General features: G+C 43.2%; 91 protein-coding genes, 1 other RNA gene and 4 pseudogenes. 41 read left to right on the top strand and 55 right to left on the bottom strand.

The genetic code is table 11. The features are described 5' to 3' along the window. The first annotated feature begins 415 nt into the window (after nucleotides 1–415). Both EYR97_RS01470 and EYR97_RS01465 read left to right on the top strand, forming a co-directional pair. Nucleotides 416–964 (top strand): YaeQ family protein, encoded by a 549-nt coding sequence (locus EYR97_RS01470; RefSeq protein WP_131092064.1) that lies wholly within the window; start codon nucleotides 416–418, stop codon nucleotides 962–964. Continuing rightward, nucleotides 964–1,273, top strand: a pseudogene (locus EYR97_RS01465) (hypothetical protein). The gene EYR97_RS01470 and the pseudogene EYR97_RS01465 overlap by 1 nt, the downstream one beginning before the upstream one ends. Nucleotides 1,274–1,299: 26 nt before the next feature. Here EYR97_RS01465 and EYR97_RS01460 read toward each other — a convergent pair. Then, nucleotides 1,300–1,755 (bottom strand): TIGR02281 family clan AA aspartic protease, encoded by a 456-nt coding sequence (locus EYR97_RS01460; protein WP_131092063.1) that lies wholly within the window; start codon nucleotides 1,753–1,755, stop codon nucleotides 1,300–1,302. Nucleotides 1,756–2,086: 331 nt separating this feature from the next. On the opposite strand from EYR97_RS01460, the gene EYR97_RS01455 reads away from it, so the two are divergent. After that, nucleotides 2,087–2,452 carry a hypothetical protein gene (locus EYR97_RS01455; protein ID WP_069945702.1) on the top strand — a complete coding sequence of 122 codons (366 nt, stop codon included), beginning with the start codon at nucleotides 2,087–2,089 and terminating at the stop codon, nucleotides 2,450–2,452. Nucleotides 2,453–2,526: 74 nt separating this feature from the next. Here the strand turns inward: EYR97_RS01455 and EYR97_RS01450 are convergent, their stop codons facing one another. Next, the gene (locus tag EYR97_RS01450; RefSeq protein ID WP_131092062.1) at nucleotides 2,527–3,648 is read right to left on the bottom strand and encodes a zinc-binding dehydrogenase; all 1,122 of its coding nucleotides are present in this window, start codon (nucleotides 3,646–3,648) and stop codon (nucleotides 2,527–2,529) included. Between the two features lie 226 nt (nucleotides 3,649–3,874). On the opposite strand from EYR97_RS01450, the gene EYR97_RS01445 reads away from it, so the two are divergent. From EYR97_RS01445 to EYR97_RS22105, 4 genes are all read left to right on the top strand, one after another. After that, nucleotides 3,875–4,663, top strand: a complete 789-nt coding sequence (locus tag EYR97_RS01445; protein ID WP_242634837.1) for an SAM-dependent methyltransferase — start codon at nucleotides 3,875–3,877, stop codon at nucleotides 4,661–4,663. Nucleotides 4,664–4,715: 52 nt separating this feature from the next. Continuing rightward, a complete protein-coding gene (locus EYR97_RS01440; RefSeq protein ID WP_131092061.1) occupies nucleotides 4,716–4,919 on the top strand; it encodes a hypothetical protein in 204 nt (67 codons plus the stop codon). A gap of 18 nt (nucleotides 4,920–4,937) precedes the next feature. Continuing rightward, nucleotides 4,938–7,826: a response regulator gene (locus EYR97_RS01435; RefSeq protein ID WP_404840942.1), complete on the top strand. Its 2,889-nt coding sequence runs from the start codon at nucleotides 4,938–4,940 to the stop codon at nucleotides 7,824–7,826. A gap of 106 nt (nucleotides 7,827–7,932) precedes the next feature. Next, complete coding sequence (locus EYR97_RS22105) at nucleotides 7,933–8,208, top strand: Hpt domain-containing protein (RefSeq protein WP_242634836.1); 276 nt, start codon at nucleotides 7,933–7,935, stop codon at nucleotides 8,206–8,208. Nucleotides 8,209–8,269: 61 nt separating this feature from the next. Here the strand turns inward: EYR97_RS22105 and EYR97_RS01430 are convergent, their stop codons facing one another. Together EYR97_RS01430 and EYR97_RS01425 are read right to left on the bottom strand one after the other, a co-directional pair. Continuing rightward, the gene (locus EYR97_RS01430) at nucleotides 8,270–9,157 is read right to left on the bottom strand and encodes an SDR family oxidoreductase (RefSeq protein ID WP_131092060.1); all 888 of its coding nucleotides are present in this window, start codon (nucleotides 9,155–9,157) and stop codon (nucleotides 8,270–8,272) included. A gap of 344 nt (nucleotides 9,158–9,501) precedes the next feature. After that, a complete protein-coding gene (locus EYR97_RS01425; RefSeq protein WP_165477956.1) occupies nucleotides 9,502–10,590 on the bottom strand; it encodes a serine hydrolase in 1,089 nt (362 codons plus the stop codon). Nucleotides 10,591–10,725: 135 nt separating this feature from the next. On the opposite strand from EYR97_RS01425, the gene EYR97_RS01420 reads away from it, so the two are divergent. Next, a complete protein-coding gene (locus EYR97_RS01420; RefSeq protein ID WP_181409119.1) occupies nucleotides 10,726–11,277 on the top strand; it encodes a winged helix-turn-helix domain-containing protein in 552 nt (183 codons plus the stop codon). A gap of 244 nt (nucleotides 11,278–11,521) precedes the next feature. Further along, nucleotides 11,522–12,262, top strand: a complete 741-nt coding sequence (locus EYR97_RS01415) for a hypothetical protein (RefSeq protein ID WP_131092057.1) — start codon at nucleotides 11,522–11,524, stop codon at nucleotides 12,260–12,262. 100 nt (nucleotides 12,263–12,362) lie between these two features. On the opposite strand, the gene katG is transcribed toward EYR97_RS01415, so the two are convergent. After that, entirely contained in the window at nucleotides 12,363–14,537 is a 2,175-nt protein-coding gene (gene katG / locus EYR97_RS01410; protein WP_131092056.1) for a catalase/peroxidase HPI, read from the bottom strand. Between the two features lie 257 nt (nucleotides 14,538–14,794). Between katG and EYR97_RS01405 the strand changes: the two genes are divergently transcribed. After that, nucleotides 14,795–16,819: a TonB-dependent receptor gene (locus tag EYR97_RS01405; protein WP_131092055.1), complete on the top strand. Its 2,025-nt coding sequence runs from the start codon at nucleotides 14,795–14,797 to the stop codon at nucleotides 16,817–16,819. 170 nt (nucleotides 16,820–16,989) lie between these two features. After that, nucleotides 16,990–17,841, top strand: a complete 852-nt coding sequence (locus EYR97_RS01400; RefSeq protein WP_131092054.1) for an alpha/beta fold hydrolase — start codon at nucleotides 16,990–16,992, stop codon at nucleotides 17,839–17,841. Between the two features lie 110 nt (nucleotides 17,842–17,951). Here EYR97_RS01400 and EYR97_RS01395 read toward each other — a convergent pair whose 3' ends face one another. Continuing rightward, complete coding sequence (locus tag EYR97_RS01395) at nucleotides 17,952–18,668, bottom strand: LipL32 family surface lipoprotein (RefSeq protein ID WP_131092053.1); 717 nt, start codon at nucleotides 18,666–18,668, stop codon at nucleotides 17,952–17,954. Between the two features lie 278 nt (nucleotides 18,669–18,946). Continuing rightward, nucleotides 18,947–19,396: a DUF3010 family protein gene (locus EYR97_RS01390; RefSeq protein ID WP_131092052.1), complete on the bottom strand. Its 450-nt coding sequence runs from the start codon at nucleotides 19,394–19,396 to the stop codon at nucleotides 18,947–18,949. Nucleotides 19,397–19,603: 207 nt separating this feature from the next. Between EYR97_RS01390 and EYR97_RS01385 the strand changes: the two genes are divergently transcribed. The 3 genes from EYR97_RS01385 to trpS all read left to right on the top strand — a co-directional run bounded on the left by EYR97_RS01385 (nucleotide 19,604) and on the right by trpS (nucleotide 22,806). Further along, nucleotides 19,604–20,224, top strand: coding sequence for a hypothetical protein (locus EYR97_RS01385; RefSeq protein ID WP_207308031.1), 621 nt, complete (start codon nucleotides 19,604–19,606; stop codon nucleotides 20,222–20,224). A gap of 46 nt (nucleotides 20,225–20,270) precedes the next feature. Then, nucleotides 20,271–21,524 carry a DEAD/DEAH box helicase gene (locus EYR97_RS01380; protein ID WP_131092050.1) on the top strand — a complete coding sequence of 418 codons (1,254 nt, stop codon included), beginning with the start codon at nucleotides 20,271–20,273 and terminating at the stop codon, nucleotides 21,522–21,524. Nucleotides 21,525–21,783: 259 nt separating this feature from the next. Further along, nucleotides 21,784–22,806, top strand: coding sequence for a tryptophan--tRNA ligase (trpS, locus tag EYR97_RS01375; protein WP_131092049.1), 1,023 nt, complete (start codon nucleotides 21,784–21,786; stop codon nucleotides 22,804–22,806). 72 nt (nucleotides 22,807–22,878) lie between these two features. Here the strand turns inward: trpS and EYR97_RS01370 are convergent, their stop codons facing one another. Further along, entirely contained in the window at nucleotides 22,879–23,922 is a 1,044-nt protein-coding gene (locus EYR97_RS01370) for an MBL fold metallo-hydrolase (protein ID WP_242634835.1), read from the bottom strand. A gap of 251 nt (nucleotides 23,923–24,173) precedes the next feature. On the opposite strand from EYR97_RS01370, the gene EYR97_RS01365 reads away from it, so the two are divergent. From EYR97_RS01365 to EYR97_RS01350, 4 genes are all read left to right on the top strand, one after another. Further along, a complete protein-coding gene (locus EYR97_RS01365) occupies nucleotides 24,174–24,731 on the top strand; it encodes a hypothetical protein (RefSeq protein WP_131092047.1) in 558 nt (185 codons plus the stop codon). A 201-nt stretch (nucleotides 24,732–24,932) separates the two neighbouring features. Continuing rightward, on the top strand, nucleotides 24,933–25,322 hold the full coding sequence (locus EYR97_RS01360) for a PadR family transcriptional regulator (protein ID WP_131092046.1): 390 nt from the start codon (nucleotides 24,933–24,935) through the stop codon (nucleotides 25,320–25,322). Then, nucleotides 25,315–26,190 carry a sensor domain-containing protein gene (locus tag EYR97_RS01355; protein ID WP_131092045.1) on the top strand — a complete coding sequence of 292 codons (876 nt, stop codon included), beginning with the start codon at nucleotides 25,315–25,317 and terminating at the stop codon, nucleotides 26,188–26,190. The genes EYR97_RS01360 and EYR97_RS01355 overlap by 8 nt, the downstream gene beginning before the upstream one ends. 123 nt (nucleotides 26,191–26,313) lie before the next feature. Then, nucleotides 26,314–27,012, top strand: coding sequence for a CPBP family intramembrane glutamic endopeptidase (locus tag EYR97_RS01350; protein ID WP_131092044.1), 699 nt, complete (start codon nucleotides 26,314–26,316; stop codon nucleotides 27,010–27,012). Nucleotides 27,013–27,153: 141 nt separating this feature from the next. Here the strand turns inward: EYR97_RS01350 and EYR97_RS01345 are convergent. From EYR97_RS01345 to EYR97_RS01325, 4 genes and pseudogenes are all read right to left on the bottom strand, one after another. After that, nucleotides 27,154–27,673, bottom strand: a pseudogene (locus EYR97_RS01345) (hypothetical protein). A gap of 375 nt (nucleotides 27,674–28,048) precedes the next feature. Next, entirely contained in the window at nucleotides 28,049–29,092 is a 1,044-nt protein-coding gene (locus EYR97_RS01335) for a glycosyltransferase family 9 protein (protein ID WP_131092043.1), read from the bottom strand. A 541-nt stretch (nucleotides 29,093–29,633) separates the two neighbouring features. After that, complete coding sequence (gene prfH, locus EYR97_RS01330; RefSeq protein WP_131092042.1) at nucleotides 29,634–30,263, bottom strand: peptide chain release factor H; 630 nt, start codon at nucleotides 30,261–30,263, stop codon at nucleotides 29,634–29,636. Further along, nucleotides 30,260–31,441, bottom strand: a complete 1,182-nt coding sequence (locus EYR97_RS01325) for an RNA ligase RtcB family protein (protein ID WP_131092041.1) — start codon at nucleotides 31,439–31,441, stop codon at nucleotides 30,260–30,262. The genes prfH and EYR97_RS01325 overlap by 4 nt, the downstream gene beginning before the upstream one ends. Nucleotides 31,442–31,853: 412 nt before the next feature. Here EYR97_RS01325 and EYR97_RS01320 point away from each other — a divergent pair, with 412 nt between their 5' ends. After that, on the top strand, nucleotides 31,854–33,074 hold the full coding sequence (locus tag EYR97_RS01320) for a serine hydrolase (protein WP_242634833.1): 1,221 nt from the start codon (nucleotides 31,854–31,856) through the stop codon (nucleotides 33,072–33,074). A gap of 483 nt (nucleotides 33,075–33,557) precedes the next feature. Here EYR97_RS01320 and EYR97_RS01315 read toward each other — a convergent pair whose 3' ends face one another. Then, nucleotides 33,558–34,265 (bottom strand): sulfotransferase domain-containing protein, encoded by a 708-nt coding sequence (locus EYR97_RS01315; protein WP_181409118.1) that lies wholly within the window; start codon nucleotides 34,263–34,265, stop codon nucleotides 33,558–33,560. A 939-nt stretch (nucleotides 34,266–35,204) separates the two neighbouring features. Between EYR97_RS01315 and EYR97_RS22100 the strand changes: the two are divergent. Then, nucleotides 35,205–35,399 (top strand): annotated as a pseudogene (locus EYR97_RS22100) (transposase); the annotation flags it as partial. Nucleotides 35,400–36,078: 679 nt separating this feature from the next. On the opposite strand, the gene EYR97_RS01300 reads toward EYR97_RS22100, so the two are convergent. The 4 genes from EYR97_RS01300 to EYR97_RS01285 all read right to left on the bottom strand — a co-directional run bounded on the left by EYR97_RS01300 (nucleotide 36,079) and on the right by EYR97_RS01285 (nucleotide 38,921). Beyond that, on the bottom strand, nucleotides 36,079–37,275 hold the full coding sequence (locus tag EYR97_RS01300; RefSeq protein ID WP_131092038.1) for an alpha/beta hydrolase-fold protein: 1,197 nt from the start codon (nucleotides 37,273–37,275) through the stop codon (nucleotides 36,079–36,081). Nucleotides 37,276–37,386: 111 nt separating this feature from the next. Then, nucleotides 37,387–38,064: a M56 family metallopeptidase gene (locus EYR97_RS01295; protein WP_131092037.1), complete on the bottom strand. Its 678-nt coding sequence runs from the start codon at nucleotides 38,062–38,064 to the stop codon at nucleotides 37,387–37,389. After that, entirely contained in the window at nucleotides 38,045–38,539 is a 495-nt protein-coding gene (locus EYR97_RS01290) for a M56 family metallopeptidase (protein WP_165477955.1), read from the bottom strand. The genes EYR97_RS01295 and EYR97_RS01290 overlap by 20 nt, the downstream gene beginning before the upstream one ends. Beyond that, a complete protein-coding gene (locus EYR97_RS01285) occupies nucleotides 38,532–38,921 on the bottom strand; it encodes a BlaI/MecI/CopY family transcriptional regulator (protein WP_131092035.1) in 390 nt (129 codons plus the stop codon). Before EYR97_RS01285 ends, EYR97_RS01290 begins: the two co-directional genes overlap by 8 nt. 277 nt (nucleotides 38,922–39,198) lie before the next feature. Here EYR97_RS01285 and EYR97_RS01280 point away from each other — a divergent pair, with 277 nt between their 5' ends. Further along, a complete protein-coding gene (locus tag EYR97_RS01280) occupies nucleotides 39,199–40,143 on the top strand; it encodes a DUF2971 domain-containing protein (protein ID WP_131092034.1) in 945 nt (314 codons plus the stop codon). A gap of 224 nt (nucleotides 40,144–40,367) precedes the next feature. Here EYR97_RS01280 and EYR97_RS22095 read toward each other — a convergent pair. The 4 genes and pseudogenes from EYR97_RS22095 to EYR97_RS01265 form a co-directional block, all read right to left on the bottom strand. Beyond that, nucleotides 40,368–41,053 (bottom strand): annotated as a pseudogene (locus tag EYR97_RS22095) (helix-turn-helix domain-containing protein); the annotation flags it as partial. A 273-nt stretch (nucleotides 41,054–41,326) separates the two neighbouring features. Continuing rightward, the gene (locus EYR97_RS01275) at nucleotides 41,327–42,631 is read right to left on the bottom strand and encodes a hypothetical protein (protein ID WP_131092033.1); all 1,305 of its coding nucleotides are present in this window, start codon (nucleotides 42,629–42,631) and stop codon (nucleotides 41,327–41,329) included. After that, the gene (locus tag EYR97_RS01270; protein WP_131092032.1) at nucleotides 42,628–44,622 is read right to left on the bottom strand and encodes a hypothetical protein; all 1,995 of its coding nucleotides are present in this window, start codon (nucleotides 44,620–44,622) and stop codon (nucleotides 42,628–42,630) included. Before EYR97_RS01270 ends, EYR97_RS01275 begins: the two co-directional genes overlap by 4 nt. A gap of 14 nt (nucleotides 44,623–44,636) precedes the next feature. Beyond that, the gene (locus EYR97_RS01265; protein ID WP_131092031.1) at nucleotides 44,637–45,566 is read right to left on the bottom strand and encodes a hypothetical protein; all 930 of its coding nucleotides are present in this window, start codon (nucleotides 45,564–45,566) and stop codon (nucleotides 44,637–44,639) included. A 168-nt stretch (nucleotides 45,567–45,734) separates the two neighbouring features. Here EYR97_RS01265 and EYR97_RS01260 point away from each other — a divergent pair, with 168 nt between their 5' ends. Together EYR97_RS01260 and EYR97_RS01255 are read left to right on the top strand one after the other, a co-directional pair. After that, nucleotides 45,735–46,280, top strand: a complete 546-nt coding sequence (locus EYR97_RS01260) for a hypothetical protein (RefSeq protein ID WP_131092030.1) — start codon at nucleotides 45,735–45,737, stop codon at nucleotides 46,278–46,280. 23 nt (nucleotides 46,281–46,303) lie between these two features. Beyond that, nucleotides 46,304–46,732, top strand: coding sequence for a hypothetical protein (locus EYR97_RS01255; RefSeq protein ID WP_131092029.1), 429 nt, complete (start codon nucleotides 46,304–46,306; stop codon nucleotides 46,730–46,732). 186 nt (nucleotides 46,733–46,918) lie between these two features. Here the strand turns inward: EYR97_RS01255 and gcvP are convergent, their stop codons facing one another. From gcvP to gcvT, 3 genes are all read right to left on the bottom strand, one after another. Then, on the bottom strand, nucleotides 46,919–49,816 hold the full coding sequence (gcvP, locus tag EYR97_RS01250) for an aminomethyl-transferring glycine dehydrogenase (RefSeq protein ID WP_131092028.1): 2,898 nt from the start codon (nucleotides 49,814–49,816) through the stop codon (nucleotides 46,919–46,921). A gap of 123 nt (nucleotides 49,817–49,939) precedes the next feature. Beyond that, nucleotides 49,940–50,329: a glycine cleavage system protein GcvH gene (gcvH, locus tag EYR97_RS01245; protein ID WP_131092027.1), complete on the bottom strand. Its 390-nt coding sequence runs from the start codon at nucleotides 50,327–50,329 to the stop codon at nucleotides 49,940–49,942. Nucleotides 50,330–50,355: 26 nt separating this feature from the next. Continuing rightward, nucleotides 50,356–51,435, bottom strand: a complete 1,080-nt coding sequence (gene gcvT, locus EYR97_RS01240) for a glycine cleavage system aminomethyltransferase GcvT (protein ID WP_131092026.1) — start codon at nucleotides 51,433–51,435, stop codon at nucleotides 50,356–50,358. A 361-nt stretch (nucleotides 51,436–51,796) separates the two neighbouring features. Here gcvT and EYR97_RS01235 point away from each other — a divergent pair, with 361 nt between their 5' ends. Beyond that, nucleotides 51,797–52,297 (top strand): hypothetical protein, encoded by a 501-nt coding sequence (locus tag EYR97_RS01235; RefSeq protein WP_131092025.1) that lies wholly within the window; start codon nucleotides 51,797–51,799, stop codon nucleotides 52,295–52,297. 34 nt (nucleotides 52,298–52,331) lie between these two features. Here the strand turns inward: EYR97_RS01235 and EYR97_RS01230 are convergent, their stop codons facing one another. Beyond that, nucleotides 52,332–53,186 carry a 5'-methylthioadenosine/S-adenosylhomocysteine nucleosidase gene (locus EYR97_RS01230; protein ID WP_242634832.1) on the bottom strand — a complete coding sequence of 285 codons (855 nt, stop codon included), beginning with the start codon at nucleotides 53,184–53,186 and terminating at the stop codon, nucleotides 52,332–52,334. Nucleotides 53,187–53,250: 64 nt separating this feature from the next. Continuing rightward, nucleotides 53,251–55,944, bottom strand: a complete 2,694-nt coding sequence (locus EYR97_RS01225) for a CHASE domain-containing protein (protein WP_131092024.1) — start codon at nucleotides 55,942–55,944, stop codon at nucleotides 53,251–53,253. Between the two features lie 167 nt (nucleotides 55,945–56,111). Between EYR97_RS01225 and EYR97_RS01220 the strand changes: the two genes are divergently transcribed. Then, a complete protein-coding gene (locus tag EYR97_RS01220; RefSeq protein ID WP_131092023.1) occupies nucleotides 56,112–57,254 on the top strand; it encodes a hypothetical protein in 1,143 nt (380 codons plus the stop codon). Nucleotides 57,255–57,393: 139 nt separating this feature from the next. Here the strand turns inward: EYR97_RS01220 and EYR97_RS01215 are convergent, their stop codons facing one another. From EYR97_RS01215 to EYR97_RS01190, 6 genes are all read right to left on the bottom strand, one after another. Continuing rightward, the gene (locus EYR97_RS01215) at nucleotides 57,394–58,746 is read right to left on the bottom strand and encodes a sugar MFS transporter (protein WP_131092022.1); all 1,353 of its coding nucleotides are present in this window, start codon (nucleotides 58,744–58,746) and stop codon (nucleotides 57,394–57,396) included. Between the two features lie 14 nt (nucleotides 58,747–58,760). Further along, a complete protein-coding gene (gene nagA, locus EYR97_RS01210) occupies nucleotides 58,761–59,915 on the bottom strand; it encodes an N-acetylglucosamine-6-phosphate deacetylase (RefSeq protein ID WP_131092021.1) in 1,155 nt (384 codons plus the stop codon). Continuing rightward, complete coding sequence (gene nagB-II / locus EYR97_RS01205; protein WP_131092020.1) at nucleotides 59,912–60,922, bottom strand: glucosamine-6-phosphate deaminase NagB-II; 1,011 nt, start codon at nucleotides 60,920–60,922, stop codon at nucleotides 59,912–59,914. Before nagB-II ends, nagA begins: the two co-directional genes overlap by 4 nt. Next, a complete protein-coding gene (locus EYR97_RS01200) occupies nucleotides 60,922–61,794 on the bottom strand; it encodes a BadF/BadG/BcrA/BcrD ATPase family protein (protein ID WP_242634862.1) in 873 nt (290 codons plus the stop codon). Before EYR97_RS01200 ends, nagB-II begins: the two co-directional genes overlap by 1 nt. Before the next feature lie 137 nt (nucleotides 61,795–61,931). Beyond that, nucleotides 61,932–64,559 carry a family 20 glycosylhydrolase gene (locus EYR97_RS01195; protein ID WP_242634831.1) on the bottom strand — a complete coding sequence of 876 codons (2,628 nt, stop codon included), beginning with the start codon at nucleotides 64,557–64,559 and terminating at the stop codon, nucleotides 61,932–61,934. A 159-nt stretch (nucleotides 64,560–64,718) separates the two neighbouring features. Beyond that, nucleotides 64,719–67,445 (bottom strand): TonB-dependent receptor, encoded by a 2,727-nt coding sequence (locus EYR97_RS01190; protein WP_131092019.1) that lies wholly within the window; start codon nucleotides 67,443–67,445, stop codon nucleotides 64,719–64,721. 219 nt (nucleotides 67,446–67,664) lie between these two features. Here EYR97_RS01190 and EYR97_RS01185 point away from each other — a divergent pair, with 219 nt between their 5' ends. The 3 genes from EYR97_RS01185 (at nucleotide 67,665) to add (ending at nucleotide 71,416) form a co-directional block, all read left to right on the top strand. After that, nucleotides 67,665–68,693, top strand: coding sequence for a LacI family DNA-binding transcriptional regulator (locus tag EYR97_RS01185; protein WP_131092018.1), 1,029 nt, complete (start codon nucleotides 67,665–67,667; stop codon nucleotides 68,691–68,693). Beyond that, nucleotides 68,690–70,171, top strand: a complete 1,482-nt coding sequence (locus EYR97_RS01180) for a tryptophan halogenase family protein (protein ID WP_131092017.1) — start codon at nucleotides 68,690–68,692, stop codon at nucleotides 70,169–70,171. Before EYR97_RS01185 ends, EYR97_RS01180 begins: the two co-directional genes overlap by 4 nt. A 249-nt stretch (nucleotides 70,172–70,420) precedes the next feature. Then, complete coding sequence (add, locus tag EYR97_RS01175; RefSeq protein ID WP_131092016.1) at nucleotides 70,421–71,416, top strand: adenosine deaminase; 996 nt, start codon at nucleotides 70,421–70,423, stop codon at nucleotides 71,414–71,416. A gap of 244 nt (nucleotides 71,417–71,660) precedes the next feature. On the opposite strand, the gene EYR97_RS01170 is transcribed toward add, so the two are convergent. Next, entirely contained in the window at nucleotides 71,661–72,572 is a 912-nt protein-coding gene (locus EYR97_RS01170) for an ABC transporter substrate-binding protein (protein ID WP_131092015.1), read from the bottom strand. 332 nt (nucleotides 72,573–72,904) lie between these two features. Further along, nucleotides 72,905–73,795: an SDR family oxidoreductase gene (locus EYR97_RS01165; RefSeq protein ID WP_131092014.1), complete on the bottom strand. Its 891-nt coding sequence runs from the start codon at nucleotides 73,793–73,795 to the stop codon at nucleotides 72,905–72,907. 124 nt (nucleotides 73,796–73,919) lie between these two features. Here EYR97_RS01165 and EYR97_RS01160 point away from each other — a divergent pair, with 124 nt between their 5' ends. Together EYR97_RS01160 and EYR97_RS01155 are read left to right on the top strand one after the other, a co-directional pair. Beyond that, nucleotides 73,920–74,819, top strand: a complete 900-nt coding sequence (locus tag EYR97_RS01160; protein WP_131092013.1) for a LysR family transcriptional regulator — start codon at nucleotides 73,920–73,922, stop codon at nucleotides 74,817–74,819. Nucleotides 74,820–75,027: 208 nt separating this feature from the next. Continuing rightward, nucleotides 75,028–75,876 carry a LysR family transcriptional regulator gene (locus tag EYR97_RS01155; RefSeq protein WP_131092012.1) on the top strand — a complete coding sequence of 283 codons (849 nt, stop codon included), beginning with the start codon at nucleotides 75,028–75,030 and terminating at the stop codon, nucleotides 75,874–75,876. Nucleotides 75,877–75,909: 33 nt separating this feature from the next. Here EYR97_RS01155 and EYR97_RS01150 read toward each other — a convergent pair whose 3' ends face one another. The 7 genes from EYR97_RS01150 to EYR97_RS01120 all read right to left on the bottom strand — a co-directional run bounded on the left by EYR97_RS01150 (nucleotide 75,910) and on the right by EYR97_RS01120 (nucleotide 84,650). Continuing rightward, nucleotides 75,910–77,211, bottom strand: a complete 1,302-nt coding sequence (locus EYR97_RS01150; protein WP_131092011.1) for a Xaa-Pro peptidase family protein — start codon at nucleotides 77,209–77,211, stop codon at nucleotides 75,910–75,912. A gap of 55 nt (nucleotides 77,212–77,266) precedes the next feature. Then, nucleotides 77,267–78,142 carry a DMT family transporter gene (locus EYR97_RS01145; RefSeq protein WP_131092010.1) on the bottom strand — a complete coding sequence of 292 codons (876 nt, stop codon included), beginning with the start codon at nucleotides 78,140–78,142 and terminating at the stop codon, nucleotides 77,267–77,269. Nucleotides 78,143–78,163: 21 nt separating this feature from the next. Next, a complete protein-coding gene (locus tag EYR97_RS01140) occupies nucleotides 78,164–79,888 on the bottom strand; it encodes a M28 family metallopeptidase (protein WP_131092009.1) in 1,725 nt (574 codons plus the stop codon). 124 nt (nucleotides 79,889–80,012) lie between these two features. Then, nucleotides 80,013–81,185, bottom strand: a complete 1,173-nt coding sequence (locus tag EYR97_RS01135) for an FAD-dependent monooxygenase (protein ID WP_131092008.1) — start codon at nucleotides 81,183–81,185, stop codon at nucleotides 80,013–80,015. 65 nt (nucleotides 81,186–81,250) lie between these two features. Then, entirely contained in the window at nucleotides 81,251–82,606 is a 1,356-nt protein-coding gene (locus tag EYR97_RS01130) for an FAD-dependent oxidoreductase (protein WP_131092007.1), read from the bottom strand. Between the two features lie 54 nt (nucleotides 82,607–82,660). Further along, entirely contained in the window at nucleotides 82,661–83,977 is a 1,317-nt protein-coding gene (pepP, locus tag EYR97_RS01125) for a Xaa-Pro aminopeptidase (RefSeq protein WP_131092006.1), read from the bottom strand. 106 nt (nucleotides 83,978–84,083) lie between these two features. Continuing rightward, on the bottom strand, nucleotides 84,084–84,650 hold the full coding sequence (locus tag EYR97_RS01120) for a UPF0149 family protein (RefSeq protein WP_131092005.1): 567 nt from the start codon (nucleotides 84,648–84,650) through the stop codon (nucleotides 84,084–84,086). A 636-nt stretch (nucleotides 84,651–85,286) separates the two neighbouring features. On the opposite strand from EYR97_RS01120, the gene ssrS reads away from it, so the two are divergent. The 8 genes from ssrS to serA all read left to right on the top strand — a co-directional run bounded on the left by ssrS (nucleotide 85,287) and on the right by serA (nucleotide 93,297). Continuing rightward, nucleotides 85,287–85,469: non-coding RNA, 6S RNA (gene ssrS, locus EYR97_RS01115), on the top strand. A gap of 21 nt (nucleotides 85,470–85,490) precedes the next feature. Further along, nucleotides 85,491–86,387 carry a ribokinase gene (locus EYR97_RS01110; protein ID WP_131092004.1) on the top strand — a complete coding sequence of 299 codons (897 nt, stop codon included), beginning with the start codon at nucleotides 85,491–85,493 and terminating at the stop codon, nucleotides 86,385–86,387. Nucleotides 86,388–86,410: 23 nt separating this feature from the next. Then, the gene (locus EYR97_RS01105) at nucleotides 86,411–87,352 is read left to right on the top strand and encodes a nucleoside hydrolase (RefSeq protein ID WP_131092003.1); all 942 of its coding nucleotides are present in this window, start codon (nucleotides 86,411–86,413) and stop codon (nucleotides 87,350–87,352) included. A 79-nt stretch (nucleotides 87,353–87,431) separates the two neighbouring features. Further along, on the top strand, nucleotides 87,432–89,048 hold the full coding sequence (locus tag EYR97_RS01100) for a GAF domain-containing hybrid sensor histidine kinase/response regulator (RefSeq protein WP_131092002.1): 1,617 nt from the start codon (nucleotides 87,432–87,434) through the stop codon (nucleotides 89,046–89,048). Nucleotides 89,049–89,131: 83 nt separating this feature from the next. Beyond that, on the top strand, nucleotides 89,132–89,701 hold the full coding sequence (locus EYR97_RS01095; protein WP_307722604.1) for a 5-formyltetrahydrofolate cyclo-ligase: 570 nt from the start codon (nucleotides 89,132–89,134) through the stop codon (nucleotides 89,699–89,701). Between the two features lie 201 nt (nucleotides 89,702–89,902). Further along, the gene (locus EYR97_RS01090) at nucleotides 89,903–90,901 is read left to right on the top strand and encodes a hypothetical protein (RefSeq protein ID WP_131092000.1); all 999 of its coding nucleotides are present in this window, start codon (nucleotides 89,903–89,905) and stop codon (nucleotides 90,899–90,901) included. Nucleotides 90,902–91,146: 245 nt separating this feature from the next. Further along, nucleotides 91,147–91,803: a ribose-5-phosphate isomerase RpiA gene (gene rpiA, locus EYR97_RS01085; RefSeq protein ID WP_131091999.1), complete on the top strand. Its 657-nt coding sequence runs from the start codon at nucleotides 91,147–91,149 to the stop codon at nucleotides 91,801–91,803. A gap of 264 nt (nucleotides 91,804–92,067) precedes the next feature. Continuing rightward, complete coding sequence (gene serA / locus EYR97_RS01080) at nucleotides 92,068–93,297, top strand: phosphoglycerate dehydrogenase (RefSeq protein WP_131091998.1); 1,230 nt, start codon at nucleotides 92,068–92,070, stop codon at nucleotides 93,295–93,297. A gap of 148 nt (nucleotides 93,298–93,445) precedes the next feature. Here the strand turns inward: serA and EYR97_RS01075 are convergent, their stop codons facing one another. The 7 genes from EYR97_RS01075 to EYR97_RS01045 all read right to left on the bottom strand — a co-directional run bounded on the left by EYR97_RS01075 (nucleotide 93,446) and on the right by EYR97_RS01045 (nucleotide 102,055). Continuing rightward, nucleotides 93,446–94,189 carry a YdiY family protein gene (locus tag EYR97_RS01075; protein ID WP_131091997.1) on the bottom strand — a complete coding sequence of 248 codons (744 nt, stop codon included), beginning with the start codon at nucleotides 94,187–94,189 and terminating at the stop codon, nucleotides 93,446–93,448. A 212-nt stretch (nucleotides 94,190–94,401) separates the two neighbouring features. Further along, a complete protein-coding gene (locus tag EYR97_RS01070) occupies nucleotides 94,402–95,205 on the bottom strand; it encodes a YdiY family protein (RefSeq protein ID WP_131091996.1) in 804 nt (267 codons plus the stop codon). A 162-nt stretch (nucleotides 95,206–95,367) separates the two neighbouring features. Next, nucleotides 95,368–96,192, bottom strand: coding sequence for an HDOD domain-containing protein (locus tag EYR97_RS01065; RefSeq protein WP_131091995.1), 825 nt, complete (start codon nucleotides 96,190–96,192; stop codon nucleotides 95,368–95,370). Between the two features lie 86 nt (nucleotides 96,193–96,278). Beyond that, a complete protein-coding gene (locus EYR97_RS01060) occupies nucleotides 96,279–96,560 on the bottom strand; it encodes a DUF1289 domain-containing protein (RefSeq protein WP_131091994.1) in 282 nt (93 codons plus the stop codon). A 195-nt stretch (nucleotides 96,561–96,755) separates the two neighbouring features. After that, nucleotides 96,756–97,466, bottom strand: coding sequence for an SIMPL domain-containing protein (locus tag EYR97_RS01055; RefSeq protein ID WP_131091993.1), 711 nt, complete (start codon nucleotides 97,464–97,466; stop codon nucleotides 96,756–96,758). A 195-nt stretch (nucleotides 97,467–97,661) separates the two neighbouring features. Beyond that, complete coding sequence (locus EYR97_RS01050) at nucleotides 97,662–100,784, bottom strand: efflux RND transporter permease subunit (protein ID WP_131091992.1); 3,123 nt, start codon at nucleotides 100,782–100,784, stop codon at nucleotides 97,662–97,664. Further along, nucleotides 100,784–102,055: an efflux RND transporter periplasmic adaptor subunit gene (locus EYR97_RS01045; protein ID WP_131091991.1), complete on the bottom strand. Its 1,272-nt coding sequence runs from the start codon at nucleotides 102,053–102,055 to the stop codon at nucleotides 100,784–100,786. The genes EYR97_RS01050 and EYR97_RS01045 overlap by 1 nt, the downstream gene beginning before the upstream one ends. 469 nt (nucleotides 102,056–102,524) lie before the next feature. Here EYR97_RS01045 and EYR97_RS01040 point away from each other — a divergent pair, with 469 nt between their 5' ends. Beyond that, complete coding sequence (locus EYR97_RS01040; RefSeq protein WP_131092323.1) at nucleotides 102,525–103,595, top strand: LysR family transcriptional regulator; 1,071 nt, start codon at nucleotides 102,525–102,527, stop codon at nucleotides 103,593–103,595. A gap of 33 nt (nucleotides 103,596–103,628) precedes the next feature. Here the strand turns inward: EYR97_RS01040 and EYR97_RS01035 are convergent, their stop codons facing one another. From EYR97_RS01035 to ampD, 7 genes are all read right to left on the bottom strand, one after another. Continuing rightward, entirely contained in the window at nucleotides 103,629–104,069 is a 441-nt protein-coding gene (locus EYR97_RS01035; RefSeq protein ID WP_131091990.1) for a hypothetical protein, read from the bottom strand. A 171-nt stretch (nucleotides 104,070–104,240) separates the two neighbouring features. Beyond that, on the bottom strand, nucleotides 104,241–105,662 hold the full coding sequence (lpdA, locus tag EYR97_RS01030; protein ID WP_131091989.1) for a dihydrolipoyl dehydrogenase: 1,422 nt from the start codon (nucleotides 105,660–105,662) through the stop codon (nucleotides 104,241–104,243). A gap of 132 nt (nucleotides 105,663–105,794) precedes the next feature. After that, a complete protein-coding gene (gene aceF / locus EYR97_RS01025) occupies nucleotides 105,795–107,801 on the bottom strand; it encodes a pyruvate dehydrogenase complex dihydrolipoyllysine-residue acetyltransferase (protein ID WP_131091988.1) in 2,007 nt (668 codons plus the stop codon). 20 nt (nucleotides 107,802–107,821) lie between these two features. Next, nucleotides 107,822–110,497, bottom strand: a complete 2,676-nt coding sequence (gene aceE, locus EYR97_RS01020) for a pyruvate dehydrogenase (acetyl-transferring), homodimeric type (protein WP_131091987.1) — start codon at nucleotides 110,495–110,497, stop codon at nucleotides 107,822–107,824. A 194-nt stretch (nucleotides 110,498–110,691) separates the two neighbouring features. Beyond that, entirely contained in the window at nucleotides 110,692–111,438 is a 747-nt protein-coding gene (locus EYR97_RS01015) for a GntR family transcriptional regulator (protein WP_131091986.1), read from the bottom strand. A 353-nt stretch (nucleotides 111,439–111,791) separates the two neighbouring features. Then, a complete protein-coding gene (gene ampE / locus EYR97_RS01010; RefSeq protein ID WP_131091985.1) occupies nucleotides 111,792–112,661 on the bottom strand; it encodes a beta-lactamase regulator AmpE in 870 nt (289 codons plus the stop codon). Nucleotides 112,662–112,664: 3 nt separating this feature from the next. Beyond that, on the bottom strand, nucleotides 112,665–113,234 hold the full coding sequence (ampD, locus tag EYR97_RS01005; RefSeq protein ID WP_131091984.1) for a 1,6-anhydro-N-acetylmuramyl-L-alanine amidase AmpD: 570 nt from the start codon (nucleotides 113,232–113,234) through the stop codon (nucleotides 112,665–112,667). A 206-nt stretch (nucleotides 113,235–113,440) separates the two neighbouring features. Here ampD and EYR97_RS01000 point away from each other — a divergent pair, with 206 nt between their 5' ends. After that, on the top strand, nucleotides 113,441–113,959 hold the full coding sequence (locus tag EYR97_RS01000; protein ID WP_131091983.1) for a TIGR02281 family clan AA aspartic protease: 519 nt from the start codon (nucleotides 113,441–113,443) through the stop codon (nucleotides 113,957–113,959). A gap of 18 nt (nucleotides 113,960–113,977) precedes the next feature. Next, a complete protein-coding gene (gene nadC / locus EYR97_RS00995) occupies nucleotides 113,978–114,832 on the top strand; it encodes a carboxylating nicotinate-nucleotide diphosphorylase (RefSeq protein WP_131091982.1) in 855 nt (284 codons plus the stop codon). The last annotated feature ends 511 nt before the right edge of the window (nucleotides 114,833–115,343 follow it).

Here is a 115,343-nt window from a genome sequence, read left to right as displayed (position 1 = left end):
GTCTGAGCGCATAACCTCCACCTCTGACGAATAAATATTCAAAGGGCTGTCAGCCCTTTCTTCAAGAGTAGGTTATGAGCATGAACATAAGGCAAATTCTGGGCTATCAAGAGCATGTTGACCTTTTCGGTACGTTTTTGCAGCAAAGGTCAACACGCTCTGTAATTTATGATATTAACCACTGGCACAATTACTCTCGCAATTGATGGAATGCAACACTACTTAGTACTGAGCTCAAACTGGGAAATGTTTGCTGCACCTTTTATCATTTTCGCCATTACGTACTTCTATATTTTGATGGGCTTAAAGTTTGGCATTCTAAAAAGGAAGTTGGAGTTTACCGCTAGCGAACAAATACTGGTAATATACGCCGCTAAATCGTCGAGCCGACTCGAGCATAATTCCCAGGAACTCCATGGCACTTAAAGCAACTATCTTTAAAGCAGACATATCCATTACAGATATGGACCGCAACTACTATAACGATCACAACTTAACCATTGCCCGTCACCCATCTGAAAACGATGAACGCATGATGTTGCGCATTGTTGCGTTTATTGTAAATGCCCATGAAAGATTGCAGTTTACCAAGGGCTTATCAGATGACGATGTACCTGACCTTTGGCAGAAGAGCTTTAGTGATGAGATAGAACTTTGGATTGAGTTAGGTCAACCTTCAGAGCAACGTATCAAAAAAGGCTGCAATCAAAGTCAGCAAATGATGATTTACTCATATGCTGACAACAGCTTTGATGCATGGTGGAAGAAAGAGCACAATAAGCTTCAGACACGACAAAACTTGTCGGTTTATACACTACCAGAGTCTATGGCGAGTTTACTCGCCAATGCCGTTCAGCGCTCTATGCAAATACAAGTTACTATTCAAGACGGCCAAATGTGGCTGACAATTGAAGGTGCAGATACTACCGAAAGTGTTGAAGTAACCATTGAGAAGCACCTGTAATGAAAAAACTCTCAGCAGTACAACTTAAGCAACAAGCATTAGTATTTAACGTGGCAGATACGCTTGAGGCGCAAGCTCGTAAAGAAATACCAGGTATGCTTCAGTGTTGGTTTGATGTGCAATACCATCAATTCCCAGGCTCGTTACTGCTTCGTTTTCAGTTTGAAAATAGCGCCTCGATGCAAGCGGCTGAACCTGAGATAAAAAAACTGGCAAAAGCGCTTGAGTGCAGCATTATTAAAAAAGGGAGTAGTACTTAAGGATATGCGCAGGCACTTAATCTTTACGCTTGATGGGCCTGAAGAGTAAGAAAATAGTTTAACTGTATTAGCTTATCAGCACCCGCCTAATATCACCGAATCTGAGGTAATGGTAAAAGGTGCTACGCGCAATAAGGCATTAATACCGAGAATATTGTTACCTTTGGGAAGCACAGCCACTTTTACGGGACCAACTTCACAACGGTCACCTATGCGGATAGAGCTTAACTGATACTGAGACACGGTAAGGATCTTACCGTTTGCCATTCTTGCGGCTGATGTTCTTACTTCTGGAAGTTTCTGATAACGTGTCAGTGCATCAAAAGTGGCTTGGTTCAACGTGAGTAAGCTCGACCCAGTATCTAACAAAAAAGAGGCTTTAAGCTTAGACTCAATGGTTGCTTCTAAGTACAAAGTACCACCCGCACTTTGTACCAAGGGTATATTATGCTCAATTGCTGAAGCTGGCATGGCTAGCATTAACAATGGCATTATCAACCCCAACGCCCACCTTATTGTAAAGGTTTTCATTTTCACTATGCCTCAGCATTTTACGGACACCACAACTGTCAGCAAAAAAAAGACCAAGGCATTAACCAATTGATTTTAATAGCCATTTTATAGCTATTGAATACCAATCACGCTTCACTTGCACCACTTTGGCGCACCCTCCCCCCTAGATCGCCCCTTTGCAGAGCAAAACAAATAAAAAAACATGCAAATCACGTGTTTTTGATACCCTTACACTAGTAACTCCACACAACTGATAACTTTTAACTATCACGAGTCGCCATTGTTTAGATAGTTTTCGTTCATACAATAGAGTAAGAGCACTGTTTTAATGCAAACAAGAGGACACAGCATGAAGTTACACAAAGTGATCGGGACATTTATTTTCGCCGCCGCACTTCCTTTTTCTGTACAAGCGGAATCCATTTCAAGTGGCGAAATGGTAGACGTACAAGTAGTCGATTATTCAGGTAAGCCCCCTTTCAAACGTCGTACGGTTTCTTTATCGGTGAATGACGTAGCTCAGTTAGAATCAGTTGGCGAAGAAGCCATTGACTACGTGAAAGTAACAGAAGTGATTAAGCACGGAAAACCGCCTTACCGCAGAGTAACAAAGATGATGCCGGTGTATGACGTAGCCCAATTTGAAGTACTAGAGGAAGAAGACAACAATACGCCTAAAAGTGGTACGCGCCCTCCGTTTAAACGCCACAATTAATAGTGTAGTTTCAAAGAGTAACGAATGGCGACTTACTTTTGCCTGAGAAAGTCGCCGGTCTTACTCGAACTCCTTTAACCTTTGTTAGGCACAATCAAGTACTTCTCACCTGTCTTCTTCGCATTGTACAAAGCGACATTTTCGGGTTGCAGCGCCTCTTCAAGAGTAAGCTCTTTCGTGTATGAAGACGCAAAGGTCGTGTTGATCTCGCTAGCCACTTTTTGATAAAGCGCGCCTACGCGTTGTTTATCTAGCTTCCCAAGGAAGCGCATTAATAACCAGCCGCCGATACCCCATGTCATACCATAAGCACGATTTAGAATAGTTGGTGAGAAATCTAGACCACCGTATATGTAAACCTGCTTGTTGCTGTCTGAACCATAAGTATTAAACCCTTTCGCATCTTTGCTGCCAGAGGCTTCCATCATAGTTAAAATGTCGCTTACCAACTCACCGCCACCTATGGCATCAAATGCTAATGTAGCGCCTGTTTGATCGATGGCCTGATATAATTCGGCTTTAAAATTCTCACTACTTGAGTCCAATACAATTTTGGCACCTATGTCTTTTAGAATATCCACCTGCTGCTGACTGCGCACAATGTTAACCAGTTCAACACCCTGCTCTAAGCAAATCTTATTTAGCATTTGGCCCAAGTTAGACGCTGCCGCTGTATGTACAAGTGCTTTATGACCTTCCATACGCATGGTTTCGACCATACCTAAAGCAGTTAGTGGGTTAACAAATGAAGAAGCTGCTTGCTGCGCTGTTGTTCCTTCCATATGTGGCAAACACGCTTGAAGCGGAACACATGCATATTGTGTGTAGGCCGCCCCCGTTAAAATTGAGACAGTTTTGCCCACTAGCGCTTGCGCTTCGGGACTGTCTCCAGCAGCAACAACAGTTCCTGCTCCTTCATTACCTATTGGTAGTGTTTGATCAAGGCGAGACTTAATACGCGCCAGCAGAGGTTTATATACTGGTGCAACAAGCGCATTTTTACTTTCATCAAAGGTCGCTTCATCAAGACTCGCAGGGCCGAACATTGGCCACATATCAGAAGGATTGATTGGAGACGCTTCCATTTTAACTACCACTTCATGTGGCTTTGGTGGTGGTACGTCAACTTCTTTAAGAGAAACCTCAAGTTCGCCTTCAGATGTAATACGGGTAAATAGTTGTTTGGATTTTTGCATTTTGGTTATACCGCCATGATGTTCAAGTTCAAACGAGAACTGTAAATTAACATGGCACCACTATCAGTAATATTTATCTTTCGAATAGATATAAGCAATGAGCACTTATAATTAAGAGGTGAAAAGTAGATCAAAACTTTCTACCCGCTCTCGTTTGCATAGCAAATAATCGAATTCTATTTTATAGTTAACGCGGAATTACACGTGGCAACTGGTAAAGGACATAATGGACACCGCCAAGAAGGGATCGTTAGTCATCGTAGGTACAGGGATAAGCGTAGCTGGTCAAATGACATTGGCTGCCAAAAGCTATATAGAAAATGCTGACATTGTTTTCATGGGGATCATGAACAAAGTTGGCGAACATGCTGTTCAATCATTAAACCCCCACTGCATCTCTTTAGATGACCTATACCAACAAGGTAAATCCCGCGCGCTAACCTATGCCCAAATGACCGACCGCATTGTACAAGCAGTAGTTGAAGGTAAAAGGGTTTGCGTCGCCTTCTACGGTCATCCAGGCGTTTTTGTGACACCGTCTCATGAAGCAATAATTCGTGTTCGGGAACTGGGGCTAGACGCTGTCATGTTACCGGGTATTTCGGCGGAAGACTGCCTTATTGCCGACCTAGGTATCGATCCCTCACGTTTCGGTTGTCAATCTTATGAAGCCACTCAATTTTTATTCAGGGACTACCGATTAGACCCTTACATGACGCAAATAATCTGGCAGATTGGCCTTGCTGGTGAAGCTACATTAAGTGTGCTCGACTCAACACATAGTCAACCTGGACTGGCCTTATTAGCAGAAATTTTGAGCGAACATTATCCCATCGATCATGAGCTCATCATTTACGAAGCGGCAACCTTACCTATTTGCGAGCCGAAAATTGAAAAAACTCAAGCTTGGCGAGCTACAACACGCAAAGCCGACACTAATTTCCACTTTAGTTGTGCCTTCATTAGGTATACCAAGATACCGCCAAGACCGTTTGGCAAAACTCGGGTTGACTGAACAGCAAGTCACTGAATTTAGAAATCCAACAACAAACTAGCAGGTAATTAAAATGGCAAAATCAATTGTAGATTTTTTGGTTGAATTAGATACCAACAGCAAACTCATGGAAGCGTATAAGAAAGACCCTGTTGCAACAGCTGCCGACTATGGTTTATCGGGTGAAGAATTGAAATTAATTGAAGACAAGAACTGGGAAGAAGTTTCCAAGCGTTTTGACGATATTAAAAAAGCACCACGTGTTATCAACTATTAATCAAGATAGTCAATAACTGTGAAGCGCTATATTTCAAAGATAGTCAGTGTCATTGTTTTTTCAATGGCATTGCCTGTGTTTGCATATCAGGCGCAATCAGAGGATCCACATATATCCTTAACATTGCTCGATGGACTGAAAGAGCGTATTCAGAAGAACGACCCGTCTATCGAAGCCACTTTCGACGAGCTAAATCACTATTTCACAGCAAATTCGAATACTTATAGTGAAGCTGATTTCACAAACCTAAAGTCATACCGTGACGTTTTAAAACAAGATTATATTGCCGCTTATGAGGCTTTACTAGAAGCGAGAGAGCTTGCAACGGAAAGCAATAACACCCTCGCTGTTGCAGAATCACACCGTTTAGAGGGGGTCATACTTGACCTGTATGGAGAGCACGCAAATGCGTTAGATGCTTTTAACCGCGCACTCACCATTTACAATGAACAAGATAGCGACAGTGTGCTCTTGGTATACAGCGCGATGGGTAATACCTACATGTCGTTAAAAGACTATGAACAACTCCTTTCTTTTGGGCACAAATACCTAGCAGCCGCCCGTCGTTTAGAAAGCCAAGAAAATGAAGGTATAGCTTATTTCTTACAAGGGCATGCACAAAACGCATTGGGCTTATATCAAGACGCCAAAGTGAGTTTTCTATTAGCGGAAGATTTACTCAAACAAACGCAATATCCTTTTATCGGCATAATTTATAGCAGTATGGCCGAGCTACATATCTCCCAAGGGAATTTGAATGAAGCACTCAAAAGGCTAAATCAAGCAGCGGAAGCAGACCGCAAAGTAGGCTTCCGCTATAACGAAGGGAGCTATTTACTGCAATTGGCCGAAATATATGAGCAACGAGGCGAAATTGACCTCGCTATTGCTGAGCTAGAAGGTGGATTACAAAGTGATGCCGTTAACAAAGACAAAATAGTGTTGCTTGAGCTTTTAAAGCACTTAATTTCACTGTCGGAGAAAGTAGAGAACTTTCGCGATGCCCTCGAATATTCAAAGCAATACAGAAAAGCCTACGAGCAAAGCTTTAATGAACAGCAATCTAAATTACTGGCGCTCAACCGAGTTCGTTTAGCGATGTCAGAGAAAGAAGAAACCATAAAGCTTCTACAAAAAGATAACCAACTCAAAGAGCAGCGAAATCTTATCCAACAAAAGCAAAACACCTATCAGTTGTACTTTATCGTTGGTGTTATTTTGTTTTTGGTCTTGGTCATTACTTTGTGGCTGCGAACACGTCAACAACGTAAGGCATTGAATACACTAACCCATGATTTACAAAGAGCAACAGAAGCGAAATCAGATTTTCTCGCCCGAATGAGTCACGAAATTCGCACACCGCTAAATGCAATTATTGGCCTGACCAAACTTTCACAACGGGCAGCAGAAAATCAGGAACAACAAACAAACCTTATTCAAATAGAAGGCGCTTCCAAGACACTACTAAGTGTTATTAACGACATTCTAGACTTCTCTAAAATAGAAGCAGGGAAGTTAGATATTGAAAAAATTCCTTTCAAGTTAGACGCGTTAGTCAACCAAACTATTCGTTTACATTTAGCTAGCGCCGAAGAAAAACATATAGAACTCATTCAGCATATCGCCAGAGATGTTCCTCTTAATTTAGTAGGCGACCCTTTACGCATTCAACAAATACTGAGTAACTTAGTAAGTAACGCACTCAAGTTTACAGAAGATGGGCTTATATCGGTAAGTATTCGATGTATACATGTAGGTGAAAACCTACAACTAGAGTTTGAAGTTAAAGATACAGGTATTGGGCTAAGCAACGAACAAAAAGCCAAGCTCTTTCAGCCTTTCAATCAGGGGGATGAGTCTATTTCTCGCCGGTTTGGCGGTACTGGATTAGGCTTAACAATTTGTCAGCAACTGTCCACACTCATGGGCGGCAATATTTGGGTAGAAAGCCAGCTAGGAAAAGGCGCTAGCTTTTATTTTACGGTTGCTGTCAAACAAGATCCTACACAAAAAGTGATCTCACCTTCTAAACAATTGTCGTCATTAAAGGTGCTAGTTGCTGATGATGTTAGCTTGTCCCGACATGCTATCTGCGAAGCGCTTTCAAGTGCCAACATCGCACCAGATATAGCTACTGGAGGGCAAGAAGCTATTGCTAAAATGCGATTAGCGACTGCCAACAATACGCCTTATGACGTGCTTATTCTGGATTGGAGAATGCCAGATATCGATGGTTTTGAAGTTGCCGCAATCATGAATCAGGAGTTTGCGAACAAAAAGCCTAAGGTAATTATGCTATCTGCTTTCGATTCGCCTCATATGCGTGAACAAGCAAAACAAATTGGTATACACACCTTTATTGAAAAGCCATTTAGCACCAGCGAATTGATAGATAAATTGCAAGAGCTTTGCTTAAATGTCACTACTAATACTGTAACGTTAGATAGTGTTCTTGTACCAAACTTAAAAGGGATGCGTATTCTTTTCGCTGAAGACAACGCGCTTAATCAAAAGGTCGCACTGGGCCTATTAAAAGATACCCATGCCGACATTCAGGTAGTCAACAATGGATTAGAAGCATACAAAACTTTGCGGGATGACAATAACTTTGATGCCGTATTGATGGATATTCAAATGCCTGTAATGGATGGCCTAACAGCCACCCGTGCTATTCGTACTGAACTGAAGTTAACGCTCCCCATTATTGCTATGACAGCACATGCCATGCAGCAAGATATTGATAAAAGCCTTGCAGCAGGTATGAATGCTCACATCAATAAACCAATTGATCCCAACCGACTATTTAGCACGTTGACAGAGGCATTCAAAGAGGTAAAAGAAAGCGATAAATCAAAAGAAAAGCAACAAGAAACACTGTCGCCCAAAAACACTGACCCCCCCCCTTGATTCAGACATTGCAGGTATTAAACCAGCATCACAAGCCCTTGATTATATTGATCAGGAGCGAGCCATAAATTCGCTACTTGGCGATAAGCAATTATACAAAGTACTCATGAGCGATTTTATTGCGCTTCAAAATGAACTAGATACATTACGAACAGCCATCGATGAGAGAGATTTTGCTTCGGTGTCTAGAATTGCGCATATTTACATTTCGGCACTTAGATACATTGGGGCTTACGAGTTAGCTACGCTGACTAACTCCATTGAACTAGCTATCCAACAAAATGAACAGTTGAACAGTGAAGGGTTTATAACCCAATTAGATTTGCTACATCACGAGCTTTCCAAAATGCATGGGAAGGTAGAGCTGCTTAACGCTAGCTAGCTTAGCTCCACTCACTGTCCTTACCGTACAAGCCTTCCCACACATACCTTCCCGCAAAGCTTTAGAAGGTAATAATATCTTCGTCAATCAAATGTCCAACCACAGGGCTTTCTTCAGCATCGACAAAAGCCTCTTCTATGGCTTTGAACCTTCCCATGGCAACTTTGCGATAATGTGGATGAGTAAAAATATAATGTTGTTTGGAAGACAGCGCTTCAATTACTCTTTTTGCTAACATTTCTGTCGGAATTCCAGACTCTACCGCCATGGCTGCCGCATTTGCTCCTGCTTTAAGTTTTTCTTTATCAATGCGTTTATCAGGTGCTATCGCATATTTTTCTTGGCGATTGCGATACGATTCGTGAATACGGGTTTTTACAAAAGCAGGGCAAAGCACCGACGTATGAATATGATGTGGCTCAAGTTCAGGGATCCAGCTTTCTGTCATCGATACCACCGCAGCTTTCGAGGCACAGTATGCTGTAGCATATGGCATTCCCATCATACCAGCCATAGATGCAACGTTAAGCACCCAACCACCCTCGCCATGAGATTTAATTACCGGTATACAGGCTTGAGCGCCGTATAGTACGCCTGTCACATTGACATCCATTACCCAACGCCAGGTTTCATGTTCAGCGTCTTCTATTTTTCCAGATGCGCCACCTACCCCAGCGTTATTCACTACCATGTGAACTTTGCCAAATTTATCCTGGGCATTGGCAACAACGTCCTCCCACTGTGAATAGTCAGTAACGTCCAAAGAGCAAGTGATTACGTTATATCCTTTCGCTTGCAAAGCCTCGCCTGAAGCAATTAACGCCGCTTTATCGATATCGGCCATGGCAATATTCATACCTTGCTCAGCAAGTGCTTCTGCAATCGCCAAACCTATACCACCAGCGGCACCTGAAATAATGGCCGTTTTTCCCATGAATTCATTAGACATTGCATCTTCCTATTAATTTTCAGCCGTTTTGCCAATGTCTCACTAATAGCTTTGAAAGCAAGTAATACACTGAGGGCTAACTACGATTAACTTTAGATTATGATGCGTAGCGTTTGGGAGATACTTTATTTTAAGAATTAACGAGTGTTCATGAAATTAATAAGGCAAACACATATAGAGCGTGTTGACTTCTGCGGTGCGTTTTTGCAGCAAAGTGTTTAGCATTTAGACAAGGAAGTGCGCACTTATGTAGCTATCTACATAAGTGTGCGCAGACGCAGGATAAAGGCTAAACACTTAGTGCCTGAGAGGTCAACACGCTTTAGTTAGCATATCTTGCTCAATTATTTTTGCTGATAGAGTGTTTGATATAACGCATTGGCAACACTCCAAGGCTCAACCTCACCGCGATTAGAGGCCACAAAAATCATTAACTTTTGCTCAGGTATACGCCAATATTCAGCTTTACCAAAAAAGCTCATGCCATTGTGCCAAACAAGAGTATCTCTATCTTTAAAAGGGACAATAGACCACCCATATCCATAGAAATATCCTTCTTCATATTCCTTCACATGTGGACTGAACATTAATTCCTGAGACACATAAGAAATAATCTTCCCCGTTGACAAAGCCACGTGCCACTTCACCATATCATCCGCTGTGGACAAAATACCTCCTGAGCCAACAAAGTTCCACGCTTCATCTTCTAAATCTTGGTTCAACTCAAGTTGACTTTTATAACCCTTATAAGGCTCGGTTATTTCTGCAACGCTATATTGTGACCAATCCGGACGTAAATAACCCGTAGAAAACATGCCAGCTGGTTTAAATAAATGCACGAACAAATAGTCTTCAAATCGCATTTTCGAGACTTTTTCCACAATGATGGCAAGTAAGTTGTAGCCAATATTTGAATAGTGATATTGCTCACCAACACCAAATGCAAGCTTTGAAGCCATTGCCTTATATTCGTAACTCACTCTCGAAGCAGCCTCTTCGTCTCGACCTGCGTCACGTTTAAAACCAGCACTGTGGGTTAATAGATGATGAATTGTAATATCGACTTTGTCTTCAGGTACATTTTCAATGTATTGCGACATAAGATCTGATGTATCCATAAGTCCATCTTCGACCAATCTCATTATTGCAGCTGCTGTAAACTGCTTTGAGACCGATGCTATATCGACAACAGTTGAAGTGGAAAAATTAGCCACGCCAGGAACGGCTTGACCATAAGATTGACTAAAAATAGTGCCAAATTCATTGGCAACAACAATACTCCCTGCAAAGCCATCATTAACGTATGGCTGAATCGCAGTTTTAATATGTGCCAATTGCGTGAAGTCGTTTTCCGGTAGCGATTTCGCTAAGGCTTGATAGCTGAGTGAAAAATGTAGTAGAACAAAAATTAAATAGCTGATTTTGGTTTGCATAGCGTTTGTTCCCATATGCTTAATAATAGAAATGATAAACCTAGCCTCGAGAAGCTAAAGAAACCTGAAGAAACAGATTGAGAAACATTGAGAATGATTAATCAGACCACTGATATAGCCTTTCAAGGCTTATTTATGCTGGAAGGACTAAAAATTGACACACGCAAGAATACGGTGAAAAGAGAAAATACATATATCAATATAGAACCACGTTTAATGCGTATCATTGTTCGACTAGCACAAGAACCCGGAGAGATAGTTAAACGGGAGGAGTTATTGAATCAAATATCCGAAAACGAATATGTAAGTGATGAGTCACTAACTCAAGCTATTTCAAAGATAAGGCAAATATTAAGAGACAGCCCTAGAAATCCAACATTTATTAAGACAATCCCCCGAAGAGGTTATGTTTTGTTGGCTCAACCACAAGTGATAGTAGATATTACTGACGAAGAAAAGCAGCTATCAACTTCCGATGTAGAACCCAATGAGAACCAAAACAGGCGACTAGCTAGTAAAGTTAAACACATGACGTTCATTGCCGTAATACTAGCTATTATTTTACTGCTTCTAATTGTGCTCTGGCCAAATGAGACAGTATTCATTGAAAAAGGTGATATTGAGTTTATTGAGAAAAGTGATAGTGAATCTATTGAGAAAAACGACAAATTTCTATCTGATGAGTAAAAGTTATTGTGTAGAACCCCATCGTTTCATATACCAAAGGGTGTACCGTTAATTAACGCTAAACACAAAGTGAGCAGCTACCATCCTCTACTGTTGGCTTGCTAAAGCTTATACCTTACTTCGCAAAAATTAAGCCTTCTATAAACGGAAAGATATGGAAGGCTTTTGCAAATGGCGTAGAAATTGCTCTCCTGTTATGTGACACGACCACAGAAAGCAAGGTTTTGCAGTAATAAGGGACACCATGCAGATATCAAATGACTCCACAGCTACGCTATTTAGCAATTCCGCTCGCAAAAACACCGAATCAAGAAACACTGGAAATAGCTTTGCTGACATCTTTAATTCGTTAAAGCAAACCCAAGGTTTAAAACACGGTTCCATAGACGCGGCGAAGCAGGTTGAAAAAAACGCATCTTCTGGAGTTATGATGCACACCAACCTTGGTCAAAAGGACATTGACTTAGACGAGTATTTTTCTAAAGAATCGCCTCAAGGTTCGATTAACTTGAAGGATATACCACTGCTCTTGCCAACCGAGCACAATGTTGAAACCTTATCTAAATACGCTGAGCAACAGTTTAAGCAACTACTGAGTGACTACAATATTCCTGAACCGCCAACAACAATGGAGTTTGATGATGAAGGAAATATGGTTTTACCACCTGACTACCCCTATGCCGATGCTTTAAAGCAAGCATTAAATCAACAGCCAGCCACAGAAGAAGCATTGCGCACAACAGCTGCTGTTGCCAGTCACTACGCAGGCATAATGGAAGGGCAAGCGTGGCGCGATGAAATGTCACTTGCAACAACTCAGGCCGAGCGAGACAGCATCACTGAAAAATACAGCTACTTATTTGACGACAACCGCCCTGCCACAAAAATTATATTCAAATTTTTGGAAGACGGTAGCATGCTTATCGGAGGCGACAACCCCACTTTAAATGACACGCTTAAAGGGGAATTTTGGAGTGGTCTATAGGAAATAATTGGCCGCCATTTAGATAAAAGGAGGTAATATTCCACCTCCTTCTATCACTTTTAGCAGCGATTGAAACCGCTACTTCATTTTGTATGACTCACTAAACACGTAAGTCAAAACGGTCGTTATTCATCACTTTTGTCCATGCGCTAACAAAGTCATTTACAAACTTTTCTTTGTTGTCATCTTGCGCGTAAACTTCCGCATATGAGCGCAATATTGAATTGGAACCAAAGACTAAATCGGCTCTAGTTGCTGTCCATTTTTGCTGACCCGACTGTCTGTCTACAATTGCATAAGTTTGCTCATCTAGCGGTTTCCATGTGTATTGCATGTCCGTTAGGTTAACGAAAAAGTCGTTGCTAAGAGTCCCCACATTGTCAGTTAGCACGCCGTGCTGTGTTTGGCCGTAATTTGTATCTAACATGCGCATACCGCCTACAAGCACTACCATTTCAGCTGCGGTAAGTCCGAGCAATTGAGCGCGATCTAAAAGCAGTTCTTCGGCTTTGACCACATAACTTTTCTTGCTCCAGTTTCTGAAACCATCAGCAACCGGCTCTAAAGGCGCAAATGAATCACCATCGGTCATGTCATCTGTTGCATCCCCGCGACCTGGCGAAAATGGCACAGTAACATCAACACCTGCGGCCTTAGCAGCCATTTCAATACCCACATTTCCCGCTAGAACAAGGGTATCAGCAATACTCGCACCCGCATCGTTAGCAATAGGCTCTAGCGTAGTGAGTACTTTAGATAAACGTTCAGGCTCATTACCAATCCAATCTTTCTGTGGTGCCAAACGGATACGTGCACCGTTAGCGCCACCGCGTAAATCAGAACCTCGGTACGTTCTTGCACTGTCCCACGCCGTCGCGACCATCTCGCCTATCGACAAACCACTATCGGCTATCTTCGCCTTTAATGCACCTACGTCATAGTCAGTTGCTCCCTCGGGAATAGGATCTTGCCAAATAAGCGTATCGCTTGGCACACTAGGGCCTAAATAGCGCACTTTGGGGCCAAGGTCGCGATGGGTTAATTTGAACCACGCGCGAGCAAAAACCTCAGAGAAATAAGCAGGGTCGTTATAGAAACGCTCTGAGATTTTGCGGTACGCTGGGTCTTTAATCATGGCCATATCAGCGTCTGTCATAATTGGGTTTAGGCGAACAGACGGGTCTTCCACATCGACCGGTTTATCTTCCTCTTTAATGTTGATAGGCTCCCATTGCCATGCGCCAGCTGGTGACTTTTTCAATTCCCAGTCATAGTTAAACAACAGGTAAAAATAACCATTGTCCCACTGCGTTGGGTTTGTAGTCCAAGCGCCTTCAATACCACTTGTTACTGTATCTCTGCCAATGCCACGTGTTGTGTGGTTGTTCCAACCTAGCCCTTGTTCAGTTACGTCTGCCGCTTCTGGGTCTGGTCCTAAATTGTCAGCATCGCCGTTGCCATGACACTTGCCCACCGTATGACCACCCGCGGTTAGCGCAACGGTCTCTTCGTCGTTCATCGCCATACGAGCGAAGGTTTCTCTTACTTGCTGTGCGGTTTTAAGTGGGTCAGGATTACCGTTCACGCCCTCAGGATTAACGTATATAAGCCCCATTTGCACCGCAGCTAGCGGGTTTTCCATAGACTCAGGTTTATCCACATCGCCGTATCGGCTGTCACTTGGTGCTAGCCATTCTTTCTCAGCCCCCCAATATGTGTCTTTTTCTGGGTGCCAAATGTCTTCTCGACCATAGGCAAAACCATACACTTTTAACCCCATACTTTCATAAGCAATGGTACCGGCTAAAACAATAAGGTCTGCCCAACTAATTTTGTTGCCATACTTTTTCTTAATTGGCCAAAGAAGACGTCTTGCTTTATCAAGGTTTACGTTGTCTGGCCATGAGTTGAGTGGCGCAAAACGCTGATTGCCTGTTGCGGCACCACCACGCCCATCAGCAATGCGATAAGAACCGGCCGCGTGCCATGCCATACGGATCATAAGACCTCCATAGTGCCCCCAATCGGCAGGCCACCATGACTGTGAATCTGTCATTAAGGCATGTAAGTCGCGCTTTAACCCTTCAAAATCTAGCGATTTAACTTCCTCGCGGTAGTTAAAATTGGGGTCCATTGGGTTGGTTTTTGTGTCATGCTGATGAAGAATGTCTAAATTTAACGCCTCAGGCCACCAGTCTCTGTTACTTTGCCCTGCCGATGTCATTGCGCCATGCATTACCGGGCATTTGCCACCACTCGAATTGCTTGTGCTCATTGCGTGCTTCCTTTAGGTGAAAGTTAAACAAACCGTAAAAAATGTGTGTTTCTAACCTTAGTCGACAAACATCAATTTGTATCTTTCATTCTTTAGATTGTGCAAAGAGAGTTAAGCGATTAGTAACTAGAGCATATGGCCTTATCCCTGCGCTTTATCGCGAATATTCTGGTAAATCTCGTACTGGCCATTTCATGTTATATTGTAACAACATACAATACGCGAAGTTTTTGCATTTCTATTAGTTGTATTTCCACATGAATAAGTTATCTGCCTGCTCTTTAATTATTTTTTCTACTAGTGCCTTCGGACACGGAATAAATATTGAAGAAATAGAAGTGGTAGGCCATAAGACACGGTTAATTGGAGAGGCTATTGCAGCTTCATCAGGCATTATTGGACAAAAGGAAATTTCTTTACGCCCCTTGCTGCGCACCGGAGAGGTATTAGAACTTGTTCCCGGAATGGTGGTTACTCAGCACAGTGGCTCTGGCAAAGCAAACCAGTACTTCTTACGAGGATTCAATTTAGACCACGGTACCGACTTCAGCACATCTGTAAACGGCATGCCTGTTAATATGCGGACCCATGGGCACGGACAAGGCTACAGTGATCTAAATTTCATTATTCCGGAACTCGTCCACTACATAGCGTACGATAAAGGGGCTTATAGCGCATTAAAAGGCGACTTTTCTACAGCAGGTTCTGCAGAGTTTTTTATGTCTGCTGCACTACCAAACGACATGATTAGCTTGGAGCTTGGCGAAAATAGTTTCTCAAGAGCAGTAGCAGCAAAGACATTGAAGAACCACTCTTCAACGCTGCTGATAGGCGGAGAACTTAATACCTATGATGGTCCGTGGACAGATATCGACGAGGATATCGAAAAGGTTAATGGACTAATAAACTACTCAACCAAGACTGACTCGGGCAACATTGCTATTACTGCGATGGCTTACGACAACTCGTGGAATGCAGCAGACCAGATCCCTCAGCGTGCAGTACAAAACCAATTAATTTCATCGTTAGGCTCACTTGATACAAGTGTAGGTGGCGAATCGAATAGATATAGTATTTCAACCAACATCACACACAACGATTGGTACTTTAACGCTTACATCATCAACAGCGACCTCAACTTATTTTCGAACTTCACTTATTTTCTTGAAGACCCAGTTAATGGCGATCAGTTTGAACAAGTAGATGATCGAAATATTTACGGTGGAGAAGCGGGCTACCATTTTGGCCAAATCGTAAATGGCATGGACTGGCTTCACCAAGTTGGAATGCAAATACGCATGGACGATATTAAAGACGTGGGTCTGCATCGAACCAAAGACAGAGTTCGACTTTCCACCGTCCGTCAAGACGAAGTTAAAGAACAATCTTTAGCAATTTATTACCAAAGCGAAATATTGCTAACCTCACGCGCAACGCTGCGCGTTGGGGCTAGATATGATTATCTAAATGTCGATGTTAATAGTGACCTTACGGCCAACTCTGGACAGAAAGACGATGGTATTCTTAGTCTGTCAACAGGCTTAAGCTACATATTTTCTACGCGCTGGGAAGGCTATTTTAACGCTGGACAGTCATTTCATTCCAATGATGCTAGAGGGGCAACCTTAAGCATAGATCCAGCGTCGGGTGAAACCGCTGAACCAGTTGATTTACTTGTTCGTGGAAACACCGCAGAAATGGGTCTTCGATACTTTTACGGTAAGGCCCTTAATGTTTCAGCTTCATTGTGGTGGTTAGAATTAGATTCAGAATTACTGTTTGTAGGTGACGCAGGAAACTCCGAAGCTAGCCGCGCCTCTGAACGCTATGGTGCGGAAGTCGCAGCATATTACTGGTTAAACGAAGCGCTAAGTGTCGATTTAGAAGCAGCCCTTACCCATTCACGATTTAAAGGGCATGAAGAAGGCGAAGGCAATAGAATTGACGGCGCTTTAGGTGAAGTACTCAGTGCAGGACTAACATGGCAAATAGCACCAAATGTAGATACTAGCATACGACTTCGTCATTTTGGCCCTAGAGTATTAGACAGTTACGGTGAAAACGAGTCGAGCAGCCTTACGGTAATAAACGCCCAAATTAATTGGCAACGTTCAAATTGGATGCTAACACTACAAGCTTTGAATGTATTTGATAGTAATGACCACGACATTGACTATTTGTACGAATCACAGTTGGCCAATGAATTGCAGCCCGTTGAGGATGTGCACTTTCACCCTATAGAGCCCAGAACATTTAGAGCAAAAGTACGGTATAACTTCTAAGTAAGCCCTCTATTCAGAATGTGTCGACTTTTTCGCTACGTTTTTTTGCTGCAAAATCGACACTTTCCTGTTTGATGTGGACTATCTGCAATTTAATCTGGATGTATAGACGCTTTTCTCTTCAGTATTTCTTATAGCCTATCTCACCCAATGACTTTTCGGAATTGTTGATGAATACGCTAACGGCTACTGCAATCCTGTCCTATTTCTGGTTTATTAGCCGCATTCTGCCTAACTACGCGGCAAAAAGAGCTCTAAAGCTCATGTTCACGGTAGATAAGACAAAAGCACAAAGTAAAAAAATACCGAAGGCAGATATTGTCACTCGGCTTCCAGATGGCTCACACCTCCATGTTTGGAAAGGGGAGTCCGATAAATCAGTCCTTTTGATTCATGGTTGGAATGGATCTTTCGACCACTTTCAAACCCTTTTTCCTTTGCTGCGTGATAGAAGTATAACTATCTATGGTGTCGCCCCCTTGGGGTACGGAAAATCTAACGAAATGATGTCCAATCCTAAGCTATTCATCAATGCAATTAAACATGCCTGTAAACTTATTCCAAGACCAGTCAATGCAGCTGTTGGCCACTCAATGGGAGCTGGTGCACTAGCAATTGCAGCTTCAGAAATTGAGCTTAACCCTCAAACCGATATGAAGGCAAAAGACATCATCGCAAATAAACTTGTGTTAATTTCGAGTCCAGCGTCCTTTTTGGAAGTAATAGAGCGCTTTGCAAATGCCTTAAGGCTAAGCACTAAGGCGACAACGCTTTTTACTAATAAAGTAGAAGAGCTCGTAGGTAAACATGAAGAAGTGGAAGTAGTAAACAAAGTAAAGTCATCAACTATACCCAGCCTTGTTATCCATGATAGATACGATAAGCAAATACCGTTTAAAGATGCGCAAAGGCTGGTTAGTACGTCAAAAATAGCCACGCTTTATCAAACAGAACAACTAGGCCATACGCGCATTCTATTTAATAGCACCGTATGCGATAAAATACTGATGGAAATTGAATAATACAAAATGCCCCACATTCCGCGGGGCATTTTTTAGTTTAAAATACCAACAAAATAATCTGTAAGAGTGTAACTTTTCCTACAACAGGTATCTTTCAATCAATAAAAGGTTTAGTTGTTAACCAATTTATCCAACTCTTCAAGTGACGTCGCTAACTTAACGCCAGGTACGTTACTACCAATGGTTGTTACGAAAGAGCCTTCAACTTCACCGCGTTTGTAAGTTGTTAAACTAATGCGATATAAGCCTCTGACCAATGCCTTAGTGGGTGAGCTCAGCTCGGTCTTAATTCGCACTAAAGAGTTGTATTTCGAGTGGCGCTTTTCTTCATAAGTGTCATCACCATCGTCATCTTCATCAAGCACTTGAATGGCTTTGCTGGCCTGCTTGATGTTTGACGCATCTACAACGTCCATACGCTCTACGCGTAACCACGTATCAAACCAGGTTTTATCATCTTTACTGAATTTTTTAGTAAAGTTGTCTTGAACAAAGTCACCTTTTTCTGGTGTAGCTAAATCGCCAACTGGTGAAATCATTCTTACACCAAGCTCATCAATTGCGCCTGGCACCCACATGTAAATAAAGTAGGCATTTTTATCGTTAATAACCGCATCTGGTTTGACGTCACTGTCTATATAACCAAAATATTCCACCGTATTAGCATAAGGTGCAGAAACTTTGGTAAATCCAACTTTTTTAGTTAATGAAGAGGTTAATGTAGGTAGGCCGTCACCGCCAACTAGCTTATTTAGACTAAACTGCGCTGAGGCTGAAACGCTTAATGTCAAACAACTAAGCGCAAGAAGAGTACGTTTTATTTTCATAACTAATTTCCTTTTAAGTAACTCCTGAGGGTGCGCATTGTCGACAAAACGTTCAAACAAAGCAAATACTTTTGACAGCAAATTGTGATTATTTGCGCGTACTCAGCCACCATACCGGGTTGTGTATGTGAAGAATTGAAGTGGAAAATACGCATTGATGAGCTTGAGTACTGCACAAGCACTTTCCGTGTTTGTAAATTGAATACTCTACAGTTCAAATACAGCCTGCCCAGAGTACAGGCTGTATTTGATGCCAAGCAATTGTTGTTTAGCCTTTGTTAATCAGCTGAGTCGTTAGAAGCATACTCATTTTTCATTAACCACGCATAAGCGGTAGTAAACGCTGTTTCTTGGAACTGTTTTAACCCTGTTTCTGCAAAAGGCACTGACATTGGGTTTCTACGCAACGACTCTTTAATGTCTGTCGGGCTATAAACAACAACGTTTAGCCCTTCAATTAATTCAATAGCCGCTTCCAGTTTAAAGCCAATCGCACTGCCCGCGAATTTACCTTTAGACTGACGCTGGCGAATGATCACTGCATCAATTTGATAGTCAGCAACCAGTTTAGCAAACGTACTTTGAAAGCTTTTTAACCCCTTTGCACTCGTATCCGCCAATGTTAAACGGCGAATGCGACAATCGGGGATATGAAACATACCGTCGACCAGTGACAACAGACACACATTAGCTTCATTACTTTTTAAATCTACACCACAAACTTTCATATGAATTCCTATCTATGTTCGTAGGACATTATAACGTGTTTATCTAGAAATTATGGAGTTAGCGAAGTATCAGAGAGAAATCAGCAATTAATCAGCGCAACTTCCAGCTTTTCCAGCTGAAATCTTTACCCTAGCTCTCACGATTGGAACAACAACATCAATGATGTAGAAACTCAGTAAGAGTAAGGTAAAAGTAAGATGGAAATAATGCACAAATTAAACACTATTATAACCGCATCTTTAATTACAGTGCTTTTTAACCATGGCGAGGGCCGAGCAGCAGAAGCAATCAGCGTAAACCACACTTCAGATACAGTCCTATTTGACGGAAAGTGCAACGACGCCGAATGGCAATTTGCTACAAAGTTAGCACTACCTGCAAACACAGCCCTTTACCTTATGCAAAATAAAGACGCGTTGTTTATTTGTGCAAAAGGGAAATTAGAAGATTACACCGTAATAGATTTGTACATAGAAGATCCGCAATCCGGAGAGCTGTATAATTTACATGCATCCGCACAGCTTTCTGAAAGTATTCTAAAAGCTGATAATTGGGCGCATCCTGTTCGCTGGAATAATAAAGATTGGGGCGGTTTTTGGGTGCCTTTCGCTGGCACTGAAGAAACAGAAGATGGCGAGCGTACAAAATTCTTAAAAGGCTCACACAGAGAAATTCAAATACTGCGCAGCAAATTCAAAGGTGATACGTGGAATATGATGATAAGCCTCAGCGCCATTTACCAAGATGGTAAATATGGCGCAAACTTCAGCTTTCCTGATAAAGCGGTAAATACGAATAGAGTGACTTGGGCGAAATTTACTTTTTAAATGCTACAATAGCGCCGTTTTCAATTTCTAAAAGCGGTGCGTTTTAATGCGTTTTTCAACCCTGGGTTTACAAGCGAATATAGTAGCTATTCTTGATTCGTTGGGCTATGACACCCCAACACCTATTCAGCAAGCGGCAATCCCACAGGTTCTGGCTGGGCATGATGTTATGGCTGGCGCGCAAACGGGTACAGGCAAAACAGCCGCCTTTGCGCTGCCGTTAATTCAGCGCTACCTCACAACAGAAACCAGCGACAAAGCTATTCGCGTTTTAGTGCTAACCCCAACTCGTGAACTTGCTCAGCAAGTACATCAAAGTTTCGTTCGATACAGCCAAGGGTTAAGCCTTAGCGCCGTAGTAGCTTATGGTGGTGCCAGTATTAACCCACAACTTGACGCTTTGAATAAAGGGTGTGATGTGCTGGTAGCCACACCAGGTCGCCTGCTTGAACTTGTTATAAAACAATACATTGACCTTAATAGCCTACAAACGCTAGTGCTAGATGAAGCAGACCGTATGCTAGATATGGGCTTTATTACAGACATAAACCGCATTATTAAACGCCTACCAGAAAGCCACCAAACGCTGTTTTTCTCAGCCACGTTTAACGATGAAGTATTCGCGTTAAGTAAAACAATGCTTAACCAGCCAAAGCTTATAGAAGTAGCCGAGCGCAATACAACGGCAACGCAAATTGAACAGCGCTTTTACGAAGTGGACAACCAACGCAAAGCAGCCTTAACTGCTTATTTAATTGGCGCGAATAACTGGCAACAGGTACTGATATTCACCCGTACCAAAGAAGCCGTTGATGCACTTGCCAAAGAGCTTAAGAAAGACGGGATAAGCACTGCCCCAGTGCATGGTGATAAATCACAGGGCGCTCGAGACCGCGGCCTTGAAGACTTCAAATCAGGGCAAGTGCGAGCGCTAGTTGCTACCGATGTCGCAGCCAGAGGCCTGGATATTGAACAGCTTAAATACGTGATCAATTATGAGCTTCCCTACAACGCCGAAGATTATATTCACCGTATTGGTCGAACTGGCCGTGCTGGCAATACCGGTTTAGCCGTTTCACTTGTGTCTCATAAAGAAAAGTACCTGCTTGAAGGCATCGAAAAGCTTACATCAGAACATTATCTGTTGCAGTGGCAAGAAGGGTTTGAGCCTAATCCAGAAATGCAAGAAGCTACCAATAGCGCTAAACGCAAACCATCTAAGAAGAATATGCGTGCAAAAGCGCTTGGTATGAAGGGTAACAACAAAGCCAGAACTGGCAGGCCTCGTCGTCGTTCTTGAAGTAAAAAGCACAAACTAAACACATAAGGGCACCATTGCGCTGTACATCAACATTAACATTAACATTGAGTTTCAATACGATTATGGTTACATTGGCTGCATGAAGTACATTTCGATGCCTACATCACATACATCATTTTTCTGGTGGCGCTCTAATTAGAGCGGCACGGAATTCTTACATTCTTAAGCTGCTGGAAGGTAGCTAAGACTGTAATTTCTTTATATCTCCAGTAGCGATCTTTTTTACTTGGAGATAATCATGAATACAAACCAACATACTGATAAAAAAGAAATTATCCTAACCGGTGATAGAGCCACAGGACCCTTGCATTTAGGGCACTATGTGGGCTCTTTGAAACAACGGGTAGCATTACAAAATTCCCATGAACAAACCATTCTTGTCGCAGATATGCAAGGCCTTACTGACAATGCGCATGATCCTAAGAAAGTTTCCTCCAACATTCTCAACGTAGTAGCTGACTATTTAGCGGTTGGTATCGACCCAACGAAAACAACAATATGCCTTCAGTCGCAGCTCCCTGCCCTTGCCGAATTAACAATGTATTACAGTAATCTCGTGAGTATTAGCCGGTTAGAGCGAAACCCAACAGTAAAAAGTGAAATTCAAAGTAAAGGGTTTGAGCGCTCGATTCCAGCGGGCTTTCTCACCTACCCTATATCCCAAGCTGCCGATATAACGGCATTCAATGCCTCATTAGTGCCAGTTGGTGATGATCAGTTGCCCATGCTTGAGCAAACTAATGAAATAGTAAGAAAAATTAATTCACTAGCAAGGCGTCATATTTTAAATGAGTGTAGGCCTTTGTTAAGTAAGGCATCTCGACTTCCAAGTACTGATGGGAAAAATAAGATGTCAAAATCGATGGGCAACGCCATCAACTTAGGGGCAACGGAAAAGGAAATTTCCGCCGCAGTGAAATCCATGTATACCGACCCCAATCACATTAGAGTTGAAGATGCCGGTAACGTTGAAGGTAATGTAGTTTTCACTTATTTAGATGCTTTCCACCCAGATGAGAGTTATATCAGTGAATTAAAAGACCATTATCAACGAGGTGGACTAGGTGATGGGACAACTAAAAAAATACTGGAAACGTGCTTGCAAGAGATGCTTAAACCAATACGAGAAAAAAGAAGTGAGCTATTAAATGATAAGGCACAACTGTTGGATATTCTGGCAAAAGGAAGCCAAATTTCCAGAGAAAAAACCGCACAAGTACTTTCTGATGTTAAAGATGTTTTTGGGTTAAACATTTTCTAAAGCTGTATTTCAACAGCGTGCTTCCAGCGGTTTAAAGGCTAAACTGCTGGAAGCGACATCTGTAGATAACCATTACTTTTGGTCAAGTGGGATGTTCATCAATTCTTTAGCACTATAAACCCGCCCCTTTGCTACCACGGCTATGGCTTCGGTTAATGCACTTAATCCTGCTTCGCTTCGTTTCATAATATGAGACAGTACTATTTGTTTCGCTTTTGATTGCTCAGCAATAGCAATTAGTTGTGAGGGAGTCATATGTAAGTGTTTGGCTACTCCACCTGCATTGTCATCAATAGCATTGTGCAGAACCAAAAGATCGGCGCCTTTGGCAAATTCAGACAGTGTTTTGCCTTTGTCACTGGTATCGCCAGAAAAAACAACTTCACACCCATTCGCTTTGACTTTCCACGCTAGAGCCGGAATTGGCCCATGATGTACTGAAAGCGCTTCAAGGCTGATATTATCACTAATGTCGGTGGCATAAGGAGATTTCAGCGAGGCTGATAGCTCAACCGACACAGGACGAAGAGTATATTTATCTCGCCCTTCTTGCAGAAAAGAAGATAAATAGCGAAAAGCCCCATCGCTCCCAAACAAAGCCTTTAAATAAGCGGATGTCGAAGGCATCACATCGTTGCCATCTGGCCCTAAGACCAATAAGTCACTGTCTCTTGAAGTAAAAAAACTGCCTTTGATAAAACTTGGTAGATCGGCAGCATGATCAGTATGCAAATGCGATAATGCAATGGCTTGAATATCGTTAAACGCAGCATCCGATGCGCCAAACTGCACGCTACTGCCACTGCCAGCATCAACCAATACTCGCGCTTTACCATTAACCCACACGAGGTAAGCACTTGATGTACGGCCATCATCTAGTTCAGGCCCACCAGAACCAAGTACCTGTACCGACACGTTGTGACATACTTGAGTACGATTTATTTCACTTGTTGGCGCTACATGGGGTTGATTATCGCTACTAAACGCTAACGGTGAAAAACTTAACACTGAACTGTACAATAACGTTGATAACCATACTGTTATTACGCCATTTTGCTGACGCAAGTGTACGTACTTTCGCAGGATATTCGAGAATTTCGATGGGTTGTTTTTCACGTTATTGTCCCTGTTCATTGGTTGGATTTGAGAGAGTTAAAAAGTGCAAAAGCATAGCCACTGTTCCACACTATCTTTCCTAATATGTTTTAAGACCGAAAGTTTCAGTGTTTCTATTCACGAGAATAAATCTTATTAGCTATTTGTTTAGTTCTCTTCAACACCGGAAAAAATATTTTCACTCTATTACAACTTTTTGCATGTATGGCTCGACTTAATAAATAACACAACCGAGCAAGTGAGTATTTAGTATGAAAAAGACGACTGTTTTATTAGCTATAGCGACATTAGGCATTGCATCTGTGGCTCCAGTATTTGGGCTTCAACAAGATAGAACAAGCACAAACGAATACAAAATCAAAGCATACAAAAACTGTACGCTTGTACTAGAACAACCCATGACATCCACGCAAATTGCCGCTTATGAAGCACTGCAACAAGAAGCTGAAAAAATGGATTTTATTGAAGTGGGCGTTGAGGGTATTGATGAACAACTTGAACTACTAAGCGAAGAAATCGAAGCTCTCACTAGCATGGCAGTGCAAGAAACAGATGATAGCCTTTTTATCGATAAACACATGATGGCAGAGCAACTCGCCGCAGTAGAACGACTCACCGATTTTGTGGCGCAGCATGAAGACAAGTTTGAAGCCATAAGTACACAAGGTGATACCATCAGCGCTCATGCAGACAAATTCACTCATGCAATAGAAGCAGGTTTGGAAAACATTGACTATGATGACTTACAGGTTATAACACCCCACAACAAAGGTTATCACCACTGCAACGATACAACGTCGTTAATGTAATTCAGTCGATTAACCTATAGCACTTCTTATTTACCTCTTTTTAAGGCCGCTTTGAAACTCAAAGCGGCCTTTTCTATTTTTCATTGCCTCACCCCAAATACTTAACTTTACATTTTGAAACATGATTTATTAATACAAACACTAGTATTAAATAAACACTAGTGTTAACTTCTTACTAGTGATAACTAATTACTAGTGAAAATGAGTAATAAAAATACCGATTTTAATGAAGCAGAAGTTATAGAGCAGCAGGCAAAGAAGTTTCAGAAAGAGCTAAATTCAGGAACGGTCGCCTTAATGCTTCTTTCGGTTATCTCACAATCAAAGTCACCTATGTATGGCTATGAAATTGCAAAGTCTTTACAACTGGGGAACGACCATAAGCAAGGCGCAATTTACCCTGTTTTGCGCAATCTCAACAGCAAGGGCTTACTTAATTGCGAGGTGCAACTGTCTGAAAGCGGACCACCGAGAAAATACTTCAGTATTTCACCTTTGGGCATAAAAGTACTTAAGCAATGGGAGTCGACATGGCGTGCGGCCCAAGCTCAAGTGAACAATATTTTAGGTTTGAGTGAACACAATGAATAAACCTTACGAAGACATTAAGCCGTATTTAAATGCGTTGAAAAACGCAATGCAGGGTCAACCAGCAGGGCTGATCCAAGATGCCCTTTACGACGTGGAAAACCATTTTTATGAAGCATTAGCTACTGATAAAAGTGCCACTATGGATGCACTGGTTGATGCATTTGGTACTCCCCAAGAGGTAGCGTCACAGTACATTCAATTAGAAGAAGATGCTAAGCGTTTTCTTAACGGTACTGCATCCAAAAAGCCAATGTTCAATGGTTTTTTTGAACCCTTATCGTGCTTTAGTGACTACAAAAAATTAATTTATTTTTTCATTTCTCTACCACTGAGCATTGTATATTTCGGGTGGTTAATGCTATTTGGCATTCCCGCCTTCGCATTGTCTATAGTTGTTGTTGGGCTACCTTTTCTTGCATTATTTTTAAAGACTCAGCCTTACATTGCCCTTATCGAAGGTCAGCTCATCAATACCTTTTTTGGCGTAAGAATGCCAAGGCGTGTTGGTCGGTTAGTGCCGTCGACCTCGACTAAACCTCTTTCATGGCAAGTCATCTGGGGTTCGTTGAAATCATCCCATGGCTGGAAAGTAGCCTTGTACAGTGCGCTACACCTGCCTTTAAGTGCAACGTATTTTGCTGCGGTATGGATTTTATTTATGGGTTCGCTGGCGCTAATACTTACGCCACTGGTTGACCCCATCATTCACGCATTTTCCCCACACCTTGCTATCGATATCGATTGGTATTGGTTACCTGTTACAACAATCATTGGAGCAATTGGCATGACCTTGTCGATGCACATAGCGCGATTACTTGTCACTCTCCACTCTAGCATCGCTAGCAGCTTACTGATCCAGCGCTTATAAGTCACTCCACGGGTTTATTGGCAAGCGCTTTCATAGAGACTAACCAGTAAGCCTGCGAGCTCTTGCAATTTAAGATGCTGATAAGCATCAGCTAACGTAACTTTACTTTATTGAGGTATTACTATGGCTTTTTCAAGTCGTACTTTTGTCATGCTCGAAATTCTGTTTTTCGTTATTTTTGCTTTGGGTACCAAAGCACTTGCATTGGAATGGACAGCCAAATACGCGGGGCCAATTACGCTTATTTTTACGTTAGTAGTACTGACGCTACATATGCGTAACCAAGGTAAATCATGGGCGCAGTATGGTCTTAAGCCGTTGAAAGGAATCAAACCCAAACTCATGGTAATTCCACAAGCGCTAATTGTTGCCATCAGTTTTGCACTTGCTGTTGGCTCGGTGCTTATTCTCACCAACGTCTTTGAAATTACTGCATTGGCACAAGTATCTGAAGGCGTTGAAGGGCGTTTTGGTGAAGTAAGAGGCAATTTACCGAAATTTCTAATGTGGTTAAGTATTGTTTGGATATCAGCGGCGTTTGGAGAAGAAATGTTTTTCCGAGGATATCTTGTTACTAGGCTTAAAGAAGCCTTACCTAGCTCACGCGTAGCAACAATCGTTGCTGTACTCATTCCAGCCGTGATATTTGGCTTCGGGCACTATCATTATCAGGGCATTCGAGGCTTTGTTATGACAGGCCTAATAGGTTTAGCATTTGGAACTTCGTACCTGTTACTTAAGAAAAATCTTTGGCCTGTTATCTTGGTTCATGGTGTGGTTGATTCATTAACCTTTACCGCGCTTTATCTAGATGCGAGCTAAAAGAAAATCAACGCTAAACTCCAAGAAATTCGGAAGGAAAAGTACTTTTCGTAGCGACTTAAGACCGAAACTGTTTTAGCGAGGAAACACAAAGAGGCCGCTTTAATTAGCGGCCTCTTTGGTTCTGATAACTCAGGCAGCTCAGCTACTGAACAACACCATCAGCACAGCAAAGACAAAACCAACACCTGCAATTTTTAGCCCATTCTTAAACGGTAATGCTCTTGGTATAAACATCAAAAACGCGGAAACCACGAAAAACAGCAGTGCAACACCAAACGCGATGTTCATGAAAAATAATGGGCTATTGGTAGTTGCCTTATGCAGCTTAACCATTTTATTCAATGGGAACGGGTAATCTTTATTGGTAACTCGGGCTTCGCCAGTTTGCTTGTTATATTCGCCTTGTGGAAAAACAATTTTACCGTCAGTTTCTTGCTCAACGCTAAAGCCGCGCATACGCAGTTGCTCACCTAGCCCCTGGCCATTTAAGCCTGCCTCCAACTGACGATGAGAGGTGTACTCAAACTTCAGAAAATCGGTAGTGCGAAAAATCAACAACACGCCACTAAGCGCATAAACGGCCATGATGCCGGCAAGAAAAAAACCCAATCCAACGGTGGTACTGTCTGAATGTATTGTGAAATTTGGGCGACGCCATGAGTTCCTCTTTAAAACTGATAATGCGGCAAAAACGCGACTGGGATTATTAACTTATTGCTATTCTGCCGAAAATTGCGCGTGGAATATAGCGAAATAGACATTCTATTCAAATAAGAATTTTTGACCGCTGTTTGGCTAACACGCAAGTCTGAACAAGCTACCTCATATTACCAATATATTTAAGAATACTCCCGAAAGCACGGCTTCCCGCATTCTGAACTTGCTTGTCAAAATACAGACTGCCTTCTTTGTATTCTGGAAACTGATTGACAAAGTAATGCCAGCATCGCTTTTAGGCTGCGCAGAGCCTACGTTGCAGAAAGTGTTAATTTATTAGCTGACTAAACGAAAATGCTAGCGATAGGTCGTACAGTTATTTTTGGGAATATAATGCATTAGCCTTATCGAAAACTTGATGACTGGTTAACCGAGTCATACAGTAATTATCGTGTCTTGCACACGTGAACTGCCAACAGTCACCACAAGGTAAATCGCCAGAGTGAAAACAATAAGTATGTTGACCGATAGGGGCAACCCAATCATGGCGAGTAGCTCCTAACATCATGACAGTATTCACACCTGATAGCCAAGCAAAATGGCCAAGGCCGGAATCTTCAGTCAACATTAATTTGGCGCTCAGAACTATCTGATAAGCTTCAAATATACTGGTTTCATTGACTAAGTTAATGACATGTTCTGGGTAACGGGCTTGTAATGCGTCCGCTTTTTGTTTGATTTTATCTACGCCCAGTATTACGAACTGACATTGGCTATGTTTTTTTAACCACAAGTTTATAAATTCAATGTACCTTTCTAATGGCCAGTGTCTATTTTCAAATGCTCCAGCGGGATTAATTATGACAACATCTGTATTCGAGTTTTTTCCAAACTGATCTAACAGTTTCATAAACTTTTGCTGTGAAGGAATAGTTTTGGCAAAACTAAAGTTAGGTTCTAAATACTCAAGCCCAAGTAAATTGATACTCTGTTGGTTGCGTACAAGTGCCGATTGTGGCGAAAAACGGTCGAACTCAGTCCAAGCCAAGGGATTCAGATATCGTCTTATCAATCGCGAATTTTCGTTTCTTTGAAGATCTATGACCACCTCAAATTGATGTTTCTTCAATTGTAGCGCTAGCTTAATTGAGGCATATATATTTATAAATCTTTGGAAACGCGACTTAATATTGATAGGGATACTGTGAACCTGATTAAACAAACTCATTTTCTCAGCAAACGGGGCGTAATCTGAACGAGTCAGCAAGTCAATTTTACTGTTTGGGTATTTTTGTTTTAAATCAGCTATCAACGGAAAAGTAAAAAACAGATCACCCAGTGCTTGAATTCTAATCACTAAGATCTTCTGAGGGCTACTATGACCACTCCACTGATTAAAGCTGATGCTCTCTTTTTTCAATAAGTTACACTCACAACGATATTATTACTCTAACTACGCAATAAATATTTTTTCTTAGTTTTAGCGCGTGCTGACCTTTTCGGTACATTTTTTGTTCATTCCAAGCGAGTTTCAGGCAGCAAATGTCAACACGCTTTAATGTTCAATAGCCATAAATAATATTCCCAAAATGATATAAAAGAAAAGTCGTATCAGCGGCACTTTTTACTCAGTGAGTTTGTTTAATTATTCACTTGCCACTTAATGCCAGTGAAAGAACTTTAAAGAAGCTTCTTTTACCAATATCTTTTTCTCCTATGTCGACGGTGAGTTGTTGCGGCACGACTTTAAAAGAACGAGAAACACGGTAGCTAGTAATTTTTACCTACATAGCCCGCATAAAAAAAATCCATATAAAAAAGGCGAACCAACCGGTGAAGTTGACCTTTCCATTTATAGTTCGCCTTCCAATCAAAATAAGCTCAAACAGCAACGCCCTAATGGAGAACAACAATTAAACTTGTGAATGGCTGCCCATGAACATCAAGTCTGAGCGAGTACGTTATCTATTCACAGGGGCAAACTTTTCTCCTTTAAAGGTCCTTACAGGGTTTCCCCTTTCGAGTTCCCAATGCTGTTGCCTACGCACTTTTTCTTGCAAACTCATTTGTGATTGTTTCTGCATTTCAAGCTTCTGAAACAACAACGCTTTCGCTAACTTTTTGTTTGCGTGTTGGCTGCGCTCACTTTCAACGCGCACCGAAATACCTGATTCAGTGTGGGTAGCCCGTATCGCCGAGTCGGTTGTATTTACGTGCTGACCACCTGCACCCGATGCACGACACGCCTGATAGGTTATGTGGTCGGTCATATCCATTTCGTTAACTTCAAACACCTGCCCACTGAAAAACCAGTTTTTACGTTTATGCTTTGGCCTAAAACGACTTTCACACACCCACAACATTGGCCCTTGCCACGTAAGGGCTAATTGTTTAGCAGTTTGCGTTTCCGCTGCATCTAATTTTAACAGTACCGACTTAAAACAACCTGATTCACTGGCGTCAACAGCTTCAATCACGCTACAGCCAACGCTATTTGCATTGCATTCTTTAGCAATTAGCTTTGTTGCTAAACCAATAGCTTTGCAGCACTCTATAGGGCCTTGACCTGAAGATAGTTGCAGCAAAATCATGATGCACAATCTCCATTGGTTTTAAAGGTCAAAACGGGGCGTAGCTTCGCAACTACCTCTATTAACCCTGCGTCAACCATATCGCTAATAACGGTTTCACATTTTTTGTAGGCTTGAGGCGCTTCGTCGTACAACAACTCTTTGTTGCCACAAATCACACGGCTCCCTAACGGCGTGCGGTACAAATCATCGCGTTTGTATTTGTGCCCAAGCCTGCCGTGACACTCACCACGTTTCCATTTTCGACCTGCACCATGGGCTAGCGAATACAGGCTAGTCGCCATGTTTGCGTTTGCACCCTCAAGTGGTTTTACAAGATAGCTGTAATCTCCGCGTGAGCCAGGAATTACCACGTAGCCTTGGTCGCTTGGTGTTGCCCCTTTTCGGTGTAAATAGCCTTGTATGCCATCAATTTCTTTGGGTGAGACAAGGTTATGATTTACATCTAGCGTGCATGTCCCTTTTGCTCGAATAGCGCCAAGAAAGCGCATTGCTATGAGCTCGCGATTCAACTCAGCCCAGCGCACAGCCTCATCGTGTTTGGCCATGTAATCGATAAAGTCATCGTTGCCATTACCCGTATCACTAGCATTTAAACCATTGTGATTGTGTGTAGTAACATGATTAACCAAAATCGACTGCCCTAACCCTCTAGAACCCGAATGCACCAAAAGCTGAAGGTGCGTTTTGTTAAGCCCTAACCCATCTACCGCGGCGTAGTCATACACTTCTTCAATTGCCTGAAACTCTGCAAAATGATTGCCACCACCAATAGTGCCAAGCGCATGATCATACGCGCTTGTAGCTATGCCTTTTTCAAGTTTTCTTACGTCAACCATGTTTGCCCAGCTTTCATCTAGAGGTAATTCAACGTGGCTAAATCGCTTAGCCATTTTATCTACATTAACCTTCGATACTTTCGCAGTTGTTTGCCAAAGCGACATACCGCAGCCAATATCGTTACCTACCAAAGCGGGGTAAATTTTGTTTGTCGTGAAAAATGCTGCACCAATGGGGTAGCCTCTTCCCGGATGCAAATCAGGCATACCAGCAACGCGCTGCATACCGACAAGTTCTGACGTTTTAATTAATTGTTGTATCGCTAGACCTTCGACCCACGTTTGTTCAGACGCAATAAGGCTAACGTTTTCAGTAATTTTTTGGACGGATTTGCCCATAGTACCAATTCCTTTCTCTTTATTTAGAAAATAAGGATTTATAACGAAGGATGAATTGGCAGGTCTTTTTAAACGGGTATGTGACCGGGGCGCAGCTTTACAAGAAAGCTAAATATAGTTGGATAGCTTCCTGCTACTTAACGGACAAGACCTGCAAAGGAAATGATGTAATTGTCATGATATTTACTCCTTTACAGTTAATTGATGATTAATTGAACGCGCGCATCATAATGAAACATTGAACACAACGCAATAAATGTTTTAAAAACTGCAAACTAAACGAGCTAAGCAATGTGATTACATGTATATGGTGCGCTGCAATTTTTGTCGCGTAGCAGATTGATTGACGCAGTAATGCCAGCAACGTACTCTGGGGCTACTGTAGAAAAAAACGCGTAACGGAATACCCATAATGAAATCACCCAAAACACTCACTGCCTTAACACTCTCTATTTGCCTAGCATCACTTTTAGGTTGTACAGAGCCTGAAACTGTATCAGCAACTTCCTCGCCTGCTGAAGAAACACATGAAGCTAACCTTTTAAAAACTGGGCTGGCAGAGCGAATTCGTATTGAAGGGCAAGCGGTTGATTTCCAGTCTTTAGAAGAGAAACAGGCGCATTACAATGTACCTGGGGTGTCTGTTGCCTTTATGAGAAATGGGCAACTAGCGTGGACCATGCAAAGCGGCGTTAAAGACGTAACCACCGAGTTGGCTGTTGATGAAAACACGGTATTCCAAGCAGGCAGTATTTCTAAACCCGCATTTGCAGCAGTATTGATGAAGTACCGCCAAGATAACCCTATTGATTTAGATACAGACGTAAATAACTTGCTTACCAGCTGGAAACTGCCTGAACACGAATGGACTGGGCAAGAAGCGGTGTCGTTACGCCGACTATTAAGCCACACGGCGGGCACCACAGTGCATGGCTTCCCTGGATACGCAGCCGGTGAGCCAGTGCCTACTTTACAACAAGTGTTAGAAGGTACCGCGCCAGCTAACACCAGCGCTGTGGTTGTCGATATTCAACCCGGTACGCAAATGCGTTATTCAGGTGGCGGCACTACGCTTGCTCAGCTTGCCTTGCAAGACGTAGCTAACGAACCCTTGCCAACCATGGCGCAACGGCTTTTGTTTGCACCTTTAGGTATGACGCGTTCTGGCTTTGAGCAACCCATAACAGCAAACCTGTCAAACAATATGGCTACCCCGTACGACGGTGACGGCGCGCCAATAGCGGGAGGCGCACATACTTACGCTACACTTGCAGCAGCTGGCATGTGGAGTACACCGTCTGACATGTTGAAATTGGCAAGCGGCGTACGTAGCGCATATTTGGGGCAGAAAACCGACTGGATATCGCAAGCAACCGCGCAGGAAATGTTATCCAACAACACACCAAGTATTCAGCCGCCTAATGTAGGAATTGGCTTTTTCATCAATATGGATGACAACGGTGCAATTCTGGGCTTTGGCCATGGTGGCGCAGATGCAGGGTTTATGTCGCAGCTGTACATTGAGCTAGATACGGGCAACGGCTACGCCATTATGACAAACGGTAACAATGGTAGGCAGTTGATAACTGAACTAGAAATACGCTTAAAAGAAGCATTGGGCGTAGGCTACTAGGAAGCTCAAATTAAAACGTTAGTGCCCATTAGCCAAGAAGCGCTAAGCCAATATATTGGAACCTATGTAGTAACCAAACCAGTTAACGTTGATGTGGTACTAGAAAAAACAGCGAATGGTCACCGTGATGATTAGTGATAAAGACATTTTCGTTAATTAAACAACCTAGGTGTGTATGGCCGGGGAAGTGATCGTTAAAGTGTCTTCTGACATGTAGAAGAATATATTTCGCGGTCATTAAATCACACTATGGCTCAAAATAATATTCCTACACCGTATGCTCGCCCTCAAAGCCCTAATTCAGCCAGTAGCAGCAGTTTTTACCATAAAATACCACCGGTATTCTGTTATAATACTAACCCTCTGGTATATGGTTGGTGACTTGATGCACCAATGAAAACAGACCAACGTCTTTTTCACAAATAATATGTAGTGATGAAGAGTTCTATTCTTTTTTGATTAATCAAATTATGTCATTAACTCCTAGTTTAACCAGGTAGACAAATCCCGGCCTATCACGTTTTCTAGTTCCTTTATAGCTGGCGTAAATATGGGGCGTAGGTATTCCTTTGCTTCCTCTGGACATTTTACTGTTTGTTTTTCACCCTCATGGATGCCAAATCTTCTACTCAAATACCAGGAAGACAGAAATGAAGGCATTGCTCTAATGATCTTATCCTTGACTGAAACAGGAATGCGCCTTAGTAATAGTTCCAATCTCGGATTGGTTTTCTGAGTGCTGGCATTATTATATTTTTTAGACACATCAATATTACATTCGACAGAAATACCTAAAAACTCAAACAGAATTTTTAAAAGCTGGTCTGTATCTTTCAAGTCTTCAAATAAAAAAAAGTGCATCTGATCCCTTTTAAAAAAATCCAAATATCGTTTGATATGAATATCGTAAAGCCGCGAACGAATCAGTTTGGGGAGATTTTGCAAGTTGCTGTCTGTATAATCTTCAACCTTCAACACATCCATAAAAGTCGTCCCCTTCACAAATTCACCATCACGCTCGTTCATCAAAAATTCAGAATAGGCTGCATCAAAGGGATTTCTTAAAATTACTACCAGTTTTGCGTTAGAGTCAAATTCAAAGATGGCCTTCGGCGCATCTGGATAAACTAGATAATCGGGAGAGGCCTCTCCAATAATCTTTTGTTTACTCGCATCCTTAAACAAATCCACGTATTCATTGAATGTCGGAAATACTCTTGGAACATTTTTAACACTATAACGAAATAGTGTGCTCATAAGTCCGTCAGGAAAAACCAGAGGGGGAGTACCATTGGGAAAGAGAAAAAATGAAGGCTCGTTTTTCCGAGCACATAAATATATCAGGGTGTTGCTTTAGGTAATGATAAAGCGATGTAGTGCCGGACTTACTGGCTCCAATCAGAAAAAAGTTGGGTTTGTTCATAAAACTTTAAGCTCATTTCTCTTATTTTCTATATCTGTTTTTAGATAATGTAAACCACCAGTTTGTCTTTCATGTCCATTTTAATCTGGTAAAGTGACCGAGGATAATTTCTAGGTTCACGACTGACCAATTGTAACATTATTCGATTTTATTCATTTTTCTGAAAATCAGAATAACTTACCGACAAAACTTTATCGGGCACGAGAAAATCTTAGCATTTTCAGCTTTACCCGTTTGAGATAGCGCTCCAACAAGATCAAGGTATTTTGAGGTGATTGAGATCCTGAACACAAATTAAATGAGTAAAAAATTTTTACGTATCAGAACAAGTAAAAATATATCCTAAACTTAATTACAGTACCACCTTAGTGCAGGTTCATTACTGATTCGAAGTGATTTGGCTAAAATATAGCTGCTTGCAGAGATTAAAATATCGACTTTTACCTGCCCAATAGACTAGAAAATTGAACGTAGACGCAGGTTTGCCCAAACCGCTCAAATCATGGGATTATCAGAGTTTCGTTAAATGCTGTTATATATTATGCCCCCAATCGAAGTCACATTGAATTACATGGGAGTCATCAGATACCTCCCTCGGCGGCACACGCAGAGGTGGTAACAATGATGGTAGTGGTAAGGTAATTGTCGATGCGATTTTGTCGAGGTGGTCGAGGATCCCCTTGATCGCGATGGGGTAGGTAATGCAGGCAATGACATTAAGGCAGCAGACCGTCGAGCATCCCTTCGGTACGATAAAGCAATGAGCAGGGACTCACCAATCGCTTACAAAGACACTAAAACACGTTAAAACAGAGGTGAGTCTGCAAGTCTTGGCTTACAACTTGATAAGAATGATGGATATCATGGGCGTTGGTGGACTTATATCCGCACTGACAACCTAAGAGTTGCGACAACACTCACTCAAAAGTTTTTATAGACCCAGAATTATGGTATCGAGCAATCACAATGGTATCGGTTAAAAATGAGTTTTCGCACAGCCTGAGCACATATCGAAATCATGAGCTGAGATCCTTCAATGTCCGTTGTTTGTCTTGAGTTCAATCGTGTAATATCAAGCGAAAAAATTGAACTATGGCTGACAGGAAATGTTAACTGCGGAAAAATAAATACTAGAATATGAATGCAATCCTCAAAAGAGTAAATTGATAAATTCCACTTTAAGCTTTTCTCAAGGTCGTGTTGACTAATTCACCTATGCTGTGTTTATTCTCGACAAACAACAAGACTGCAAATGCGGTGAACTGTTACGAAACCGAAGCCATGCGCAACACTGATTTAGAGCTAAGAGGAACTTGATGTTCAATATTGGCAAGCCCATAAATTTTTTTGAAAATAAACCGACGGTCTAGGATAATTCCCATTGAGTATCCGAGGCCGTCAGCGCTAATGCTTCTCTCCGCTATTCGATCCATTTCATTTTATAAAAGTGCTTATTTAGCTTCTTTAGCCGCACTGATGAATGACACAAATATCGCGATTCAGGCACTCAATTGAACACTTTTGCATATACTCATCTTCTACCTCCATTTAAGCTTGGCGAATTGAAGCTAAAAACTGTGACTACTTATTTTTTAAAGTAGATATTTTCTCTGACAACGTCTGACGCTCTTTGTCTTCTAGATCATCTCTACTTATCAAAACACGTAGGTGTTCAAGGGCCTTTTCTACTTTTCCTAGCTGAACGTAAGCATCAACAATTTTCTTTCGTGAACCATCAGAGAGAGGGTCGCGGCTGATGTTGTGATTAAAGTATTTAATTGCTTCTGATGGATTATTTAGGAAAGTAAGTTGAGCTACACCTTCATCATAGATTTGCCAACCTTTGGCTTCTATTTTATATCCATACTTAATTGAAAGTTGTTCGAAATGATCCATGACACTCTCATATCCAGCAATTGACGTTTTGTAAGGTATAGACCACTGCGGATATAAGCCTCGCAATGCTCCAATCGCACCATATATAGGCGTAGTTTGATGGGGTTCGTTGCTAAAGTATTCAAATTTAAAGCTTAAATTAGGCGCGTTTAAAGACGTTAATGCGCTTTCAATCATTTGAACACCTTTCAACATTTCTACGCCCTCAGGAGATTCTGACTCTGGGTTTCCCTCATTTCCCATATTCATATAGAGGAAGTTTTTATGATTGGGATTTTGCTCTACAAATTTAATCAGCTCCTTTACGGTCTTTCCATTCTCCCAAAAGAGAGACGGGCTATTTGCAAAATGAGCCTGAAATAAATTGGGCTTTTTATAGAAAGCATAAGTCGCGAAAAGTCCCCCGTAGGAATGCCCTGAAAGCACGCGAAAGTCTTCAGTTCTATAGTTTTCATTGATATAGGGAATCACTTCTTTTTCGATGAACTCCAGATACTTATCAGCTCCGCCACCATGAGTTTCATAATTAAGATCGATTGATGGAGTTAAGTCTCTATTTCTGTTAGAAGTGGAAACCCCTACGACTATCATTTGGGGAGCATTATTGTATCCAATGAGAGGCTCTAAAATGCCTGAAATTAGAGGTAATCCAACAGGAGCGTCTAACACATAAATAACTGGGTAGCGCTCCTTTTGCATAAACTGACTCTCGTACTTGAAAGGCAACTGAACATAAATATCCACGGTTTCTTTCAATACAGATGAAGATAGAGGAACTTTAGAATAAGGGCGATGCCTTTCAACTGCATTATCTGCAAAAGAGGCTGCTTCAGTAGTCAATGCGAAAATACATAATATAAATATGTATAAGTGTTTGGTCATTTGATTTCCTTTTCGTTATAGGGTTATTGGCCTTTTTATGACTGCATAAGCTTTCGTGACAACGTAATTAAATCTCGTACTAATAAGGCTTTGGAGGCAGAGTGCCATTATTTATGGTGTATCCCGCCTATATAACCTAAAGTCGAGCTGTACATATAAATCACGACGAACAGCACCTTTATTATTTTTAGACTCCCACTGCTTCAGAGCTTCAACAGCGCTAATATCAAAAACTCCTTGAGGAAAAGATTGAACAATCTCAATATTCTCTGTGCTGCCACTTTCAGCAAGGTCAAACTTAAGTGTTACATAGCCCTCTAACTGATTATCTATTGCGGATTGAGGATATTCAGGCTCCACTCGTTTAGTGAATTTGACCTCATTAATCTTGATGTTTTTAGCTGGTTCGCGCTGCAATTTCGCAAGCGCAGTGTTCACTGCCAGTGCTGCGGCAATTAATATAACTGTACCTGCTAAAATCTTGTTTGTTGATACTGGTTTCTTAAGCAAGTCCAGCCTTTTAAGTAGAGTTATTTTTTCACCCATAGTCGGGAACAGCGAAGGCTGCAAAGAATGGCTTTCTGAACAGCCTAAAAGCGCATTCGCGTACAAAACTTTTTGATGTTTAGACTTAGATTTCAGTACTTGGTGATCACATGCCAACTCCTGATTCACTCTAAAAGAACGAGTGGCAAACCATGCCAAGGGGTTGAACCAAAACAATGCTAATAAAAGAACTGCGATTGCATTCCACAAATGGTCACAATGTCTAATATGCGTTTTTTTCATGCTCAATAATTAGCTGCTGTTGTTGTTCAGAAAATAACTGATGAAAATTGGTTGGAAGTAAAACCTTAGGAGCTAGAAACCCAAATACAATTGGCGAGCTGATCAAGCGAGAATAGTAACAAACACTATTTCCGTTTCGCACCTCTTTGTTTATTGATAGATACAGCCGAATATACTGAATACTAACAAATGTTAGTATTAGGCATGCTCCACTAACCCATACTAGGAAAAACCAGTCGATATCATAGTGTTTACTCACGGGGTTAATGTTTACAACGTAACGACTGATTACCTCTGCGGGTAACGTGGCCCATTGCTGAGGAATACTATTGCCAACTAAGATTAAAGGCACCAGAAGCCATAGTGCATATGCTAATTTGGCACTGATCTTTTTTGTTAGAAAATGCTCAGAGGCTATCAAAAGGATGAGTGAAACAGAAAGTAAAAGTTGTTGATCAATTATCCATTCAATCACTATCCTGCTCCCACTTTTTAATTAGCTCTTTCAACTCCTTTATTTCGTCCTTAGAAAGCGAATTCTGGCTAGAAAAGCCCGCTAGTAAAGGAGTGATTTTTCCATCAAATAGGCGATTGATAAAACTTTTCGTTTCTTTTTGAGTGTATTCTTCCCGTGCTATGAGTGGAAAATAGCGATACTGGCGACCATCTTGCTCATAACTAACAATCTGTTTTTTCACCAATCTACTTAACAGTGTTTTAACCGTTTTATGATGCCAATCTTTCCGCTCACTTAAGCGTTCTACTAAATTACTGGATGTCGCAGGATAGTCATCCCAAAGCACATCGAGTACTTCAAATTCTGCGTTCGATATATCTGCTTTTATGTTAATAGTCATATCTACCAATTGGATTACACTCGTAGTCCAATTTAGGATTACACACGTAGTCAACATATGCAAGTGTCAGTTTCACCTTTTAACCACGGTAAAAGCTAGGCGTAAAAAGGGCGAGTAGTAAACTCGCCTTTCTCGTTATTCGTTAACCATCTTAATTAAAACGTTAACCCACTTAATTATTGGATCACAGCAGAAGATAATTTCACAGAATTATTAACAGTGAATTCTACAAAGTGTAGATTAACTGATTAAGATAACGTTAACGTAGTACATTGAAATGGAACAACCAGAAAAAGTTTACCGATATAGAAGTTTTAGCAACCTAACAATTGATAGCCTTTGTATGGATCAGTTGTATTTCGCTAACCCAAATTCATTTAATGATCCAATGGATTGCCAACCAACAATTCAGTCTGACTCAACCGATGAAGAGTTAAGCGCCATTTTAACAGAACTGGTTAAAAATAGAGTCGAAGTAGAAACACTAACTTCTTTGAATTCAGCAAAAATCAATAATGACGGAAATAAAAGCTACGCAACTAATTTAGGCGCTAAAACAGCACAAGATGAACTAACTAGAATTGCATATTATGCTACAAACCCTGATTACGACGAACAAGGGATGAGTAAGCAAGAAGCGCAAAACTGGCTGTTACGATGTGAAATACAAAGAGAACTGTTGAATAAATATCGTAAAGGAGTTTGTTGCTTCTCTTCGACTTACGACAACTCGCTGCTTTGGAGCCATTATGGTGATCAACACCAAGGACTCTGCATCGGGTACAATTTAGATCGAAATCCAAAGCCTACTCTTCGCAAAGTAATTTACAGCGATAATCGAATTCTGCATACCAGTCTAATCGCCAGAGCAATACTTGATAAAGATCCTAAAGCCCAAAATCAGCTAGACGAAAGTGTATTATTAAGAAAAGCAACACCTTGGGCATATGAAGATGAATGGAGGCTTTTTGATAAAATTGGATTAAATGACTCTCCACTTGCTATGACCGATATTACATTTGGCCTTAGATGCCCAAATTCGATTATCCATACTGTTGTAAATGCCTTGAGTGAAAGAGATGGTGGCATAAACTTTTATCAAATGAGACAAACGATTGGCAGTTATGAGCTTTGTAGAGAGCAGATCGATGGTGAAATATCAGCATATTTCCCAAGAGTGGCGCAATCAGGTATTGAGATTTTCGGACCAATAGACAGCTAACCCATAAAAGCAAAGCCCCGCGAGTGCGAGGCTTTGTATTCAAAAGGCTTAGATAATTCCAACCCTAGCAGTATTTTTGCTTTTGGGTGAACTTAGATTTATTCTCATCGTCAATTTTCCTATTTCAACTAATGGAAAATTCTACTTATGAACTGTTTCATTTTGTGGTGGTGTTACAGTATCGTGCCTGCATATAAATTAGTACGAACTATGATTCCAGTAACAACCTTGCCATTCAGGCAAGGAGAGCCAGGCTTGTTAGGACGGAATTTGATGGCATAATTCATCAGCTTTCGCTGAACTTTCTCTGCGAAAAATTCTGTACCACGGTCGGTTTATGCTCGCTGTATTGGAAATGGCATTTCCTCGACTACTTTATCGATAAAAATAAGGGTATTTGCTGCCGACCTCCGATTAAACGCATATAGTACGCGATATCTAGAGCAGTCATAAATAGCAGTAAATTGCTAAATTCCTGAAGCGATTTTGCATGTGTCCATGTGCACTCGGTCACCTGGAATAGATCTTTGGTAACGGATGAAGTCTTTTTCTTCCGTTGAAATACTATTGGTTTAACGTCATGTCTAGTCAGCACTTTATGAATGGAAGCAAGCGATAATTGAACACTGTGCTCGCGAAAGAGCTCATTTTGAATTCTACGTGCACCAAGCTTCCTTTCTTTTCTCAGGCTTAGAATCCATTCCTCTACCTGCGTTCATTTGAACGTTTGGTGAAGTATGAGGGGCTTAGAAACGTCCTGAAGACCATCTAGCCCATTTTCCTTATATCGATTTAACTATTTACGAAGGGTGGGCCTAGATATACCACATCTGCGGCAAACCAGACCCGCATTTTTAGTTTCTTCGTAAAGCTCAATCCACTTTAATCGCTGTCTAATTTCTTTATTCATAGAGCCGTATTATATTGAAATGATCTCTATGAATCACACATCGCAATGTAACTCAAAACTAACGGACAAATTGCAATTGCGGAGTAAACTACGCACGCCATCTATTTACACCGTTTTGTATGAGGTTACTCTGGACACTCATATAAACTTACTTTTAAAAATCATCACATAAGTATCTCTCGGCAACCCTCTGAGCAGTTTGCTCAGAAAGCTGAGTGGATTCCGATGCACTAGTTTTACGCACAGCACTGATTTCGATAAGCGTTGTAGGTACTAGCTCCAGCGTTTTGGATTTATCAGCAACATATATTCTTCCAGTGTCAACGGTGTTCCTTTGGGGAGCCCAAAGTTATCTCGCCAATTATCAAGAGCTACTCGAGTGGCCAAAGACATGGTACCAGTAACTTCTTCACTACCCAGCCCCAAAATCTCCTGCACTTCGGTTAACCTTGTTGCATCTAACAATTCCTCAAATGAAGCACTCGAAACACCTACACTTTGGGCACCCGCAACATTTGGCGTATTAATATTTATGCCCTCACTAGCGGAGCTCCCTGTACTGGTGTCATTGGGTCGAATTGATGAGCGCACTGAAATCATAAGACGAAGGAAATTCAACCAATAACTGGTACCCAAGGACACTGCCACGCCAGTAATAAGACAGCCCATTAGCCACAACAATGTGCTGTCTTTTTCATCGAAACCTTGAGGGGTATCAGTGTCTTTTTCAACATGCTGGGTGGATACTCTTTGCAGTAACTCGGCCAAATTGTTATTCAAGTCGCGCAAGGCCACGTTGCTACCAAAATTAGCCATATCATTATTGAATGCTCGGATACTTTCAGAGACATCCACTAAGTATTCTTTGGTAATGTCCGGCGCTTCACTTTTATGAGCAGAGACCTGATTTATGGCTTCCGTCACTAAAGCATTACGTAAAACTCCATCGCTTTCGAGGCGGCTGGCATATTCAATCGTGCTTATATCCATACTCACGGCCAAAACAGTGCCAATGATCAGCAAAGGCAACTGAGTACGGCGTTTGAAGGAACCAGACGCTCTTTCCATCCCATCGGCATACCAAGCAGCGATGTGCTGCCTGAATTCACCAATAGAATCACTTTTATCCAACAATACCGCTAACACCGATTTAATGGATTCTTGTTGAGGTAAGCGCCTTATCATCTCGGCATAGCCCACTATTGATGGTTGATGAGGGTACCTTTCACCTAAAACCGCAAGTAACGCGTCGGCAAAATCTTGCGGTTTCAAGTATGCCGGCCCCGAAGCTGCAATTTTTAGTCGAGCAGAGCTATCAATCCGAACTGATTTTTTGGCTATGATCGGGTGAGTAAATAACTCTCTTGTTAATTCCCCAACAATTACTCGCCCGTTACTTCGTTGGTCAATTAATTGAGCTACCGCTCTCTTCAGAAACCTGGCGCGCTCGCGTGTGACGCTATAAAGAGATTCCAACAAATAGCTAGCGATTACACTTAAACTAAAAAAGATAAACGCAAGTCCAATTATGACATCTAAGATACCAACACCAAAAGCTACTTGAGTATCCCCGCTCATCCTTCATCTCCTGGTGGCTCCAGTGCTAACAGAGTAGGAGTGATTTCAATCAGGTCATAGAGGTTACTTTTTGTTGTTAGTTTTCCTTTCAGAGCGGTATATGAGGTTTTATCGAGCGCTTGGGTATCTGCGTCTGTCCAAGGTGTACTCGCGTCAAATGCTGCCTCATTAAGCTTTCCTGCGAGATACTTTTTAAAAGTCTTGAAATACTGTCGCTTTAGCATCACACGAAAGTCTTGAGGCTTACTTACAGTAGTAACAGTCCCTTCAACTTCCCTGTTGAGAAAATCAACCTCAGCCTGCCCGAGTGGATCGCGGCTCACTTGATCGATTGGTTTGCTTTCTTTCATCATTCTGGCGTGAAGCAATAACAAACCAGACTCATTGAGAGCCCCCATTGGGATAAAAGGGAAAAGGGAGTTGATATTGTTTGAAAGCTCCTCAATCGTCGTTTCGTTACATCCTAACGTTGGCAGAGCGTCACTGGGTTTCAGCAATAATAGAAGTTTGCGAAGCCCATTTAGAGTATCTTCACCGCACTCCCCATCGAGGTTTTTAGCATCCGGATCATCAAACAATTTGAAACGTTGCAGCGACAACTGAACATTGCACACCGAATTTTCTTTGTTTTCAGGTTTCTCACAAAATTGTTTTTCATCATCAGGGGCGGGAGAATTGGGGCCTTGAGCCTGCTGAGGGGGTTCAATCACTTTAACCGTAACATACTGTTTTTGGTCCGTGTCATCCGATACGGAAATAGAATAATTACCTAATTTTAGCTCACTGCCCACCGCTTTAACTGTTACGCGAGCGCCGAAATGCTCAGATTGTTCCAAGGAAACCCCCGGAATAGTTTGGTCAGCTTTCGCAGAATATTTTTTGCTTCCACCACCGATGGTAAATGTCTCAACAAAATCTACCCCTTTGACAAACACAATCTCAGGCTTTGAGACACTGAGAGGCCTTACTACATCAACCCCACATCCCTTTAATTTTTCATCTGAATATGTATTGGTAACACTAGCGATCATTGATTCCAATTCAAAAGCGGCAATATCCAGTGCGGCCAACGCTACCTTTAAGCTAGTGAGTGTTGCTATAACATCATTTAAACTTGTTTGGCCTGGACCGCCGTCTAGGTCAAGTAGATCATTTGAGACTCCCCCAGCAACCGCATCAATCGAAGTAAACAAAGATTGCCCTGGAATTTCGATAAAACCGCCGGCTTGAACGACTAAGCCTTTAATCGTCTCACGCAAAGTAGCTATATCTCGCTGCCCTTCAGTGAGACCAGCTAGAACTTTATTATTAATATCATCTACGGTGACTTGCAGATTACTACCCGCTGATTGCACTTTTCTTTGTAAAATATCGCCGTTTTTATAGATATTTTGTGCAGCCGTTATCTGCCCCTTGGCATCTGCTAAGTTTTTCTCAATCACCAAATTTAGGGGTGAGTTGAGGTTACTTTGTTGCAATAGAATGGCCGTCGAGTAAAAAGCCTGTACTTTGCGAAGCTCTGCAAACAATGCTGCTTTTTTGTTCGAAACATCACTTATTTGAATTCCTTGTAATGGCACGACAGCTTCCACAGCACAGGTGAGTGCTCTTGCTCCCAGTGCATAAATTTTGGTTCGGTCACCATCAGAAAGCCATTGGGCTGCACTCAAACCTGTTGCGCCAGCGATAGTGCCTATGGTGAGTAAATCATCAGACCTATCGATAATGGTGTCAGCACCGATAGCTCCCGCCAAAATCATAGTCGCTATGCCCAGCTCACTTAAATCTTTATTCTCAGCTTGAATTTTTTTAATGTAATCCATTCTGACTGCTCGGGCATAACCCACTGCCTGCGGCAAAGTTATTGAATCAGCTGGTAAGGTCGAGTAGTCATCATAGTACTTGGTTAGCGGCTCGTAGGGATCCAGCATCGCGCAACTCCAAAGCGCCGAGCAGACTAAACAAATGATTACTTTTTGAAACGTTCTCATTCTTTTATTCCTTGTCATAATGATAATTTGTACGCTTTTTCTATGATTATATTGGGGTACGCATAATTGCCGTTTTCAAAAGCAACAATAGCCTTAACCATTGCAGTTTGAACGTCTATATCTTGAATATTAAGAATGTCTGACGTTTTAATTCTCAGCCGTCCAGCACAAAAATTTGCGTATCCATATGTATGATTGCCATCGGAGGCCGGAGCCCAACGAGAAATGTAATCAAATAGAGTTTTACAGCCTTTAGTTTGGTAGTTTCGCAATAAAATAAAAATTGCTCTTAGCCCCCATTCGGGTGCGATAAACACACAAAAACGACGCTCTTGTTTTTGAACTTCATTCATTTGGGCCACTGTTGCTAGACCTTTCCAACGGTCGCCGGTAACCACGATATTGCCGGGATTGTGGTTTCTGATACCTCTAAAACTTGGCTGTATTCGTTGATCATTGTCATAAAGAGACTCAGAGTCACAATGTTCGGTGTCTCCTCCGCGCCCCCAGTACCTCATGATGTTTTTGCCATATGCCTCAATTTCAAAACTCACACCGGCTTCTGGCCGCTTGTGCCACCCATCTTTGTGATCTCCCCAATGCACTATTTCATGCAAAATAGTAGACTCCACGAGAGTTTGAGCTTCAGGAAGGGCATGATCTGTTTCGAATCGCTGCGCTATTTCACGCTCTAAATATATATGGCTGGGCTTTGAAGGACTGAAACGCCCGTTAATTCCTACTCCTAGCGACTCAACAAGCAAAAGTGGGCTATCTAATTCCCAACCAACGGCTACTAGTGATTCTAGCGTTGAAAAATCACCAAATTTGCGGAATGCAGACCATTTTTTGTTATTACTTGAGAGACGACTGGGTAGGTGCTGTCGCACAAAAAACGCCAGCCTTGGGAAAGAAAAGATATCTTGAGTTAGCATCCTTGGCATAAACTCGCCCCGCAATAAACACTTTAAGTTACCAATCAATTAGAAAAATGCCATTGCTAACTACGAAGGGCTCGAGCATTAAGTTAATTCAAAGAAATTAGATTTGTCAAATTTTTAAAGTATTAACAGCCTTTCCTTAAAAATCGTGGTATAGGAAAAATTAACGCTATGTACTACTACCCACTGTGTCAGCTGTATTTATGGCTAGTTGCAAATGTGTCAAATGGATGGTTTTCAAAAGTCAGTGAAGTAGTTGTCGTTAAGCACTTGAACTGGTCTTTGGTACTGAAATACGCAATGAGAGGTGTTGACCTTTCCCCCCAAAATAACACCATGACATTGATGAGATTTCCAATAAACTGTAGACAATTAGATACGCTCGTATTTGAAAATATTCACTTTGCTTTTCAAAATATCGCTTCATTAAATGCATTAAATAATGATGTTGAGTTCAAACAGGACATTTGTAATTCAGCGATAATTTGCTGGCACGATTCAATTCTATTTTCTGCTAAAGCAATGATTGCATCGTTCTATGATGATGAAATTAGTGATACCCATAATGATTTAAAACTTTTAAGTGAAACATGGCAAGAAACCATCATAGATAATGAACTTATAATATCTACATTTAGTTTAAATGTACCTACTTTAGTAAAAAAGATGCAGAGACTCTTATTAAAAACTATCGTGGTTCTAATTCCTATACATTAGATCACCCAGTAAAGGACGCGACTATGGCACTTAGTGGCGTTTTATCTTATTTGAAAGGCACGCATGGGTATGAGTTATGGAAAAAAGAAACATCAATCAAAGAAATGGATGAGTTCAAATCTCTTGACGTAGATAACTTTAGAACAAAAAAAGCGCAACAGTTTCGAGATTCTATTTTATCTGAAAATTGTTTTAACTTTCTTGTACAAGCAGAGCGCTTCAGAGGAAAATCAAACTATCGAGATTCGCTATTTCTCACGTATGGAGAAAATAACTCTGAACTCTTAGATCAGTTTATAAGTGCTCTATTAAGTGTTTCAAAAGTTTTCTTAAAGTGTGCGGTATCATATTGCTCCAGAAGAGTTGAACCTGGCACATGGGACTTATTTTTAAGAGATATAGAAGAAAATACCTGTTTAAATGAAGATATTGAAGTTATTACCCCATTGTAATGCAAAAACAATGAAATTTAGCTATTTCTGAATCAAGCCACTAGGACCTATAACAAAAAAGCGAACCATTTCTGGTTCGCTTTTTCATATTTACCGACCTCAAGATTCAACTATCGGTTGCAAACTTTATTTGAGTTGCAAACTTAATTCCGATAGTTGCAATCTTTATTCGAGGTCGACACCACCCTATTCCTCAACATAGCTCTCAATGCTAGGGCAAGAACAGATCAAGTTACGGTCGCCATAAACATCATCAATACGGTTAACCGTTGGCCAGAACTTGTTTCTGTGAACTTCTGGAGCTGGGTACGCCGCTAACATGCGGTCGTAGCTGCGGTTCCAGTCGCTGTCACAGATGTCAGCCAATGTATGTGGTGCGTTGTGCAATGGGTTGTCAGTGGCATCCCACTCGCCGCTTTCCACTTTCGCAATTTCTTGACGAATGCTAACCATCGCGTTAATGAAACGGTCTAGTTCGTACTTCGCTTCCGACTCGGTTGGCTCTATCATAAGCGTACCCGCTACTGGGAAGCTCATAGTTGGCGCGTGGAAACCGTAGTCGTTAAGGCGCTTCGCAATATCAAGCTCAGTCACGCCACTTGCTTCTTTTAGTGGGCGAAGGTCAATAATACATTCGTGCGCTACGCGGCCATTGTTGCCTTTGTAAAGCACTGGGAAGTGCCCTTCTAGCTTCTTAGCCACATAGTTTGCATTTAGAATTGCCACTTCGGTTGCACGGCGAAGGCCTGCGCTGCCCATCATTTTGATGTACATGTAGCTAATTGGCAGGATAGACGCACTACCCCATGGCGCTGCCGATACTGCACCACAGTCTTTTCCTGCTGTTTCAATGTTCACTACTGAGTGGTTTGGCAAGAAAGGCGCAAGGTGCGACTTAACACCAATAGGTCCCATACCTGGGCCGCCGCCACCGTGTGGAATACAGAAGGTTTTGTGTAGGTTAAGGTGCGATACATCTGAACCAATGAAACCAGGTGAAGTAATGCCCACCTGCGCGTTCATGTTCGCGCCATCCATGTAAACCTGACCGCCGTGCTGGTGAACAATGTCACAAATTTCGCGTACAGTTTCTTCATATACACCGTGAGTAGACGGGTATGTGATCATGGCGCAAGATAGGTTCTCGCCCACTTCTTCCGCTTTCTTGCGAAGGTCGTTAAGGTCTACGTTACCGTTAGCATCACACGCCACTACTACCACTTTTAGGCTAACCATTTGCGCAGACGCAGGGTTAGTACCGTGGGCAGAACTTGGAATTAGGCACACGTTTCTGTGACCTTCGCCACGACTTTCGTGGTAACGCTGAATAGCCAATAGGCCTGCGTATTCACCTTGCGCACCAGAGTTAGGCTGCATTGAAAGTGCGTCGTAACCGGTTACGTTAATTAGCCACTCAGCAAGCTCGGCAATCATTTCTTGATAGCCTGTTGCTTGGTCTAGTGGTGCAAATGGGTGAAGCTGACCGAATTCAGCCCATGTTACTGGGATCATCTCAGCCGTTGCGTTTAGCTTCATGGTGCACGAACCCAATGAAATCATTGAGTGGTTAAGTGCCAAGTCTTTGTTTTCAAGGCTCTTGATATAACGCAGCATTTCAGTTTCAGAGTGATACTGGTTAAATACTTCGTGGGTAAGAATATCGCTGGTACGAACTAGCGCTTCAGGAATAGACTTCACGTCTTGTGTAGTCACTTCAGCGTCTAGGCCTTCTACAGTCAAGCCGTGACCTTCACCTAGGATAACGTCAAACAGCGCAACAATGTCTTCGCGTGTTGTGGTTTCATCTAGCGACACTCCTACTGCGCCTTCAAGGTCTGCACGCAGGTTCATGCCTTTTGCGTATGCTTTTGCTAGTACGTCTTCTTTGTTGTCTACCATTACAGTAAGCGTATCGAAGTACGTGCTGTGCTTAAGGGCTACGCCTTTCTGATTTAAACCAGTAGCAAGAATGTCAGCAAAGCGGTGAATGCGTTCAGCAATGGTTTTAAGGCCTTGTGGACCGTGGTAAACCGCGTAGAAGCTTGCCATGTTGGCAAGAAGTACCTGCGCAGTACAAATATTTGAGTTCGCTTTTTCACGACGAATATGCTGTTCACGCGTTTGTAGCGCCATACGCAGAGCTGGGCGACCACGAGTATCTTTACTTACACCAATGATACGGCCTGGTAGTGAACGCTTATAGCTATCGCGTGTTGCAAAGAATGCCGCGTGCGGGCCGCCATAACCCATAGGTACACCAAAGCGCTGTGCACTACCTAGGGCAACGTCTGCACCTAGCTCGCCTGGTGATTTAAGCATTACCAAGCTCATCAGGTCTGCCGCTACTGCCACAATACCTTTGTTTGCTTGTACCGCAGCAATAATGTCGCTGATATCTTTTACTTCACCAGTGGTGCTTGGGTATTGCAGTAGTGCACCAAATACATCGTGCTGCGCTGCATCTTCTGCTGCACCTACAATAATTTCAAAACCAAACATTTCCGCGCGAGTTTCTACTACGTCAATAGTTTGCGGGTGAACGTCATCGGCAATAAAGAACGCATTTGATTTTTTGTTTTTAGATACACGCTTGGCAAGGCCCATAGCTTCGGCTGCCGCAGTACCTTCATCAAGCAATGATGCTGATGCTAACTCAAGGCCTGTTAGGTCGATGGTCACTTGTTGGAAGTTAAGAATAGCTTCCAAACGGCCTTGTGCTATTTCTGGCTGGTAAGGCGTGTATGCGGTGTACCAACCTGGATTTTCTAGCACGTTGCGAAGAATAACGTTTGGTACGTGTGTGTCGTAATAACCCATACCAATGAAAGAACGGTTAATTTTGTTCTTTTGTGCAACGGCTTTTAATTCACTTAATGCTTCAACTTCTGTCGCACCTTCACCACATTTTAGTGGCTCTGGTAGCGCAATACCTGCCGGTACCGTTTGCTCAATTAAATCGTCTAATGAGCTTGCACCAATAGCAGACAGCATTTCTTCAATTTCGCCTTTACCCGGGCCAATGTGACGGCGGATAAATGTATCTTTTTGCTCTAATTGAGCCAATGTAGGAGAAGTATTCGACATAACGTTGTTAAGCACTCGTAATGTTTGCCGCAAGGGCGTCGTTAAATCTTGAATTTAAAAAGGGGCCGAATATTATTCATGCCCCTTTTTTAAATGTGTATCGAAAGAAAACCGTGTAACGAATTACTCTTCGTCAATGCTGTTTTCGTAGCCTTCCGCGTCAAGTAGACCTTCTACTTCTTCAACGTCGTCAGCTTTAATTTTGAATAACCAGCCGTCGCCATACGGGTCAGAGTTTACTAACTCTGGCGAGTCTTCTAGCGCTTCGTTTACTTCAACAATTTCACCTGAAATAGGCGCGTAAACGTCTGACGCTGCTTTTACCGACTCAGCAACACAAATATCGTCGCCAGTGCTTACTGCATCGCCTACATCTGGCAATTCAACAAAAACCATGTCGCCAAGTAAGCCTTGTGCGTGCTCAGAAATACCTACCGTGAAAACACCGTCACCTTCAGGGCGTACCCATTCGTGCGTAGCGGCATAGCGTAAATCAGTTGGGATGTTGCTCATAATCGTTCCTGTTATTCTCTGTTAACTTATAAAACACTTTTTCCATTGCGTACAAAGGAGGGCTTAACCACTTTTACTGTAACCCACTTTTTGCGCATTTCCACTTCAACTGTCTCACCAACATTACTTGGTACTCGTGCCATAGCTATTGAGTGGCCCAATGTTGGAGAGAATGTGCCAGAGGTAATTACACCTTCGCCGCTTTCGGTTTTCACTTTAAGACCATGACGTAGAACGCCTTTTTCAGTCATCACCAAGCCTACTAGCTTGTCGGTACCCGCTTCGCGTTGTGCTTCTAGTGCTTTACGCCCTACGAAATCGCGATCAGCAGGCTCCCATGTAATTGTCCAGCCCATGTTAGCGGCAAGTGGCGATACCGTTTCGTCCATATCTTGACCGTATAGGTTCATGCCCGCTTCTAAACGAAGCGTGTCACGAGCACCTAAACCACATGGTTTAACGCCAGCGTCTAATAGTGCTTGCCAGAAGCTGTGTGCTTGCTCAGATGGCACCATAATTTCGTAGCCTGCTTCACCGGTATAACCAGTTGTAGCAATGAACAAGTCTTCAGCTTGTACACCGAAGAAAGGCTTCATGCCGGCTACCGCTTCTTTTTGCGCTGCGCTGAAAAGTGTAGCCGCTTTTTCTTTTGCGTTAGGGCCTTGTACTGCAATCATGGCAAACTCAGGGCGTTCGGTAATCGTTACGTCGAAACCTTCCGCTTTGCTCATCAGCCAGTTCATGTCTTTTTCGCGTGTTGCCGAGTTAACCACTAGGCGATAGTTTGTTTCGTCAAAGTGATAAACAATCAGGTCGTCAACAACACCACCTTCTTCGTTAAGCATGCCGCTGTATAACGCTTTGCCTTTTTCCTTTAGTTTAGCTACGTCGTTAGCTAACAAGTACTGCAGGTAAGCTTTCGCTTGCGCGCCTTTAACATCAACAATGGTCATGTGAGATACATCAAACATACCTGCGTCTTGACGCACAGCGTGATGCTCTTCAATTTGTGAACCATAGTTAATTGGCATATCCCAGCCGAAGAAGTCGACCATTTTCGCACCTGCTTCTAGGTGCTTTGCGTGTAGGGCGGTGGTGTTAGACATTCCACATACTCTTTTTGAATTGAAAGGTAGAAAACGCCATTGAGTATAGTGAGCTAACCTTTATGCAACAAATTGGAAATATTTATCAATACATTTAAAAAGCAAATGTATTCGCACCCTAACATCAGAAAATCAAATATTCGTTATACAACTCACACTTAATACAAATTACATAGGTCCCGAAAGCTAATCCAAGTATTAATGCGTTTTCGGTTTTTCAAACAGGCACATAATTTGCGACATAATTTGCGAATAATAAAGTGCGAATAACTTGCGAAAGACTTTACGAGTCTAGCTAACTCATTAGCCGTTATTTCAGTCTTTACTTCTACAGGCACTCAGCACATTTTAGGGATTAATTATGATTGTAACTAAGTCAGACTACGACCGCTGGCAATCGCTGTACGGTGAAGGAAGCCGCACTACCTCAGCAGAGCAAGATACGAATACACAAGCCGCTGTTGACTATAAAGAGGGGCAGGAACTTGCCGCCGAAGCGACCAAAGAAGGCGTAAATGACTCCGCTGTTGCCGGTGGAGAGCGCCCTAAAACCTTTCTTGAAGAAGCATTTGAACGGGTTTTGTTAAACCGGTTAGGTGTGGATCAAGGAAAGATGGACGAATTGAAAGAAGAAATTGAAAAAACCGAAGACGCCATTGAAGCCCTTAGTGCTAAAAAACCGTTGAGCGAATCGCAAAAGAAAGAACTTATTGAACTGCAAGACAAGCTAGAAACGTTAAAAGAAGCCCTTCAAGAATTGCTGCGCCAAGCCAATGAACGGGCCAACGAAGAACAAGCACTAGGCCCGCAATCTAAGGAAAGATCAGCAGAGCTTTACAAATCGGTGTCATCGTTTTTGTAGTGTGGGTAAAGTTACAGGCAAGACTTACTCGTACTTACTTGAACTTACTTGTACTTACTTTTCCCACCTGCTGTTCAATAAACTGCAGCACTACGACTTTAACAAACTGTTGGCAACTTACCGACGTTGTGGGGTCGTAATGTCCGCCATTGGTAATATTGTTAGACAGTACCCGAATACCTAGAAACGGCACATCATAAGCCAACGCAATTTGCGCCGCGGCTGAGGTTTCCATTTCTTCCACGCTGGTTCCTAAATGCTGATGTAACCAAGCAATGCGATCTAACTCGTTGTTCCAAAAATTGCCGCTACCAATGGTACCTTCTACTACCTTCCCGCGTTCATATTTGCCTTTTACCGAATGTGCAATTGCGAGTAAGTCGGCATTGCCTGCGTAGTAGCGAATTTTTTCTGCATCTGCGGCACTGTCACCTTCCCCTGCACTACCCTCAGACGCCATAATATCCATAGGTAACCACTGCATGGGTTCAGAGCCTTGCCCTTTGGCTAAACGCGCAGTTTTGAAATTACTTGCATTAACAGCACGCTTGCCTAAAACAATATCGCCTACATTCAAACTTGGGTCGTGACCACCAGAAGTGCCTTGGTTAATTATGGCAATTGGACGATAGCGTTCAATACCAATGGCCGTCGCTGCCGCGGTATTTTCAAGCCCTTTACCTGTTTTCGCCACCACTACGGGGTACTGATTAAGCGTACCGATGTAAAATGTCGCGTTGCCCGACTGTTCAATACGCACATCCTTGAGCAAGCTAGCAAAGTATTCTGCTTCAATGGGCATGGGCCCTTGGATCATAATGGGTGATTTTGGCGCATCGGCAGAAGTGACTAATACCGACTTGAATTGGCTTTGTTGCCCAACACACACAACTTACCAGCAGACTTATAGCAACAACGATATATCGCAACAGAACGCTCCCTTTACTAAACGATTATGAATTTAAATGCTCACCAATTGCACTGTAAAGCATGTCTATATCTACGGGTTTAGCGAGGTAATTGTCAAACCCCACCGACTCATACAGGCTAATATCTGTTGCCATCGCATTGGCGGTTACAGCAATAATAGGAATTTGCGGATGCGATGACTTAATTATTTTACATGCTTCTATGCCATCCATTTCTGGCATCTGAATATCCATCAGAATTAAATCGGGGTTTACTTCACTAACTAATTCCACTGCGCGCTTTCCGTTTTCAGCGAAATACAAAGTAAGGCCATCTTTATCTAGCATTACCTCTATTACAGTTCGGTTAATCTCGTTATCTTCAGCCACAAGAATTGTCCCTTTAAGCGTACTTGGCTGCTCTTCGCTTTCACTAGCCGACGCATCCAGAGGCTCTTCAATACTGGGAACTAACGGAATTGACACGATAAATTTGGTGCCCTGCCCAGGCGTGCTAACTACTTTAATGTCACCGTTCATCAGTTTGACCAATGAATCAGTAATTGCCATACCTAAGCCCGTGCCACCATACTTTCGTGTTGTAGACGTATCAGCTTGCTCGAAACGTTTAAACAAGCTATCTAATGCGGCTTGTGACATACCAATACCGGTATCGGTAATAAAAAACTTCAGGGTATTGTCTGTAGCTTGCTTAACTTGAATGCTCACCTTGCCATGGTCAGTAAACTTAATGGCATTCGAGCCAATATTAAGCATTATTTGATTTATTCTTACTGCATCACCAGTCCACACATCGTGCGTGGTTTGATTTGTAAAGCTCAGTTCAATGGGCTTTTTCCCGCGCATTATATTTAAATCAGCTTCTAGTAAATCTAACAGCGCACTTAGCTGAAAAGGACGCTCTTCAATAACCAGCTTTCCAGCTTCAATTTTTGAGAAGTCGAGTATGTCATTGATGATGGTGGTAAGGGCTCGGCACGAGTGAATGGCGGTATTGATAAGGCCTTTTTCTTTGCTATCGACTACGGCTTCTTTAAGTACTTGTAAGGCGCCGTAAACGCCGTTCATTGGCGTGCGAATTTCATGGCTCATGTTGGCGAGAAAACGAGATTTTGCTTCGTTCGCTCTCTCGGCTTGCTCTTTCGCTAATCGTAATTCGTGCTCTCGTGCCAACTGTTCAGAGAGATCATACGCTATCCCCAAAAAACCAAACAGCTGGCCACTTTCATCTTGAAGTGCTGTCACACTCAGCTTTATTGGTACTTGGCTGCCATCCTTGCGCACATAGGTCCAACGTTTTGTATCGGTATTGCCTTGTCGCGCTTTGAAAACAAACACTTCAAAGCCAGGCGCAATAGTGTCGCCAATTTCATTCGACAGTAGCTGTGCTCGCTCCACCACTTCTTCTTCTAGATGAAAAGTTGCTGGCGTATGTTTATGAAGCATCTCTTCGGCAGAATACCCAAGTAACTTTTCTGCCGCTGGGTTAAACACCGTGATTATACCCTCTTCATCTGTTGCAATAAGTGCATAACCAGCCCCTTTAAGTATACTTTTTTGCAATACAGTAGACTTCACCATTGCTTGCGTGCGCGCTTCTACTTCTCTTTCAAGTCGCTCATTGTGAGTTTTTAGCGCCTCTTGGTTTGCCAATATCAGTTTGCGCTTAAACTCCTTCTCTTCATTCTGCCGGTTAATAATTAACTGCACGCTAAAGGCAATAAGCATGAGAATAATTACAACCACCATCGCATTGGTGAAGGCTTGGTTTTGCTTGGGAAGTGGTAAATTAGCAACAAACCCTTCATCCGCAGTTAGCGTTAACTGCCATTCCCGACCAAATAACGGCAGCGTTTGACTAGCCGAATAGCCTGTTAATACAGACTCTGACGTTGAAACAAAAAACGGGGTATCGGAGCTGTGTTTAATATCGGTAATTGTTAACTGCACGTCACCTCTCAAACTGCTTAATGACGACAGCACTTCTTCAATTAAAAGAGGAGCATATGTCCAGCCCACTGTTGCATCCAAACGCTGTTGCTCATCTTGTGGAGGGCTAACACTTTTGAAAACGGGCTGTAATATTAAAAAACCTTGATAAGCTTTGTTGTCAGCTTGAACCAATGTAATAGGCGCAGTGAGCTGCACCGAATTTGTTTGCGAGGCAATATCAGCGGATGTACGCCGCATGGTTTCAGAACCAATGTCGAGTCCAATTGCCTGAAGGTTCACCTCTTCAGGCATGATGTATTGAATGATGTATGCGCTATTGCTATGTGGCCTAAGTGTTTTTACCGAAAACACGTTATCTGGCCTATCACTCGCAGCCTGCGGAACAAAGGATGTGATATCAGAATGCGCTACTCGTTTGATAAAACCTAGCCCCCTAGCACCAGGGTATTTAGTACGATAATCCTGACTCTCTGCATAATTATACATAAAGGCATAGTTCAGATTGTCAGTACCAAAGGCAGATATAGCCGCTTTTAAACTTGAAATACCGCGAGAGTAGAATGTAACGCGCTCAGCCACACCTTCACTTACTCGTTCAAGACGTTCTTCCACGGCCTTTTGTACCTGAATCTGCCGCTCTACCTGAAATTCTTTATCAAGCTGAAGGGCATACAAATAGCCAATCACAAAAATAACAAAAGGAAGCCCAAGCGCCTTTAGGATACTGCTTAGTAAAGATGACTTCTTAATCCTTTCTGCCGACATAGTTAAATTGTACTTCCTTTAGTGGGCGTCCAAATAATAATAGCACGCAACACGCCGTAGACTAATGGCATTATTTTCACAAACTCATAAAGTTTCTTAGGTGCTAGCCGATAACAACGCTAAGCACAGTTGTACCTTGAATTTATTCACAAACAGGGCCCAACACAATGAAAATTGCACAAAGTCAGGTAGAATTTGGTTACCGGCATCACTACAGTGAAACGGTTTCAATAAAAGAATCACTGATTACGCGACCTGTTACCTCTTCTAATAACGCAAATAATTTCATTGAAGAAAACAGCACAAGAAATGAAACACTGCGTAATGATGTCGACCTGTCTGAGCGAGGGCAATTACTAGCATCGGAATATTCCGCTCAAAATAGCACTAGTAGCGACGCTGCTTCTATCTCTCTCGACGACCAAACAAATAACAACGACGACGAAGGGCTTGATGCCAAAACCGCACAGCTAAAGATGTTGGTAGAGCAACTGGCTGGCCACGAAATTACACTATCAAAAACATCTCACTATGTTAGCCCGCAAAGTGGCGCGGGGAAAAGTGGCACTGGCAGCAATTCCGATAGTTCAAACAATGCGCAAGCTCAACAAACACAACCCCTACAAATAACCAAGGCAGACCTAATATATCAATATCAGGAAAGCTATTTAGAACAAGAAGCTGGACAATTTAGCGCACAAGGGCAGTTTATCACCGACACCGGCGAAACAATTACTATTGCAATGTCGCATTATTCAGAGCGTCAGTTTTACATTGAAAATCGTGTCGAGATGAAGGTAGGCGAAGTAGAGGTCACTGACCCACTGGTTCTTAATTTAGACAATCAAAACCACTTTGGACTTAACCTTACTCAAGACAAAGTGGCCTTTGACATTGATAGTGATGGCAAGACCGACAACATTCACTTCGCCACAGGCACATCGGGCTTTTTGGCTATAGATACAAATAAGAATGGTAAAATTGATGATGGCAGCGAATTGTTTGGAGCACTGACCGGTGATGGATTTAGCGAGCTTGCCAAATTTGATAAAGACGGCAACCAATTCATAGATGAAGGAGATGATGTCTTTTCCAAGCTTAAATTTTACCAAAAAGACGCGCAGGGCAATGACGTCATTATTCCAATAAGCGAGCTGGGTGTAGGTGCGCTTTACCTTGGAAATACAGCAACGCCATTTGATGTAAAAGATAGGGATAACCAACTTCAAGCATCTGTGCGCGCCAGCAGCTTTTTTCTTTTTGAAGATGGGCGTAGCGGCACGTTACAGCAAATTGATTTAGCGGTCTAACTCTAGACTAGGCCTAGACTAAACCAAGGCCAATCCAAGGCCAAGCCAACACTCAATCAAGTCGCCTTTTTGCCAGTGGCAACCTATTAGCATGCTAGTGGCACTCTCATTCGAGGCCACCAGCAATACCTGTATTAGCCTACCAACTTTGCTTCTTGCATCCCCACAGTGCGTAATATGCAATGAAGCAGTAACAAGGCAGCATAATGATATACGCAGTTTGCCCACCTAAAGCCTCACTTACGCCACCGTATACCATAGGCAATATTGCGCCACCCGCAATCCCCATGATCAGAAGAGCAGAACCCTGTGCAGTATACTTGCCCAAATTATTCAATGCCAGCGGCCAAATTGCAGGCCACACCAATGCGTTAGCCAAACCAAGTAATGCAATACAGGCAACCGAATTAGGTAGCAAAGGCACACCTAGCCAGCCCCATAACACTTGTGAAATACCCATGTCAGCATTCGAACTTAACAATACGCAAGTCGTTAGTATCAAGCCTAATACCGCAGAACTTAACAATGCGGTTTGCTGTGAAATAAAGCGCGGAATACACAACAAACCAATGGCATAGCCAATAACCATTGCCACCATAGTGAACGACGTAAGCGTAGTGGCATTTTCAACGCCAATAGATGAACCGTAAAGACCAATGGTATCACCGGCAATAACCTCCACACCCACATAGAAAAACAAGCTAACTGCGCCTAACACTAAATGTGGAAATTGCAGAATTTTCTTATCTTGTGTTGTATCACCGCTCGAAGCAGCCTCGTTTGATGAAGCCTCGTTTGATGAAGTGTCATTAATGCTTGGCAACGACAAACGCATAAACACCAATGCCAATAAACCAAGGGCGATGGCCATACCCACATACGGCTGAATGAGTGATACCGACATATTATTAATAAGCGCAGTACGCGTATCCATTGGCATAGCATTAAGCGATTCTTGATTCACATCAGGCAACCCACTTAATACCAAACTGGTAAATACAATTGGCGCAAGTACACCGGCGGCTTTGTTCAAAAGCCCCATAAACGCAATACGCGCGGCTGCACTTTCTTCATTACCAAGGCGCACAATAAATGGGTTAGATGCCGTTTGCAGAATAGTTAAACCACTGCCAACCACAAACTGCGCTAATAGAAAGATAGGGAACATGGCGCTTAGCGCTGCAGGAACAAATAACAAACACCCAAAAGCGATGATGCCTAACCCTAAACTCATGCCTTTTTGATAGCCTGTTTTTTCAAGAATTTTGGCCATGGGTAGTGCCATCACCACGTACGCAATGTAAAAGCAAAACGCAATTAGCAACGCCTGTATTTCTGATAGTTCACACACCATTTGCAAAAAAGGAATCAACGCCCCATTAAGCCAAGTGATAAAACCAAAAATGAAAAACAACAACCCAATACTTAAAATGGGAATATAACGGGCTACGCCCGCTGCGTGGGGTACATCTGAGTGAGCTTGCGTTGTCATGTCAAAAATCTCTCTTAGTTATTATTATTTATTTTGCTACCGCGTTGCCAAACTTCTGCCAACGCTTTGTTATCATCAAGCACAAGGAAATTGGCATACTTCCCAACGGCAATCTCACCTACTTTATTGTGTATATGGGTAAACATTGCAGGTGTGGTGCTGGCCATCACACTGGCGTGACGCAGGGGAATACTTATATCGTTTACGCTATTGGTAACGGCACCGTGCATATCTAAGCAGCTACCTGCTAACGTGCCATCAGGCGTAGTCAACTTGTTGCCTTCACGGGTAATATGCGTATCAAAAAATGCCACTGTGGGTTCACTGGCTCCCACGTGCGCCATGGCATCGGTAACCAACATCAATTCATTTGGCCCTTTGGTTTTATAGGCCAACGCAACACTTTTTGGGTGAACATGTTGATGATCGACAATAAGTCCGCAAATGCTGTCGTGAAGTAACGCCGCCCCAACCATACCCGGCTCCCGCGATGTCAACGGCGACATGGCATTGTACAAATGGGTAAACCCGGTCGCGCCAGCTTCAATAGCTTGCTCAACAATATCGTAAGGCGCATTAGAATGGCCAAGCGCAACTACAACACCACTTTCAACTAGCTCGCGAATAATGTCGCATGGCACATTTTCAGGCGCCACTGTTACCAGAACTTGGCCAATGTCTTTACGGGTGTAAGTAGCTAATTCGCGATCTGACAACGCGCGAATATATTTAGGAAGGTGCACACCTTTCTTTTCTACCGACAAATGCGGACCTTCAAAGTGCACACCCAAAATAGACGGGTGGTCGTCGGCAATCGCCTCTGCCACGGCATCAGCGGCTTGCTCTATGGTGTCAATGTCGTCAGTAATTAACGTAGGAAACAGTGTGGTAGAGCCGAACTGTAAGTGAGCATTTGCCATCACTTTAATACTCTCGTAGCTAGTGGCGTGGTTAAACATAACCCCACCTCCGCCGTTAACCTGAGTATCCACATAACCCGGTATTACCGTGCCATCAATGCGCGGTAAATCCATCACTGCTTTCCCCGCACTTTGCATTGAAGAAAGCGGGGTGATATCTGTGATGATACCTTTTTCAATAGTGAGTACTTGGTCTTGCTGCCAAGTACCCTTTACTAACACATTACTGAATACGGTCTGCTTTATCATTGGGTTTTCGTTACCTTGTTAAGCCCTGGTGGTGTGTCGGGGTTTAGGCCGAACTCGCGAGCGATTTGTTCTATATCTAAATAGAAACGCTGCATCAATAAAAGTGCAGATAAACGAGGATGTACGTTGTCCATGGCTATGCCTAAGTCGATACACTCTGCGCCGCGCGCTTTTACATTTTGTACCATGTCATCGTGAAATGATGCACTCTCATCATGCACATTAAGCGCAATCAACTTCACTTTTTTGTCTGGTTTATTTTCCACAAGTGTTACCGGGCCGTGAATAAATTCAGCACTGCTAAAAGCCTCTGCGTGAATGCCTAACACTTCTTTTAATTTAAGTGCCACTTCCCGCCCTACTGCATAGCCAAACCCTCGACCTAACACCACAGTGTTACGCATATTTTCTAGGTAAGCTTTACTTAATTGCATGGGTGACGCAATAACCTTATCCAACTGAGCAGGTAACTGCTTTAATCCTTCATGTAATTCAGCATTACCACTCCACGTTGCACATACGTGAAGTAGTGCTGATAATGTAGCCATAAAGCTCTTGGTAGCGGCTACTGCTTTTTCTTCACCGGCTGACAACGGAATAACCGCATCGGCAAGCTCCGCTAGGGGTGACGTTTCATCGTTTACAAAAGCCACAGTAAATGCGCCGCCTTGTTTGGCAGAGCGCGCTTGATTCAAAATATCTGGGCTTCGACCAGATTGAGATATAACAAACGCTACAGCGCCTTTAAGTTGTAACTGCGAACCAAAAATACCGGCAATAGACAGCGCCGCACTGCATACGGGAATACCCATTTGCGTTTCAAAAAGGTACTTACCAAACACCCCTGCATGGTCGGAAGAGCCACGCCCAATAATGTAAATCAAATGAGGGTTAATTTGCTTTAGTGACGCCACTAATTGCGAAACAGCTTCTTGGTTTTTGTCCAATTGCTTGGCAATCACAGAAGGGGTTTCTCGGGTTTCACTGGCCATTATTGATAAATTCATTACTCACCTTTTTGTTGAGAATAAGCAGCTTTTGCATAGTAAATGGCACCTTGTTGTGGCGATGCCTTACATGCGGTTAAGCGCGCTTTAACAGGATCTGAAAAAAACGTTGAATACACATTACTTAGCCCACCAATAAGCGCCAGCTTATGGGAATGACCGTCTAACAGTTTTAGCGCCATTAATTCGATATATCGCGCACCTTCTTCAAACAAGGTCTGCACGGTGGGCTGGTTGGTATATAGCAGTGGCAACATTTGTTCTACCAATGCTGCGTAGTGATGGGTATTAAATTCTGCGCATTTACCCACGATGTCATCGGTATTGGTCGACTGAAAAGCTGCACATATTTTGTCTGCCAATTCGTCTTGTGGCTTCAAACCATCTAAGCACAATAAGGTGTGTTGCAGCGCCTTAAGACCAAGCCATGCACCACTAGCAATATCACCGATAGGAAAGCCGTGACCACCAACATCACAAAAGGTATTGTCGCGCCACAAGGTACCAGACGACCCTGTACCAATAATAACTGCCGCACCCGGGTTACCATTGTGTGCGCCGATACAAGCAGCGTGTAAATCGCTTAGCACATGTAATGATAAGAAAGGGTGAGCCCACTGCTCAAAATGCACCTTAGCAGATGCGATGTTGGCTCCCGCTACACCCGTGCCTACTACGCACTGCGTTAATGCTATTGGCGAACCATAGGTTGCCGTTGCACTGCCAATTGCTTTGTCGATAGCATCTAATATGGATACTTTGGCCAGTTCGCTGTCTCGCATGATATTGGACGGGCCGCTGATCCCTTCACCAAGAAGGGTGCCGTCGGGGCTTTCTAACCTAGCGCGACACTTGGTTCCCCCACCATCAATACCAATAAAAATAAATCAGAACTCATTCAAACATCTCATTTTAAGTGAATGCACCAGGCGCATTACTTTCTTTTTAGAAATTGCGACGTTGCTTAAAACATGACAACGCTGTCATTTTTAACCATGAAAACAAGCACTTATAACTGTGCTTGTCGACTTACTTGTTGTGTACCTGCAATACGAGCACGCACGTTAACCACCCCATTTATTGCTACAGGTTGTGTATATTCAATCCACTGCTGATCAGCACTTAAATACTCCATTACAAGGCCTGCTTGAGGCTTTATTAACAACTTGCCGTCTTTAACTATCGCAGCAGGTTGAGGCACGCGCACATTCACACCCTGTTTAACCAACACAGGTGCGTGCTGTGAAAGCAATGCGCTGTTGAAACCTTGCCAATCATTATTTCGTACTGCTTTTAATTGGTTTTCACTAGACAATGTCGACGCATCTTTTTGCCAGTCAGCGTAGTGCCATGCACGTTCAGCTAGTGCAAGTAAGCGAGGAAAAACCATGTATTCAACAGCATCTTGGTTTATTGTTACTTCCGACCATAGCTGCCCCTGAATACCTACCACCGAAGACGCATCTACCGTGTCGTTACTGGTATAACTATTACCCATGCGGTCTGTCCATTCTCTGCTGTGTAGCGCTAAATGTGCAGGCATCAAGGAAAAGACTTTTTCAGTGCTGGTTGCCCTTGAGCCCCAGTAATAGCCTGGCTCATAAGGGTTGCTGCTGTAGGGAAAATCAAAATAGAGCACGTCGGGAAATGACAGCACCACTGGAATATTGGCTTTGGCAAAGTGCGATACGGTGTTTTCTCCACCTGCCGCTAATAGGTGCCACACATTGGTGTAAGCATGCTCATTGTCTAGTGTGTTGGCGGCTTTCTCCATACCATCACTCCAGCCACCAATATTGAGATTGTGCTTAATCGCTATACGCTGCACTCGTGCAACAAAGTCAGGCAGAATATTGTCAACATTCACACCTTTAGCATGACACACAGGTGAGTTTATCCACGCACCCGCGGTTTCATCAGCGCCAACATGGAATTGGCGTAACGGCACACCCGCTTGTTGGTGCAGTTGTTTAACCGAGGTCATAACCGTGTCGATAAACGTATATGTGCTGTCTAGGCAAGGGTTAATCGTGTTGTCGCCATAGAACTGCACACTTTCATACTGCGTAGTATCTTGTTTATCCACTAATAAATATTGCTGTGCTTCTAGCGGCTTGCCTTCTTGCATTAAGCGTTGGTAGCGCGCATTCATAGACACTATTGCGGCACGTGCATGCCCAGGCATATCCAGCGACGGAATAACTTCAATACCACGTTCATGCGCCATTTTCACAATATCAATGTAATCTTGTTTGCTTAAAAAGCCATTGCCTGTTGCAGTTTTAAATGGCCCGCTGCCAAGTTGTGGAAGCAAACACGTACTTTCCGAGAGATCATGACAACGGTATGCACCAATGTCTGTGAGCTCTGGCAGTGTATCTATCTGTAAACGCCACCCTTCGTCATCACTTAAATGAAGGTGCAATTTATTCAGTTTATAGGTGAACATTTGGCGAATGACCGACTCAATGGTCGCTTTACCCGGGAAATGACGCGCAATGTCTAGGTGCATTCCACGAAAATCAAAGCGCGGTGCATCATGAATAGAGGTAACAGGTAAGGTGTTATTTTCACTATCAAAAAGCTGCGCTAATGTAAGCAATGCATAGTTTGCTGCTATTACATCTTTGGCTTTAATACTGACTTTGTCTTTGGTTACCTCAAGTGCATATTCGCCTTGCGTAAAGTCATTGGCATTAAGGGAAACACTTACTGGCATGCCCGTATCTTGCACTTGTAAGCCAAAGTACATCATTTGGCTAATGGCAGGCTCAAGTTGCTTTTTCAGTTCCTCTAATTGCGCCAGTTCTTTATTTGCGCTTTGTTCTTTATCGAACTCAAAATCAACGGTTATACCCTTTACAACAACGCGCTCATTGCTGTCGCTTCGCGCACTAACCTGAGGAATAACGCGCTGAGGATTAACGCGCTGTAACGCTTTGTCGGTAGCTGGCGTAAAAGGCTTGTCATTGTTAAAAAAGTAGGCGCTATCCATTAGCGGCATATTATCGCTAGGCACGCGTTTATACTGGCTAGCATCAGCCCATGCAGTGGTGTGCTTATTCACCAACAAGCCGCTACCGGCTTCTTGAACGCGGGTAGTCGACGCCACTATAACGGGGTCTAACTCAGCATAAGTTAAATAGTAATTTGGCATAACGTCAGAGCGCGAAGCATGCCAAAAAGGGGCTGATAACGTAACGGACAGTGCGTCACCAGCGTCAGATTCTTTAAGTGTCAAGTCTTTGTTAAATGTCAGGCGGTGCAAGTCACCGTTAATATGTTCAAGACTAATAGCGTCACTGTTTTTGGCAAGCGCCTGTCCAGAAACATGCTCCTGTCCAGAAAAATCTCCAGCAACATCAAACCCTCTTACTGGCGCTATATGACTGAAATACAGTGAAGTAGAAGCTGGAATAGTGATTGATGAGCCGCTTAGCGTTATTTTTGCAGAAAAACAGTCACCTGTTGGAATGTGAGTACGGCACTGAGTGTCATCAAGATTGCTCAACAATGCATACTTAACTTGTAGGCTCTGGCCTAGCGTATCAAGCTGAGACTGGTCAACCGCACTCACTTTTGATACAGCGGATGAACATGACATCAATAAAAACGATAATCCCAGAATACTTCTCACGTAGAACGTCCTTCACTTGTTTTGTAACTCAACGATACAGTTATATTAATTAACTGCACGATACCACTTACGTGTTGGGAAAGTGAGGGTAGAGCTTATGCCCTACCCTCATGCACATTAAAAATAGCGAACACACAAACTATTTTTAAACGTAGGCAATTAGAACTTCATGCTCGCGCCAACGAAGATACGACGACCATTGGCACTTTGCGTACCGCCTAGGCGCTTACCATCGCTGCTGCGAACGTAGTAGTTTTCCCAAATTTCATCAGTTAAGTTAAGTGCTTCAGCTTTCAACGTAATGTTTTCTGTTACGTTCCAGCTAATTTGCGCATCTAACTGAGACTGCTCATCACGGTACTGGTCGCCAATTTCAGCTTGTGCAATGAAGTACTCTGAACGGTAGTTGTAGTTCAAGCGCGCGCTGTACACATCAGTCTCATAGAACACACCAATGTTGAACGAGTCTTTTGACGTATTCGGGAAGCTCACTGAACGAGAAGCTAGCGTTGCACCAACAATGTTGCCGTCGGCATCAGTCACCGCAACCGCTTCATCCACTTGCGCATCTGCCACATCGGTATAGGTGTAGTTTGCATAACCGCCGAAACCATTGTCGAACACGTGTTGAATTTGCATTTCGATACCATCAATAGTGGTTGAGCCGCCATTTTCAGGTGTTCTTAGCTGGTTAATTTGCTGACCATCAATTTCACGAGATACGGTTTTGGTAAAGATAAAGTCGTTGATATCTTTCTTAAATACCGTAATTGCTGCAACCGATGAGTCGCTGAAGTACCACTCTGCACCCACTTCAAACTGGTTTGCAGTGAGTGGGTTGAGTTGTGGGTTACCCGCTGAACCTGAGCTTGTCTCTGGTGTTAAGTTAACCGCAGGTGCCAACTGGAATGGCGCTGGACGAGTAAGTACACGCGCTGCAGCCATACGCAATAGTACGTCTTGGGTTAAATCGTAAGACAAGTTGATGCTTGGTAGCCACTCGTTGTAGCCGCCGTCAAAGGCCACTGCTTCACCAGTTGTAAGATCATAGCCGTTTGATGTTGAATCAGTTTCAACGTAACGCATACCTACGTTACCTCTGAAGCCTTCACCGCTGAATTTAGCCATGGCATATAAAGCAGTGATGTCTTCTTCAATTTCAAATGATGATTCATCTAAGAATTGGTCAGTACGACGACACAAAGTAGACGCGTCACCTGTACACTCAGCAACGTTGTACAACGCTGAATACATAGCATCTTTGTCTGGGAAGAAGTAGCTAGCTCCTACACCGTTAGTGTTAGAGTGAGACACATTTACCATGTCACCTGTCCAGAACGCCGATGCTGGGCCTAGGCTACCTGCACCAATTGGATCTAGGTTAGCTAGGTCAGTTCTGTAACGCGATTGCGAGAAGCTTCTGTCGCGGCGTTTAATACCGGTTTTAATCTCTGTTACCGCACCCCAGTCAACGGTGTGCTCGTAATCGAATTGAATGTAGTTTTCTTTATCTTCTGTTGCATTTAACTGATCGAAAATGCCGCCTAACCACATTTCATCACCAGGATTAGCTAACCAAGGGCTTGCTGTAGTGAAGTCGATATAAGGGTTGTCACCACCTGGGTTATAGAAATCAATAGCAGCACGTGGGTCGTTCGCACCTGCCCAGAATTCAGTAAAGAAGTCACGGTTTTCACCTTCACCTGTGGTTGTACCCAGTTGGAAGTGTAGTTTGCCGTCACCCATTAAGTAATGACCTTCAACGTCCACAATTTCAGTCGACATTTCAGAGCCATCGCGGAAAATGTTGTCGTACGCCATGAAACGTGCCCAACCAGGACGGTTGTCCACACCCATCATGCTTAATGATTCAACCACGTTGTCTGCGCTTACAGTACCTGGGCTAGTGTCTGTGCCTGTGTACGCAATACCGCGAAATGGAATACCAATTAAGTTAGAGTTTACGTTGTCGGCTTTAAGGGTTGATGACAAGTAATGAACTGACATATCGAAGTCATCATTAGGCGCCCATTGTGCAGTAACATCAAAACCTACACGTTCACGGTCTTGTTTGAACAATGCAGAACCCATACCCCATGGAATAGCACCTTTTTGAGAAGCACCAACTGGCGGCTCGATAAGTGGGTCGATACGCGCAATGCTCGGGCCAAACCAACCAAAGTCTTCGTTGGTTTCACGCTCAACTGTTCTTTCTTGATATGAGCCAGAGAACAAGATACCGAAAGTTTCGTCATCATTTTTCCAGCTGTATAAGCCTGACAGCGTTGGGTCTAGTGCATCAGCAATATCACCGTACTGACCTTCAATTGAAATTTGGCCAGAGTTTGCATCAAGGTCAAACGGCTTACGAGTTTTAAGAATAACCGTACCACCTAATGCACCTTCGTCGATATCAGCTTGAGAAGACTTATACACTTCAAGACCAGCAATCATTTCAGATGCCAAAATCTCAAAGTTAAAGTTACGCGTTGCATCTGACAGAACAAACCACTGCCCCGTACCTACTGCTTGACCATTAACAAGGGTTAAGTTTTGGTCTGGTTGAACACCACGAATGGTAACGCCTTGGCCTTCACCAAAGTCACGGTCGATAGTAATACCCGGAACTCGTGCTAGGGTTTCTGCTACGTTTTTGTCTGGGAATTTACCAATGTCTTCTGCGGTAATTGCATCAACAATCGCATTTGAGAAACGCTTGGCGTTAATGTTGGCCTTTTGGCTTCCACGGATCCCTGTTACTTCAATGACTTCTGTTTCACCTGCTTCTTGCGCAACGGCTACAGGTACAGAAATGCTCGCGAGTGTGCCCATTGCGATGGCGAGGCGAACACTTTTTGTTAGTTTACTTTGTTGGTTTTTGTACATTGTATTAACCTTCTCTCAGCCAAAATGACAACGCTGTCATTTGTAATAATAATAAAATGACAGGCGTTGTTATAAGGTACAGTTTTTAGATGACAACGCTGTCATTAAATGTTAACTTACATGACAGATTGTGAAGCTGCAAATAGTTTTTTTAACAAAAAGATAATAATACTGTCTTAATTGTTGAAATTTAAACCAATTTTAAGAGTGAGAAAAAGTTTGGCTGCTACCATCAAAAGTGTTGCCGAAATGGCAGGCGTCTCAATAAAAACCGTATCGCGTGTAATTAATAAAGAAGGGACAGTAAAGCCCGACACCTTAAAGCGTGTTGAAGAAGCCATTACTGCACTTAAATACACACCGAACAAGGCCGCTCGAGACCTTGCCAGCAAAGGCGCATCGGTTTTAGGGTATGTTTATGACAACCCGAATGCCTACTACATTATCGATATGCAAAAGGGCATATTAGATGTGTGCAGAAAAAATAACTTTGAGCTTCTCATTCACCCTTGTGATGCCAGTTCGAAAGACATCGCGAAAGAACTGGTAGACATGGTAGACACCGCCAAATTGGCTGGGCTAATTTTATCTCCGCCTCTATCTGAAATGCCGGATGTGCTCGGAGAACTTGACGATAACAACATAAACTACGTTCGTATTTTATCCGGTGATGGTGCTTTTGACTCTTCCCTGCCCTATGTTCTAGTAAACGACTTTAAAGCGGCATTTGATATAACTCAGCATTTGATCAAGCAAGGCCATACCCACATTGCGTTTATTGCCGGTGATGAAATACACAAATCTACCATCGAGCGTTTTAATGGTTACAAAGCGGCACTCAAGGATGCCAATATTGCTTTTGATGAATCGTTAGTGATTAAAGGCACCTACTCGTTTGAAACGGGGGTAAAAAGTGCCGAGACTATATTGGCTATGCCGTCCCACCCTTCAGCAGTTTTTGCATGTAACGATGAAATTGCAGCGGGAACCCTATTTGGGGCACGCATGAAAGGTGTAGATGTACCTAATGATTTAGCCATTGCAGGGTTCGAGAATAGCCCCTTTTCTCGTCAAACCTTTCCACCACTTACCACGGCATCTCAGCCTACTAATGAAATTGCTCAACATGCTGCTGCGTCACTTATTCAATTTCTGCGTGCAAAAAAAGCCAAGCTTCCCCATGAGAACCTAGTTCACACTTTTGTACCAGAACTTGTGGTACGCGCTTCTACAGAGAAAGCATCATGAAGGCGCTTCCAGCAAATATTGTTATTGTTGGGGGTGGCACGGCTGGCTGGATGAGCGCGTGTTATTTAGCAAGAGCGGTTGAATTGGCGCGTCAGCAACATCCAAGCAAACAGCAGCCCGTTAACATTACCCTATTGGAGTCGGCTGACATAAGCACCGTAGGCGTAGGCGAAGGCTCGACCCCTTATTTACGCCACTTTTTCGATTATTTGGGCGTTGATGAAAATACGTGGATGCAAACGTGCAGTGCCACCTACAAAATGGGCATTAGCTTTGAAAATTGGAATAACGCCGACGTTGACAACAGCTACTTCCACCCTTTCTTTTCAGCACTTGATATTCCCACTGCTGATCAGTACTTCGACGCGGTAAATCAAAGAAGACGTGGTATAAATACCGATGTTAATCCATCGCACTATTTTACCGCTGCGCAAATGGTTGAAGATGGCATTTTGCCTAATACACTTTCGACGGCTACACATATCGACTACGCCTATCATTTTGACGCAGGCCAACTGGGCGACTTTTTAAAGCAGTACGCTAAAGCAAAAGGCGTGAAGCATCACATAGGCACCATTGCTTCAGTACACGCCGACGCACAAACCATTCACGCTGTGCAATTGGAAGATGGCCAACAATTACAGGCCGAACTCTTCGTCGATTGCTCAGGCTTTCGCGGGCTACTGGGCAAGCAAGCCCAAAAACGCGTATTCAAGAGTTACAGCGATACTTTGTTCAACGATGCTGCTGTTGCCATAGCAAGCCCAGTTTTACCATCGCCAGAAGCCAAATTGCAAACCCGCTCAATAGGCCTTGAACACGGTTGGCAGTGGGAAATTCCACTAACAAGTCGCACTGGTAATGGCTATGTATACAGCACACAATTTTGTTCAAGTAGTGATGCTGAAGCAGAACTTAGGCAAGTACTTGGCGAACAAGTAAATGACAGTGAAGCCAGACACCTTCGCATGCAAGTAGGCAGGTTAGAAGAGCACTGGCAGGGTAATTGTGTTTGTATTGGGCTTTCACAAGGGTTTATCGAGCCCTTAGAAGCCACTGCCCTTATGCTCGTGCAATATGCCCTTCATCATTTCGTTGATTGTTGGCAGGCAGACCACCCTCACAAATATCAGCAATACAATGTAGAAATGAACCGTATGTTTGACGGAATTCGTGATTATATCGCCGCCCACTACTACCTTAATACACGCACTGATACCGCCTATTGGCAGGCCTGTAGACACGATATAAAAGTCCCCGACACCCTCGCCTATTTACTGAAAGAATGGGACAGTGGTGCCAATTTCGAAACAGCACTTAACCAAGTTGATAGCAAGCTGGTGTATTTACGTCCGTCGTGGTACTGCATATTCGCTGGCATGCAGCGCTTTTCAAGTCCATTATCATCAATGGCCAGCCCAAATGAAAAAGCACTTTATGCAATGAAGGCTTCGCTTAGTGGTGCGTTGAGTAAGTAGTGTTGGAGTTTAAAAAAGGGGCGCTCCTGTGTAATGCTTGAATATCCATTTACTCTCCCATTGCGTTAAAGGTTGAATATGTTCAACTTGCCTTTAATTCAGGAAAAACTGCACCCTTTTGAATCATCGTAACGCGCAGCAATGATATTAAAGTTCTAATTTACAGATACTTAACCCAAATCAGCAAAGGGAATAATATTTGCAGTACTTACCCGATTGGTACCCATCTAACAAGAATACGGAGTGTGTATGCAAGCATTTATTGAAGGTATGCCTAAAGCCGAGTTACATGTACATATTGAGGGCACGCTTGAGCCTGAATTAAGTTTTGCGCTGGCAAAGAAGAATAATATAGAGTTACCTTTTGAAACCCCAGAAGCGTTAATTGCTGCTTACGATTTTCACGATTTACCCTCTTTTCTCAAAATTTACTATGCTGGTATGAGTGTGCTTATCGACGAAGCTGACTTTTATCAACTAACCTGGGATTATTTAGCTAAAGCAGCCTCGCAAAATGTGATCTACACCGAAATCTTTTTCGATCCTCAAGGCCACACGTCTCGCGGCGTCGCATTCGATACGGTTATTACCGGCATCCGCAAAGCTCAAACCGATGCAGAGAAAAAACTGGGGATAAAAAGTCAGTTGATTATGTGTTTTTTACGCGATATGTCAGCAGAATCAGCCATGGAACATCTTGAAATGGCTAAGCCATATCTTGGCTGGTTGGTTGGCGTTGGGCTCGATTCTGATGAATATAATAATCCACCAGTGAAATTTCGCGACGTCTTTAAACTTGCCAAGGACTGGGGATTGAAACTCACTATGCATTGTGACGTGAATCAAGAAAATACGCTTGAGCACATTCGACAAGTCATCGAGATTATCGGTGTCGACAGAATTGATCATGGGGTGAACTCACTGGAGTCTGAACAACTGTGTGAATTAATAAAAAGCCATAAGCTTGGTTTGACGGTTTGTCCGGTTTCCAATCAATTTGTCGTGCAATCACTCACCTCTAACGAAATTCGTCAGATGTTGCAAAAAGGAATGCTAGCAACGATAAATTCAGATGATCCGGCTTATTTCAGAGCGTACATGAATGAAAATTTAATTGCGCTACAGGAAGAAGGGGATTTTTCCCGCGAAGAACTTAAAACACTCATGGCTAATGCCTTCAACGTGACCTGGCTGCCTGAATCTGACAAACAGGCTTATCTAGATCAGTTGGAAGCTTATCAATAGCACCAAACCATACAAAAACCTAGGCCATTTTATTAGTGACAGAAGACACTGGCGTCTATTAATTAATGGTTTAGGGTACTGCTCAGCTATTTTAGCTTTTTTAGGTGGTTTCAATGCGCGTTTTGACAAAACCACAAGAGTAGTTTTAAGGATATTTTTGAACGTCCGCAATTGCCCAAAGCAGAAATCTGAAAATATGAAATCTATGGTAGGCTTTTTCGTTACTACACCTTTTAGAATATCTCTACAAGCAAGCCTGCTTGCTACGCTCAATTAAAAGTTCAAACGCATTGTGTTGTTCAAAGTGGCTAATTTCTTGGTTGATGTCACTTAGCGTGGTTTGCCAATTTGCTTTGCGTTTGGACACCGCAAAATATAAGGGGTTATATTGAATTTCGGGCTTCACCTCTTCTAGGTTTCTGATCATTCTGTGTTTTTGCATCAATGGAATGTCTGGTGCTAGCATTATCACTGACTCTATCACCATAGGGTCACCAATTATAAAATTTACTCGTTTAGCAAATAGCAGCCTAACTTGCTGAAGATCATCGACTGCCTCGACAATATTGAACTTTCCAGAGTCCATCATGGCATCGAACTCTTTCGTGTTTTGGTAGCCCCTCACTACTCCCACATCTTTTCCGAGCATATATGCCAAATCACCCTCGAAATTATCAGGCGTTCCTTTTAGCTTCATAAAACTAATATTACCGCCAGGAAAAGCTTGAGACAGTTCAAGTAAATCACGACGCTTGGTATTGGTAAAATTATCTGAAGGTGCTCGCGCTTCTATGAAATATTCTGGAAAAAGTACATCATATTCACCTTGTTCTACTTTACGCACTGCTCGCGCCCAAGGTAAAAACTCTATTTTTACGCCGTATCCTGCGGCGTGGAACAATGACACCGCCAGTTGAAATACCCAACCACCATCACATAACTGCTCGCTGATATAAGGTGGCCAATCGAGGGTAGCTAGTGTAATTTGTTTTTCTGCGGCGGAATTGAAATGATAAATACCTTCGGACTTAAGGCCTACCACGTTCACGTCTTCGTTGTGCTTTTTATAAGTAACAACAACGCTTTGTCCAAGTTTTGCATGGGCTTGCCCCAGCAATATCCCTGTTATACATAACAGTAGGATCAATTTAGACATCAATTAAGCTCAGTTTCGTTACTTCGTTTGTTTTAGTATAGAAGCAATTTCTAATATAAAAAGGAAGCCAATAGAAATGGCGGCACTTAAAGTACTTTGTATAACCCTAGCTGCGTTACATGAATTAATTTGCAAGTAGAGTAAAGCTTAGAACCTCTTATTAAAGGTGTTCAACAAGTTAAAATGTGCCCATCGCCCTCAAAACCACTTTATCTTCTATAGCAGTTCTCCCAAGTTTGCCAGTAATAACATTTTTACGCCTCCGCACTGTTAAGTGCAGAGCGAAGGCGCAGGAAACTCACGTTTCTGTGTGTTCTGATAGACAACCCACCTCAACTTTCTTGTTGAAGTGATGCTTGCTGCTCACACTCAGGCACTAATTGCTGTAGACCCAACGCTGCCATAGTTTGTTGCTGAATGGGAAAGACAGCTTGGTTGACCTGATCTGCACCAAAACCAGCGCCTACCAGTGTTCTGGCTGGACGCTGCCCTTTTGGCGCATTGACCAGTTCGACAATCGCGCTGGCGACATCGTGCAGATCAGGAGCATCATCTGACTCAAACATAGCCATAAAGCTGGCAAACATTGACGAAGGGATCTCGCCCACCGCACCATAACCCGTGACTCTTGCGAAATCTTCAGGTTGGACTGCACTGGCATACATTTGTGTAGGATAGGCACTAGGTTGCACTAATGCCACGTCAACACCCAAAGAAGACAGTTCGTAGCGAAGACTGTCGGTCATGGCTTCAAGTGCAAATTTTGTTGCACCGTATAAGCCAAAAAATGGAAAGGTCACCCGCCCTAAGATTGAGCCAACATTGATTATCAATCCATCACCTCTGACACGCATTATGGGGAGCGCAGCTCGAGACACACGATGTACCCCTACCACATTAACATCAAACAGTTGCTGCACCTGTGTATCGGTAAAAGCCTCAGACACACCCGCATAGGCAACGCCAGCGTTATTTATCAGTACATCAATACGGCCAGCCTGTTGTAAAACACTATCAATAGCGCGGTTGACAGAAGCACTGCAAGTAACATCTAGCTCAACAACCTGAACACCTCTATCGCGAAAACGGTCTGCATGGCGTTTGTTTTTGCCTTCAATATCTCGCATCGAAGCAAAGACAGTGCACCCTGCATCTGCCAATGTATTTGCGGTATCCCAGCCAAAACCCGATGATGAGCCAGTAATTAATACGGTTTTAGACATATGTTTATCCTCTATTTATTGAAAAATACAAACGCATGACGTTGGCATTGCGTTTAGTTACGTGCATTATTAATTGTGCAGTTAATGAGAAAAACAGAGTTTCTTTCATAGGATTTGTGAAAATATGTCAAAAATAAATGAATTTGCGGCCATGCAGGTGTTTACTCAGGTTGTAAAAGCAGGCAGCTTTTCGGGAGCAGCACGAGATCTGGGAAGCACGCCTTCAGGTGTCAGTCGACAAATATCTCAATTGGAAGATGAGTTAGGAAGTTTATTGTTTCAACGCACCACGCGGTCTCAGCGACTAACAGAAGCTGGCCAATTGTATTTTCGCCACGCGGAAAAAATGCTGACGGAAATGGCGGTTACCAAATATATGCTGAACCAACTGTCCAGCCGCCCTTCCGGCGATATTAGAATGTCTGTGGAAGCCGACTTTGCCGCAGTCTGTCTAGCACCATTATTACCGGCATTCTTAGCATTGTATCCGGACATTCGATTACAAATTCACATGAGTAGTGACAGGGTAAATTTGGTGGAAGAAGAAATGGATCTGGCGATTCGCCTGGGCCATCTTGAAGACTCAAGCTTAAAAGCCCGAAAACTTGGTGAAAGTCACTCTGTTATGTGCGCCAGTCCTCAATACTTGGCTGAACATGGCTCTATTGAGCACCCGAGTGAACTTGAGCAGCATAACTGCTTGTCGTTCAGGGTCCGTCCGGGCAAGCGCGTCTGGTTATTTCAAAGCGGTGAGCAAGAAATAAGTGTAAAGGTTGAAGGTAACTTACAAGTGAACAGCGTTTCGATGTTGCAAAAGCTTGCCGTGCAATCTGTCGGTGTGATTTTGGTACCTGAGTGGGCCGTGCGTGAAGCCTTGGAACAACGAAAACTTGTTATTGTACTGGACAAATACCCTGTCATTCCGCAAGGCCTGCCAATACATGCGGTGTTTACTGAAAACCGGCAGATGCCAGCTAAGGTTCGTGTGCTGGTAGATTACCTAGTCAGTAAAATGTCCGCGTGAGAACACATTGCACAAACCATCGCTGTCATCACTGAAATTAACAATAGGTCAAGCACATTCAATCGCATATCTGTAAAAGAAATATCGAGATCCTGCCAGCGACAGAAATTGGTGGCACTTAATATATTTTATGTAAACCTGCTGCTTTTCATTAATTCATTTACAAATATAATGGAAGCAGACGAAAACATTAAAAAGACTAATCAGCATGCCCCAACTTTCTCTTGATAATTTACGCACGTTTGTTTGTGTTATTGAACTGGGCGGGTACGCAAAAGCGGGAGACTTTTTGGGCCGCTCTCAGCCGGCCATCAGTTTGCAGATAAAGAAACTAGAAACTCAGCTAGATAGAAAGCTGTTCAGCAAAGTTGGGCAGCGCCACGTACCTAGTGCCGATGGCAATTGGCTTTACCCAAAAGCCAAAGAACTGCTAGAACTCAATGACAATATTTTTCGAAGCCTCACCCCCGCGCCTTTAAGCGGTCGCTTGCGATTAGGTATACCAAATGAATTTGCCTCTACTCTTTTACCTGGGCTTATTGGTGAGTTCTCAAAGCGCTATCCGGATGTGTCACTTGAAGTTACATCAGCATTGAGTCGAGACTTGTTACACCCGAGTCAGCGCGATCATTTCGACCTTATTTTAGCGCTAGTTAACCCCAATGAAGAAACCGAGGGCGAAGTGGTCCTAGAAGATGATGTGGTCTGGGTAGGCGACAATGCTCACCCCTTGGTGGGCAATTCCATTGCATTGGTTTTAGCCCCCGATGGCTGTATGTACCGAAGCCGTGTTATTGAGCAATTAAAACAACAAACCTTTGCTTGGAAAATCACCTACACCAATGCAGATTTAGGTGGTCTTGTGGCAGCTATTCAGCAAGGACTGGGGGTTACCGCATTGGCAAAGTCCAGTTTACCCGCCAACCTAACGCCGCTGAATCACCCACACTTGCCCAAATTGGGCAAAGTAAACATATGCCTGTTCAATCAAGACACCCAACACCCTATTATCAGTAAAACCTTAGCTGAGTTTTTTAAGGTTAGGCTAACGCAATAAAATAGCGTTAACCGTGCTTAAACATTGTGCCATCTAAACGATAAGTTTTTGCAAACGACCTAAAGGCTCCGCTAGGCTTTTTGGCGGCTCGGTGAAATAGACGGGGCCGTTATCGGTCATGTATAGACAGTCCTCTAAACGCACACCGAACTCTCCGGGAATATACAACCCGGGCTCATTAGAAAAACACATGCCTTTGTTCAGCAATGTACTTTCACCACGCACAAAGTTCACACTCTCGTGCCCTTCCATACCGATACCGTGCCCCGTTCTATGACTTAAGCCCGGTAATGCATAGTCTTTGTCATACCCTTTACTTGCATAGTAAGTGCGTACGGCATCATCTACCTTACCCGCGGGTTTACCCAATTGAGCTGCTGCATACGCCACGTTTTGCCCTTCGCGCACAGTATTCCACACATCTTCAATTTTGCTCGATGGTTTACCAAAAACCAATGTGCGGCTGATATCGCTTTGGTAGCCATGCACGCTACAACCGCTATCAAGTAATACCACAGAGCCATTGCGAATGACCTGCTTGGCATTAGTCCCGTGAGGATATGCGCTGGCGTCATTAAACAAGGCCAAACACCATGCACTGCTGCCACCTAATTGGTGTTGCGCCGCGTTCATTAACCCCTTAACGTCCTGCTGCGACATACCTTCTTGTAATCGGCTAAACACGTGTTCGTAGGCGCGAAGGGTAACTTCATTGGCCTTGTGCATTAGTGTTAATTCAGCCGCACTTTTATACATTCTGCAACCAAGGGTAATGGGCTCTGCTGGTACAACAGTCATGTTGGGAAGCGCTTTTGAAACCCCATTTACAACAAAGTAGCGCACTGTGTTTTCAAACCCAATATTGCCACTTTTTATCCCGCGAGACTTAAGAATGTCGGCAACCACATCAAACGGGCTTTCGTGCTCTTGCCATACGCGAACATCATCACCCAATTTTAACGATTCCAGCACACTGGGCTTTTCAAAAAACGGCGTTACTACGGCGATATCACCTTGTCGCGGAATAACTACCGCAGTTAGCCGTTCACTACGCCACCACTGAATACCGGAAAAATAATCCATTGCAGCACCAGGCTCTAATAAAATGGCGGCGATGTTGTGGGTTTTCATCAGTGCTTGAGCTTTAGCTATTCGCTCGCGGCGCTCTTGAACACTAATAACATCTACGTTTCCTGTGATGTCACGCAAGGTGGTTTCATCGGTACTGGTTTTTACGGCTACATTTGATGTGCCAGCCATTGATGCAAGTGGCGACGCAATTGGTGAAAGCGCCAAACCAACGCCGGCCAATTTAAGAAAATGTCGTTTATTCATTATTATTCCTGTCTGATTCATTATTTTTTATTTTTGCTATTTATTATTTCTGCTTTTATGCCCACATAACCATGACAGCCGCAGCACCAATAAGCAGTAACCCCGTAATCTCTCGTCGACCAACCGCATTTTTAAGCCAATAGTGAGACAACAATAGCGTTAGAATAACCTCAAGCTGGCCAAGTGTTTTAACCAAGGCCACATGTTGAAGTGCCATGGCAGTAAACCAGCAGATAGAGCCTAAACAACTTATCAGGCTGATGGTCATTACCTGTGTTTTAGCGTTCAAAAGTTGTTTAACAACAAAGGGGCTTTTAACGCTAATGTAAACACATAAGCTAATTGCTTGAATACAGAGAACCCACAACAACACCCAACCAGCAGCATGTTCAAGTGGAATAGATAGAATATGGCTTGCTTCACGTGCTAACAGCGAGGTCATGGCAAAACACGTACCGCACGCTAAGCCAATTAAAATGGTTTTCGGGCTAACCGCTTTGATGTGCATACCACTACTAAGTAAGACAACGGCCACGCCCCCTACTAATATGCCAGCCCACCCTAGTAATGATAGGTGGCTGCCGAAAAACATGGCCCCTACAATACCAGCTACCAATGCTTCGCTTTTCGCAAGACCAGCACCAACGGCAAAATTTCTTTGTTTAAATAGTGCAATCATTAAGTAAGTGGCAGCAATTTGAAGCAAGGCCGCACACAACACAATGATGATAAACGACAACGTAAAACTGGGAATGGACTGGGGTTTAATGTGGTAAAGCGCAAATAAATAGGCAATCGCAATAGGTGGCGCAAAAAGAAAGCGCGAAAGCGTAACGCCTGCGGTGTCTACTTGGCTACTTAGCTGACTTTGAAGGGCATTGCGCGCGGTTTGGAAAATTACCGCGCACACTGTCAATACAACCCAGTTCATAACACTAACTGGCCAGCGTTATTACTTCGCTGCCTTAGATAATTTAGCATCGCTACGGTCGTTTTCTCGCTTAGTTTTGAAGTCTGACTCACGCTTCCAAAATGGCCACATATTGCCGCTTGCGTAGTAGTCCATCATGTTGCCAATTAAGACTAAATCTTGCGCTACGCCACCTAGCGTCCAACTTGGTAAATAATCATCAGCTGCCTTGTGATAGCGATTGGCAATAAAGCTGGGGTCGGTATCACCTAAGCTCATAAATAACATAGACGGCACACCTTGCTTAGCAAGGGCAAAATGATCAGAGCGAAAGTAAAGGCCATTTTGTGGGCGAGGGTCTAGCTTCACTGTTCGACCCTGCAACGCTGCCGCATTGACCAAGTCATCTTCTATCGATGAATAACCATCACCATATTGAAGCACATAATCGACGCCATCATTCACGTTCATGCCATCAATATTGAGAAACGCTACCATATTAGCAGTAGGAATAGGCGCGTTATTAGCGAAATAGTCTGCTCCCAACAAGCCCGTTTCTTCGGCCGTAAATGCACTGAACATGAGAGTTCTTGGCATAGCGTTTTGCTTTTGCTGCTTCACAAAATGATTAGCCAGTGTCAGTACCCCAGCCACACCCGATGCGTTATCTACCGCACCGTTATATATGGTAGTAGTGCCATTCTTTTCTACCTTACCCAAATGGTCCCAATGAGCGTGTAACATCACCCATTCTTCAGGTCGACTGCTACCTTCTAAAATAGCGGCCACATTTTGTGATTCAGCATGAGTGATATGGTTATTGAAACTCAACGTGGTTTTAATATTTAAGGGAATAGCTTTGAAACCCGGTTTGGCGGCTTTTGCCTTAAGTGAGGCGTAGTCATGCCCTGTACTTTCGAATAACGCACGCGCCGCATTTAAATGTAGCCACCCCATCACGCCTACTTGCGAGGCGTTATTTTCGCTATCAACCAACGTAAATTTAGTATTGGAATTGGAGTTTTCCACTACACCCCAGCCATAGCCTGCAGGCATGGTTTCATGCACAATAAATACGGCTTCAGCACCCTGTCGTGCTGCTTCTTCATACTTGTATGTCCAACGACCGTAGTAGGTCATGGCATTACCTTGAAACAGGTTGGGATCTTTTGAAGCAAACCCAGGATCATTAACCAGCATGACCACCGTTTTGCCTTTTACGTCAACGCCCGCATAATCGTTCCAGCTATATTCAGGAGCATTGATGCCATAACCTACAAAAATAACATCGCTATTATTTAAGGCATATTCATCAACGATGCGCTGTGTTCTAGCAGTAAACTCACTACCTGCAGCAAAAGTGTGCTCACCTATTTTAAGGGCTGTCATATCAACAGGGGTAATCTTGGCAAGAGGTACCGCTTGTGTGTAGCTATCACCAAAAGCTGGCTTTAAACCAAGCGCTTTGAAACTATCAACTAAGTACGCCACCGTCTTAGTTTCCCCTTCAGACAACGGTCCTCGCCCTTCGAACTCATCGCTAGCCAGTATTTTGGCGTGAGTGCGATATAAGTCCAAATCAACCGAGCTTACCGCTTTAACCGGCTGTGTTTTCAAATGGTTAGTTTGCTTTTCAACAGCCTGTGCAGACACAGAAGTTAACACGCTGGCAAGAGCGATGAGTGCAGACGAGATAAGGCATGAAGAATGAAATGGATTACGCAACGACGCCAAAGAGGGGCGTCTTAATTGAATATATTGGAGCATTGGTTGCCGTTTATAACAATTAAAAAAGGATACCTAAGGGTATCCCTATGTTTATGCTATCACAATGCTTAATCGTTCAATGTGCTGCTGAACCCGTTAAAGACTTACTGTACCCGTTAAAGGCTTAAAGCCCCATGGCATGACTGACAAATGCATTTTTAATTGCGCCCAATTTATCAGTAGTAGACAAGCCAATACCGCGAACCAGCTTTTTAATTGGATCATCACCATCAAATAAGAATTTAAAACCATCCATAGCCGCTATCATTTTCATGGCTTCTGTTTTACGGCTTCGTTCGTAACTGCGCAAATTCTTAAGTAACCCAATGTCTTTGCCTGCAAGCACAAGTTCTTGCAGTAAGGCGGCCAATGCCAGTGCATCTTGCATTCCCAAGTTAGCACCTTGGCCAGCAAGTGGGTGTATGGTGTGCGCGGCATCACCTACAAGTACAACTCCTTCCTTCGCCCACTGTCTGGCATAACGCATCGTCAGTGGAAACGCTGCACGTTCTGTTTCCAGCGTTATGGGGCCTAATACACTATTACAGGCTGCAGTAAGGGCATGACAAAAAGCGTCATCGTCTAACGTCATCAGTTCTGTCGCTTTTTGCGTGTGCTGAGACCACACAATTGAACACACATCACCCGATGCCATGGGCAACAAAGCGAGCGGGCCGGTGGGTGTAAATGCTTGTCGGGCCACACCATTATGAGGCTCACGGGTTTTAATATTGGCCACAATAGCAGTGTGTTCATAATCTTTAAACGTAATGGGAAGCCCAGATTCCCTCCTAACCAAGGAATTCGCACCGTCTGCGCCAACCAATAGACGACAACTTAACGCATCGCCATTATCCAACATCAGCATAGTTTGAAGCGGGCCCGCGAGTATACGTTCTATACCAGCGGTAATTTGCAATACGTTATTTTGCTGGGATGTGGCTTGTGCCAGTGCATTTACCAAGGCTTGATTTTCGACAATAACGCCCAGGGCGTCACTGCCTATGTCGTCACAGGAAAAGTTAATATCGCCAAAGCTGTCTTTATCCCATACGTGCATCGACGTATAGGGACTAGCACGGTCAGCTTGCACACCAGACCAAACATCAAACGCTTCAAGTGCACGAATATTTCCGTGATTAATTGCACTCACACGGGCAGTTGGCTTGGGCGCTAACGCTTGAAAAGATGGGTTCTTGTCAATTACAGCAACCGTTACGTCAACCGCTTTTAATGCAGCCGCCAAAGTTAAACCTACAATTGAGCCACCTACAATGGCAATATCAACATGTTGCATTTTCTGCTCTTATATAAATACGTAATCTGCACAACCGTAATAGTGCTTACACTTATTTGTGTAAATCAGCTAGGTATCACGGCACCATTGCCGTAGCCTGTTGTTTGCTTAACAAAAGCGGATTTAGCCGATGGCAGTAACCCCAACAGCAGTAATGAAATATTTCGCCCCATCACCGTAGGTGCAAAGCTATTTGAAAAGGTACGTACCAGTGTATCAGTAAGTAACATGGTGTTGTTCCTATCGGTAGTGCGGCACTTTGCATAGCGATGGATAATATCAAATGTGCCTGCATCGAAGTCAACGTCACCGTCAACAATAGCCTGTTGTTGATTCTCGCTTTGCAACTCATCAACCTTTACTTGGTTTATGCGCCACTGCTGCTTTGCTTCTTTTAAAGTTTCAACAAGGGTATGGATGTCTCTTAAGCCCAAGTTAAACCCCTGCCCCGCTATAGGATGTAGCGCTTGCGCTGCATTACCTACAACCAGCGTTCTATGCGCAGTCACATCGTCGGCAAACGTTAACGCAAGTGGGTAGGTTTCTTTGTTACTCACTCGCAATATTTTGCCTTGGCGATAGCCAAACTCTGATTGTAACTTACCTAAAAATGCACCATCGCTAAGCTCAAGTATTTGTTCTGCCTCATGTGAATTAACCGTCCACACGACAGAAAAACCGTTTCCTGAAGCGTTTACGCCACAAATATTGCTATCGAAAGGAAGAAACGCCAAAGGGCCTGTAGGCGTAAATCGCTCATACGCTTTGTTATTGTGGGGCAATTGGGTATGTACGTTAAATACGATGGCCGTTTGTTGATAGTCTTTAATGGTTTTGGTAATGCCAACTTGTTCTGCTAACCCTGAACGCCCACCATCGGCCAAAATGAGTAGTTTGGCTTTTAGCTCACGGTTATTACTAAGCACAACTGTGGTATGTGCTTTGTGCTGAATCAATGAGGTGACTTTAACAGGCGCGATATGTTCATAAGAAGTGCTGACGCTCATGGCCAATTGAGTTAGCGCGCGAAGTGAAACCACCTTGCCAAAGGCGTCGATACGATAATCATCACAGTCTAAGTCAACTAACCCCAAATGCCCTTGATCACTTACTTCAATATGCTTGATTTCAGGTGGGCGTTCGCCACCTTGTAGTTCGGATAGTGCATTGACGTCTATGCCTAAGTTTGCCAATTCATGCACTGTGCGTCTTGCAAGGGCTATCACTCGTGTATCTGACAATACTGGTTTGTCTTCGCACTTTGACGTTTCGGTATGCGTCGCCGTGAAGGTAACCTCTGCTTTTTGAGGCTGCGCGGCGTCAACAAGGGCAACGTTAAGCCCCACGTTTTCAGACAAACCTTTTGCTAACACAGCACCAACAATGCCGCCGCCCACTATTACTACATCTACCGCTGTCACTTAGGTTCTCTCACTGTCCTTTGTTTTATTTTTTAGTACTGTAAATCACTAGTGCTATCTAGAACTCGCCATAAGTGCTTCTATTTCTTCAATTTCTTTAGGAACATCAGCGGTAAGTATTTCTATGCCAGTTGCGGTTATAACAACATCGTCTTCAATTCTCACACCAATGCCTTTGTATTGCTCGGGCACATCACTGTCTTCACTGATATAAATACCGGGCTCAACGGTAATAACCATAGATGGTTTAAGACGTCTGTCTTCCCCTTCTATCTTGTAATTACCCACATCGTGAACGTCTAACCCCAAATAATGCCCTAACCCATGCATGTAGTAATCACGCCAAGTTTCTTGTTCAAGGTTTTCCGCCAGACTGCCTTGCAAAATACCAAGGTTAACCAAGCCTTCCGTAATAACTTCCGCGCTGTGCAGCATGGCCTCTGACAACGTTACACCCGGCCCAAGCATGGCTAACACACTTTGTTGCGCTTTTAGTACGACAGAATAAATATCCCGCTGCGGCTGACTAAACTTACCATTTGCGGGAAACGTTCTTGTGATGTCTGCAGCATACCCTTGATATTCTGCACCGGCATCGATCAAGATCAAATCACCGTCCTTTATTTCCGCAGCATTTTGGGTGTAATGCAAAATACAGGCATTTTCACCACTGCCAACAATGGTGCTATAGGCCGGAGAACGCGCTCCAGCCATAGCAAATTCGTGGTGAATTTCAGCTTCAAGTTGATATTCGAAGCAACCTGGTGAGGCATATTGCATAGCACGCTTGTGAGCGCGGGAAGATATTTCGCCTGCCGCTTTCATAACAGCCACTTCACAAGCCGACTTAAATAACCGCATCTCATGTAAAATAGGCCTGAAGTCATGAACAGAAACCGGCGCTAATGACTCTTTTGGCGCGTCTTGTAAGGTCGACATTGCTTCTTTGAAAAGCGCATCGTTGTCGCGGTTTTGCCCAAGCGCAAAGTACACACTTTGATGACCTTGAAGTGACTCAAGTAGCGCGTCTTCAAGCTCTTGTAATTCAAATGCCTCGTCTAGACTAAAGCGAGACAAAGCCGCCTCTGCCCCAAGGCGCTTTCCGCTCCAGATTTCTGCGCTTTTATCTTTCGCCGCTACCACCATAGCTCTGTAGCGCTCGCCATAACGCGGGTGGTTAGACAATATAAGCCATGCGCTTGGCTCTTCAAAACCGGTTAAATACCAAAAGTTGCTGTCTTGACGAAACAGGTAATCGGTATCCCGACTACGCGTGACAACGCTTGCCGCAGGAATAATACAAACACTGTTGGGTTCGCATTGGGCGAGTAATCTGTCTTGGCGTGCAATAAACTCTAGTGCACTGATCATAAGCGAAAACCTTCATACAACCAGAAATGAGACCAACGCAAAATACAGATTTTGAAAATTGAGCAGGCCATGTGGCTAATTAACCCTAAGCAGATACGAACATCTGTTAATGAACTGAAGGCGTATCTTGCTGATCATCAAGCAACGACTGCCCAAGTTCACTGAAACACAAAATTGCAGACACTTTAACGTATTCTATGACTTCAAATAGCGCTTTCTCTGATTCTTCATCCGCTTCCATGGGCTCTTCCATTCGCGCGATATCTGCAAAGTCTTCTAGCGCTTCTTTTACGTCTTCAGAACATTGCATTAAATCTTGCTGATGCAAACCAAAACCCAACATAAACCCCTGAACCCAATTAATGAGCGCAGTGCCTCTATCGTTTATTGGCGCGTGATCTTCCGGCAGTAATAACTGCAAGGCGAATTCTGGCTCAAGAAGTTGCTGACAGGTTTGGTTAAATAAACTATTAAGTGTGAAGGTAGCTTGATCGTTAAATGTATCTCCTTGATTAATAGTTTCACTTAACGCTTCCAGCCACTTCTGATCGGTGAGTGACATACCACCACAAAGCATACCGCACAAAATGCCGTGCACTTCTGCACCATCTACAATAATGCCATGCTGAGATAGCTTGTTGCTTACACTGTCGTAATCGAGCTGTTTATCCACAAAAAATTCTCTGTTGAAATATAAATGAGTTTAAAGGCGCTGGTTGCATGACTAAGCAGCACTATTAATGTCGCTACTAGTTTGCACCATGAAATAAGAAACACCTTTGTACACGTTGTGTCTAATACTAGCAAAATTCATTAGGTAACGCCTACTTTAGCAATATTTGGTTATTGGAAGTGAAAGGTTTTAATACGCTCCCTTTCTTCTTTGATTCAAAAGTAATCGGGTTGCTTACTCGCTGAACAAACAAATGAAAGAATCTACTTTTTGCGCCTCATTCACTGGCAACCTCCCTACATTTCATCTAGACTTTCGCCCACTGGATAAGGATTTCCATTCGCAACCGTCAGGTTAAGAAAGTACGATATTCACCGAGCAAACTTTGCTGTTTTCGTGAATATTGAGCTTATTGAAGATGCGTGTATAATTGCTGACCAACTGGTCAAGAATACTTTCAATTCTTTTAGCAGTAATACGAGCCTGAATAACGTTTAACATTAAACTGCGTACAGCAAAAATCGAATAAATTTCGACAGGCTCATTAACACTACGCAAAATTGTTTCTCGGCGTTTAGTACGACCCTCTTCAATGGGCCGCGCGTTTGATATACCCTGTTGCGTTTAATATAACAATGTTTCCTGGGATGTTTGCTAGTTCATTCATGTCCCTGGCCGATGCTTTAAACCTAGGAAGTTGAAACGATGACTATTGTGCAAGCTCGACGCGTATCGAGAAGCCTACGGTTGTTGTGATGCTTCCGCCCTGAACTTTTCGGTTCACGGGCGAAACATGGACAGCGGCATTCTGGGAAGCGCCCTCTTTCGACGGAAGAAGAAATGGCAATAATAAATTTTGGATCGATCAATATTGACCACGTTTATCAGGTAGAGCACTTTGTGCAACCTGGAGAAACACTGGCATCAACCCACTATCAAACATTGTTAGGTGGCAAGGGTGCAAACCAATCTATTGCTCTCGCTCAAGCGGGCGCTGATGTGCGTCACGTGGGCAGCGTTCACGAGAACGACGCTGCGTTTAAACAAGCGCTAATCAAAAAAGGCGTAGATTGTCGCGGTGTAAAATGCTCTGAAACCCCTTCAGGTCACGCTATAATTCAAGTTACTCCAAGTGGCGAAAACGCCATTGTGCTGTTTGGCGGTGCTAACCAAACCATTACCGCAAAAACCGTTATGCATGCGTTAAACGACACAAGACCGTCTGATTGGGTTCTTACGCAAAACGAAACCAGCAGTATTGAAGAAATACTTCGTCAAGCCAAAGAAAAACAGCTTAAAGTGGCATTCAACCCTGCCCCTATGAGCGAGTCGGTTAAACGCCTACCTCTTGAATGTGTGGACTTGCTGATAGTCAACGAGACTGAAGCTGCCGCCATCACAGAACAAGAATCACTAGAAGATATTGTGGCTGTGTTCAAAGAACAGTGGTCGCACTGCGAAGTAATCATTACATTGGGTAAAGCTGGTGTAATGATGCTGCGTAAAAACGATGTTATTGAAGTAAAAGCATTCTCTGTTGACGCTGTAGATACCACTGCTGCAGGCGATACCTTTATCGGGTATTTTCTTTCGGCATACAGCAACCACACTGATGCTAAACAAGCATTGAGACGTGGCTGTGCAGCTTCAGCTATTGCGGTTACCCGCGAAGGCGCAGCACAGAGTATTCCAACGCAAAAAGAAGTGGATCGTTTTCTAGCGAAACACGCGAAGTAGCAAACTGCATTAGAGAATAATTTATGGCACATAAAATCATTTTAGATACAGATCCGGGTATTGATGATGCAATGGCGATTTTCTTCGCTTTTCAATCTCCTGACATTGAAGTACTCGGCTTAACAACAGTATACGGTAATGTTCCGGTTACTATGGCTGCGCAAAACGCATTAACTCTGTGCGAAATTGCTGGCAAAGACATTCCTGTTACTAAGGGTGTAGGTATGCCTTGGGTTGGACCTGAGTCTACCTATGCACACTTTGTTCACGGTGAGCACGGTTTTGGTCACATGAAACCAGAAGCACCAAAAACACAATTAGACCCGCGCAGCTCTGCGCAGTTTATTGTAGACATGGCACGTAAATACCCGGGCGAAATTACCCTTGTTGCTATTGGCCCATTGGGTAACCTAGCATTAGCACTTCGCCTAGAGCCAGAATTACCTAAGCTTGTAAAAGGCGTGAGCATTATGGGTGGTGCTGCATTTGTACCTGGTAATGTTACACCTGTCGCCGAAGCCAATATTTGGAATGACGCGCACGCTGCTGAAATTGTTTTTGCTGCCGACTGGGAGCTAACAATGTTTGGTCTTGACGTAACGAACTACGTGCCATTTGCACCAACGTTTGTAGATGTACTTGCTGAGAAAAATCCAAAATTGGGCAGCTTTGTACAAGAAAGTGCACAGTTCTACATGGACTTTTATTCTCAGAATCGTGAAGAGCGCGTATGTTTCTTCCACGATGCCTTCCCAATTGCGCACCTTATAAAGCCTGAATTATTTGAGCTTACTGAAGGTCATGTGCGCGTAGGCACAGGTACACTGGACAGAGGACAAACTGTTGTAGCGCCTAAAGGTACAACGCCCAGCCCACTGTGGAACGAAGCCAACACCATTAAAGTAGCCACTAAGGTAAACCACGGTGAATTAGAGCAATTATTCATCGATACCTACGCACTATAATTGCCTTGTGATAATCTTAAGGGGAATGTGGTAACACATTCCCCTTTTTTATTGTCTAAAAGGTTGAGATAAAAAGGTCATGAAGTCTGCGCCAATACCAAGAAACGAGAAAGAACGGGTACAGGAACTCCTAAGTTATGACGTGCTCGACACAGATGAAGAACAATTGTTCAATGAATTGACCTTACTTGCTTCACAAATATGCGATACGCCCATCGCTTTAATCAGCTTAGTAGATCCCAACCGTCAATGGTTTAAGTCTCGTATTGGACTAGATGCCTGTGAAACTTCCCGTGAAATCGCATTCTGTTCTCACGCTATTTTGCAAGAGGATGTATTTGAGGTACAAAACGCACTGGAAGATAACCGCTTTCATGACAATCCCTTGGTAGCAGGGCCTCCTGACATCCGCTTTTATGCTGGCGCCCCACTCATAACACCTTCAGGATACGCCATAGGAACTCTGTGTACGATAGATACTAAACCTAAAGCGTTAAGCGATGCGCAAAAGGCATCGCTAAAAACACTTAGCAAGTCCGTAATTGCACATTTAGAGCTAAAAAGAAAAAACAAAGAGCTGGAACGAACAAACCAGTTCAAATCAGATTTTCTTTCCTATGTTAGCCACGAAATCAGAACGCCACTCAATGCGATTAATACGTTTAGTCATTTACTCGAAGCCGAAGCAAAACAGCTTTCACTACCCGATAACTTTGTTACGCCTTTATCTCATGTAACCAAAAGCGGTGAACGCTTGCTTGAGATAGTTAACTCAGTGCTGGATATCAATCAAATTGAAGCGGGTAAGATGCATGTTTTGCCAAGAGCGGTAAACACAGAAGATTTTTTTGCTCACCTTTTTTCACTCGCAAGTATTCGTGCACAAGACAGTAATATTCAATTTTCGTCAAGCATTGACGCATCTGTTCCCGACTCGCTGTTTTTTGACGATACCAAATTTAGCCAAATTGCCCTCAATTTGTTACTAAATGCCATTAAATTTACGCCATCCGGTAAAGCTGTTCGTACTAATGTTAAATACAAAAATGGCAACCTTGTATTTACTGTGGTCGATGAAGGTATAGGTATAAGCGAGGAAGATCAGAAACGCTTGTTTGCTCCATTTGAACGCATGGAGAATGCCCAACAAATTAAGGGGACAGGGCTGGGTCTGAACATTTCAAAACGTCTGACTGAACTTATGAAAGGCCATATTAAGGTAAGTAGTAAGCTAAACGAAGGCACCCGAATTAGTTTGACCTTACCGGTCAGTGAATTAAGTGCGAATCAATATATCGATGAACAGCCCATAGACTTAGTTGCACAAGTATTTGAAAACAAGAATGCCAATGTATTGGTGGTAGAAGATCACTATATTAACCAAGCGGTGATCAAAGCACTCTGTGACAAACTGTCTGTACCTGTCACCATTGTATGTACCGGTGAAGAAGGCATTGAGTATGTTAACACTCATGCTGTTGATTTAGTTCTAATGGATATCAATCTACCCGGTATTCAAGGCGATGAAGCAACGGTAAAAATCAAATCTACCTTTCCATCGCTACCTGTTATCGCGCTAACCGCAGATGTCATTATTGAAACTGATACTCTTCGAGAAAAGGGGTTTGACGCTGTGCTAACAAAGCCTATTGACAGTACACAACTGGTCAATACACTAAATCACCACCTTAAATGACTTTACTTTTTGTATAAACCACCGTGACCTTAAATTCTCATTTATCAAATGAAAAAGCATCCACTTCATCTCAACGTGCGCACTTGCGAAAAGCCTTACGTGTAGCCCGAAAAGCGCTTTCCGTTAACGAGCAAGAATATGCAGCACAAGCGATAGCAGAACAACTATCCTCATTTATCGCGCTCGCTCGTCCTATGAATGTTGCGGCTTATCTCTCAAATGATGGTGAAGTAAACCTCATGCCTTATATTGAACATCACTGGCAATGCTCTGAACATATACAGTTTTCACTGCCTGTTTTACACCCTGTGTGCCAAGGCCACCTGCTGTTTCTTGAATATGCGTCGCAAACGCATATGGTAAAAAACAAATACGGTATAGAAGAGCCCGTATTAGCTTGCCAACAAGTTGTCCCCACCCAACAGCTCGATATTATTCTTATGCCGCTTGTAGGGTTTGATAAATTAGGAAACCGCCTTGGTATGGGTGGCGGCTATTATGACAGAACCTTGGCATTTACGCGCAAGGTTGAACAAAAGCCCATGCTTATCGGTATTGCGCATGATGTGCAAGAAGTTGACGCATTACCAATTGCGCCGTGGGACATTCCCCTTGATGCTATCGTTACTCCAACACAAACTTTAGTGCTTTAATTCAAGCTAATGCCCAACACTGTCTTACCGTCTGCGTAAAGTGGCGAAGTTGACTAGTTATTCGTCATTTCTGTTAGTCTGAATTGGTGAATTGCGTACTTTAATTAAAGATACAACACTAACACCTTGTTTTATATGCTTTTTTATTATTGGCTTTCATATTGCTTTAGTCCTTTTGGTAACAAGAATAAGGACAACAATATGTATACTGATGAAGATTTAACGCTTGCCGTTCAGCACCACGTACTCAAACAATCCGATGTAAAACAATTTCAGCAGTTTATTGAGAAAAGCCGAAACAGCCATTCGGTAGATGAAGAGAACTTTCGATTAATTAACGGTTTTAATGATATTTTTGTCGTTATTTCCAGTGCATTGCTTCTAGCTTCATTGGCTTGGTTAGGCTATGCAGTTACTCCACCACTTGGTGGGATTGCAGTAGCCGCCGGCTCTTGGGTATTAGCCGAATACTTTGTATATAAACGCCGCATGGCATTACCTGCCATTGCCTTACTCCTTTCTTTTCTTTTGGGGCTTTTTGCTACCCCCATTTTGTTTCGACCCGAAGTAAAAGAAATTGCCTTTATTGGCTCGGGATTACTTACTACCTTTGGTGCTATTGCCCACTGGATACGCTTTCGCGTACCTATCACCGTTGCCGCAGGTGCCGCCACGCTTACCGCTGGTATTGTAGCAACAGTGCTTTATCTATTCCCTGCAACCTTGTTATTCATTAATCACATTGTATTAGGATTTGGGTTGTTGCTATTCGGCCTAGCTATGTATTGGGACAGCAAAGATACAGCAAGACAAACCCGTGCATCAGACGTGGCATTCTGGTTACACCTTATTTCAGCACCTATGATTGTGCACCCTATATTTCAAAGCTTAGGCGTACTTGAAGGCAGTGGCGACATGTTCATTTCGCTAGTTGTTTTAGCTTTGTACGTGTTACTGGCACTTATCTCTATCGCCGTTGACCGTCGTGCAATCATGGTGTCAGCATTAACCTATGTGGTGTATACCTTCTCAGCATTAATGGAAGACTTCGGCATGGTAACCTCAAGTTTTGCCGTAACTGGACTATGTATTGGTACATCTTTGCTATTACTTTCCGCTTATTGGCACAACTGTCGCCGCTGGGTTCTAAAACTTGTTCCCCATCAAATGCAATTAAGGCTTCCTGAAGCAAAAGCCTAAAAAGGTCTAAGACAAACACGTAGCATTGATAACGCAGCAAGCCTTTTACTTGCTGCGTTTTTTCTTAAAGTGTTTTTACTTACCGTGTTTTTACTTACCGTATCTTAACTGGCTTTACTTTTTTTAATGTCGTGCCAGCTCATCTTTGATTTGCATCTTGAATATAACAAAATTGATATTGCTTTGAGGTGGGTTCAATTGGCGATATCGGTTACACTTCACGCAATAATTTCTGGAGAGTAACCATGGATCAAAACGCAAAGAAACAAGCTGTAGCAAAGGCCGCTATCGACTACGTAGAGCAAGACAGTATTGTCGGTGTAGGCACAGGTTCAACTGTTAACTTCTTCATTGAAGAGCTAGGCAAAATAAAGCACAAAATTGAAGGTGCGGTTTCAAGCTCTGAAGCGTCCACTGAACGCCTAAAAGCATTGGGTATTGAAGTATTTGAACTAAACGATGTGAGCGACTTATCAGTTTACATTGATGGCGCCGACGAAGTCACCGAACACAAGCATATGATTAAAGGTGGCGGAGCAGCCCTAACCCGTGAAAAAATTGTCGCAGGTGTTGCAAAAACATTTGTGTGTATTGTGGATGAAAGCAAGCGCGTTCCTGTTCTAGGCGAATTCCCACTGCCAGTAGAAGTCATTCCTATGGCACGTTCTTTTGTAGCAAGAGAATTGGTTAAGCTTGGTGGCGATCCAGAATATCGACAAGGTGTGGTTACCGATAATGGCAATGTTATTATCGATGTTCACAATTTAGAAATATTGAACCCACGTGAACTTGAGCAGAAAATCAACAACATACCAGGCGTTGTAACCAATGGCATTTTTGCCCTGCGCGGTGCAGACATTGTCCTTTCTGCTACCGACAACGGCGTAGAAACGTATAAATAAGAAACATCGACTAAATACTACTTTCAACTTTTGGTGTTTTCTGATAATTTCCGTTTAGACGTCTAGATGTCTTAACGAAATTCATTGATGATGCGGCGAGAATACAGTAAATGTCAGCAAATAAGAGCAGCTAACTAACCAAGCAAGTAGTTATATTGATAGTTTTATAGGTACTTGTAATTAGTGACCATGTAGTGAGAACAAGGCGATGGTAATAAGGTATTTTAATACCATCCAAATACATCAGCGAGAGATAGCGAGTCCATGAGCAAAGTTTCATTAGAGAAAGACAAGATCCGAATTTTGTTACTAGAAGGTGTTCACCACAGTGCATTGGAAACACTTAAAAGCAACGGTTACAGCAACATTGAGTTTCTTAAGACATCGCTTCCAGAAGACGAGTTAATAGAAAAGATTAAAGATGCACACTTTGTCGGTATTCGCTCTCGTACTCAAATTACCGAAAATGTCGTTGAAGCAGCGCAAAAGTTGGTTGCGATTGGCTGTTTCTGTATTGGAACAAACCAGGTTGATCTGGAAGCAACGCAGCGTCGCGGCATTCCTGTTTTCAATGCCCCTTTTTCGAATACTCGCTCGGTGGCTGAATTAGTATTAGGGCAAATTATTCTACTACTTCGCCAAGTGCCTAGTAAAAACGCCAAAGCACACCGTGGTGAATGGGAAAAAACCGCAGTCGGCTCCTATGAGGCACGCGGCAAAACACTGGGTATTATTGGTTACGGCCACATCGGTACACAGCTTAGTATTCTTGCTGAGCACCTTGGTATGCGTGTTCAATTCTTCGATATTGAAGATAAACTCGTGCTGGGTAACTCTGCACAGGTTAAATCGCTAGAGAAATTGTTAAGTACCTCTGATGTTGTCTCACTTCATGTTCCTGAAACGCCGCAAACGCAAAACATGATTGGCGCCGAGCAGCTTTCTCAAATGAAAAAAGGCAGCATTTTAATCAATGCGTCTCGCGGAACTGTTGTGGATATCGATGCGTTAGCAAATGCGTTGGAAACGGGTCACCTAAATGGAGCTGCCATTGACGTATTCCCTGTGGAGCCAAAGTCGAACACAGAAGAGTTCCAATCGCCGCTTCGCAAATTCGACAATGTTATCCTGACACCACACGTAGGTGGTAGCACGCAGGAAGCACAAGAAAATATCGGTATTGAAGTAGCAGGTAAATTAGCGAAGTACAGTGACAATGGCTCTACATTGTCTGCCGTTAACTTCCCTGAGGTATCCTTGCCAGAGCACACTGGCCGTTCGCGCTTATTGCATGTGCACAAAAACCAGCCAGGTATTCTTACACAAATTAACCAAGCCTTTGCAGAAAAAGGCATCAACATTGAAGCACAGTACCTGCAAACCAATGCTGAAATTGGTTACGTGGTAGTGGATGTCAAAGAAGATCGCGGTTATGAAGCGCTGGCCGAATTACAGCAAATTGAAGGTACAATCAAAACCCGTATTCTTCATTAATATCACTAAGCCTGTAGAGCGCATATAGATTACATCTTGATGCGCGCTACACACCATATATAAAAAAACGCTGCCTAGTTAATATTGCCTAGTGCAGCGTTTTTTATTTTTATCATGGGTTTGACAAGTATGTTGAAATAAACTGTGTTTAGAAGAAATTGTAAACCAAGCTAACTGCTGTTTCAGTGTCTAGCTTCTCAACATTGTTCGCAACGTTACTGTTGTGGTCAAGTTTGAACGACAAACGCATTGAAAGGTTACCGCTAATGGTGGCGGTTAATGCTGACTCAGCTCTTGATTTGGTATTGTCAGAACCGATTTCAGTACTTACTGTTTGTGTAAACTTGGCAGTATCCGAAATCTTCCACGAATATGCAGACGATGCACGAACAATCACACTATCGAAGCTTTCACCGTCTTGGGTTTCAATAAATGAATAACCCGGACCAATTGAGTACTCTAAAGTATGCTTTTTGCTTTTTAATACTTTTTGGTTCCAACCCGCAGCGATTGTGGCTTGATAATTAAAGTTACTGAAGCGGTCGTCTTCGTATGAAGCAAAGCCAAACAAGCGATAATCAGGATTTTCTAGCTTGTAGTTACCTTGCGCAGAAGCAAAGAATTTTTGCGCTGAAGTAAACTCAACATCTTCACCATCAGAGCCTTCAACCGTCTCTTGCTTATACAAGCCTTCGATGGCGTAGTCGTTACTCCAATCTTCTAGTTCTTGGTGCGCATTGATACCAGCGGTAATTGACGTTGTTTCAGTGTTACCCGTTGTAGAGATGAAACCAAGCTCACCTTCCATCGTAAACGGCTTTACGTCGTCTTCAGCGAATACAGCTGGCGTGAGAGAAATTGCAACTAAAGATGCAAGCACTTGCTTTTTCATTGAACAATCCTATTGATTATCGATCCATTTATTGTACTTACACCTAACATATTGTTAGGCGGTACAACGCAAAATTGTGAAGACACTCTCTTCCAAAGGTGCTGATATTATAACCAACACCCAAACGAGTGGCGCAGTGTAACGACTTTACATACGCAGTCAATGTATTAGCGCTAAAAAGCCCTATCTTGAAGGGTATATCAAGTATGTTGCTAGAAAAACTGGTAAACCAAAGCGACCGAGGTTTCGGTACTGAGTGGATCAACGTTCTCGGCTGTATCCGTCTCGTGATTCAAAATAAACGACAACTTCATCGCTAAAGAGCCAAAAACATTTGCCGACAATGACGTTTCTGAACGCGATTTGGTATTTTCGTCACCCGCTTCAGTACTTACAAACTGTCTTAGTTTCGCCCCAGAACTCCAGTGATATTTATATTCAGCAGAGGCACGAACAATAATGCCGTCATTGACCAAATTATCATTCGCAGATTCTGCTTCAATAAAGGTATAACCCGGCCCAATACTGTAACGAAACTCACTGTCTTCATCCCGCCATAGTCGTTGCGACCACCCAGCAGCCAGTGAAGCTCGATGATCATAACCAGTAAATTGATCGTCTTCATAGTCACCGTACATAAAAAGACGGCGGCCAGGTGTATGTAATTTGTAGTCAAATTGAGCACTGGTATAGAAGCGCTGTGCACTTACATTTCGTTTAGTTGTGGCCGTACCACTTTCCTTATAAAGAAGCTCGGAAAAATAAACGCTGGACCAGTTTTGAGTCTCATGATCTGCATTAACGGCAGCTTTGACGCTGGCAGCCGACGTATTGCCAGTGTTAATCAATACGCCTAGCTCGCCATCAAGACTAAAACGAGGAATTTCATCATCAGTGTCAGACGAAAAATCAGCGTGATATAACGTTTGAATGAGATCTTTCGCATGTACTGTAAAGTTCGCGCAAAAACACGCAATGACAAATAAAGTTATGCGAAAAACAAGTTTATTGAACATGTTCAGATTTACGTTTTGTTTATCGTTATTAGTTTACGCGTTTGCTAGCGCCTAACCAAACCAAGCGCCGCATGGCCATAGATACGTTAAATAAGGCCAATACTAAGACTAAAACTCTTTGCTTTACTGTTTAACTTGCTAGCGACATTATTCGAACAGAGACTATTGAATAAGTGATGAGACCTTACTTGTCTCTACTTCCGCATACTCTGCAGAGTTATTAATCACTTCCATATCTAAATCAATGTTATTTGCTATCTCAGATGTAAACAGTGCAATGTCACCATATCTTTGGGACTCTAGTTGATTGATGGTTATGCGACTCGCTAACGCAAGTACACTAACATCAACGTCAACCGCTTGGCGACTAACATCATTCATATGCGTCACCGGGTAATAAAGCCCTAAAGGAAGTTTCCAGTTTTCCAGTATGATACCGCTGCAATGTGCAAACGTAAAACCAAAATGTGACGCTTGCCTATCCCAAGGTAACGCATCTTTTTCATCATTTAAATAAGTTGTGTAGCGCTTAGGCGCGCGTTTAGCGACAACTAATTCACTTAAATTCTGCAGCATTCCCATGACAAAGAATCGTTCAGCACCACGCAAATTCAAGCGCATCGCCAAGCTTTTTGCCACCATACCGCAGTAAACCGAAGCATTCCAATGCTTATCGATGTCGATGAGGTCAGTTTGAAAACGTTTAAATGCCGTACTTGCCGTCTCGGCTATTACTAAGTTATACAGCGCTTCTCCACCAATCACATTAATGGCTTTTGAGACAGACTCTATCTGTGATGGAAACCGAAACAGTGAACTATTCGCCAATCGCAATACTTTGGCTGTCAGTGACGGGTCAATACCTATTAAGTTACCGATATCATCAGCACTTGAACGCGGATCATCCAAGGTAGCACGCAGGCGAATACAAACATCTGGAAGCGTAAATGATTTAGCGGCAAACGCTGCGTATTTTTCTAACAACATCAAATAACTCTCAACTTATAATATAGGCCATTGCCTTCATCATGGCTTCCCACACTAATTGGCAATGGGTAATTGCGTATTGCAGTTTACTGGGGCTCATCAAACAACGAGAATTGTTCACCACTGTCGTTATTGTCTGACATCCCCTTTTTGCGTTCACGAGCTAAAACCGCTTGCTTCCTTCTTGCGCACGCACTAACAATTTTACGCTTTGTGGCATCATCAACCTTTAGCCAGTACAAACGTTCATCTCTACTGCGAAAGCACCCTTTGCAAAATCCGCGAGGGCCTGATTCACACACACCAATGCAAGGGCTAGGAATGTCAAAAAATTCCAATTGCTCTGCATGAGGATTGTGCTCTGTCACGTCAATTACTCGCGTTTTACAAAAGGTCTGAATGAAGTTGGTACATACATCCTTATCTAAACAATAGTAAACGTCTACTCAAACACGCTAACTTTCGTCACAATTATACATCAGTACCGTTATATTGTTAGCGAGTAAGGGTTTTCTAAGCACACAAAAGTTATAAATTTATAAACCACACAGCTAACGGGTAGCTTAGTCAATTAGGGTATAATCTATGGTTGATACCACACGCACTTTCTTAATGTGTGGATGATGACTATCGCGACTACTTATACTGAATTGACCTTGATTGGCCCGTTTGATTTTGCCAAGTGTGCTCTTTGAATCCATTGCAAATTTCTCTGCAACTTCTCTGGCATTGAGCGTAGCTTCTTCAATCATAGCTGGCTTCACTTCATTTAAGCGGGTAAACACATAATCAGGTTGAGCGCGATAGCTTTGCTCAGAGAGAACAACGCCCGTTTTTATTAACTCACCAATTTGCTGCATCAGCAGCCTTACTTTTTCAACCTCTTCAGAAAAAACCGTCACTGTTTGAATAGCACTATAACGAAATGGCGCACCGTCGTTGCTGCCATATTGCTGTGCAAGCTTGTCAGTAATCTCCGGTTTACCAATAGTAATACTTTCTTCTGATACACCTTTACTTTTCAGAAAGTTAGCGACATTTTGACTATTCTTAGCAATGTTGTCATAAAGCGCGGGTAAATCATTACCTGCATCGACAAACTGAATGGGCCAAATTACTTGATCAGCAATGTACTCTTTTTCAGACAAGCCCTTTACCGTTACAACCCTGTCCCAGGTTTGCATGTCATTTACCGCTGAAGATAGGGTTGACCCTAATAAACCTAACGCCACTATCATTCCAAGGGCAATAATACTTGCCGCACCTACTTTCATTTGTATCTCCTTTGTAAAACCTGCTTGTATAAAAAACAGGTAATTGCACATCGATGCCTTTAAAGCTAACTCACAATATAAGCTTTCAAGTTGTATAAAACGAGATGAAACCTGCTCAATGGTGGCAAAAAAAAGGCCACTCAAATGAGTGGCCAAAAGGAGCCCCATACGGGGCACGCTTGGGTAGACGGGTAATTAACCTTTGCGTTTCAACAAGTAATAAAATACAGGTGTAAGAATTAAGCCAAAGAAGGTTACGCCAATCATGCCAGAGAAGACGGCGACGCCCATGGCTTGACGCATCTCTGCCCCAGCACCAGTAGAGATAACCATTGGTAGTACCCCCATAATGAATGCTATAGATGTCATCAATATTGGGCGAAGACGCAAACGACTTGCTTCTTTGATGGCTGACAGTGCATCCATGCCGTTGTCTTGAAGTTCTTTGGCAAATTCGACAATCAGAATTGCATTCTTAGTCGCAAGACCTACCAATACAATAAGTCCAATTTGGGTAAAGATATTGTTGTCTCCACCGTAAACTTGAACACCGATGAGCGCGCTTAGTAATGTCATTGGTACAATGAGAATAATTGCCAGTGGCAAACGCAGACTCTCGTATTGCGCAGCCAGAACTAAGAACACCAGCAACACAACCAATGGAAAAACAAAAGCCGACGCATTACCCGCTAGAATTTGCTGATAGGTCAATTCTGTCCATTCGTAAGTCATCCCCAAAGGTAGCGTTTCTGCCAAAATTTCTTCAATAGCCGCTTTCGCTTGGTCTGATGAATACCCTGGTGCTGCTGCGCCATTCACTTCCGCAGTAATATAACCGTTGTAATGCATAACTCGGTCTGGGCCTGCACTGTGCTCAATGTTTAAGAATGAGCCCAATGGGATCATTTCACCCTGTGTATTGCGAATTTTGAACTGGGTAATGTTCTCTATATCTTGACGATATTGCGCATCAGCTTGCACATTTACCTGATAAGTCCGGCCAAATAAATTGAAGTCATTTACATAAAGTGAGCCCAGATAAGCTTGAAGCGTGGTAAACAAGGTATCGATATTTACGCCTTGGCTAACCGCTTTCTCGCGATCCACATCGACATCGAGCTGAGGTACAGCAACAGTAAAACTGGTGAAAGCATCAGTAAGTGCAGGGTGAGCCCATGCTTTGCCAATTACTTCTTGTGTTACGCGCTCCAGTTCTTCAAATCCGAGGTTACCTCTGTCTTCAATTTGAAGGCGGAACCCGCCAATTGTACCTAATCCCATCACCGGTGGCGGTGGGAAAATAGCAACAAACGCGCCTTTAATAGAACCGAAATTCTGGTTAAGCTGCGCCGCAATGGCCCCTCCAGACAAATCTGGCGTAGTTCTTTGATCAAAGCTAGTTAGTGCGGCAAATAACACGCCCGAGCTTGGACTATTAGTGAACCCATTGATGTTAAGACCAGGAAAGGCTATTGCATCTTCAACGCCAGGGTGCTCCATTGCAATACGCGACATTTCACGCATCACTGCTTCTGTTCTATCAAGACTTGCCGCATTAGGTAGCTGAGCAAATGCAACTAAATACTGTTTATCCTGAGGCGGCACATAGCCTGTCGGTGTATTAGCAAACTGGAAGTAAGTTAACCCCAACAACCCCGCGTATAACACCATTACAATGCTACTTTTACGAACAAGGCCACCCACAGCGCCCGTGTACTTCTTTGCGCCACGGTCAAAGAATCGGTTGAACGGTGCAAAGATGAAACGACCGAATACTTTGTCCATACCTTGAGTCAGCCAATCATTTGCTTTACCGTGAGGCTTCAATAACAGTGCAGACAATGCAGGACTTAGTGTTAGCGAGTTAATTGCAGATATTACAGTTGAGATAGTAATAGTAAGAGCGAACTGTTTGTAGAATTGTCCCGTTAAGCCACTCATAAATGCCGTTGGAACAAATACCGCTGCCAATACTAATGTTGTGGCAATAATAGGCCCAGTCACTTCTTTCATAGCTTGTACGGTAGCTTCAAATGGCGCTTTGCCTTCTGAAATATTACGCTCCACGTTTTCCACTACAACAATAGCATCGTCAACAACAATGCCTATAGCCAATACCAAGCCAAACAGTGATAACGCGTTTAGTGAAAATCCCATCAATTGCATGAACGCAAATGTACCGACCAAAGAAATAGGTACTGCAACTAACGGTATTATTGATGCACGCCACGTTTGAAGAAACAGCACAACAACCAGTACCACCAGCAGTATTGCTTCTAAAAGCGTTTTGACTACTGCTTCGATTGAACCGCGAACAAATACGGTAGGATCGTACGCGATTTGGTACTCCAGCCCATCGGGGAATACTTTCGATAACTCTGCCATGCGAGCGCGCACATCATCAGATATTTGGATCGCATTAGAGCCAGGTGCTTGGAAAATAGGTATGGCAGCCGCTGCGTTATTGTTGATTAACGAACGTAGAGCATAAAAATCTGAACCAAGTTCTATTCGAGCCACGTCTTTAAGGCGCGTGATTTCACCGTTTGAACCTGTTTTGACAATAATATTTTCAAACTCAGTTTCGTCTTTTAAACGACCGCGCACATTGATAAGCAGCTGAAATTCACTGGTTCCGGTTGGTTGCGCCCCAAGACTTCCCGCTGCTGCTTGTTGGTTTTGATCGGCAATCGCACCAATAACATCACCTGGGTTCATTTGTAGTGCGGCAAGCTTATTGGGATCTAACCACACACGCATACTAAACTCACCTGCGCCAAACAAACGCACCTGACCTACGCCATCAATACGCGCCAATTCATCTTTGACGAATTGATCAGCATAGTTCGACAGATACAACATGTCATAACGATTATCAGGCGACGTTAGGTGAACAACCATGGTTAAATCGGGGGATGATTTTTCGGTTACTACACCCAATCGCTGTACTTCTTGTGGAAGACGAGGCGTAGCGCGATTTACTCGGTTTTGTACCAAGGTCGTTGCTTCATCAGGATCGGTTCCAATAGCAAACGTTATGGTTAATGTCATACGTCCATCACTGGTTGCCTGAGAAGACATGTACAACATGTTTTCGACACCATTGATTTCTTGCTCTAGGGGTGTTGCTACTGTTTCAGCGATAATTTCTGGGTTTGCACCTGGGTAGTTGGCTGTAACCACTACGGTGGGTGGCACTACTTCAGGATATTCTGTTATAGGTAGCTGCCATACTGCAATGGCCCCTCCTATAAAAATCAGTAGTGACAGTACACCCGCAAAAATTGGGCGACTGATAAAGAATTGCGAAATGTTCATTACTTAAGACCTGCTGTAGCTGTGCTGGCAGAAAAAGTACCGCCAGACAAAACATCTTCAATCTGCGACATGTTGCTTGTTAATTCAGTAGCGCTATCTACACGAGACTGCCAATCAGACAAGTTAGCCAATGTTGCTTCATCACCCATAGGTACTTCGTTCGCCGCTACCGGAGCACCAGGGCGGACACGTTGAAGCCCATCAACAACAATGGTGTCATTGGCATGTAGACCATTTTTGATAATACGCATGCTGCCTATTTTGTCGCCCAGTGTAACTTCGCGGTATTCCACTTTGCTCTCGTCATTCACAACCAAAACAAATTTGTTGTTCAGGTCTGTGCCAATAGCACGCTCTTGAATAAGTATTCCTTGGTCAGTGGTATCACCCGCCAGTTTAAGATGGGCAAACAAACCTGGGATTAAACGCCCTTCTTCGTTGTTGAAAGCGGCTCTAACGCGAAGGGTTCCCGTGTTGCCGTTGACTTGATTGTCGATAAAATCAATTTGGCCCCAATGGTTGTATTCCGACTCATTAGCAAGTCGCATTGCCACTGGTTGTTCGTGCACTGCTGCTGACGCATTTTCGCCATTACTGATATAGTTTAAGTAAGTCTGCTCATCAATATCGAAATACGCATAAAGCTGGTCAGTCGATACAATACGAGTAAGCTCTGTTTGACCTGCAGTGACAAAGTTACCTTCGGTGATATTAGCGCGAGAAATACGACCTGAAATAGGCGCTTCAACACGCGCGAAACCACGATTTAGGCGAGCCACTTCAAGTGCTGCTTGTGTTTGATTTAAGCTAGCTAAAGCTTGGTTTTTCTCGGCAAGACGCGCATCAAGCACTTCTTCTGATACAGCTTGAGTTTTACGAAGCTTGTGAGCTCGGTTGTAGTTTTGCTCAGCAAGTTGAACACGGCTTTTCGCCTCTTCAAGCTGTGCTGTTAGGCGAGATACTTCAGCTTTAAACGTGCGATTATCGATAAGAAACAAGGTTTGACCTTGCTCTACAAACTCACCTTCTTTGAATGCAACAAAGTCGATGTATCCTGAAACTCGTGGACGAAGGGCCACAATTTGTGGAGATTCCAATCGACCGGTGAAGTTATCCCACTCTGTTAGGCGTTGCGATACAACAGTTGCAACATCAACAGGGACACCTGCATTTGCATGCATCATCTGACTAGGATCCTGCTCGTCACTACCGCATGCAGCGACAAGCGCAGTTAGGCTAACGATGGCCAATAAACGGGTAAAAGTTTTCATTGCAAGATTCTCTCTAACGGTTCTGCTAAATTCGATGAACGCATTATGGAGGAGCTCAAACAATAAAAATAATTATCTTTTAATATGAAACACATCACATCATGTTATATATTAAAAAACAGACAACCAGAGCTAGCTCATTGAAAGGTGAATTGATAGAAAGCTCACCATTGTCTTTTAAAATAACCTTATATGAAGCAGTAACTTAGGAAACTCGTGTGATACGAGACTACAGGTTGACACTGTTATTCGTCGCATTCATTTGATAGGTGAATGTATTTAGATATAACCTATAATTAAACTTTACTAATGTGATATTTCAATTGTCAGAAATAAGAGTAGAAAACCCTCTACCGCATGGATGCGGTAGCGGAGCTCCCATGGACGGGTTTACGGCGAGTTTACAGAGTGCTTTTTTCTAATAGTTTGAACAATTTTATTCAATGCCTCCCCACTGAAGGAGACGATGATGCGTCCACATGATTTAAATTTATTAATGATTTTTGATGCCATTATGACTGAAGGTGCCATCACCCGTGCTGCAGATAGACTTGCTATGACTCAACCTGCCGTGTCAAACGCTCTATCGAGAATGCGAACGGCATGGAAAGACGAGCTATTTGTCAAAGATGGGCGCGGTATTCAACCCACGTCGTACGCCAAGAACCTGTGGAGCCAAATTCAAGGTCCTTTGGGCGAACTTGAGGTAGCAGTAAACCCCACTGATTTTAATCCAGCCACAGCTAAACGCACGTTTCGTATTGCAGCTACCGATAGCATAGTTTCGATGGTATGGGGACCACTTCGAAAAGTCATTGAAAACGAAGCGCCAGGTATCAATATTCATGCTATCCCCAACTACGATATGCAGACTGACAAAATTCTAAAAGACGCGGAAGCAGAGCTTACCTTCTCGAAATATCAAGAACTTGGATCTGTTATACGTGCAGAGCATGTTTTAGATCCTAGTTGGGTCGTAGTAATGCGCCCCGATCACCCATTGGCTAAGTCACAACTGAGTCTTGAAGATTTTGTCGCGGCTGATCATCTATTGGTATCTGTTACGGGTGATGTTACTGGGCCGACCGACCAAGTGCTCGCGAATTTGGGTCTCAAACGACGTGTGGCGATGTCGGTGAATGAGTTTTACAATGCCCCTCCCCTATTAAAAGAAAGCAATCTAATCTGTGTAGCACCTTCACTAGTAATGGAGAAGGAAATATTCTCTGGTGAACTTGCCGTATTTGAGACGCCCATTGAAATCGTGAGCTCCTCACTTTCTGTCATGTGGCACAAGCGCCAAGATCAAGATGCAGGTTTACAATGGCTGCGTAGACTGGTTGTTAAGTTCATCCGCGAACGAGCCGAGCGCCACGAGATGCTACTGTCTCAGTGTTGCCGTAAGGCGTATTGTGAAGAGACTGTTAAGCGCTTTATGCAACAACGCAATATGGATTGTAATGAATTTACACCCGCTCATTTGAAAAAAGATGAAGGTAACAAGGAAATTCGTAGTGAGATTAAAAAGATAACCGCATAATGTAGTACCAATAGAGGGGTTATAGAAAAAGGGTTAAGAAGACACACAGCCCTGCTCTGCAAGCCACTTAAACCCTTCTTCATCACTACTGCAAAATAGGTATGGCATGCTGGCTTTTTTGAATACACGGGCTAATTGTTGTACGACCATAGCAGGGATCTTTGCCCCATCTGCGATTACTGCGCAGCCACGCATACCAATTTTCATCCGCTCTTGTAATGACGCGACTAACAGCGCTTCCGTTTCAGGTGTTAACACGCCAGTTCCATGTATTGAGCCCAAGAACCCCCAAGATGCGCCTTGTAGTGGCTGAACAAGTGAGACCACATCCGCATGATATTGCTTCATCATATTCTCTGTAGCAACACCAGTAAATTCGGCCTTAATGACATGACCTTCCAACGTAATTGTATATTCGCCATGTTTAAACAGTGTTTTAGTAGAAGAAGGATGAGCACTTGAAGTGTTTTGCATTGCAACCTTGTATGCGTGTATAGCGTTATGCTGATTAAACGTAAAAAGCGGAGAGTCTAAATGAAAAATAATCGAGGTAAATCAGCAATTAGTATAACTCCTGCTTTTAGGAGGTCACTTCAACAAAAAACCCGCTAAAAGCGGGTCTTTTACTTCTTCAAGAAAACGTTCTTATTTCTTTTTCTTTGCTTTCGGGTTTGGTAGGTCAGTAATGCTTCCTTCGAAGATTTCAGACGCAAGACCAATAGATTCGTTAAGCGTTGGGTGAGCATGAATAGTTAGTGCAACGTCTTCAGCATCTGCACCCATTTCAATCGCAAGACCAATTTCACCCAGCATTTCGCCTGCGTTCGTACCAACCATAGCACCACCGATTACACGGCCAGTGTCTTTGTCGAAGATCATCTTCGTCATACCGTTAGTGGCATCAGAAGCAATAGCACGACCAGAAGCTGCCCATGGGAATACCGCTGTTTCGTAGCTTACGCCTTGCTCTTTCGCTTCTTTTTCAGTTAAACCAACCCAAGCAACTTCTGGCTCAGTGTATGCAACTGAAGGAATAGCACGTGGGTCGAAGTAGTGCTTCTGTCCAGCAATCACTTCTGCGGCAACATGGCCTTCGTGAACTGCTTTGTGCGCAAGCATTGGCTGACCTACAAGGTCACCAATTGCGAAAATGTGGTCAACGTTAGTACGCATTTGCTTATCAACGTTAATAAAGCCACGGTCGTCAACATTAACGCCAGCAGCTTCAGCACCAACTAGCTTACCGTTTGGCTTACGACCAACAGCAACAAGTACTTTGTCATAGCGAACTGGCTCAGCAGGCGCGTTTTTGCCTTCAAAAGTTACATACAAGCCATCGTCTTTTGCTTCAACCGCTGTCACTTTGGTTTCAAGCATAATGTTAAACTTGTCTTTGTAGTCTTTCATGAATACTTTCATGATGTCTTTGTCAGCCGCTGGAATTAGCTGATCTAAGAACTCAACAACGTCAATTTGTGAACCAAGCGCTTCGTATACAGTACCCATTTCTAGACCGATGATACCACCACCTAGCACTAGCATTTTCTCTGGGATATCTTTCATTTCCAGCGCACCGGTAGAATCAATTACGCGGTCGTCTTTTGGGATGAAAGGCAGGCTAACTGGCTCAGAGCCCGCAGCAATAATTGCTTTTTCAAAAGTAATAGTAGTAACGTCGTCACCATTTTTTACTTCTAGCGTGTTTGCACCAGTGAATTTACCAAAGCCTTGTACATGCTTAGTTTTACGCATTTTAGACATACCGCCAAGACCGTTTGTTAGCTGCTTAACAACGCCATCTTTGTATGCACGAATTTTGTCTAAATCGATGGTAGGCTCGCCAAACGTTACACCGTGGCTTGCAAGGTGCTTCGCTTCTTTCATCACTTTAGCTACGTGAAGAAGGGCTTTTGAAGGAATACAGCCAACATTAAGACAAACACCACCAAGGGTTTCGCGAGAGTCAACGATAACTGTTTCAATACCTAAATCAGCTGCACGAAATGCTGCTGAATAACCGCCAGGGCCGCCGCCCAATACCACCAATTGCGTTTTAATTTCGCTCATTGTGAACCTCAATCCTGTTCTTGTAGGGTTGTGCTATTAGATTTGCCTAATAGCATAACCTAAATCCCACCAAATGGGCTTATAAAATCGTCGAAAACCTCACTGATATTGTAAACGTTTTCGACCTTTTATTTAAAGTATGATTCTGCGCAAGTCCGTAAGATTTGCGGCAACTTCAGTAGAGAACCTTGCACCTACCGCACCATCGATAACGCGGTGATCGTAAGACAAGCTCAGCGGCACCATCAAACGCGGTTCAAAGTCTTTGCCGTTCCACTTAGGCTTCATCTCAGACTTAGACACACCTAATATGGCGACTTCCGGCGCATTTACAATAGGTGTAAATGCTGTTCCACCAATGCCACCTAAACTAGAGATAGTGAACGTACCGCCTTGCATGTCGGCAGCTTTAAGCTTGCCTTCACGGGCTTTCTTAGACGTTTCAATAAGCTCTTGTGATAACTGTTCGATACCTTTCTTGTTCACGTCACGAATAACGGGAACAACAAGACCTCCAGGTGTTTCTACTGCAATACCAATGTTGATGTACTTCTTGATGATCAAACTTTCACCGTCATCAGATAGTGATGAGTTGAACACCTCGTACTTTTCAAGCGCCTTTGCTACTGCTTTCATAACGAACACAAGTGGCGTGATCTTAAGACCAGACTTGATTTTCGCATGATACGCATTTTGCTCTTTGCGGAACTCTTCAACATCAGTGATATCCGCTTCGTCAAACTGTGTAACGTGCGGAATAGTCGCCCAGTTGCGATGTAGGAATGGACCAGAAATTTTCTGGATACGCGATAATGGCTGCTCTTCAATTTCGCCAAACTTGGCGTGATCTACTGGTTTCACGGGAACAATTTGAAGTACGTTATCCCCCACTGGTGCGCTAGCAGATGCTGAAGTACTGCGCGGCTTCGCAAGTTCTGCTTTCACATAAGCTTGAACATCTTCTTTCAAGATACGATTTTTCGGGCCAGTGCCACTTACTTGGGTAAGATCAACACCGAACTCTCGAGCGATTCGACGAACTGAAGGTGACGCATGCGCTTTACCTTTGCCTTTTGCTTCAGGAGCTGGAGGCACAGGAGAGCGATTTTGCGACGCCTGTTGCTGTGACGCAGAAGTACTTTCTTTTGAGGCTGAAGGCTCTTGCTTAGGTGCTTCAGCAGGTTTTTCAGCTTTAGGCGCTAATGACCCGCCGCCATTGGTTTCAAGCTTAACCACTAATGTGCCTTGCTTAACCTTATCGCCTGCTTTAATAAAGACTTCTTTGATAGTACCAGCGTGAGTTGAAGGTACATCCATGGTAGCTTTATCAGTTTCTAGCGTAATTAGGCCGTCTTCTTTTTCAACGGTATCACCCACTGATACAAGCACATCAATAACATCAACTTCGCCATCTTCACCAATATCAGGGACGGCAACTTCAATTGTTTCGCTACTTGACGCTGCTGCAGGTGCTGACGCTTGTTCAGCGCTTTCTTGCTGTGCTGGAGCTGGTGCTTCTGAAGAATCACTTGACGTTGAACCAGAGCCTGCAACTTCAAGCTTGATGACAACCGTGCCTTCTTTCACTTTATCACCGGTGCTAATGAATACTTCTTTCACTGTACCTGCGTGTGTCGATGGTACATCCATCGTCGCTTTATCTGTTTCTAGCGTGATAAGCCCATCTTCTTTCTCAATGGTGTCACCCACAGAAACCAATACGTCGATAACGTCAACTTCGCCGTCTTCACCAATATCTGGTACAGCGACTTCAATGACTTCGCTGCCAGACGCTGCCGGCGCAGCCTCTGACTTGCTTTCTTCTTTTGGTGCTTCTTGTGCTGGTGCTTCTTGCTTAGGCGCTTCTTCTGAAGATGACTCTTCAGAAGCGCTCTCACCGCCTGCAACTTTCATTTCGCCGATAACATCGCCTTCTTTAATTTTATCGCCTACCGATACCGACAAGCTTACAATCTCACCTTCAAACGGTGCGGGGATGTCCATAGACGCTTTGTCACTTTCAACAGTAACCACGCCTTCGTCTGCCTCAATGGTGTCGCCTACGGCAACACATAGCTCGATAACTTCAACTTCGTCACCGCCTACATCGGGTACGATAATCTTTTGAATATCTGACATATGTAAAATACCTTATTTGGCTACGCGTAAAGTGGGTTAAGTTTTTCAGCGTTAATATCAAAACGCTTAATGGCTTCTGCTACCACTTTCTTCTCAACATCGCCGCGTTGCGCCAATTCGTAAAGTGATGCAACCACAATGTATGACGCATTAACTTCAAAGTGAGTACGCAAGTTTTCGCGACTGTCACTTCGACCGAAACCATCTGTACCTAGGCAGCGGTATTCAGTATCAATAAACGCGCGAACTTGATCTGAGTAGCTCTTCACATAGTCAGTTGCAGAAATCGCAGGACCCGCGTCTTTCGTAATCACCTGACCAATGTAAGGTACTTTTTGCTCGGCTTCTGGGTTAAGCATGTTCCAACGCGCTACGTCTTGACCTTCACGAGCAAGCTCATTGAACGAGGTTACTGAGTAAACATCAGAAGAAATATTGTAATCTTCACTCAAAATTTGTGCAGCTTTGCGCACTTCATTCAAAATTGTGCCAGAGCCCATCAGCTGAACATTAAGCTTAGCTTTTTCGTTCTCGACGCGCTCAAGTTTGTAAATACCTTTAATGATTTGCTCTGCCACATCATCACCTTCTGGCATTTCTGGATGATGGTAGTTTTCATTCATCAAGGTTAGGTAATAGAAGATGTTTTCGTTATTACCGTACATGCGACGTAAACCGTCTTGAATAATAACCGCTACTTCGTAACCGTATGTTGGGTCGTAAGTAACACAGTTAGGAATTAAGTTAGCCTGAACATGAGAGTGACCATCTTGGTGCTGTAAACCTTCACCATTTAGTGTGGTTCTACCGGCTGTTGCACCTAGAAGGAAACCGCGTGCTTGGCTGTCGCCTGCCGCCCATGCAAGGTCACCAACACGTTGGAAACCAAACATTGAGTAATAAATATAGAAAGGGATAGTGGTTGCATTACACGTTGAGTAAGACGTACCTGACGCTACCCATGATGCCATTGCACCTAGCTCATTAATACCTTCTTGCAGTACTTGACCTTTCTTATCTTCGCGATAGTAAGCTACTTGGTCGGCATCTTGCGGTACGTACTTTTGGCCTTCATTCGCGTAAATACCAACCTGACGGAATAGACCTTCCATACCAAAGGTACGCGCTTCATCAGGAATAATTGGTACAATACGCTTACCAATCTTCTTGTCTTTCAACAATGCGTTGAGCACACGTACAAAGGTCATGGTTGATGATACTTGACGGTCACCAGAACCTTTAAGAATGGCGTCAAATGCGCTTAGCTCAGGAATTTCAAGCTGTTCTTCTGCTTGTTCTCTGCGCGAAGGTAAGTAACCACCTAACGCTTCACGACGCTCGCGAAGATACTTCATTTCTTCACTGTCTTCGTCAAACTTGAAGTAAGGTAAGTCAGCAACTTTTTCGTCGGCTACAGGAATGTTGAAGCGATCGCGGAACTGTTTAATTGAATCCACGTCCATTTTCTTCACGTTGTGCGCAACGTTTTGCGCTTCACCTGAACGACCAAGGCCGAAACCTTTTACCGTTTTAGCTAGAATTACCGTTGGACGCCCTTTGGTATCAATGGCTTTTTGATAAGCTGCGAATACTTTTACTGGGTCGTGTCCACCACGATTTAGACGCCAGATGTCGTCGTCTGACATGTTTGCCACAAGCGCCGCTGTTTCAGGGTACTTGTTAAAGAAGTTTTCACGGGTGTACTTGCCGCCTTTGGCTTTACAGTTTTGATATTCACCGTCTACCGTTTCACCCATAAGCTGAATAAGCTTGCCAGATTTATCACGGGCAAGAAGTTCATCCCAATAACTTCCCCAAATAACCTTTACCACTTCCCAGCCTGCGCCGCGGAACGTGCCTTCAAGTTCTTGAATAATTTTGCCGTTACCACGTACAGGACCGTCTAGACGCTGCAGGTTACAGTTGATAACAAACGTTAGGTTGTCTAGGCCTTCACGAGACGCAAGGCCAATTGCACCCAAGCTCTCTGGCTCATCACACTCACCATCACCCATGTAGCAGTATACGCGCTGATCTGAACAATCTTTAATACCGCGGTTTGTCAGGTACTTAAGGAAACGTGCAGTATAAATAGCTTGAAGTGGGCCAAGACCCATCGATACTGTCGGGAACTGCCAGTAATCTTTCATTAAATGAGGGTGAGGATATGACGATAGACCATCGCCCGCACACTCTTGACGGAAGTTATTAAGCTGCTCTTCGGTCAGATTGCCTTCGATAAATGAACGTGCGTAAATACCAGGAGAGATGTGACCTTGAGAAAAGATAAAGTCGCCACCTTGATTTTCATTGGGTGCTTTAAAGAAATGGTTGAACCCCACATCGTAAAGCATGGCAGATGACGCGAAGCTACCAATGTGACCACCAAGTTCCAGTTCTTTTTTCGATGCACGCAATACAATCATCAATGCGTTCCAGCGAATTGCCGCACGAATACGCGCTTCAATTGTCAAGTCGCCAGGCATTTTCGGCTCTTGTGCGGCAGGAATGGTGTTGATGTAGGCAGTCGTTGCATCATACGGTAGATGCGCGCCGCTGCGACGCGCTTTATCAATAAGCTTTTCGAGCAAGTAATGTGCGCGTTCTACGCCTTCCTCTTCTAAAACCGACTCAAGCGCGTCAATCCACTCTTTAGTTTCTTGTGGATCCACATCTTGGTGCATCATATCAGTCATGGTGCCATCCTATTTTTTGCTTATATAGAAAATCCTCTTAGGGCTTTGTTTCCACTGGGAAACGCCGAAAGAAGGAAACCTAAATTACGTTGTACTCACAGTGACCCTATCTGGCTCACCTGCTTTTGCAGTGGCACAGGTAAAAACCCGACCGGCCTCTGCGAATGAATAACTAAACAACAAGGGTTGAAAAGCTAAATTTCTAATCGACGCAACGCACGTTGAACACGAGTGTCGCGCTGATTAATTGTCAAAAGCGTTTTCTCGATAAACGCCAAATGCGTATTACATGCCTGACGCGCTGCTTCAGGGTCACGAGATGCAATAGCATCTACAATTTCACGACGCTGTTTAGCGATATCCTCTACCGCCTCTGGATGCGCTGCCAGCATGTCTAAATTTCGTTCGATATTATCCACAAGCATACTTTGCATAGTGCTCATAACATGTAAAAGCACCATGTTGTGAGATGCACGAGCCATAATGATGTAAAACTGTCCCAATGCTTCTGCTTGGCTACGTTTACTCTCTTCGGCTTTTGGCGTTGGTAGCTCGTTAAGCGCTTGTTTCAACGCTTCGTAATCTTCTGGCTGTCCGCGAAGAGCTGAATAATAAGCTGCCATACCCTCTAGGGCATGACGAAACTCAAGCAAGTCAAATTGCGTCTCAGGGCGTTGGCTCACTAAATCCATTAATGGGTCTTTCATGGCCGCATTTAAATTGCGGTTCACAAACGTACCCCCGCCTTGTTTGCGCTCCACTAACCCTCTGGCCTGTAAATTACCAATCGCTTCTCTTAGGGAAGGACGCGATACATCAAACTCAAGCGCAAGCTCTCTTTCAGGTGGTAACTTCTGACCAGCCAACAAAGTACCGTCGAGGATCATTGACTCGAGCTGCTCAGTAATTACATCAGAAAGTTTTTTTCGCGGTTGACGCATGCGTCTTATTTATCCTTACCCTATCAATTATTCTACACCCATCCGGCAAACATAAACCTGATGAATGTAAAAAATAATCGCTGAATATTTAATCTTTGACAAAATTGGTAATACCATTTTACCTATACAGTTTAAGTCAGATCGATTTGCAGGTAAATACTCTAGAGCATAGCAAAGCTGTAGCACTTTGCTTACTGTTAAGCTTTATCGTTGAAATTGTTAAGAAAAATAAAGACCAATAAACTGGTCTGATGAGAAAAGAAAAGCGGGAAAACTGTACTAAAGCGCCTGATCTATAAATGATTTATTTATAGACCAAACTTAACTACTTACGTACATGTAAAAAATATTGGTTATGCTAAGCTGCCTAGTAGGGTTAATGCAGATGTAATGACGAGTAGAAAAATAACATTTCGCTTGGCGAGTTTAACGAGAACTTTGGGTTCAATTGATGCATTTTCACTCTGCATTTTTTGCTCTTCAGGGGTTAGCATCTCGGCCTTTGACGATATTTTAGTTAACACATCGTAGGCAGAAATATTAAATTCTAGGGCATGCTTCAGCCATTCTGGTAAAGCACGAGAGAAATGTCCCATCATCAACATACCAAAGGCAGTAATCCGAACAGGTATGTAATCAAGTGCAAACATCAAACGACCAGCGGTTTCTCTCAAGGGGTGGTTCTCAGAACAAAACGCTTCTGTTGTACTTCTGCATAAACAATAAAAGAGTGCTCCCGGTGCTCCAAAGGCAATAAACCACAACATAACCGCAGCATAATGTTGATAGTTAAGCCAAGTTAGATGTTGACCAAAACTCATTCCCTCGTGCTTCGCACTACCATCACTTTCATTTGAGTTAGCGCAGTGCCCTAATTGGTCGGTGTACATGCTACACGCCTGAAGATCTCCCCTTTCAGCAGCATTCAAAAAGCATTTATAAGTGGCGCGCAACGCAGGGCACCCTACACACACAAACAAGATAAGACTTTGCGTGACGAAAGTGAGAAAAGCACCAAGTAACCAATATTCAATAATGGCAAGGGCTAAGGCAGGCATTAACATGGTTAAATAGAATGAGGTCGCGGCGCTGTCCTCACTCAACCAGCCTTTATCAATAACGAACTGACGATATTGGTTGGCATAGGTTTCAACGTGCCAGTGTGTATCTTTAGTGATAAGACGTTCTAAGCTCAGCACTAATAGTAAACTCATTAACATCATAGATCAGGGTTTTCCTTGTTTCAGTACGCGTCGTAAACTCGTTCTATATCTTGCCCAATCGAACGCTACGCCGGGGTCTGTTTTTCGCCCCGGCGCTATATCATTATGACCTACAATACGCCCTAAAGAGATCCGAGGATAGCGATTAATAATGAATTCACTCAGTAATGTAAGTGCGTCATACTGTACATCGGTATAGGGCAATGTATCCGTCCCTTCAAGTTCAATGCCTATGGAAAAATCGTTGCAGCTGCTTCGTCCTTGAAAGCATGACAATCCGGCATGCCATGCCCGTTTGTCAAAGGGTACAAATTGCTCTATTTTTCCCGTTCGATAAATAACACAATGCGCTGATACCCTAAGCCCTGCTATTGTTTTGTAAAATGGATGTGCATCGGGATTGAGCTTGCCGGTAAACAAATCGCGAATTCCCGAGGTACCGAATTGTGATGGCGGCAGAGAAATATTATGGATCACCAGTAGGTCAACATTGTCACTACACTCGCCACTTGCACAAGGGCGGTCATCGTAATGTGGACAATCGATAAATGTGGCTGGTTTGTAAAGCACCATGCTAATTGATTTTTTACTTATTTAACTACATATAATGAAGTGTGGCATTGCTAGGTAGTCAAAAGCAAGCTATTCACAGTTATGTTGATTTTGGCCACAACCTCGTAAGTAGCTTTACATAAAGACTAAGCACTAAGGGCAACACATGACTGAAGGCTTCTTAAAGGACGGTTTAGTGACTAAATACTCAGTGAATGGAGACACTAATGAACGAAGAAAATAGCGAAGTACACTCTGCCGGCAAATGGATGGTTGCACTTGCTTGGATATGCGGCTTGGGACTACTCGTGTTCGTTTTTTCTGACTTATTGGAAAAACAAGTTAATCCAAATAGCGAACCTGAATCTCAGCGTATCGGTTCACAAACAGAAGTACGCTTGAAGCAAAATCGACAAGGCCACTATGTCACCACGGGCTTTATTAATGGCGAAGAGGTAGTTTTTCTAGTTGATACTGGCGCAACGGATGTTGCCGTGCCAGCGCATCTTGCCAACAAACTGCAGCTTCGCGCAGGTCGAGAAGGATTGGCATCTACCGCTAATGGGATGGTTAAAATAGCTGATTCACGTATCGACACCCTTCGTATCGGGCAAATTGTTCTGCACAATGTGGAAGCAAACCTTAATCCTGGTATGCAAGATGACCATATTTTGCTTGGAATGAGTGTTCTGCGCCAATTAGAGTTTACTCAGCGTGGAGATTGGTTAATATTGCGTACCCTTTAAAGAGATAGCAGCAAAAAAATGACATCACCAGACCCACAAGCCATTCGCGAACAGGTATCTACTGCACTTATCGAAGATCTCGGTGGAGAGCTAAACGCCGCCAATGATATCACCGCTAACTTAATTGACAGCAATGTTAGTGCGAAAGCCACCATATTGACCAGAGAGCCTTGTGTCATTTGTGGTGTGGCCTGGGTAGATCAGGCTTTTGCACTCATTGACGACACTATTTCACTTACGTGGCATGTTGCTGATGGAGACAAAGTGGAAGCTGACACCGTTTTGGTTGATATCGAGGGTTCTGCACGGGGGATCCTCACCGCTGAACGCACTGCGCTTAACTTTTTGCAAACCCTTTCGGGTACCGCAACCATCACAGCATTTTATGCCAACATATTGGCGGGTAGCCAAACAAAAATTCTAGACACACGCAAAACCTTACCGGGTTTGCGCTATGCGCAGAAATATGCCGTGCGCTGTGGTGGTGGTAAAAACCACCGCGTAGGCTTATTTGACGCGTTCTTAATAAAAGAGAACCACATTTTTTCATGTGGAGGTATAGAAAACGCCATCACAAATGCGCGTAAAATGATGCCAACAAAGCCAGTAGAGGTTGAAGTAGAAAACCTTGAAGAGCTTACAATCGCATTGTCTGCCGGCGCAGATATAGTCATGTTAGATAATTTTACCAACGAACAGATCCAACAGGCAGTAGCACTCAATAAAGGGCAATGTAAACTAGAGGTATCAGGCAATATTACTGATGAACGTTTAGCGTCATTATCGAATTTGGGTGTGGACTATATCTCTTCGGGTGCATTAACCAAACATGTACAGGCTATCGACCTTTCTCTGCGTATTAATTTGTCATAGAAAACCATATTCTGTACTTGTGATAAAAAGGCATAGCAAATTGTTATGCCTTGCACCTCACTCGATATTCCCACCTGATGCAAAATGACGCAAAGCAGTTTAACGACAACACATCAACATCGCCTGTGTATAGATGGTTATACCTTGTGATAAAACTTTCACGATGTTTACTTATCTCAGGGTTGACTAATATGATGGAATATATCGTTAGTGATACGTTATTGTTTATTGACCTATTGCATTAAAACTATGCCATTGCTTTGATATTTATACTAAATTTGTACTAGGCTTGTGCAAATAAGGCTGTTTAGAAGATTGTGTAATGCAAAGCTCCACACACGAAGAAAGCCTTATAAACAAGGGTTAAACAAAATTGGAGAAAATGGCTCAGTGAAAAAGTAAGACATAGGTATGTTCCTCAATACTTGTCAGCAACCATAAAGATTCTATACTTGAAAACAAGTACCAGGGGCGTTCCCATACGACTCAGGTATAAACGTCAATTTGAATT

This window comes from Alteromonas sp. KUL42 (assembly GCF_006538325.1).
Classification (GTDB): Bacteria; Pseudomonadota; Gammaproteobacteria; order Enterobacterales; family Alteromonadaceae; genus Alteromonas.
Note: the sequence above shows the minus strand (reverse complement) of the source record. Positions and strands in the feature narration are given on the sequence as shown.

What these genes read in the sequence shown, in the direction of transcription:
- EYR97_RS01470 (WP_131092064.1), top strand. Translation starts at nt 416, where the DNA reads ATGGCACTTAAAGCAACTATCTTTAAAGCAGACATATCCATTACAGAT.
- EYR97_RS01460 (WP_131092063.1), bottom strand. Translation starts at nt 1,755, where the DNA reads ATGAAAACCTTTACAATAAGGTGGGCGTTGGGGTTGATAATGCCATTG.
- EYR97_RS01455 (WP_069945702.1), top strand. Translation starts at nt 2,087, where the DNA reads ATGAAGTTACACAAAGTGATCGGGACATTTATTTTCGCCGCCGCACTT.
- EYR97_RS01450 (WP_131092062.1), bottom strand. Translation starts at nt 3,648, where the DNA reads ATGCAAAAATCCAAACAACTATTTACCCGTATTACATCTGAAGGCGAA.
- EYR97_RS01445 (WP_242634837.1), top strand. Translation starts at nt 3,875, where the DNA reads ATGGACACCGCCAAGAAGGGATCGTTAGTCATCGTAGGTACAGGGATA.
- EYR97_RS01440 (WP_131092061.1), top strand. Translation starts at nt 4,716, where the DNA reads ATGGCAAAATCAATTGTAGATTTTTTGGTTGAATTAGATACCAACAGC.
- EYR97_RS22105 (WP_242634836.1), top strand. Translation starts at nt 7,933, where the DNA reads ATGAGCGATTTTATTGCGCTTCAAAATGAACTAGATACATTACGAACA.
- EYR97_RS01430 (WP_131092060.1), bottom strand. Translation starts at nt 9,157, where the DNA reads ATGTCTAATGAATTCATGGGAAAAACGGCCATTATTTCAGGTGCCGCT.
- EYR97_RS01425 (WP_165477956.1), bottom strand. Translation starts at nt 10,590, where the DNA reads ATGCAAACCAAAATCAGCTATTTAATTTTTGTTCTACTACATTTTTCA.
- EYR97_RS01420 (WP_181409119.1), top strand. Translation starts at nt 10,726, where the DNA reads ATGCTGGAAGGACTAAAAATTGACACACGCAAGAATACGGTGAAAAGA.
- EYR97_RS01415 (WP_131092057.1), top strand. Translation starts at nt 11,522, where the DNA reads ATGCAGATATCAAATGACTCCACAGCTACGCTATTTAGCAATTCCGCT.
- katG (WP_131092056.1), bottom strand. Translation starts at nt 14,537, where the DNA reads ATGAGCACAAGCAATTCGAGTGGTGGCAAATGCCCGGTAATGCATGGC.
- EYR97_RS01405 (WP_131092055.1), top strand. Translation starts at nt 14,795, where the DNA reads ATGAATAAGTTATCTGCCTGCTCTTTAATTATTTTTTCTACTAGTGCC.
- EYR97_RS01400 (WP_131092054.1), top strand. Translation starts at nt 16,990, where the DNA reads ATGAATACGCTAACGGCTACTGCAATCCTGTCCTATTTCTGGTTTATT.
- EYR97_RS01395 (WP_131092053.1), bottom strand. Translation starts at nt 18,668, where the DNA reads ATGAAAATAAAACGTACTCTTCTTGCGCTTAGTTGTTTGACATTAAGC.
- EYR97_RS01390 (WP_131092052.1), bottom strand. Translation starts at nt 19,396, where the DNA reads ATGAAAGTTTGTGGTGTAGATTTAAAAAGTAATGAAGCTAATGTGTGT.
- EYR97_RS01385 (WP_207308031.1), top strand. Translation starts at nt 19,604, where the DNA reads ATGCACAAATTAAACACTATTATAACCGCATCTTTAATTACAGTGCTT.
- EYR97_RS01380 (WP_131092050.1), top strand. Translation starts at nt 20,271, where the DNA reads ATGCGTTTTTCAACCCTGGGTTTACAAGCGAATATAGTAGCTATTCTT.
- trpS (WP_131092049.1), top strand. Translation starts at nt 21,784, where the DNA reads ATGAATACAAACCAACATACTGATAAAAAAGAAATTATCCTAACCGGT.
- EYR97_RS01365 (WP_131092047.1), top strand. Translation starts at nt 24,174, where the DNA reads ATGAAAAAGACGACTGTTTTATTAGCTATAGCGACATTAGGCATTGCA.
- EYR97_RS01360 (WP_131092046.1), top strand. Translation starts at nt 24,933, where the DNA reads ATGAGTAATAAAAATACCGATTTTAATGAAGCAGAAGTTATAGAGCAG.
- EYR97_RS01355 (WP_131092045.1), top strand. Translation starts at nt 25,315, where the DNA reads ATGAATAAACCTTACGAAGACATTAAGCCGTATTTAAATGCGTTGAAA.
- EYR97_RS01350 (WP_131092044.1), top strand. Translation starts at nt 26,314, where the DNA reads ATGGCTTTTTCAAGTCGTACTTTTGTCATGCTCGAAATTCTGTTTTTC.
- prfH (WP_131092042.1), bottom strand. Translation starts at nt 30,263, where the DNA reads ATGATTTTGCTGCAACTATCTTCAGGTCAAGGCCCTATAGAGTGCTGC.
- EYR97_RS01325 (WP_131092041.1), bottom strand. Translation starts at nt 31,441, where the DNA reads ATGGGCAAATCCGTCCAAAAAATTACTGAAAACGTTAGCCTTATTGCG.
- EYR97_RS01320 (WP_242634833.1), top strand. Translation starts at nt 31,854, where the DNA reads ATGAAATCACCCAAAACACTCACTGCCTTAACACTCTCTATTTGCCTA.
- EYR97_RS01300 (WP_131092038.1), bottom strand. Translation starts at nt 37,275, where the DNA reads ATGACCAAACACTTATACATATTTATATTATGTATTTTCGCATTGACT.
- EYR97_RS01295 (WP_131092037.1), bottom strand. Translation starts at nt 38,064, where the DNA reads ATGAAAAAAACGCATATTAGACATTGTGACCATTTGTGGAATGCAATC.
- EYR97_RS01285 (WP_131092035.1), bottom strand. Translation starts at nt 38,921, where the DNA reads ATGACTATTAACATAAAAGCAGATATATCGAACGCAGAATTTGAAGTA.
- EYR97_RS01280 (WP_131092034.1), top strand. Translation starts at nt 39,199, where the DNA reads ATGGAACAACCAGAAAAAGTTTACCGATATAGAAGTTTTAGCAACCTA.
- EYR97_RS01275 (WP_131092033.1), bottom strand. Translation starts at nt 42,631, where the DNA reads ATGAGCGGGGATACTCAAGTAGCTTTTGGTGTTGGTATCTTAGATGTC.
- EYR97_RS01270 (WP_131092032.1), bottom strand. Translation starts at nt 44,622, where the DNA reads ATGAGAACGTTTCAAAAAGTAATCATTTGTTTAGTCTGCTCGGCGCTT.
- EYR97_RS01265 (WP_131092031.1), bottom strand. Translation starts at nt 45,566, where the DNA reads ATGCCAAGGATGCTAACTCAAGATATCTTTTCTTTCCCAAGGCTGGCG.
- EYR97_RS01260 (WP_131092030.1), top strand. Translation starts at nt 45,735, where the DNA reads ATGTACTACTACCCACTGTGTCAGCTGTATTTATGGCTAGTTGCAAAT.
- EYR97_RS01255 (WP_131092029.1), top strand. Translation starts at nt 46,304, where the DNA reads ATGGCACTTAGTGGCGTTTTATCTTATTTGAAAGGCACGCATGGGTAT.
- gcvP (WP_131092028.1), bottom strand. Translation starts at nt 49,816, where the DNA reads ATGTCGAATACTTCTCCTACATTGGCTCAATTAGAGCAAAAAGATACA.
- gcvH (WP_131092027.1), bottom strand. Translation starts at nt 50,329, where the DNA reads ATGAGCAACATCCCAACTGATTTACGCTATGCCGCTACGCACGAATGG.
- gcvT (WP_131092026.1), bottom strand. Translation starts at nt 51,435, where the DNA reads ATGTCTAACACCACCGCCCTACACGCAAAGCACCTAGAAGCAGGTGCG.
- EYR97_RS01235 (WP_131092025.1), top strand. Translation starts at nt 51,797, where the DNA reads ATGATTGTAACTAAGTCAGACTACGACCGCTGGCAATCGCTGTACGGT.
- EYR97_RS01225 (WP_131092024.1), bottom strand. Translation starts at nt 55,944, where the DNA reads ATGTCGGCAGAAAGGATTAAGAAGTCATCTTTACTAAGCAGTATCCTA.
- EYR97_RS01220 (WP_131092023.1), top strand. Translation starts at nt 56,112, where the DNA reads ATGAAAATTGCACAAAGTCAGGTAGAATTTGGTTACCGGCATCACTAC.
- EYR97_RS01215 (WP_131092022.1), bottom strand. Translation starts at nt 58,746, where the DNA reads ATGACAACGCAAGCTCACTCAGATGTACCCCACGCAGCGGGCGTAGCC.
- nagA (WP_131092021.1), bottom strand. Translation starts at nt 59,915, where the DNA reads ATGATAAAGCAGACCGTATTCAGTAATGTGTTAGTAAAGGGTACTTGG.
- nagB-II (WP_131092020.1), bottom strand. Translation starts at nt 60,922, where the DNA reads ATGAATTTATCAATAATGGCCAGTGAAACCCGAGAAACCCCTTCTGTG.
- EYR97_RS01190 (WP_131092019.1), bottom strand. Translation starts at nt 67,445, where the DNA reads ATGTACAAAAACCAACAAAGTAAACTAACAAAAAGTGTTCGCCTCGCC.
- EYR97_RS01180 (WP_131092017.1), top strand. Translation starts at nt 68,690, where the DNA reads ATGAAGGCGCTTCCAGCAAATATTGTTATTGTTGGGGGTGGCACGGCT.
- add (WP_131092016.1), top strand. Translation starts at nt 70,421, where the DNA reads ATGCAAGCATTTATTGAAGGTATGCCTAAAGCCGAGTTACATGTACAT.
- EYR97_RS01170 (WP_131092015.1), bottom strand. Translation starts at nt 72,572, where the DNA reads ATGTCTAAATTGATCCTACTGTTATGTATAACAGGGATATTGCTGGGG.
- EYR97_RS01165 (WP_131092014.1), bottom strand. Translation starts at nt 73,795, where the DNA reads ATGTCTAAAACCGTATTAATTACTGGCTCATCATCGGGTTTTGGCTGG.
- EYR97_RS01160 (WP_131092013.1), top strand. Translation starts at nt 73,920, where the DNA reads ATGTCAAAAATAAATGAATTTGCGGCCATGCAGGTGTTTACTCAGGTT.
- EYR97_RS01155 (WP_131092012.1), top strand. Translation starts at nt 75,028, where the DNA reads ATGCCCCAACTTTCTCTTGATAATTTACGCACGTTTGTTTGTGTTATT.
- EYR97_RS01150 (WP_131092011.1), bottom strand. Translation starts at nt 77,211, where the DNA reads ATGAATAAACGACATTTTCTTAAATTGGCCGGCGTTGGTTTGGCGCTT.
- EYR97_RS01145 (WP_131092010.1), bottom strand. Translation starts at nt 78,142, where the DNA reads ATGAACTGGGTTGTATTGACAGTGTGCGCGGTAATTTTCCAAACCGCG.
- EYR97_RS01140 (WP_131092009.1), bottom strand. Translation starts at nt 79,888, where the DNA reads ATGCTCCAATATATTCAATTAAGACGCCCCTCTTTGGCGTCGTTGCGT.
- EYR97_RS01135 (WP_131092008.1), bottom strand. Translation starts at nt 81,185, where the DNA reads ATGCAACATGTTGATATTGCCATTGTAGGTGGCTCAATTGTAGGTTTA.
- pepP (WP_131092006.1), bottom strand. Translation starts at nt 83,977, where the DNA reads ATGATCAGTGCACTAGAGTTTATTGCACGCCAAGACAGATTACTCGCC.
- EYR97_RS01110 (WP_131092004.1), top strand. Translation starts at nt 85,491, where the DNA reads ATGGCAATAATAAATTTTGGATCGATCAATATTGACCACGTTTATCAG.
- EYR97_RS01105 (WP_131092003.1), top strand. Translation starts at nt 86,411, where the DNA reads ATGGCACATAAAATCATTTTAGATACAGATCCGGGTATTGATGATGCA.
- EYR97_RS01100 (WP_131092002.1), top strand. Translation starts at nt 87,432, where the DNA reads ATGAAGTCTGCGCCAATACCAAGAAACGAGAAAGAACGGGTACAGGAA.
- EYR97_RS01090 (WP_131092000.1), top strand. Translation starts at nt 89,903, where the DNA reads ATGTATACTGATGAAGATTTAACGCTTGCCGTTCAGCACCACGTACTC.
- rpiA (WP_131091999.1), top strand. Translation starts at nt 91,147, where the DNA reads ATGGATCAAAACGCAAAGAAACAAGCTGTAGCAAAGGCCGCTATCGAC.
- serA (WP_131091998.1), top strand. Translation starts at nt 92,068, where the DNA reads ATGAGCAAAGTTTCATTAGAGAAAGACAAGATCCGAATTTTGTTACTA.
- EYR97_RS01075 (WP_131091997.1), bottom strand. Translation starts at nt 94,189, where the DNA reads ATGAAAAAGCAAGTGCTTGCATCTTTAGTTGCAATTTCTCTCACGCCA.
- EYR97_RS01070 (WP_131091996.1), bottom strand. Translation starts at nt 95,205, where the DNA reads ATGTTCAATAAACTTGTTTTTCGCATAACTTTATTTGTCATTGCGTGT.
- EYR97_RS01065 (WP_131091995.1), bottom strand. Translation starts at nt 96,192, where the DNA reads ATGTTGTTAGAAAAATACGCAGCGTTTGCCGCTAAATCATTTACGCTT.
- EYR97_RS01055 (WP_131091993.1), bottom strand. Translation starts at nt 97,466, where the DNA reads ATGAAAGTAGGTGCGGCAAGTATTATTGCCCTTGGAATGATAGTGGCG.
- EYR97_RS01050 (WP_131091992.1), bottom strand. Translation starts at nt 100,784, where the DNA reads ATGAACATTTCGCAATTCTTTATCAGTCGCCCAATTTTTGCGGGTGTA.
- EYR97_RS01045 (WP_131091991.1), bottom strand. Translation starts at nt 102,055, where the DNA reads ATGAAAACTTTTACCCGTTTATTGGCCATCGTTAGCCTAACTGCGCTT.
- EYR97_RS01040 (WP_131092323.1), top strand. Translation starts at nt 102,525, where the DNA reads ATGCGTCCACATGATTTAAATTTATTAATGATTTTTGATGCCATTATG.
- EYR97_RS01035 (WP_131091990.1), bottom strand. Translation starts at nt 104,069, where the DNA reads ATGCAAAACACTTCAAGTGCTCATCCTTCTTCTACTAAAACACTGTTT.
- lpdA (WP_131091989.1), bottom strand. Translation starts at nt 105,662, where the DNA reads ATGAGCGAAATTAAAACGCAATTGGTGGTATTGGGCGGCGGCCCTGGC.
- aceF (WP_131091988.1), bottom strand. Translation starts at nt 107,801, where the DNA reads ATGTCAGATATTCAAAAGATTATCGTACCCGATGTAGGCGGTGACGAA.
- aceE (WP_131091987.1), bottom strand. Translation starts at nt 110,497, where the DNA reads ATGACTGATATGATGCACCAAGATGTGGATCCACAAGAAACTAAAGAG.
- EYR97_RS01015 (WP_131091986.1), bottom strand. Translation starts at nt 111,438, where the DNA reads ATGCGTCAACCGCGAAAAAAACTTTCTGATGTAATTACTGAGCAGCTC.
- ampE (WP_131091985.1), bottom strand. Translation starts at nt 112,661, where the DNA reads ATGATGTTAATGAGTTTACTATTAGTGCTGAGCTTAGAACGTCTTATC.
- ampD (WP_131091984.1), bottom strand. Translation starts at nt 113,234, where the DNA reads ATGGTGCTTTACAAACCAGCCACATTTATCGATTGTCCACATTACGAT.
- EYR97_RS01000 (WP_131091983.1), top strand. Translation starts at nt 113,441, where the DNA reads ATGAACGAAGAAAATAGCGAAGTACACTCTGCCGGCAAATGGATGGTT.
- nadC (WP_131091982.1), top strand. Translation starts at nt 113,978, where the DNA reads ATGACATCACCAGACCCACAAGCCATTCGCGAACAGGTATCTACTGCA.